The organism is Streptomyces sp. NPDC001450 (genome assembly GCF_053597295.1).
The window spans coordinates 1-115,097 of sequence record NZ_JBSFHY010000029.1 but is presented as its reverse complement, the minus strand read 5'-3'; the positions used below and the strand labels follow the sequence as shown (position 1 = coordinate 115,097).

Annotated in this window: 96 protein-coding genes, 1 tRNA gene and 2 pseudogenes (1 of these 99 running past the window's edge); 37 read left to right on the top strand and 62 right to left on the bottom strand. The window is 71.8% G+C overall.

Annotation, left to right across the window (positions count from 1 at the left end; genetic code table 11):
• The 9 genes from ACWC5O_RS28810 to ACWC5O_RS28770 form a co-directional block, all read right to left on the bottom strand.
• Positions 1 to 605, bottom strand: the 5' portion of a protein-coding gene (locus ACWC5O_RS28810) for a transglycosylase family protein (RefSeq protein ID WP_450590077.1). It extends 439 nt beyond the left edge of the window; 605 of the gene's 1,044 nt are visible here — the first part of the coding sequence; it begins with the start codon at positions 603 to 605; the stop codon falls past the left edge of the window.
• Positions 606 to 801: 196 nt separating this feature from the next.
• Positions 802 to 2,070, bottom strand: a complete 1,269-nt coding sequence (locus ACWC5O_RS28805; RefSeq protein ID WP_450590076.1) for a cytochrome P450 family protein — start codon at positions 2,068 to 2,070, stop codon at positions 802 to 804.
• Complete coding sequence (locus ACWC5O_RS28800) at positions 2,067 to 4,364, bottom strand: tetratricopeptide repeat protein (RefSeq protein WP_450590075.1); 2,298 nt, start codon at positions 4,362 to 4,364, stop codon at positions 2,067 to 2,069. Before ACWC5O_RS28800 ends, ACWC5O_RS28805 begins: the two co-directional genes overlap by 4 nt.
• 75 nt (positions 4,365 to 4,439) lie before the next feature.
• Positions 4,440 to 5,408: a nucleoside triphosphate pyrophosphohydrolase gene (locus ACWC5O_RS28795; protein ID WP_450590092.1), complete on the bottom strand. Its 969-nt coding sequence runs from the start codon at positions 5,406 to 5,408 to the stop codon at positions 4,440 to 4,442.
• A 132-nt stretch (positions 5,409 to 5,540) separates the two neighbouring features.
• Positions 5,541 to 6,185, bottom strand: a complete 645-nt coding sequence (locus ACWC5O_RS28790; protein ID WP_450590074.1) for a SurA N-terminal domain-containing protein — start codon at positions 6,183 to 6,185, stop codon at positions 5,541 to 5,543.
• A gap of 143 nt (positions 6,186 to 6,328) precedes the next feature.
• Complete coding sequence (locus ACWC5O_RS28785; RefSeq protein ID WP_450590073.1) at positions 6,329 to 7,156, bottom strand: glycoside hydrolase domain-containing protein; 828 nt, start codon at positions 7,154 to 7,156, stop codon at positions 6,329 to 6,331.
• Positions 7,157 to 7,279: 123 nt separating this feature from the next.
• Complete coding sequence (locus ACWC5O_RS28780; RefSeq protein ID WP_393472684.1) at positions 7,280 to 8,773, bottom strand: protein kinase domain-containing protein; 1,494 nt, start codon at positions 8,771 to 8,773, stop codon at positions 7,280 to 7,282.
• A gap of 38 nt (positions 8,774 to 8,811) precedes the next feature.
• A complete protein-coding gene (locus ACWC5O_RS28775) occupies positions 8,812 to 9,465 on the bottom strand; it encodes a hypothetical protein (RefSeq protein ID WP_450590072.1) in 654 nt (217 codons plus the stop codon).
• A 151-nt stretch (positions 9,466 to 9,616) separates the two neighbouring features.
• Positions 9,617 to 11,890 carry an N-6 DNA methylase gene (locus ACWC5O_RS28770; protein WP_450590071.1) on the bottom strand — a complete coding sequence of 758 codons (2,274 nt, stop codon included), beginning with the start codon at positions 11,888 to 11,890 and terminating at the stop codon, positions 9,617 to 9,619.
• 190 nt (positions 11,891 to 12,080) lie between these two features.
• Between ACWC5O_RS28770 and ACWC5O_RS28765 the strand changes: the two genes are divergently transcribed.
• The 4 genes from ACWC5O_RS28765 to ACWC5O_RS28750 all read left to right on the top strand — a co-directional run bounded on the left by ACWC5O_RS28765 (position 12,081) and on the right by ACWC5O_RS28750 (position 16,830).
• Positions 12,081 to 12,773 (top strand): hypothetical protein, encoded by a 693-nt coding sequence (locus tag ACWC5O_RS28765; RefSeq protein WP_450590070.1) that lies wholly within the window; start codon positions 12,081 to 12,083, stop codon positions 12,771 to 12,773.
• Between the two features lie 282 nt (positions 12,774 to 13,055).
• Positions 13,056 to 13,784: a hypothetical protein gene (locus tag ACWC5O_RS28760; protein ID WP_450590069.1), complete on the top strand. Its 729-nt coding sequence runs from the start codon at positions 13,056 to 13,058 to the stop codon at positions 13,782 to 13,784.
• Between the two features lie 65 nt (positions 13,785 to 13,849).
• Positions 13,850 to 15,709, top strand: coding sequence for a M48 family metalloprotease (locus ACWC5O_RS28755; protein WP_450590068.1), 1,860 nt, complete (start codon positions 13,850 to 13,852; stop codon positions 15,707 to 15,709).
• A complete protein-coding gene (locus tag ACWC5O_RS28750; protein WP_450590067.1) occupies positions 15,706 to 16,830 on the top strand; it encodes a hypothetical protein in 1,125 nt (374 codons plus the stop codon). The genes ACWC5O_RS28755 and ACWC5O_RS28750 overlap by 4 nt, the downstream gene beginning before the upstream one ends.
• A 22-nt stretch (positions 16,831 to 16,852) precedes the next feature.
• On the opposite strand, the gene ACWC5O_RS28745 is transcribed toward ACWC5O_RS28750, so the two are convergent.
• From ACWC5O_RS28745 to ACWC5O_RS28725, 5 genes are all read right to left on the bottom strand, one after another.
• Positions 16,853 to 17,596, bottom strand: a complete 744-nt coding sequence (locus ACWC5O_RS28745; protein ID WP_450590066.1) for an N-acetyltransferase — start codon at positions 17,594 to 17,596, stop codon at positions 16,853 to 16,855.
• Between the two features lie 134 nt (positions 17,597 to 17,730).
• On the bottom strand, positions 17,731 to 18,447 hold the full coding sequence (locus ACWC5O_RS28740) for an HNH endonuclease family protein (protein WP_450590065.1): 717 nt from the start codon (positions 18,445 to 18,447) through the stop codon (positions 17,731 to 17,733).
• Between the two features lie 219 nt (positions 18,448 to 18,666).
• Positions 18,667 to 22,200: a transcription-repair coupling factor gene (mfd, locus tag ACWC5O_RS28735; protein WP_450590064.1), complete on the bottom strand. Its 3,534-nt coding sequence runs from the start codon at positions 22,198 to 22,200 to the stop codon at positions 18,667 to 18,669.
• 229 nt (positions 22,201 to 22,429) lie between these two features.
• Positions 22,430 to 25,018, bottom strand: coding sequence for an ABC transporter permease (locus ACWC5O_RS28730; RefSeq protein WP_450590063.1), 2,589 nt, complete (start codon positions 25,016 to 25,018; stop codon positions 22,430 to 22,432).
• Positions 25,015 to 25,803 (bottom strand): ABC transporter ATP-binding protein, encoded by a 789-nt coding sequence (locus ACWC5O_RS28725; protein WP_393471598.1) that lies wholly within the window; start codon positions 25,801 to 25,803, stop codon positions 25,015 to 25,017. Before ACWC5O_RS28725 ends, ACWC5O_RS28730 begins: the two co-directional genes overlap by 4 nt.
• Before the next feature lie 421 nt (positions 25,804 to 26,224).
• On the opposite strand from ACWC5O_RS28725, the gene ACWC5O_RS28720 reads away from it, so the two are divergent.
• From ACWC5O_RS28720 to ACWC5O_RS28710, 3 genes are all read left to right on the top strand, one after another.
• Entirely contained in the window at positions 26,225 to 27,721 is a 1,497-nt protein-coding gene (locus tag ACWC5O_RS28720) for an MFS transporter (protein ID WP_450590062.1), read from the top strand.
• A 222-nt stretch (positions 27,722 to 27,943) separates the two neighbouring features.
• Complete coding sequence (locus ACWC5O_RS28715; protein ID WP_450590061.1) at positions 27,944 to 28,351, top strand: DUF485 domain-containing protein; 408 nt, start codon at positions 27,944 to 27,946, stop codon at positions 28,349 to 28,351.
• Positions 28,348 to 29,991, top strand: a complete 1,644-nt coding sequence (locus ACWC5O_RS28710; RefSeq protein WP_450590060.1) for a sodium/solute symporter — start codon at positions 28,348 to 28,350, stop codon at positions 29,989 to 29,991. Before ACWC5O_RS28715 ends, ACWC5O_RS28710 begins: the two co-directional genes overlap by 4 nt.
• Before the next feature lie 27 nt (positions 29,992 to 30,018).
• Here the strand turns inward: ACWC5O_RS28710 and ACWC5O_RS28705 are convergent, their stop codons facing one another.
• The 5 genes and pseudogenes from ACWC5O_RS28705 to ACWC5O_RS28685 all read right to left on the bottom strand — a co-directional run bounded on the left by ACWC5O_RS28705 (position 30,019) and on the right by ACWC5O_RS28685 (position 35,818).
• Complete coding sequence (locus ACWC5O_RS28705) at positions 30,019 to 30,906, bottom strand: cellulose-binding protein (protein WP_450590059.1); 888 nt, start codon at positions 30,904 to 30,906, stop codon at positions 30,019 to 30,021.
• A gap of 258 nt (positions 30,907 to 31,164) precedes the next feature.
• Positions 31,165 to 31,371 (bottom strand): hypothetical protein, encoded by a 207-nt coding sequence (locus ACWC5O_RS28700; RefSeq protein WP_450590094.1) that lies wholly within the window; start codon positions 31,369 to 31,371, stop codon positions 31,165 to 31,167.
• A gap of 62 nt (positions 31,372 to 31,433) precedes the next feature.
• Positions 31,434 to 31,538: pseudogene (locus ACWC5O_RS28695) on the bottom strand (sigma factor); the annotation flags it as partial.
• 114 nt (positions 31,539 to 31,652) lie between these two features.
• Positions 31,653 to 34,820 (bottom strand): SUKH-4 family immunity protein, encoded by a 3,168-nt coding sequence (locus ACWC5O_RS28690; RefSeq protein WP_450590058.1) that lies wholly within the window; start codon positions 34,818 to 34,820, stop codon positions 31,653 to 31,655.
• Between the two features lie 8 nt (positions 34,821 to 34,828).
• Positions 34,829 to 35,818 (bottom strand): SMI1/KNR4 family protein, encoded by a 990-nt coding sequence (locus ACWC5O_RS28685; protein ID WP_450590091.1) that lies wholly within the window; start codon positions 35,816 to 35,818, stop codon positions 34,829 to 34,831.
• A gap of 264 nt (positions 35,819 to 36,082) precedes the next feature.
• Here ACWC5O_RS28685 and ACWC5O_RS28680 point away from each other — a divergent pair, with 264 nt between their 5' ends.
• Positions 36,083 to 36,598, top strand: a complete 516-nt coding sequence (locus ACWC5O_RS28680) for a YwqJ-related putative deaminase (RefSeq protein WP_450590057.1) — start codon at positions 36,083 to 36,085, stop codon at positions 36,596 to 36,598.
• 71 nt (positions 36,599 to 36,669) lie between these two features.
• On the top strand, positions 36,670 to 37,164 hold the full coding sequence (locus ACWC5O_RS28675) for an SUKH-3 domain-containing protein (protein WP_450590056.1): 495 nt from the start codon (positions 36,670 to 36,672) through the stop codon (positions 37,162 to 37,164).
• A 92-nt stretch (positions 37,165 to 37,256) separates the two neighbouring features.
• Here ACWC5O_RS28675 and ACWC5O_RS28670 read toward each other — a convergent pair whose 3' ends face one another.
• Positions 37,257 to 38,561 carry a sensor histidine kinase gene (locus ACWC5O_RS28670; protein ID WP_450590055.1) on the bottom strand — a complete coding sequence of 435 codons (1,305 nt, stop codon included), beginning with the start codon at positions 38,559 to 38,561 and terminating at the stop codon, positions 37,257 to 37,259.
• A gap of 166 nt (positions 38,562 to 38,727) precedes the next feature.
• Here ACWC5O_RS28670 and ACWC5O_RS28665 point away from each other — a divergent pair.
• From ACWC5O_RS28665 to ACWC5O_RS28630, 8 genes and pseudogenes are all read left to right on the top strand, one after another.
• Positions 38,728 to 39,503 (top strand): annotated as a pseudogene (locus ACWC5O_RS28665) (hypothetical protein).
• A gap of 14 nt (positions 39,504 to 39,517) precedes the next feature.
• Positions 39,518 to 39,592, top strand: a tRNA-Gln gene (locus tag ACWC5O_RS28660).
• Between the two features lie 113 nt (positions 39,593 to 39,705).
• A complete protein-coding gene (glmU, locus tag ACWC5O_RS28655) occupies positions 39,706 to 41,154 on the top strand; it encodes a bifunctional UDP-N-acetylglucosamine diphosphorylase/glucosamine-1-phosphate N-acetyltransferase GlmU (protein WP_450590054.1) in 1,449 nt (482 codons plus the stop codon).
• A 95-nt stretch (positions 41,155 to 41,249) separates the two neighbouring features.
• Positions 41,250 to 42,230 carry a ribose-phosphate diphosphokinase gene (locus ACWC5O_RS28650; RefSeq protein ID WP_450590053.1) on the top strand — a complete coding sequence of 327 codons (981 nt, stop codon included), beginning with the start codon at positions 41,250 to 41,252 and terminating at the stop codon, positions 42,228 to 42,230.
• Between the two features lie 207 nt (positions 42,231 to 42,437).
• The gene (locus ACWC5O_RS28645; RefSeq protein ID WP_450590052.1) at positions 42,438 to 43,031 is read left to right on the top strand and encodes a 50S ribosomal protein L25/general stress protein Ctc; all 594 of its coding nucleotides are present in this window, start codon (positions 42,438 to 42,440) and stop codon (positions 43,029 to 43,031) included.
• Between the two features lie 191 nt (positions 43,032 to 43,222).
• Positions 43,223 to 43,825: an aminoacyl-tRNA hydrolase gene (gene pth, locus ACWC5O_RS28640; RefSeq protein WP_450590051.1), complete on the top strand. Its 603-nt coding sequence runs from the start codon at positions 43,223 to 43,225 to the stop codon at positions 43,823 to 43,825.
• A gap of 52 nt (positions 43,826 to 43,877) precedes the next feature.
• A complete protein-coding gene (locus tag ACWC5O_RS28635) occupies positions 43,878 to 44,384 on the top strand; it encodes a hypothetical protein (protein WP_450590050.1) in 507 nt (168 codons plus the stop codon).
• A 217-nt stretch (positions 44,385 to 44,601) separates the two neighbouring features.
• Positions 44,602 to 45,309, top strand: coding sequence for a hypothetical protein (locus tag ACWC5O_RS28630; protein ID WP_450590049.1), 708 nt, complete (start codon positions 44,602 to 44,604; stop codon positions 45,307 to 45,309).
• Positions 45,310 to 45,378: 69 nt separating this feature from the next.
• Here ACWC5O_RS28630 and ppc read toward each other — a convergent pair whose 3' ends face one another.
• On the bottom strand, positions 45,379 to 48,123 hold the full coding sequence (ppc, locus tag ACWC5O_RS28625; protein ID WP_450590048.1) for a phosphoenolpyruvate carboxylase: 2,745 nt from the start codon (positions 48,121 to 48,123) through the stop codon (positions 45,379 to 45,381).
• A gap of 310 nt (positions 48,124 to 48,433) precedes the next feature.
• On the opposite strand from ppc, the gene ACWC5O_RS28620 reads away from it, so the two are divergent.
• From ACWC5O_RS28620 to ACWC5O_RS28610, 3 genes are all read left to right on the top strand, one after another.
• Positions 48,434 to 49,441: an acyl-CoA desaturase gene (locus ACWC5O_RS28620; protein WP_450590047.1), complete on the top strand. Its 1,008-nt coding sequence runs from the start codon at positions 48,434 to 48,436 to the stop codon at positions 49,439 to 49,441.
• A complete protein-coding gene (locus tag ACWC5O_RS28615) occupies positions 49,438 to 50,112 on the top strand; it encodes a TetR/AcrR family transcriptional regulator (protein ID WP_235458709.1) in 675 nt (224 codons plus the stop codon). Before ACWC5O_RS28620 ends, ACWC5O_RS28615 begins: the two co-directional genes overlap by 4 nt.
• A 106-nt stretch (positions 50,113 to 50,218) precedes the next feature.
• Positions 50,219 to 50,821, top strand: a complete 603-nt coding sequence (locus ACWC5O_RS28610) for a Uma2 family endonuclease (protein ID WP_450590090.1) — start codon at positions 50,219 to 50,221, stop codon at positions 50,819 to 50,821.
• Here the strand turns inward: ACWC5O_RS28610 and ACWC5O_RS28605 are convergent.
• Positions 50,793 to 51,176 carry a VOC family protein gene (locus tag ACWC5O_RS28605; RefSeq protein WP_450590046.1) on the bottom strand — a complete coding sequence of 128 codons (384 nt, stop codon included), beginning with the start codon at positions 51,174 to 51,176 and terminating at the stop codon, positions 50,793 to 50,795. The two genes, ACWC5O_RS28610 and ACWC5O_RS28605, sit on opposite strands and share 29 nt — an antisense overlap.
• A 2-nt stretch (positions 51,177 to 51,178) precedes the next feature.
• Entirely contained in the window at positions 51,179 to 52,003 is an 825-nt protein-coding gene (locus tag ACWC5O_RS28600; RefSeq protein WP_450590045.1) for a trans-aconitate 2-methyltransferase, read from the bottom strand.
• 88 nt (positions 52,004 to 52,091) lie between these two features.
• Between ACWC5O_RS28600 and tamR the strand changes: the two genes are divergently transcribed.
• Positions 52,092 to 52,589 carry a MarR family transcriptional regulator TamR gene (gene tamR, locus ACWC5O_RS28595; RefSeq protein WP_023549930.1) on the top strand — a complete coding sequence of 166 codons (498 nt, stop codon included), beginning with the start codon at positions 52,092 to 52,094 and terminating at the stop codon, positions 52,587 to 52,589.
• Between the two features lie 254 nt (positions 52,590 to 52,843).
• Here the strand turns inward: tamR and ACWC5O_RS28590 are convergent, their stop codons facing one another.
• The gene (locus ACWC5O_RS28590; protein ID WP_450590044.1) at positions 52,844 to 53,617 is read right to left on the bottom strand and encodes a LuxR C-terminal-related transcriptional regulator; all 774 of its coding nucleotides are present in this window, start codon (positions 53,615 to 53,617) and stop codon (positions 52,844 to 52,846) included.
• Between the two features lie 262 nt (positions 53,618 to 53,879).
• Here ACWC5O_RS28590 and ACWC5O_RS28585 point away from each other — a divergent pair, with 262 nt between their 5' ends.
• Positions 53,880 to 54,335: a GNAT family N-acetyltransferase gene (locus tag ACWC5O_RS28585; RefSeq protein WP_450590043.1), complete on the top strand. Its 456-nt coding sequence runs from the start codon at positions 53,880 to 53,882 to the stop codon at positions 54,333 to 54,335.
• Positions 54,336 to 54,354: 19 nt separating this feature from the next.
• On the opposite strand, the gene ACWC5O_RS28580 is transcribed toward ACWC5O_RS28585, so the two are convergent.
• The 4 genes from ACWC5O_RS28580 to ACWC5O_RS28565 all read right to left on the bottom strand — a co-directional run bounded on the left by ACWC5O_RS28580 (position 54,355) and on the right by ACWC5O_RS28565 (position 58,336).
• A complete protein-coding gene (locus ACWC5O_RS28580; protein WP_450590042.1) occupies positions 54,355 to 54,849 on the bottom strand; it encodes a Uma2 family endonuclease in 495 nt (164 codons plus the stop codon).
• A 258-nt stretch (positions 54,850 to 55,107) separates the two neighbouring features.
• Positions 55,108 to 56,262, bottom strand: coding sequence for a galactokinase (gene galK, locus ACWC5O_RS28575; RefSeq protein WP_450590041.1), 1,155 nt, complete (start codon positions 56,260 to 56,262; stop codon positions 55,108 to 55,110).
• Entirely contained in the window at positions 56,262 to 57,233 is a 972-nt protein-coding gene (galE, locus tag ACWC5O_RS28570) for a UDP-glucose 4-epimerase GalE (protein ID WP_450590040.1), read from the bottom strand. Before galE ends, galK begins: the two co-directional genes overlap by 1 nt.
• Complete coding sequence (locus ACWC5O_RS28565) at positions 57,230 to 58,336, bottom strand: galactose-1-phosphate uridylyltransferase (RefSeq protein ID WP_450590039.1); 1,107 nt, start codon at positions 58,334 to 58,336, stop codon at positions 57,230 to 57,232. The genes galE and ACWC5O_RS28565 overlap by 4 nt, the downstream gene beginning before the upstream one ends.
• 211 nt (positions 58,337 to 58,547) lie before the next feature.
• On the opposite strand from ACWC5O_RS28565, the gene ACWC5O_RS28560 reads away from it, so the two are divergent.
• Together ACWC5O_RS28560 and ACWC5O_RS28555 are read left to right on the top strand one after the other, a co-directional pair.
• Positions 58,548 to 60,239 carry a sodium:solute symporter family protein gene (locus tag ACWC5O_RS28560; RefSeq protein WP_450590038.1) on the top strand — a complete coding sequence of 564 codons (1,692 nt, stop codon included), beginning with the start codon at positions 58,548 to 58,550 and terminating at the stop codon, positions 60,237 to 60,239.
• A 21-nt stretch (positions 60,240 to 60,260) separates the two neighbouring features.
• The gene (locus ACWC5O_RS28555) at positions 60,261 to 60,605 is read left to right on the top strand and encodes a hypothetical protein (protein ID WP_450590037.1); all 345 of its coding nucleotides are present in this window, start codon (positions 60,261 to 60,263) and stop codon (positions 60,603 to 60,605) included.
• A 199-nt stretch (positions 60,606 to 60,804) separates the two neighbouring features.
• Here ACWC5O_RS28555 and ACWC5O_RS28550 read toward each other — a convergent pair whose 3' ends face one another.
• The 10 genes from ACWC5O_RS28550 to rsmI form a co-directional block, all read right to left on the bottom strand.
• Positions 60,805 to 61,497: a helix-turn-helix transcriptional regulator gene (locus tag ACWC5O_RS28550; RefSeq protein ID WP_450590036.1), complete on the bottom strand. Its 693-nt coding sequence runs from the start codon at positions 61,495 to 61,497 to the stop codon at positions 60,805 to 60,807.
• Positions 61,498 to 61,730: 233 nt separating this feature from the next.
• A complete protein-coding gene (locus ACWC5O_RS28545; protein WP_450590035.1) occupies positions 61,731 to 63,488 on the bottom strand; it encodes an outer membrane protein assembly factor BamB family protein in 1,758 nt (585 codons plus the stop codon).
• 67 nt (positions 63,489 to 63,555) lie between these two features.
• A complete protein-coding gene (locus ACWC5O_RS28540) occupies positions 63,556 to 65,403 on the bottom strand; it encodes an outer membrane protein assembly factor BamB family protein (RefSeq protein ID WP_450590034.1) in 1,848 nt (615 codons plus the stop codon).
• 235 nt (positions 65,404 to 65,638) lie between these two features.
• Positions 65,639 to 67,447 carry an ABC-F family ATP-binding cassette domain-containing protein gene (locus ACWC5O_RS28535; protein ID WP_450590033.1) on the bottom strand — a complete coding sequence of 603 codons (1,809 nt, stop codon included), beginning with the start codon at positions 67,445 to 67,447 and terminating at the stop codon, positions 65,639 to 65,641.
• 82 nt (positions 67,448 to 67,529) lie between these two features.
• Positions 67,530 to 68,429: a 4-(cytidine 5'-diphospho)-2-C-methyl-D-erythritol kinase gene (locus tag ACWC5O_RS28530; protein ID WP_450590032.1), complete on the bottom strand. Its 900-nt coding sequence runs from the start codon at positions 68,427 to 68,429 to the stop codon at positions 67,530 to 67,532.
• Positions 68,426 to 69,295, bottom strand: a complete 870-nt coding sequence (rsmA, locus tag ACWC5O_RS28525; RefSeq protein ID WP_450590031.1) for a 16S rRNA (adenine(1518)-N(6)/adenine(1519)-N(6))-dimethyltransferase RsmA — start codon at positions 69,293 to 69,295, stop codon at positions 68,426 to 68,428. Before rsmA ends, ACWC5O_RS28530 begins: the two co-directional genes overlap by 4 nt.
• A gap of 113 nt (positions 69,296 to 69,408) precedes the next feature.
• The gene (locus ACWC5O_RS28520; RefSeq protein ID WP_450590030.1) at positions 69,409 to 70,779 is read right to left on the bottom strand and encodes a ubiquitin-like domain-containing protein; all 1,371 of its coding nucleotides are present in this window, start codon (positions 70,777 to 70,779) and stop codon (positions 69,409 to 69,411) included.
• Positions 70,780 to 70,893: 114 nt separating this feature from the next.
• Positions 70,894 to 71,772, bottom strand: a complete 879-nt coding sequence (locus tag ACWC5O_RS28515; protein ID WP_450590029.1) for a TatD family hydrolase — start codon at positions 71,770 to 71,772, stop codon at positions 70,894 to 70,896.
• 46 nt (positions 71,773 to 71,818) lie between these two features.
• Positions 71,819 to 72,229, bottom strand: a complete 411-nt coding sequence (locus ACWC5O_RS28510) for a hypothetical protein (protein WP_450590028.1) — start codon at positions 72,227 to 72,229, stop codon at positions 71,819 to 71,821.
• A gap of 354 nt (positions 72,230 to 72,583) precedes the next feature.
• On the bottom strand, positions 72,584 to 73,432 hold the full coding sequence (gene rsmI / locus ACWC5O_RS28505) for a 16S rRNA (cytidine(1402)-2'-O)-methyltransferase (protein ID WP_450590027.1): 849 nt from the start codon (positions 73,430 to 73,432) through the stop codon (positions 72,584 to 72,586).
• 105 nt (positions 73,433 to 73,537) lie between these two features.
• Between rsmI and ACWC5O_RS28500 the strand changes: the two genes are divergently transcribed.
• On the top strand, positions 73,538 to 75,286 hold the full coding sequence (locus ACWC5O_RS28500) for a dolichyl-phosphate-mannose--protein mannosyltransferase (protein ID WP_450590026.1): 1,749 nt from the start codon (positions 73,538 to 73,540) through the stop codon (positions 75,284 to 75,286).
• A gap of 96 nt (positions 75,287 to 75,382) precedes the next feature.
• Here ACWC5O_RS28500 and ACWC5O_RS28495 read toward each other — a convergent pair whose 3' ends face one another.
• On the bottom strand, positions 75,383 to 76,549 hold the full coding sequence (locus ACWC5O_RS28495) for a PP2C family protein-serine/threonine phosphatase (protein WP_450590025.1): 1,167 nt from the start codon (positions 76,547 to 76,549) through the stop codon (positions 75,383 to 75,385).
• Positions 76,550 to 77,239: 690 nt separating this feature from the next.
• Positions 77,240 to 78,355: an RICIN domain-containing protein gene (locus ACWC5O_RS28490; RefSeq protein WP_450781098.1), complete on the bottom strand. Its 1,116-nt coding sequence runs from the start codon at positions 78,353 to 78,355 to the stop codon at positions 77,240 to 77,242.
• Between the two features lie 201 nt (positions 78,356 to 78,556).
• Here ACWC5O_RS28490 and ACWC5O_RS28485 point away from each other — a divergent pair, with 201 nt between their 5' ends.
• Together ACWC5O_RS28485 and ACWC5O_RS28480 are read left to right on the top strand one after the other, a co-directional pair.
• Positions 78,557 to 80,194, top strand: coding sequence for a penicillin-binding transpeptidase domain-containing protein (locus tag ACWC5O_RS28485; protein WP_450590023.1), 1,638 nt, complete (start codon positions 78,557 to 78,559; stop codon positions 80,192 to 80,194).
• Positions 80,195 to 80,289: 95 nt separating this feature from the next.
• On the top strand, positions 80,290 to 81,954 hold the full coding sequence (locus ACWC5O_RS28480; protein WP_450590022.1) for a penicillin-binding transpeptidase domain-containing protein: 1,665 nt from the start codon (positions 80,290 to 80,292) through the stop codon (positions 81,952 to 81,954).
• Positions 81,955 to 81,992: 38 nt separating this feature from the next.
• Here the strand turns inward: ACWC5O_RS28480 and ACWC5O_RS28475 are convergent, their stop codons facing one another.
• Positions 81,993 to 82,328 carry an SsgA family sporulation/cell division regulator gene (locus ACWC5O_RS28475; RefSeq protein WP_450590021.1) on the bottom strand — a complete coding sequence of 112 codons (336 nt, stop codon included), beginning with the start codon at positions 82,326 to 82,328 and terminating at the stop codon, positions 81,993 to 81,995.
• Between the two features lie 149 nt (positions 82,329 to 82,477).
• Here ACWC5O_RS28475 and ACWC5O_RS28470 point away from each other — a divergent pair, with 149 nt between their 5' ends.
• The 7 genes from ACWC5O_RS28470 (at position 82,478) to ACWC5O_RS28440 (ending at position 87,698) form a co-directional block, all read left to right on the top strand.
• Positions 82,478 to 83,521, top strand: a complete 1,044-nt coding sequence (locus ACWC5O_RS28470; protein ID WP_450590020.1) for an energy-coupling factor ABC transporter permease — start codon at positions 82,478 to 82,480, stop codon at positions 83,519 to 83,521.
• 1 nt (position 83,522) lies between these two features.
• Positions 83,523 to 84,284, top strand: coding sequence for a cobalt ECF transporter T component CbiQ (gene cbiQ / locus ACWC5O_RS28465; protein WP_450590019.1), 762 nt, complete (start codon positions 83,523 to 83,525; stop codon positions 84,282 to 84,284).
• A complete protein-coding gene (locus tag ACWC5O_RS28460; RefSeq protein WP_450590018.1) occupies positions 84,272 to 85,033 on the top strand; it encodes an energy-coupling factor ABC transporter ATP-binding protein in 762 nt (253 codons plus the stop codon). The genes cbiQ and ACWC5O_RS28460 overlap by 13 nt, the downstream gene beginning before the upstream one ends.
• Positions 85,030 to 85,506, top strand: coding sequence for a MarR family winged helix-turn-helix transcriptional regulator (locus ACWC5O_RS28455; RefSeq protein ID WP_450590017.1), 477 nt, complete (start codon positions 85,030 to 85,032; stop codon positions 85,504 to 85,506). The genes ACWC5O_RS28460 and ACWC5O_RS28455 overlap by 4 nt, the downstream gene beginning before the upstream one ends.
• Before the next feature lie 178 nt (positions 85,507 to 85,684).
• Positions 85,685 to 86,089, top strand: a complete 405-nt coding sequence (locus tag ACWC5O_RS28450; RefSeq protein WP_450590089.1) for an organic hydroperoxide resistance protein — start codon at positions 85,685 to 85,687, stop codon at positions 86,087 to 86,089.
• A gap of 100 nt (positions 86,090 to 86,189) precedes the next feature.
• Complete coding sequence (locus tag ACWC5O_RS28445) at positions 86,190 to 86,450, top strand: hypothetical protein (protein ID WP_450590016.1); 261 nt, start codon at positions 86,190 to 86,192, stop codon at positions 86,448 to 86,450.
• An 87-nt stretch (positions 86,451 to 86,537) separates the two neighbouring features.
• Positions 86,538 to 87,698 (top strand): serine hydrolase domain-containing protein, encoded by a 1,161-nt coding sequence (locus ACWC5O_RS28440; protein ID WP_450590088.1) that lies wholly within the window; start codon positions 86,538 to 86,540, stop codon positions 87,696 to 87,698.
• A gap of 59 nt (positions 87,699 to 87,757) precedes the next feature.
• Here ACWC5O_RS28440 and ACWC5O_RS28435 read toward each other — a convergent pair whose 3' ends face one another.
• From ACWC5O_RS28435 to ACWC5O_RS28385, 11 genes are all read right to left on the bottom strand, one after another.
• On the bottom strand, positions 87,758 to 88,033 hold the full coding sequence (locus tag ACWC5O_RS28435) for a DUF1876 domain-containing protein (RefSeq protein ID WP_389176052.1): 276 nt from the start codon (positions 88,031 to 88,033) through the stop codon (positions 87,758 to 87,760).
• A gap of 88 nt (positions 88,034 to 88,121) precedes the next feature.
• Complete coding sequence (locus ACWC5O_RS28430; RefSeq protein ID WP_450590015.1) at positions 88,122 to 89,012, bottom strand: NAD(P)-dependent oxidoreductase; 891 nt, start codon at positions 89,010 to 89,012, stop codon at positions 88,122 to 88,124.
• Positions 89,013 to 89,159: 147 nt separating this feature from the next.
• Complete coding sequence (locus tag ACWC5O_RS28425) at positions 89,160 to 90,254, bottom strand: NADase-type glycan-binding domain-containing protein (RefSeq protein ID WP_450590014.1); 1,095 nt, start codon at positions 90,252 to 90,254, stop codon at positions 89,160 to 89,162.
• Between the two features lie 403 nt (positions 90,255 to 90,657).
• Positions 90,658 to 91,221, bottom strand: coding sequence for a phage tail protein (locus ACWC5O_RS28420; RefSeq protein WP_450590013.1), 564 nt, complete (start codon positions 91,219 to 91,221; stop codon positions 90,658 to 90,660).
• Positions 91,218 to 93,179, bottom strand: coding sequence for a putative baseplate assembly protein (locus tag ACWC5O_RS28415; RefSeq protein WP_450590012.1), 1,962 nt, complete (start codon positions 93,177 to 93,179; stop codon positions 91,218 to 91,220). Before ACWC5O_RS28415 ends, ACWC5O_RS28420 begins: the two co-directional genes overlap by 4 nt.
• On the bottom strand, positions 93,179 to 93,601 hold the full coding sequence (locus ACWC5O_RS28410) for a GPW/gp25 family protein (RefSeq protein ID WP_097254132.1): 423 nt from the start codon (positions 93,599 to 93,601) through the stop codon (positions 93,179 to 93,181). Before ACWC5O_RS28410 ends, ACWC5O_RS28415 begins: the two co-directional genes overlap by 1 nt.
• Positions 93,601 to 93,918 carry a PAAR domain-containing protein gene (locus ACWC5O_RS28405; RefSeq protein ID WP_390773645.1) on the bottom strand — a complete coding sequence of 106 codons (318 nt, stop codon included), beginning with the start codon at positions 93,916 to 93,918 and terminating at the stop codon, positions 93,601 to 93,603. Before ACWC5O_RS28405 ends, ACWC5O_RS28410 begins: the two co-directional genes overlap by 1 nt.
• 39 nt (positions 93,919 to 93,957) lie before the next feature.
• Positions 93,958 to 95,787, bottom strand: coding sequence for a VgrG-related protein (locus tag ACWC5O_RS28400; RefSeq protein WP_450590011.1), 1,830 nt, complete (start codon positions 95,785 to 95,787; stop codon positions 93,958 to 93,960).
• On the bottom strand, positions 95,784 to 96,506 hold the full coding sequence (locus ACWC5O_RS28395; protein WP_145876483.1) for a CIS tube protein: 723 nt from the start codon (positions 96,504 to 96,506) through the stop codon (positions 95,784 to 95,786). The genes ACWC5O_RS28400 and ACWC5O_RS28395 overlap by 4 nt, the downstream gene beginning before the upstream one ends.
• Positions 96,507 to 96,569: 63 nt before the next feature.
• Positions 96,570 to 96,995, bottom strand: coding sequence for a phage tail protein (locus ACWC5O_RS28390; RefSeq protein WP_097254129.1), 426 nt, complete (start codon positions 96,993 to 96,995; stop codon positions 96,570 to 96,572).
• A gap of 44 nt (positions 96,996 to 97,039) precedes the next feature.
• The gene (locus ACWC5O_RS28385; RefSeq protein WP_450590010.1) at positions 97,040 to 97,540 is read right to left on the bottom strand and encodes a hypothetical protein; all 501 of its coding nucleotides are present in this window, start codon (positions 97,538 to 97,540) and stop codon (positions 97,040 to 97,042) included.
• Between the two features lie 831 nt (positions 97,541 to 98,371).
• On the opposite strand from ACWC5O_RS28385, the gene ACWC5O_RS28380 reads away from it, so the two are divergent.
• Positions 98,372 to 98,593, top strand: a complete 222-nt coding sequence (locus tag ACWC5O_RS28380; protein WP_450590009.1) for a hypothetical protein — start codon at positions 98,372 to 98,374, stop codon at positions 98,591 to 98,593.
• Positions 98,594 to 100,415: 1,822 nt separating this feature from the next.
• On the opposite strand, the gene ACWC5O_RS28375 is transcribed toward ACWC5O_RS28380, so the two are convergent.
• From ACWC5O_RS28375 to ACWC5O_RS28360, 4 genes are read right to left on the bottom strand one after another with little or no spacing between them, the layout of a single operon-like run.
• Complete coding sequence (locus tag ACWC5O_RS28375) at positions 100,416 to 100,574, bottom strand: DUF6760 family protein (RefSeq protein WP_163014002.1); 159 nt, start codon at positions 100,572 to 100,574, stop codon at positions 100,416 to 100,418.
• A complete protein-coding gene (locus ACWC5O_RS28370) occupies positions 100,571 to 101,065 on the bottom strand; it encodes a hypothetical protein (RefSeq protein WP_450590008.1) in 495 nt (164 codons plus the stop codon). The genes ACWC5O_RS28375 and ACWC5O_RS28370 overlap by 4 nt, the downstream gene beginning before the upstream one ends.
• Positions 101,062 to 101,502, bottom strand: a complete 441-nt coding sequence (locus ACWC5O_RS28365) for a phage tail protein (protein ID WP_097254126.1) — start codon at positions 101,500 to 101,502, stop codon at positions 101,062 to 101,064. The genes ACWC5O_RS28370 and ACWC5O_RS28365 overlap by 4 nt, the downstream gene beginning before the upstream one ends.
• Before the next feature lie 35 nt (positions 101,503 to 101,537).
• Positions 101,538 to 103,097, bottom strand: a complete 1,560-nt coding sequence (locus tag ACWC5O_RS28360) for a phage tail sheath family protein (protein WP_450590007.1) — start codon at positions 103,095 to 103,097, stop codon at positions 101,538 to 101,540.
• A 250-nt stretch (positions 103,098 to 103,347) separates the two neighbouring features.
• On the opposite strand from ACWC5O_RS28360, the gene ACWC5O_RS28355 reads away from it, so the two are divergent.
• Positions 103,348 to 104,919, top strand: a complete 1,572-nt coding sequence (locus ACWC5O_RS28355) for an eCIS core domain-containing protein (RefSeq protein WP_450590006.1) — start codon at positions 103,348 to 103,350, stop codon at positions 104,917 to 104,919.
• Between the two features lie 6 nt (positions 104,920 to 104,925).
• Here the strand turns inward: ACWC5O_RS28355 and ACWC5O_RS28350 are convergent, their stop codons facing one another.
• From ACWC5O_RS28350 to ACWC5O_RS28335, 4 genes are all read right to left on the bottom strand, one after another.
• Complete coding sequence (locus ACWC5O_RS28350; RefSeq protein ID WP_450590005.1) at positions 104,926 to 107,031, bottom strand: AAA family ATPase; 2,106 nt, start codon at positions 107,029 to 107,031, stop codon at positions 104,926 to 104,928.
• 80 nt (positions 107,032 to 107,111) lie between these two features.
• Positions 107,112 to 107,819: a DUF4255 domain-containing protein gene (locus ACWC5O_RS28345; RefSeq protein ID WP_450590004.1), complete on the bottom strand. Its 708-nt coding sequence runs from the start codon at positions 107,817 to 107,819 to the stop codon at positions 107,112 to 107,114.
• A complete protein-coding gene (locus ACWC5O_RS28340) occupies positions 107,816 to 110,980 on the bottom strand; it encodes a hypothetical protein (RefSeq protein WP_450590003.1) in 3,165 nt (1,054 codons plus the stop codon). The genes ACWC5O_RS28345 and ACWC5O_RS28340 overlap by 4 nt, the downstream gene beginning before the upstream one ends.
• Before the next feature lie 195 nt (positions 110,981 to 111,175).
• Complete coding sequence (locus tag ACWC5O_RS28335) at positions 111,176 to 111,868, bottom strand: LuxR C-terminal-related transcriptional regulator (protein WP_450590002.1); 693 nt, start codon at positions 111,866 to 111,868, stop codon at positions 111,176 to 111,178.
• Positions 111,869 to 112,100: 232 nt separating this feature from the next.
• Between ACWC5O_RS28335 and ACWC5O_RS28330 the strand changes: the two genes are divergently transcribed.
• The gene (locus tag ACWC5O_RS28330) at positions 112,101 to 113,453 is read left to right on the top strand and encodes a COG1470 family protein (protein ID WP_450590001.1); all 1,353 of its coding nucleotides are present in this window, start codon (positions 112,101 to 112,103) and stop codon (positions 113,451 to 113,453) included.
• Positions 113,454 to 113,604: 151 nt separating this feature from the next.
• Here ACWC5O_RS28330 and ACWC5O_RS28325 read toward each other — a convergent pair whose 3' ends face one another.
• Both ACWC5O_RS28325 and ACWC5O_RS28320 read right to left on the bottom strand, forming a co-directional pair.
• The gene (locus ACWC5O_RS28325) at positions 113,605 to 114,450 is read right to left on the bottom strand and encodes an EamA family transporter (protein ID WP_450590000.1); all 846 of its coding nucleotides are present in this window, start codon (positions 114,448 to 114,450) and stop codon (positions 113,605 to 113,607) included.
• On the bottom strand, positions 114,447 to 114,962 hold the full coding sequence (locus tag ACWC5O_RS28320; protein ID WP_386573296.1) for a YbaK/EbsC family protein: 516 nt from the start codon (positions 114,960 to 114,962) through the stop codon (positions 114,447 to 114,449). The genes ACWC5O_RS28325 and ACWC5O_RS28320 overlap by 4 nt, the downstream gene beginning before the upstream one ends.
• Positions 114,963 to 115,097: the final 135 nt, after the last annotated feature.

Here is a 115,097-nt window from a genome sequence, read left to right as displayed (position 1 = left end):
GAGTCGGCGTCCTTGTCGGCGCTCGGGGACGGCTTGCTCTTCGCATCCGAGGAGGAGTCGGACGAGGGCGACGAGGCGGACGAATCCGGCAGGTCGGATGAGTCGGAATTCTTCCCGGAATCGGAATCGCCGTCCGAGTTGGACGAGTCCGAGGACTTGGAGGAGTCACCGGAGTACGCCGAGCCCGAGTCGGAGCCCGAGACGCCCGTGTCGACGTCCACGGAGCCGGACTTCGAGGTCATGCCGGCGAGCAGGGCGCAGGTGGCCCAGGGGGTGGTGCCCTGGTCGGCGAGGATCTTCTCGGCGACGGCGATCTGCTGCGAACGGCTTGCCTGGTCGGCGCTGGAGGCGTACGCCGCGCCGCCGTACTTGTCCCAGTCGTCCTGGGATATCTGCAGGCCGCCGTAGTAGCCGTTGCCGGTGTCGGCGCTCCAGGAGCCACCGCTCTCGCACTCGGCCACCTTGTCCCACGTGGTGCCGTCGGCCGCGTTGGCGCTCGCCGCGCCGAGGAGCGGGATGGCGATGGCGGAGCCGGTCACGCCGGCCGCGACGAGCAGGGCCGGAGCCTGACGGGGGCGACGGTGACGACCGTTCCCGGAGAGCATGCGGAAGCCTTTCGTGCGACAGCGGGGCCGGCGTGGCGGATGGAACTCGGGGGCCACGCTGATGAGTGAACGTATCGGCAGACGATCACTTGTCACAAGTTAATGCCGCGCAGATCACGTGAAGATCACAGAAGAGAGTGCCTGTCATGTTCGGCTGTACGAACGTCTGCCCGTGTCCGGCCTGTTCGAGCCGCGCTCAGGGGACGGGCGTGAACTCCACGGGGAGGGTGCGCAGGCCGCGCATGATGAGCCCGCCGCGCCAGCGCAGTTCGGCCGGGTCCGCCCCGAGCCGCAGGTCGGGCAGGCGGGTGAGGAGGGTGGCGAGCGCGGTCTGCCCCTCCAGACGGGCGAGCGGGGCGCCGAGGCAGTAGTGGATGCCGTGGCCGTAGCCGAGGTGCTGGTTGTCCCGGCGGGACAGGTCCAGGACGTCCGGGTCGGCGAACCGCTCCGGATCCCGGTCGGCGGCGGCGAGTACGACGAGCACCGGGTCCCCGGCGGCGATGTCCTGCCCGCCGATGGTGAGCGGCCGGGTGGCGAACCGCCAGGTGGCCAGCTCCACCGGGCCGTCGTAGCGCAGGAGTTCCTCGACCCCGGTCTCCAGGAGGTCCCTCTCCCCGGCGGCCAGGGACCGCTGCAGGCGGTGGCGCTGCTCGGGGTGGGTGAGCAGGGCGTAGGTGCCGTTGCCGATCAGGTTCACGGTGGTCTCGAACCCGGCGAACAGCAGGATGAAGGCCATCGCGGCGGCCTCGTTCTCGGTGAGGTGCTCGCCGTGGTCGGAGGCGCGGATGAGGCCGGAGATCAGGTCCTCGCCCGGGGTCGGCTCGGCGGGCAGCGCCTCGCGCTTGCGGTGGATGAGGTCGGCGAGATACCCGCGCATCTTCTTGACGGACCGGGCGACCCCGCCCCGCGGCCCTCCCCCGTGTCGGATCATCATCCCCGCCCAGTCCCGGAATTCGTCCTGGTCCTCGCGCGGCACGCCGAGCAGGTCGCAGATCGCGTAGATGGGGAGCGGGAACGCGAACTCGTGGATGAGGTCGGCCGAGCCCCGCTTCGCGAACCGGTCGATGAGGTGGTCGGTCAGCTCCTGCACCCGGGGCGCGAACTCGGCGACCCTGCGGGGCGTGAACGCCTTGCTGACCAGCCGACGCAGACGGGTGTGGTCCGGCGGGTCGATGTTCAGCAGGTGCGTCATCAGCTCGGCCTTGCGCTCGCCCGGGATACCGGTCTTCCCCTTGGCGTGCGCGGGCTCGTCGTGATGCGCCGGGTTCTTGCTCAGCCGCTGGTCGGCGAGGGCCTGCTTGGCATCGGCGTACCGCGTGACCAGCCAGGCCTCGACCCCGCTGGGCAGCCGGGTCCGGTGCACGGGGGCGTGCTCGCGGAGCCAGGCGTAGGCGGGGTAGGGATCGCTGGCGAACTCCCAGGTGAAGAGGTCGGGGGCGGCCGGGGGGTGGGGGTCGTTGGTCACTCCTTGACGGTATCCGGCTTCCCGGACGTCTCGCCGAGCGCCTTCAGCGCGGCGGGGTGGCCCATGGCGGCGGCTTTGCGGTACCAGGCCAGGGCTCCCGGGTTGCTGCCCTGCTTCTTCAAGAGGGTGGCGAGCAGAAAGGCGCCATAGGCGTCACCGAGTTCGTACGCCTTGCGATACCAGGTGACGGCCTCGTCGACCCGGCCCTGCTGCTCCAGCAGGAACCCGAGGTGGGCCGCTTGCATGGCTGTCCCGTTCTCGGCGTCCTCGCGACAGTAGCGTTCGGCCTCCTCGAGCGACTGGTTGAACGGGCGCACGAGCGCGTGGTCGGCCCTGTGGTCCCCGGCAGCGGCGGCACGCCGGAACCAGACCTCGGCCAAGGGCTCCTCGTCCGACGCCCGATGCAGCGCTCCATAGCTCATCGCGACCTCGGTACGGCCCACCACCATCGCCGCGTCGTACCACTCGGCGGCGCCATCGTGGTCCCCGGCCCCGAACAGCAGATCGCCCAGGAGGTGGGCGGCCTCCCCGTTTCCCCTGTTGGCCCCCCACCGCAGCCATCGCGCCGCCCACTCTCGCAGCAGCTTGCCGAGCAGTGTCGCCGCCTCCGCGTCCCCCGCCCACGCCGCCGTCTCCAGAAACGGCTCCGCCTGCTTCTCATGACCGCGCTCCACCAGCAGCCGCCCGAGGTGTCCCGCCGCCTTGGCCATCCCGGCCTCGGCCGCCCTCCGGAACCAGACCTCGGCCTCCTCCCCGGCCCCCAGACTCTCCTCCAGCAGCCCGAGCCGATACATCGCCGCCTTGTCCCCGCCCTCGGCCGCGTCCCGGAACGCGGTCCGCGCCAGCGCGGCCACCGTCTCGAAGTCGTACGCATCGTTCTCGCGCGCGACCTCCACCGCCCGATGCCACAGCGCCACGCTCACCGGCGGAAGGCCGCCGTCCTCCTCCGCCATCTCCACGAGACAGGCCGCGGCCTCCCATGCCCGCGGCCCGCCGCGCCGCAGCAACGGCAGCACCCCGAACCGCTCCTCCGCCGCCCACGCGAACGCCTCCTCCGCCGACTCCCGGTCCAGCCCGGCAGGAACCTCGTGCGTCTGGTGCACCTGCAGGATCAGGTCCTGCGGCAACGGCCCCCTGAGCCCGCACCGCGCCAGATCGACCGTCGCCCGCACCAACGCGTGCCCGCGCGGGTGCCGGTCGGGGCGCCGGGCACGCCGCCACTCGTCCCAGAGCAGCGGGGTGACGGCGAGATAGGCCGCGACACCCTCCGGGCCACTGCGCCAGACGGCCTGCGCGAGCCTCGGGTCCCCCGCCCCCTCCGCCCTCCCCCGCTCCGCCTGGCTCCAGTCGCGCGGCAGCTCCACGAACTGCGCCAGGTCCAGCACCCGGCCGCGTGACGTCTGCCGGTGCTCGTCGTAGGCGTCCTCGCGCAGCGTGGCGAGTACGACCACGCCCTGCCCGGTCAGCCGTGCCAGCAGCCGTGGCTCCAGGCCGCCGTCGCCGAGGTGGCCGTCGAGGTCGTCCAGCCACAGCACGCACCGGTCCGGCCGGCCGCGCAGCAGGTCGGGCAGGCCCCGCAGGTCCGCGTGCCGGGCCGGTGCGTACACCCGGGCCGTCGGGAGCACGGTGGCCAGGGCCGCCAGCGCCGTACGCGACTTCCCGGCGAACGGCTCCCCGAGGACGACCACCAGCCCGCCCTCCGCCACCGCCGAGCCGACGGCGCCGTCCATGTCCCGCTCGACGTAGGGCGGCAGCTGGGGCAGCCCCTTCGTACGCCGGGCCGGCCGCACCCCGTGGGCGAGCGGTTCCAGTTCACCGGCCGTCGGCCAGTCGGCCGGGCTGGAGTGGGCGTGGGTCGGCTGGGCGCCGTAGGTGTTCTGTACCTGGACGCCGATGACCTGCCCGTGGAAGGTGCCGCTCCGGAAGTCGACGTGGTCCCCGGGGAAGGGCGGACTCTGATCCGGCTTCTGGCCCGGGCCCGGGCCAGACGTTCGTCCCGCGTCCGGGGCGGGGGCGAACTCCTCTATCAGGCGTCGTAGTTGCTCAGCAGCCACATCTCTGTCCGGTGCATGGTCGAGCGTCATGCGCACGCGCGTGAACCAGACCTTCTGCTCCAGCTCCGTGAGACCGGCCGCCGGCCACGGGTCGACGCGGAGTTCGGTCTCGTAACCGGGAGCGCCGTTGCCCTTGAACCAGGCCGCGAACGCCTTCCGCACCCGGGCCCACTCCACCGGGTCCCGCCTCGCCACGAGGACCTCGGCCCCCACGCTCGCCAGCTCCGACTCCAGCCTCACGCACGCCCCCACACCTCACGACCACGTTCAGGTCAACGGTACTGAGGCACAAGGGCTCTGACGCCCTGTAAGCAATCAGCCCTCCGTCTCCTTGATCGCGTCCCGGTACACCCGAGCCGCCGCCCGCAGCGCCGCCTCCGGGTCGACGCCCTGCGCCTCGGCGCGCACCGCCAGTGCCAGCAGTTCGTAGCCGATGCCCTCCCCCTGCGGCAGTGGGACGTCCAGGCCTGCCATACGGGCGCGGGAGGCGAGTTTGGCGGTGAGGGCGAGGCCGGGCTGGCCGAGGGGGACGCCCTCGGTGACCGAGGTGCGCCGCTTCTCCTCGGCCTTGGTGCGCAGCCAGTGCTCCTTGACGTCCTCCGGGGTCTCGGCCGTCTCGTCGCCGAAGACGTGCGGGTGGCGATGGATCAGCTTGGCGACGATGCCGCCGGCCACGTCGTCGACGGAGAACGGCGCGTCCGGGTCCTCCTCGGCGATGCGGGAGTGGAAGACGACCTGGAGCAGGACGTCGCCCAGCTCCTCGCGCAGCTCGTCGCGGTCTCCGGCCTCGATCGCCTCGACCAGTTCGTACGCCTCCTCGATGCCGTACTTCGCCAGACCCTTGTGGGTCTGCCGGGACGACCAGGGGCATTCGGCGCGGATGCGGTCCATGACCTGGACGAGGTCGAGGAGGCGGGCGCCGGGCAGGTCGTAGGAGGCGGGCAGCAGCTCCAGCTCCGGCATCCGCACCCGGCCGGAGCCGGCCAGGCGGGCCAGTCCGTCGGTGAGGGCGGGCTCTCCCTCACCGGTGGCAACGACCACCACCGTCCGCCCGCCGGCGCAGGCGTCGACCAGCTCCTGGGCGGTGGGGGACGCCTGCGCCACCGATATCCCGGCCTCCCGCAGATACGGCAGCTGCGGGTGTGCGCCGTCCGCGCACAGCACGGCGTCGGCGGCGCGCAGCGCCTGCCAGGCGGGCCAGGACAGCAGGCCGGGCGCGACACGGTGGCTGGTGGTGAGCAGGACGATGCGGCCGGGGGCGGCTTCGGGGCTGGTTGCGTTCACCATGCGAACGTAACCCACGGCGAAGAGGGGCGGGATCGGTTGTCCACAGCGGCGGGGGTGTCGTGTGATCGTATGACCGGCGGTTGTCCACAGGTCGCTTCCGTACCGTTACGGCACCCCGGAGCCCGCCCGCTACGCCGTCTGCTGCTCTCCCGCCGTCACCTCCCGCACCCACGGCGTCTTGGCGTCCACCCGGCTGCTCTTCTGCACGTCCCAGGAGCCGTAGCGCGGGTTGAGGTCGACGCGGAGTTCCCCGGAGGCCTTGGACAGGGCCTTCCAGAAGGCGGGCTGGGTGGTGTCCGTGCCGAGCTTCGCGGCGAGCTTCTGTGCCTCGAGCTGGAGGCGGAGGTTGTCGTCCAGGCGCTCGGGCGCGATGCCGTACTTCTGCAGCCAGGCCGTCTCCAGCCCCTTGGCGCCGCCGGCCTGCTGCTCCAGGCCGGTGCGCATCTGCAGGACCTCCTTGCGGCTGACCGTGATCCCCTCGTCCTGCGCGGCGCGGTGCAGCACCCGGTCGAGGACCATGTTGTGCAGGGTGTCGCGGGTGAGGCTGCTGGTGGAGGCGAGGACCTGCTGGTACTGGGTCTCGTCCGGCACCGCGGCGCGCTGCGCCTTGCGCACCTCGCTGACCCGGTTCTCCAGCTGGGCGACGGTGATCCGCTGCCCTCCCACGACGGCCGCAGCGCCGGGGTGCGCATCGTTTCCGCAGGCGGCGAGGAGGGGGGCCGCGGCGGCGATCGCGGCGGAGAGGACGAGCGCGGTGCGACGGCGGCGGTGCAAGGAAACCTCCCGAGGAGATTGTGCGACGGTGCACAAAGTCTTGCGGTGATCGATGGTAGGCAGCGGCTCAGCTCTGGCCAACCCATTCGACCAACGATTCATCACGACTTCAGGCACCGCCGCGCGCACCGGCCGCGCCGTCGTCAGCCGGTGACGGCCACCGGCGCGTCCCACGCGTCACGGTCGACGGTGAGCGTGACGCCGCCGTGCGCCTCCTTGCTGTTGACCATGTACTGGTGGGCGCGGCTGTGGCCGGTGAACTGGGTGGCGCCCCACGGCCAGTCCGCGGTGGTGGTGTTCTGCTTGTCCCACAGCGCGTACCAGAGGTTGCCGGGCAGGTCGGTCTTGTCGGTGGCGGTGGCGACGGCCTTGGCGCTGGAGCTGGTGAAGCCGTAGTAGCCGGCGCGGTAGGTCTTGGCGTGCAGGCCCTTGTCGAAGGCGCGCACGTAGGTCAGCACGGCGTCGTTGCACGCCTTGTTCGTGCTGTCGTACGCCTCCATGTCGAGGTAGATCGGGCTGCCCGCCTTCATGCCGAGCGCGGACGCCTTGGCGACGGCGTCCGCCGCGTCTGAGGCGCCGAGGGAGGCCGCGGTGGTGGCGGTCAGCTTCTCCGGGTTGGAGCCGGACTGGCAGGGCGGCTGGGCGCCGACGTAGATCGGGATCAGCTTCCAGCCCATGGCGGTGACGTCCGTGACCCACTTGGACGTGAGGTTGGGCTGGTTGCAGCCGCGGTTCTTGCCGCCCACGTAGACGGCGGCGGCGCCGTAGAAGCCGGTGTGCCAGGCCTTCATCGTGGCTTCGGAGGGCGCGGTGCAGGTGTCGAAGGCGCGGCCGGTGAACGTCTTCTGCGCGGGCCAGGTGGTGGCGGCCATGGAAGTCTGCGCGGCGATGCCCGCACCGGCGACGACGGCCGTCCCGGCCACCGCCCACGTGACGTACCTGCGCTTCTTCGACTGCCGATGGCCGGCCATGAAACCCCACCCCTGCTCGTACGTGCCTGGCGAAAAACGAAGCGCAACCTATCGGTGCCGCCCCCGCCTTCGGGAAACGTAATCACCCGAAGATCACAAGAATTCCTCAGGGAACGGCAAAATCTATCCGCGCACCTGTCCCAGCCACTGCAGGGTGCGGCGGATCTCCGCGGCCAGCGGGTGACCCGGGCCCTGGAAGCGTTCGACATCCATGAGCAGCCGGGCGAGCGTGTCGTGGGCGGCCGGGCGGTCGCCGAGCGCGAGCAGCAGGTGGCCGATGCGGCGCCGCACGTCGTGGGCGAGCTGCGGGTCGCCGGAGACGTACTGGTTCTCGTAGTACGGCAGCAGCGCGCGGTACTCGGCGAGCGCGGCCGCCGGTTCGCCGAGCTGCTCCAGGCACTGGGCGGCCTCGTAGCGGAAGCGCAGGGACTGCGGGTCGGCCTGGCCGGCCTCGGCGGCGCGTTCGTCACCGAGGCGGCGCAGTTCGGGCAGGGCGCGCCGGTACTGGCCGTCGTCCATGAGGGTGGCCGCGTACTGCTTGCGCAGGGTGCGCACGACCGGGGAGTGCTCGCCGTGCTGTTCGGCCGCGGCGGGCAGGATCGCGCCGAGTATGTCGACGGCCTGGGTGATGCGGCCCTCCCCGAGGAGCCGCTTGACCTCGTCGACGGCGGCGGCGACGTCGGGCTTCTCGGCCGTGTTCGGCACGGGTGTCACGGGGGCGGGCTGGGGCGCGGGCGTCCGCGCGCGGTCCGGCCACGGGGCGTGCGGACGCAGGAAGGGGCGCGTGGGGTCCAAAGGCGCCCCGGTGGGCATCCCGCGCGCGGGCAGGAGCAGCGCCAGGTGCTCGTACACCTCCTGCGCGGAGGCCGGCCGGTGCTGCGGGTCCTTGGCGAGCAGGCGCAGGACCAGAGCTTCGAGCGCCTCGGGGACCTCGGGGCGGATACGGCGCACGGGCAGCGGGGGCTCGTACAGGTGCCGGTGCAGCACGCCGAGCGCCGTGGACCCGGCGAACGGCACGTCGCCGCTGAGCAGTTCGTGCATCAGCACCCCGAGCGCGTACAGGTCGGTGTAGGGGCCGACCGCACCGCCCATCGCCTGCTCGGGCGCCATGTAGGCGGGCGAGCCGATCGGCGAGCCGGTGTGGGTGAGGCGGGTGGTGTCGGTGTCCATGACCGAGGCCACGCCCAGGTCGAGAACCGTGACCGTGCCGTCCTGCTTCACCATCACGTTGCGCGGCTTGAGGTCGCGGTGCACGATCGGCACGGCGTGCACGGCGCTCAGCACGGCGCACAGTTGCGCGGCCACCGCGACCGCCCACTGCCACGGGTACGGGTCGTGCTCGGCGAGGTGGTCGGAGAGGTCGGCGCCGTCCACGTACTGCATGACGAGGAACAGCTCCTCGCCCTCGCTGCCCGCGTCGTGCACCGTGACCAGGCCCGGGTGGTCCACCTGTGCGGTGACCCGGCACTCGCGCACGAAGCGGCGGCGCAGTTCGTCCGCCTCCTGCCCGGCCACCTTGTCGGGGCGCAGCAGCTTCACCGCCACGCGCCGGTCGAGCCGCTGGTCGTACGCCGTCCAGACCTGGCCCATGCCGCCCTGCCCGATGAGCGTGGACAGTTCGTACCGGCCGGCGACGACACGTCCTGTCGCCACGGTCACCGTCCGCCCTCGTGTCCGGCGTCCTGCCTGCCCTCGTCACGGCCGTCCTGGTGGCCGTCGTGCTTGCGCAGGTAGTCGCTGAGCTCGTCCAGTTCGGCACGCACCTGCTCGATCCGGGCCGGTGCCGGACGCTGGGGCGGCGGGGTCGCCAACGGGGGCCGCGGGACGGGCGTGTGTGCCATCGGGGGCGTGACGGGCGGGGACGGCACGGGCGCCGGGGTCTGCGCCCCGTTCGTCGCCGTGAACGGCGACGGAGGCTGCGGATAGCCGTACCCGGACAGCGCCCGGCCCGCCTCGTACGCCTTCCGGACCTGCTGGAAGTGCCGGATGTCCGCCACCAGGTAGTACACGAGCACGAGGGGCAGGACGCCGAGGATCAGGACCATCCCCAGGTAGCCGCCCGAGGTGTGGACCTCCTCGCCGGGCTCGCTGCCCAGCAGCACGATGGCGAGGAAATCGGCCGCCAGCACCGCCACGAACAGGCCCCAGTCCAGCGACTTGCGCGTGACGGCGGCCAGCCGCAGCAGCATCGCCCAGGTCAGGAAGCCGAGGCTGAAGATCCCGATCGCCACGAACAGCACACGCATGAAGACCAGCCACCCGGTGTGGGGCGGCTGCTTCACCGGCCGTGCGTAGCCGTGGCCCTGCATGACTGCTCCTGATGCCTGACATGGGTGTGCGCGTCCGCCCGGCGTGCTCGGCCGGGCGGACAACACCGCTCGTGCGATGGTCGCTTCGAGCATATGGCCCGACGCGGACAACCGGCCCGGGTTGTACCGAACCGTTGTCCGGGCACCGCGGTCAATCAGGCGCGACGGTGCCGTCCGTGAGCCCGTCGTACATCCCGCGCACGAGCTGCTCCCCGAGCCGGCTCGCGTGGCGCAGTGCCCGCTCGAACTCGTCGAGTGCGCGGAAACGCGCGCCGTAGCGCCGTTGTTCGTCGAGCGGGAGCCGGGGCAGCTGCAGGCGGCGCACGTCCAGGCGCGTGGCCGTGGACGCGTAGCTGCTGGCCTGACGGTGGTTGGCCGTACCGCGCAGGAAGCCGGCGAGGAACCAGGGATCGAGCGACGTGGGATCGGGGCGCAGCAGCACGAGACTGCGCCCGAGGGCGGCGCCCCCCGTCGCCTCGTCGATCACGCGCGCCACCGAACCACCGCCGAGCACCGGTACGACGACGTCGCCCGGCTCGGTCAGCACGGCCTCCTCGTCGCTCTCCGGAAGCGTCCCGGAGGGTTCCGTTCCGGCGAGCACGTCATGGTCGGTGAGAACGGGCACGCGCGCGTGGCCGCCGTTTCCGCCGGTGCGCAGCACCAGCGCGCCCCCGCGCGCGAGTTCGCCGACCGTGGTGAGCGGCCAGCGCACGGGCGAGGCCGGATCGGCGGGGGGCGGGGTGAGGTCGGCGGTCAGCCGCAGGGTCGCACCGAGCCGCTCACGCACCGCCGCGAGCTGCTCCACGCCGTCGGCCACGGCCGGGGGCGGCAGATGGCGGGCGGGGGCGAGGTCCACGTCGTCGTCGAGCAGCTCGATGACCGGCACGGAGCGCGCCAGCCCCGGCCGCTCCGCCAGCCGCCCCGCGCGCTCGAAGGTGCGCCAGGCGTCCAGGACGGCGTCCCGGACCGCCTGCCAGTCCGGCCCGCCCCGCGCCTCGCCCGCGAACCGCCCGGTGTCGGCGAGCAGCACCTCGGGCGCCGCGGGCATCCGGTCCGGCCTGCGCAGCACCCACACATGGAGGGGGATGTTGTACGGCGGCGCCGCCCCGACCGGCAGCGCGACCACGGCCCGCAGGGCTCCCCGGCGCAGCAGGTCGGCGCGGATCCGGCGCCCGGAACGGCGGGAGGCGGCGGCGGGCGGCATCAGCAGAACGGCGGTGCCGCCGTCGGCCAGCCGGGCCAGCGCGTGCTGCACCCAGGCCAGCTCGGACTCGGTGCGCGCGGGGAAGCCGTACTCCCAGCGGGGGTCGTAGGCGAGTTCGTCGTGGCCCCAGTTGCGCTCGTTGAACGGCGGATGGCACAGGACTGCGTCCGCGCGCAGTTGCGGGTAGGCGTCGCCGCGCAGGGTGTCACCGACGGCGCCGCGCACGGTGGCCCGGGCGTTGAGCGCGAGCCGCAGCGCGGTCAGCGCGGCGAGGTCGGGCGCGCTGTCCTGGGCGTACAGCTCCTGATCGGGGCGGGCGTCCACGGCGCGCAGCAGGGCGCCGGTGCCGCAGGCCGGGTCGAGGGCGGTGCGGGCCGGACCGGCGAGGTCGGCCATGAGGCGGGCGAGTTCGGCGGGGGTGAGCGTGTACTGGCGCGGGTTCGCGTCCAGATGCCGGCCCAGCAGGAACTCGAACGTCTGCCGCGCCCCCATCTCGGCGGCCAACTCGGCGGCGCCGCGCAGGAGGGGCGCGGAGGGGAGGAGTTGGGGGCCGGTCGGGGTGTGGAGCGCGGGGGCGGTGTGGGTGGCCGGTGTGCTGTGGGTGGCGGGTGCGGTGTGGGCGGCCTGCGGGGTGGCCGGGGTGGACGGGGTCGACGGGGTGTGCGCGGCGGACACGGTGTTCACAGCGGGCGGGGTGTTCACAGCGCTCGGAGCTGAGAAGCCGGCCTCGCTGTGAGCCGCCGGACCGGTGTTCACGGCAAGCGGAGTGTTCACAGCCGATGAGGCACCCGCGGCCCGTTCGGTGTGAACACCACGGCCGCGTGCCGCACCGAAGCGCGGCGTGAGCACCTGCTCCAGCGCGCCGGGCAGCATCGCGGCCAGCCGCTCGTCGGAACCAGCGCTCACGTCGAGCCAGACGGTGGGGCGCTCATGGATGAGCAGCAGGGCGCAGCCCGCGTGCACCAGGGCCGTGACCGGGCCCTCGGGATGGCCGGCGAGCTGCTGCCACACCCGTTCCCGCAGCGGGACCTCGGCGAGCTTGCCCTGCTTGCGCAGCCAGGCCTCCACCTCGGTCAACGCGAAGGACGGGCTGGTCTCGGTGCCGCCGACCGGCTTGGGGAAGTCGGCGTGCCGACGGCGCCAGTTGCTGACGGCGGCCCGGCCCACCCCGGCGAGCCGGGCGATACCGGCCGCGGTCACCTCTGTCGCGTTGTCCTGCACGGCCCCGCTCCCCTCGTCCGTGTGTGCGCCGAGCATACCGGCGTACACAAGATCCCTGCATTCACGCGCGTGTACACAATCAAAGATGTGAACCGTGTTGACTCGGTTCACAGGCTCTGCTCTTATTGACCCAGCGAACGAGCGACCAGCCGGAGGGGGCGGTCGCCACGCCAGGGGAGGGGGTCCCGTCATGGGTATGAAGGGCAAGATCGCGCTGGGCGCCGTCGTGGGGGTCGTCGTCATCGGTGTCGTGTCCGCGAACGCCGGCAGCGACGGCAAGACCGCCGGTTCCGGCAGCAGCGACAAGGACTCTTCGGCGTCCGCCGCGCACCAGCCCGGCGGAAAGAAGGACTCGGGGGGCGCCAAGGCGGCCGAGAAGAAGAAGGCGGCCTTCGGCGAGAACGGCGACTACCAGGTCGGCTCCGACATCAAGCCCGGCACCTACCGCACCACCGGCAACACCGACGGCATGTGCTACTGGGAGCGCGCCAAGGACGCCTCGGGCGAGACGGACTCGGTGCTGGCCAACGACAACGTCACCGGCACCAGTTACGTGACGATCAAGGCCGGAGACAAGCTGTTCAAGTCGACCGACTGCAAGGACTGGGAGGCCGTGGACCCGAAGTCGAAGGGCACGCCCGCCTCTTCGATGGACGGCGACGGCGGCATGTTCAAGGTCGGCACGGACATCGCGCCGGGCACCTACAAGTCCTCCGGGAACAAGGACGACTCCTGCTACTGGGAGCGCACCAAGGACGCCGAGCAGGGGCTCGACTCGGTCATCGCCAACAACAACGTGACCGGCACGGCCGTCGTCACCATCAGCTCCACGGACGCCTACTTCAAGACGACCGGCTGCGGCGACTGGAAGAAGACGGCCTGACCAGGCCCACCCCGCCACCACCGGCGGTCCGGGCGCCCGGCACCGCGCCGGGCGCACCCCGGCCGGGCAACCATGCCCGCTTCGCGGTCCGCTCACCACATGACCCTGCAAGGAAACCCCATGCGATGCACCGCACGCGGCCCGCCCGTCCGGACACCCTCAGGCCCACCTGCTTGACGAATCGCAAGCACTTTGGCCGCCTTTTGAATCTTATGTGATCTCTATGTGAGCTCGTACGGCATGCCGTACACATCCGTTCCACCACCCCCGAGAAGGACTCCGATGCGTCTCCCGTCCCGTGCCGTCATGCTGATCGCCGTCGCGGCACTCCCGCTGGCCCTGTCCGCCTGCTCCTCCGGTTCCTCCTCCGACCCCGGCACCGGCACCGGCACCGGCACCGGCACGAACGCCAAGTCGGTCAAGGCCAAGGACCCCAACGCCGGTCTGCTCACCGGCACTCAGCTGAAGAAGGCACTGGCGCCCGCGTCGGCCTTCCCGTCCGGACTCGACCTCGAGGCCGACGGTTCCGCGGACAGCGGTGGTCAGTTCCTCTCCCCGTCCGGCAGGAAGACCGCGAAGCCGGATTGCACCAGGCTGGAGACCACGTCCTGGATCCAGGTGTCCGGCTACAAGGGCGGCGTGTCGTTCGCGCAGAACGACTACGCGAACAAGACCGAGGAAGTGGCCCAGGAGATCGACGCCTTCCAGGGCACCACGGCGGCCACGGTGATGAAGGCCCTGCGGACCGTGGCCGACGAGTGCGCCACGTACACGGACACCGACGCGCACGCCAAGGTGAAGCTCACCGGCAAGACCACGGCCGGACTCGGTGACGACGCCTACACGATGACGTTGACGAGTGGCTACTGGGACAACGGCACCACGCTGATCGCGGCTCGTTCCGGCAACTCCGTGATCACCGTGCTGTCCACAGCGGGCGACGACAACGGCGCCGCGTCCGCGAAGAAGGTGACGACGACGATCCTGGCGGCGCTGAAGAAGGAGGCGTAGCCGGGCCGCCAGGCCTGAGCCCGGCATCCCGCTCCACGACCGTTCCGTCCCCGTGAAGGATGCCGATGCGTCTGACGTCTCGCCTCGCCGGCAGGGCGGCCGCCGAGGTAGCCGCCGTACGAGACCGCGGCGTACCCGGAACCTCGCTGCGTGCCGCGCTCGCCCTCGGCCTGCTGATCGGGTTCTACCTGCTGGCCCTGCTCGTCCTCGTCGCGCTGGCGCTCCTGGACGTCACCCTGGCCCGGGGCCCGGGCTTCACGGTCATGGCCGTCGAGGGCTACCTCGGCTCCCTGGCGATCGCCTGGTGCGTGGTGCGGGTCGTCCTCCTCAGTCATGGCCGCGGGGACGGACGGAACGGGCCTTCTGGTCTGCGGCTGACGCCCCAAGAGCAGCCGGAGTTGTGGCGGCGCGTGCGTGACCTGGCCGAGCGGGTGGGCACTCGGCCGCCCACGGAGATACGGGTGATCCCGGGGGCCGGTGCCATGGTGCAGGAGGAGGCCCGGTGGCTCGGGTGGGTCGCGGGCGAACGGCGGCTCTTCCTCGGCGTGGCACTGCTGATCGGCCTGACGCAGGACGAGCTGGACGCCGTGCTCGCGCACGAGCTGGGGCATTACGCGCACGACGACACCCGGCTGGGCGGCCTGCTCTGGGCACTGCGCAGCAGGCTGTTGAACACCGTGATCACGTTGAAGCAACGGGCCGCATGTCAGGAGGCCGAGGAGAAGGCGGCCTTCGCCGCACGGGCCGCACGGCGCCGGGCGGCCGGCAAGCCGCCACCGGTGGAGCGAGAGCCCACGCGGGGCCCGGACCACTACCTGGCCATCGTCTTCTCCGCGTACGCCAAGCTGTGCCTCCGCCTGACCGAAGCCGTCAGCCGCCGGCAGGAATACGCGGCCGATCTGGTGGCCGCACGGATCGCGGGACCGGGCACCACGGCCGCCGCACTGCGCCGCATCCCCGCGCTCGAAGCCGCCGACGACCTCTATCTCAGCCATTACGCCCTGATGGGCCAGGAGGCCGGCCCGCTGCCGCCGGAAGGGCAGTTCTACGGCGGGCTGGCACTCCTGCTCGCGGACGGCACACGCCAGGCGGAACTGGAAACGCTGGCCCAGCAGCCGCTCCCGGAGGAGATCTCGCAGGAGCGCTCCCCCTACGACAGCCACCCAGCCACAGCCGACCGCATCGCGGCGCTGGAGGCACTCCCCGACGACGGACACACCACCACGCTCGTACGGCGCCCCGCGTCCGCACTGCTCCGGGCGCCGCACACCCTCTTCGCCGAGCTGGAGCGGGCCGTACTGAGCCCAAAGACGCTGTCCCAGCGGCGGGTGGCCTGGGACGAACTGCCCTCGCAGACCCGGCGCGAGAGCTGGGTCCGGGGGGCGGGGCCGCTGCTGGAGGCCATGGCCCGGGTGGCCGGCGCGCGGGGCCTCGCCACACCGGGAGTCACAGGCCTCGACCGCTTCCTGGACATGATCGATCACGGCCTGCTGTACGACATCGCCGACCGGCTGCCCAAGTCGGAGCAGGCCGGCCGGAGCAGTGGCCGTGCGGCGCGCGAGTTCTCCAGGACGGCCCTCCGCTCGGGCCTGCGCCAACTGGCCCTGCTCGCCGCGCTGGACGCAGGGCTGTGCCGGTGGGAGCTGTGCTGGGCGGGGCCCCCGGTGCGGCAGGTGGCTCCCGATCGGCTCGCCGAGGCGCTGGAGGAAGCCCTGGACCGCGCGGTCGCCGATCCACCCGACACGGCACCACTGCGCGCTCTGCTGTCCGCCGACGACCGTTCTCCGGTCGGCGGCACGGCACCCTCGTCCCCCGCCCTGTCCTGGCCCCACCCCACACCGTGCCCTGACAGCCTTCCGCCCTCCTGCCCGCCAGCCTCTTCGGTCACCTCTTCAGGCGGCCCCGACCTGGAAAGCCCCGTATGAACGTCCTGATCGACATAGCCGGTGCCGGCGCCCTCGTCTACGCGGCCGTCACCATCCCGCGCAACGCCCGCAAGGCGCGCGCGCTCCGGGCCGAGGCGAAGGCCAAGGCACCGGTCAACATCGACCCCGCCAAGTACGGGCTGGTGCCCGCCGCGCAGCTCGACATCCGTTTCGCGGGCCCTGATCCGGAGGCCGACGCGGTCGCGGAAGCGGCCCTCGCCGGTGACTGGCGGCGGGCCGCCGCCTACCTGGCCGGGGCGGGCCGGGACTGGGACCTGCGGTGGTACCGGCTCGGCATCCTCGTGCACGCCGCTGCCGAGGACGACGCCTGGGTCAAGGCGTGGCTGACCGAGTACCCCGACGACCCGTCCGCCGCGCTCGTGTACGCCGACGCGCTCGTCGTGCTCGCGGGCAAGGTCCGCGGCGCGAAGTCGGCGAAGCACACCACGGTGGAGCAGTTCGAGGGCTTCCACCGGCTGCTGGCGCAGGCGCTGCCCGCCTGCCAGGAGGCCGCTCGGATGGCACCCGACGATCCCTGCCCCTGGATCGCGCAGCTCTCCATCGCTCGGGGGCTCGGCTGGTCGCACGACGATTTCCGGGCGCTGTGGGCCGAGATCACCGCACGCGACCCGCACCACTTCGGTGCCCACGCCAGCGCGTTGCAGTACTGGTGCGCCAAGTGGCACGGTTCGCACGAGCTGATGTACGCGTTCGCCGAGCAGGCCGCAGCCTCCGCTCCGCCGGGCAGCCTGCTGCCCGTACTGCGCCTGGACGCGCTGTTCGAGCACGCGACCCGAGAACCCGAAGCGCCCGTGTACAACCAGCCGTTCGTGCAGGCGGCCGTGGACACCACGCTGGACGCCGTGGACCGGGCGCCGGCCGGACACCACCGGCTGCCGCAGGTCCGGCACCTGCTGGCGGACACCCTGTTCGAGACGAAGCGGTACGCGGAGGCCGTCGAGCAGTTCCGGGCGATCGGCGGGTACATCGGCAGCGCGCCATGGACGTACTCCGCCAACCCGGTCAAGGCCTTCGTCTTCGCCCGCACCAACACCTTCGTCGCCTGGGAAAAGGCGGGCTGCCCCGCCCCTCCACCCCGGAGCCACTCCGCCGGACGCTGACGAACACCGGAGGTCGAGACGGCTACAGCGGGTGCCGCATCCATACATTGGGCTCGACGTAGACGGCGTACCCCCGCTCCGGTTCACAGCGGACCGGGACCAGCGCGCCGGGCACCTCGACGTCCCCCGAGGTGTCGAAGGGCAGTCCGGTCCAGCGGCGCCACTCCTCCAGCGAGGCGCCCACGGTCATGGAGGCCGGGGCGATCGATTCGATGGTGGCGCCGGCTCGGGCGTGAACGCGCAGCCACGGGTCTTCCGGCAGGCCGTCGGGGCGGACCCGGTGGGCGTACTCGGTGATCGGGGTGTGCGGTTCGCGGTGCTTGGCGCTGGGCCGGACGGGGGCGACGACCTCGCGGAAGCCGTGGGCGCGGGCGTTGTCCCGCATCGCCGAGAGCATGACGGCGGACAGGCCGTGGCCCTGGGCGTGCGGGGCGATGACGACGGAGATCGCGCTGACCGTGTCCGGGCTGGTGCCGCGGCGCAGATCGGCGAAGGCCCACAGCAGGATCTCGTCCCAGCCCCGGGCGGGCAGGGCACCCCGGCCCTCGGCGGCGAGGGAGAAGGGCACGCTGAAGGCGTGGGCCACGACCTCGCCCCGCTCGTCCTCGGCGAACAGCGCGTACTGCGGCAGCTCGGTGGGGATGCGGCCGTAGTGGGCGTTGCCCACGGGGTCGTTGGTCACGAACTCGGGCCATGTGTCGGCCATCCCGAGCACCGCCTCCAGCCGGTCGGGCCGCTCGGCGAGGGTGCTTACCTGTACGTCCATGCCGGCCACCGTAAACGGAGCACGCCCGACCGGACAGCGAATTCAGCCGGTCACCGGCGCTGTCAGCGCCAGGCTCGGGTTCCGGCGGCGGGCAGCACCCCGCCCCGGCCCAGCCCGCCCGGAAGCGCCCCCGCTCACCGCGCCCGGAACCGCTCCGGGGCCTTCGTAGGGTTGCCGCCCGCGGGGAGGTTCTGGTTCGGGCAGGCGGTGAGGACCTTCTTCATCGCGGCCTTCTCGGCGGCGGTGACCCACAGGCCGTACTTCTTCTTGACGGCCACCTGGGCGGCCACATAGGTGCAGCGGTAGGCCTGGTTGGGCGGCACCCAGGTGGCGGTGTCGCCATCGCCCTTGCCGCGATTGGTGCTCGCGTCGACCGCGAGCAGGTTGAGGGGGTCGTTGGCCAGGGCTATGCGCTTGCTGGGGTCCCAGTACTTGGCGCCCTTCTGCCAGGCGTCCGAGAGGGCGACGACGTGGTCGATGTCGACCTGGCTGCGGCCGCGCCGGTAGGTGATGTCCCTGCCGGAGTAGGGGTCGGGCGCCAGGAGGCCGTAGGTGACCTTGCAGGTGCCGCCGGTGAACTTCACGTCGTTCAGATCGCGCTTGAGTATGTCGTCGCGGGTGTCACAGGAATTGGAGTCGGTGTCGGCCCAGGCACTGCCGAACCGGGCCCGGGAGTAACCGGTCTTCGGGGCACGGCCCTTGACGGGCAGCGAGTCGGCGGCCGCGAGGGCGGCGCCCCCGCTTCCCGTCCGCTCGGGCCCGGAGGCCCCCTTGCCGTGCTCTGCCTTGCAGCCGGCCACGGCGACCATCACGACCGCAGCGGTGACCGCCCCACCCCTCAGACGCCTCACGCGCGTCCCCCCTGACTCGCCCTGGTCCGCCCTCACATGCGGGGCGGATCGTTCCGCCTACCACCGTAACGGGCGTACGGCGCCCCTCCGATGGGGGCCGACGAGGAGATTCCGTGCAAGCGGTGGTTGTGCGGGGGCATGTGACGCCCGGAACGGAGCGCTGGGCGGCGGGGTCGCAGGCCCCCGAAAGGCCTGCGAACCCACCATCCTCCTCGCCGCCTACGACCCCAGGATCGAGGCGAGGAACTCCCCCACCCAGCCCAGCAGTTCGCGGCCGACCAGCGGCTTGCCGCCCACCTTCGCGGTCTTCGGGCGGGGCACCAGCACCTGGTGCACGGCCGGCTTGATGACCGTGCCCGGGTACAGGCGCTTGACCCGCAGCTCCTGCGACTCGCGCAACTCCACCGGAGCGAAGCGGATGTTGGTGCCCTGCAGGACGATCTCACCGACGCCGCACGCGCGCGCGAGCATCCTGAGCCCGGCCACCAGCAGCAGGTTCTCCACCGGTTCGGGCAGCTTGCCGTAGCGGTCGGTGAGTTCCTCGCGGACGGCCTTGATGTCCTCCTCGGAGTTGGCGGAGGCGATGGAGCGGTAGGCCTGCAGGCGCAGCCGCTCGCCGGGCGCGTAGTCGTGCGGGACGTGTGCGTCGACGGGCAGCTCGATCTTGACCTCGAGCGGCGGCTCCTCCTCGATCTCGCCGGTCTCCAGCTGCCGCCGGTAGTCGGCGACGGCCTCGCCGACCATGCGCACGTACAGGTCGAAGCCGACGCCCGCGATGTGTCCGGACTGCTCGCCGCCGAGGAGGTTTCCGGCTCCCCGGATCTCCAGGTCCTTCATGGCCACGTACATGCCCGCGCCCATCTCGGTGTGCTGGGCGATCGTGGCCAGGCGCTCGTGCGCGGTCTCCGTGAGCGGCTTCTCCGGGGGGTAGAGGAAGTAGGCGTAGCCGCGTTCCCTGCCTCGTCCCACGCGGCCGCGCAGCTGGTGCAGCTGGGAGAGACCGAAGGTGTCGCCGCGCTCCACGATCAGCGTGTTGGCGTTGGAGATGTCGATGCCGGACTCGACGATCGTCGTGGAGACGAGCACGTCGAACTTCTTCTCCCAGAAGTCGACGACGACCTGTTCCAGGGCCGACTCGGACATCTGGCCGTGGGCGGTGGCGATGCGCGCCTCGGGGACGATGTCGCGCAGCCGGGCCGCCGCGCGGTCGATGGACTCGACCCGGTTGTGGATGTAGAAGACCTGGCCCTCGCGCAGCAGTTCGCGGCGGATGGCCGCGCCGATCTGCTTCTCCTCGTACGGCCCGACGAAGGTGAGCACCGGGTGGCGCTCCTCGGGCGGGGTGGTGATCGTGGACATCTCGCGGATGCCGGTGACCGCCATCTCCAGGGTGCGCGGGATCGGGGTGGCCGACATGGTCAGCACGTCGACGTTGGCGCGGAGCTTCTTCAGCTGCTCCTTGTGCTCGACGCCGAAGCGCTGCTCCTCGTCCACGATGACCAGGCCGAGGTCCTTGAACCTGGTCTCGGAGGAGAACAGCCGGTGGGTGCCGATGACGACGTCCACGGCGCCGTCCTTGAGGCCCTCGAGGACGGCCTTGGCCTCGGTGTCGGTCTGGAAGCGGGACAGCGCCCGCACGTTCACCGGGAACTGCGAGTACCGCTCGGAGAACGTGCCGAAGTGCTGCTGCACCAGCAGGGTCGTGGGGACGAGGACGGCGACCTGCTTGCCGTCCTGTACGGCCTTGAAGGCGGCGCGGACCGCGATCTCGGTCTTGCCGTAACCGACGTCGCCGCAGACCAGGCGGTCCATGGGGACCGACTTCTCCATGTCCTCCTTGACCTCGGCGATGGTGGTGAGCTGGTCGGGGGTCTCCGCGTACGGGAAGGCGTCCTCCAGCTCGCGCTGCCAGGGCGAGTCGCCGGCGAAGGCGTGGCCGGGGGCGGCCATGCGGGCGCTGTAGAGCTTGATCAGGTCGGCGGCGATCTCCTTGACCGCCTTCTTGGCGCGCGCCTTGGTCTTCGTCCAGTCCGCGCCGCCGAGGCGGTGCAGGGTGGGGGCCTCGCCGCCGACGTACTTGGTGATCTGCTCCAGCTGGTCGGTGGGGATGTAGAGGCGGTCGCCGGGCTGGCCGCGCTTGGCGGGGGCGTACTCCACGACCAGGTACTCGCGGGTGGCGCCCTGGACGGTGCGCTGCACCATCTCGATGTAGCGGCCGACGCCGTGCTGTTCGTGGACGATGTAGTCGCCCGGCTCCAGGGTGAGCGGGTCGATGGTCTTGCGGCGGCGGGCCGGCATACGGGCGCCGTCCTTGCCGGCCGCCTTCTGGCCGGACAGGTCGGTCTCGGTGAGGACGGCCAGCTTGAGTGCCGGGTCGACGAAGCCGAAGTCGATCGAGCCGCAGGAGACGTGCACGAGGGAGGGGTTCAGCTCGCCGAGGTCGGCGTCGAGGCGGGCCGCGATGCCCTCGCCGCCGAGCACCTCCACGGTGCGGGCGGCCGGTCCGTGGGCCTCGGTGACGAAGACCGTGCGCCAGCCGTCGGCGAGCCAGCCCTTGGTGTCGGCGAGGGCCTTGGCGGTGTCGCCGCGGTAGGTCTCGGGGGCGTGCATGCCCAGCTTGAGGGTGTCCGCGTCAAGTTGTTCGTCGGCCGCGAACGGGGACACCGACCACCACATCATGTCCAGTTCGCGGGCGCGGTCGCGGACGTCGGCGATGGACCACAGGGAGGCGGCGCCGACGTCGATGGGGGCCTCGCCGCCGCCCGCCGTGGCCGCCCAGGAGGCCTGCAGGAACTCCCGGCTCGTCGCCACCAGGTCCGCGGCGCGCGTGCGGACCCGCTCCGGGTCGCACACGACGGCCATGGCGTCCTTGGGCAGGACGTCGAGCAGCAGCTCCATGTCGTCCACCAGGACCGGCGCCAGGGACTCCATGCCCTCCACCGCGATGCCCTCGGCGATCCTGCCGAGCAGTTCGCCCAGCTCCGGGTGCTCCTCGGCGAGGGCACGCGCGCGCGTACGGACGCTGTCCGTCAGCAGCAGTTCGCGGCAGGGCGGGGCCCACAGGCCGTGCTCGGCGACTTCGAGGGAGCGCTGGTCGGCGACCTTGAAGTAGCGGATCTCCTCGACGTCGTCGCCCCAGAACTCGATGCGCAGGGGGTGTTCCTCGGTGGGCGGGAACACGTCCAGGATGCCGCCGCGTACGGCGAACTCGCCGCGCTTCTCCACCAGCTCGACGCGCGCGTAGGCGGCGGCCGCGAGGGCTTCCACGATCTCGTTCAGGTCCGCCGTCTGCCCTGTCCTCAGGGACACCGGCTCCAGGTCGCCGAGGCCCTTGACCTGCGGCTGGAGCACGGAGCGTACGGGCGCCACGACCACGGAGACCGGGCCGGTCTCGGGGTCGTCGGGCCTGGGATGGGCGAGGCGGCGCAGGACGGCGAGGCGGCGGCCGACGGTGTCGCTGCGCGGGCTGAGGCGCTCGTGCGGGAGGGTCTCCCAGGAGGGGTACTCCACGACGCCCTCCGGGGGCAGCAGCGAGCGCAGGGCCGCCGCCAGGTCCTCGGCCTCGCGGCCCGTCGCCGTCACCGCGAGCACCGGGCGGGCGGCCTCGCGGGCGAGGGCGGCGACCGCGAAGGGGCGGGCGGCGGGCGGCCCGACGAGGTCGATGTGCATGCGGTTGCCGTCCGCGGCCGCCGTGATCGCTTCCGCGAGGGCGGGGTCCTTGACGACGGCGTCGAGCAGACCGTGCAGGCTCATGGGGGGCTTTCCGTCCGGAGGTGGGCAACGCAAGCAGCCCGGTGCGAGTGGCAGCCGGGGGTGTCCAGCCTACGACGCTGCCGCTGTGGGCGTCGGAGGCTGTGGACAACTCGGCTGGTCCGGAAGCGGGTGCGGCGAAAAGCCCGGTGCCGGGAAGTCCCGCAGGACTTCCCGGCACCGGGTCTTCCCCCGCAGCCCCCGTGTGCGGTGGCTGTCGGCCGTGCGGCCGTTAGTCGGTCGCGATGGCGTTCAGTACGTTCATCCGGCCCGCCCGGAACGCCGGGATCAGGGCGGCGAACAGGCCCACGAAGGCCGAGCCGATGAAGACGGCGGTGATCGTCGGCCAGGGGATCTCCAGGACCTTCAGGCCCTCCAGCGCGAGGAGCTTCTGGGCGGTCGCCCCCCAGCCCATGCCGAGGCCGAGGCCGAGCAGGGCGCCGAAGACGGCGATCACCACGGACTCCAGGCGGATCATGCGGCGCAGCTGGCGGCGGGAGAGGCCGATCGCCCGCATCAGGCCGATCTCCCGGGTGCGCTCGACCACGGACAGGGCCAGCGTGTTCACCACACCGAGGACCGCGACGATGATCGCGAGGGCCAGGAGGCCGTAGATCATGTTCAGCAGCTGGCCGATCTGGTCCTTCAGCGCCTTCTTGTAGTCGGTCTGGTCACGTACGGTCAGCTCCGGGTGGTCGTCGTGCAGGGCCGCCTTCAGCGCCTTGTAGGCGGCCGCCTGCTGCCCGTCCTCGGCGGTGGCGAAGACCATCACGTCGAGCGGCATGTGGCCGGCGGGCACGTACTTGGCGAGCGTGGCGAGGGAGGTGTACTTGGCGCCCTGGTCGATCACCTCGTCGCTGCTGGTGATCGCGCGGACCGTCAGGTGGGCGGTGGAGCCCTCCTTGAAGGCGACGGTGATCTTCGAGCCGAGGTGGATGCCGTGGGCCTTGGCGAACTTCTCGTGGACGGACATCGAGTCGGGCAGGTAGGCGTCCTTGAGGTTCCCGGCGACGGTCTTCTTGCGCAGGTCGGTCGCGTACGTCGGGTCGGCCGCCGTGATGTCGGTGTCCTTGAGCGTCTGGCCGTCCGGGGTGGTGAAGTCGGCCAGGGCCGGCCGGTACTCGGTGACCCGCGCGAGACCCGGGGTGTCCTTGATGGCCTTGACCGCCTGGGGTGCGATGAGACCGTTCTGCGGGTTGTCCGGCTGGATGATGAAGTCCGTACCGACCGTCTTGTCGAGCTGGTCGGTGGCGGAGGCCACCATGGAGGAGCCGACCACCGACAGGCAGGCCACCAGGGCCAGGCCGATCATCAGGGCGGCGCCGGTGGCGCCGGTGCGGCGCGGGTTGCGCAGCGCGTTGCGCTCGGCCATCCGGCCGACGGGGCCGAAGATCCGCAGCATGACGGCGCCGAGGACGCGGACCAGGCCGCCGGCGAGGAGCGGGCCGATGACGACGAACCCGATCAGGGTGAGGACGACGCCGAGGCCCAGCCAGGACGAGCCGGCCTTGGCCTTGTCTGCGGTGGCGGCCGCGTAGAGGCTCGCGACGCCGGCGCCGGTGAGGACCAGGCCGGTCAGGGCGCGTACGGCGCCTGCCTTGGCGTCGGCCGGGGCGTGCGCGTCGCGCAGGGCGGCCATCGGGGAGATCTTGCCGGCGCGCCGGGCGGGCAGGTAGGCCGCCAGGACGGTGACCACGACACCGAGGAGCAGGCCGGTCACCGGAGTCGTCCAGGCGACCGTCAGGTCATCCGTGGACAGGTGCATGCCCATGGTGCCCATGAGCTTCATCAGGCCGACCGCGATGCCGACGCCCGCGCCGACGCCGAGGACGGAGCCGATCACGCCGAGCAGCAGCGCCTCGATGAGCACGGAGCGGTTGACCTGGCGGCGGGAGGAGCCGATGGCCCGCATCAGGCCGATCTCCCGGGTGCGCTGGGCGACCAGCATCGAGAAGGTGTTGATGATCAGGAAGATGCCGACCAGGAAGGCGATCCCGGCGAAGCCGAGCATCGCGTACTTCATGACGTTCAGGACGCTCTCGACGTCCTTCTGGTTGGCGTCGGCGACCTCCTTGGCGGTCTGCACCTTGTAGCGGTGGCCGAGTGCGGCGGTCACGTCCTGCTTCAGCCGCGCGTCGGTGACGCCCTTGGCGGCGGTGACGTTGACGTTGGTGTACACGCCGGTCCGGCCGACCAGGTTCTGCTGGGCGGTCTTCGTGTCCAGGTAGAAGATCGCCGCGCCGGGGTTGGTGACGGTGAAGGTGGCGATGCCGGACACGCGCGCGTGGTGCGTGCCGAGGACGTTGATCATGCCGATGTCGTCGCCGAGCCTGAGGTGGTGCTTGTCGGCGGTGTCCGCGTCGACCATGACCTGGCCGGGGCCCTTGGGCGCCGTGCCGGAGGTGATCTTCATGGTGCGGGCGTCGTTGCCGTTCCAGCTGCCGACGATGGTGGGCGCGCCGCTGCTGGGCGACAGTTTGTCCTTGTCGGCGTCGACCACGGTCACCGTGGTGGAGAACACCGTGCCTTCGGCCGCCTTGACGCCCTGGGCCCTGCGGATCTCGCCGAGCACGGAGGCAGGCATGACCGGCGGCTTGCCGGTGCGGGAGGTGGTCTGGCCGGTGTCGGAGGAGCTCTTGGCGGTGACCGTCACGTCCGACGAGGTCGCCTGGAACAGGTTGTCGAAGGTGGTGTTCATCGTGTCGGTGAACACCAGGGTGCCGCAGACGAAGGCGACCGACAGCAGCACCGCGATCGCCGACAGCGCCATACGGCCCTTGTGCGCGAGGAAGTTGCGCATCGAGGTCTTCAGGACGGTCATGACGTACGCCCCCGGGCGTCGAAGTCCTTCATGCGGTCCAGGACCTGATCGGCCGTCGGCTGGTACATCTCGTCAACGATCCTGCCGTCCGCGAGGTAGAGCACGCGGTCCGCGTAGGAGGCGGCGACCGGGTCGTGGGTGACCATCACGATGGTCTGGCCCAGCTCGTCCACCGAGCGGCGCAGGAAGCCCAGAACCTCCGCCCCCGCGCGCGAGTCGAGGTTTCCGGTCGGCTCGTCACCGAAGATGATCTCCGGGCGGGCGGCGAGGGCACGGGCCACGGCGACGCGCTGCTGCTGGCCGCCGGAGAGCTGGGTGGGCCGGTGCTTGAGCCGTCCGGCGAGCCCGACGGTCTCCACGACCCGGTCCAGCCACCCCTGGTCCGGCTTGCGGCCCGCGATGTCCATGGGCAGCGTGATGTTCTCGAGCGCGTTGAGCGTCGGCAGCAGGTTGAAGGCCTGGAAGATGAACCCGATCCGGTCCCGGCGCAGCTGGGTGAGCTTCTTGTCCTTCAGGCCGGTTATCTCGGTCTCGTCCAGGTAGATCTGCCCGCTGCTCACGGTGTCGAGGCCGGCGAGGCAGTGCATCAGGGTGGACTTGCCGGACCCCGAGGGGCCCATGATCGCGGTGAACTGGCCGCGGGCGATGTCCACGTCGACGTGGTCCAGGGCGACGACACGGGTCTCGCCGGACCCGTACGCCTTGACGACCTGCCGCGCCCGCGCGGCAACGGCCGTACGCCCTCCAGTTCCCCCGTGCCTGGTAGTGCTCACAGCCGATGTCACGGTATGTCTCCTAAATCGGTCGGCAGGTGTGTCGTCGCGCCCCGGTGTGCCGGAGCGTCATCCTGGGTACGGCGTCGAGTCTCGCGTGCGGCGGGCGTGCCCCGCGCTGGTGCGAAGCCCCCTCTTGTGCGGGGGAAAACCCCACCCCCGCCGGTTCGGTCAACCGCCCCCCGACGGCGTAAAGCCAGATTAAGGACGGCACCCGGCCCGTCTCCTCCTCCGGCGGTACGAACCCTCCCCAGGTCGTAGTACGGAGATACCCCTAGGGGTGGTCCACCGCCGGGTGGAGTCGTTCTCAGGGTCGGCTCCACCCTCCGGCCCAGAAAGCCTCCACCCTCCCGTCGCGTCAGGGTCAAGTCGCACGGGCCGTGGGAAGCTGTCGTACCGGAGATAGGTGCAGGGGGCACGGGAGGGGAATCAGGTGGGGGGTACGACACCCGCGATACGCGACGGCGCCACGACGGAGCAGCGCACCGGCAGGAGGGGCGCGGTCGTCGCCGCGCTGATGCTGTCGATGGCGCTGGCCGCGCTGGACGCCACGATCGTCTCCACCGCCGTACCGCAGATCGTCGGCGACCTCGGCGGGTTCTCCGTCTTCTCCTGGCTGTTCTCCGGCTATCTGCTCGCCGTCACGGTCACCCTGCCCGTCTACGGCAAGCTGTCCGACACCTTCGGCCGCAAGCCGGTCCTGGTCGCGGGCGCCGCCGTGTTCCTGCTGGGCTCGCTGCTGTGCGCCGGCGCGTGGAACATGGGGGCGCTGATCGCGTTCCGGATCGTGCAGGGGCTGGGCGGCGGCGCGTTGCAGGGGACGGTGCAGACGCTGGCCGCCGACCTGTACCCGCTGACGGAGCGCCCGAAGATCCAGGCGAGGCTGTCCACGGTGTGGGCGGTGTCGGCGGTGGCCGGGCCGGGCCTGGGCGGGGTGCTGGCCGCGTACGCCGACTGGCGCTGGATCTTCCTCGTCAACCTGCCGATCGGCGCGGCCGCGTTGTGGCTGATCGTGCGTCATCTGCACGAGCCCGAGCGGGAGAAGGCCGCACGCGCGCGCGTGGACTGGGCGGGCGCGCTCACGGTGTTCGCGTGCGGCGGGGTGCTGCTGACCGCGCTGGTGCAGGGCGGGGTGGCCTGGGCGTGGCTGTCGGCGCCCTCGCTCGCGCTGTTCGGTGCGGGGCTCGCCCTGGTGGGCGTGGTGGTGTGGGTGGAGCGGCGGGCGGCGGAGCCGATCATCCCGGGGTGGGTGTGGCGGCGCCGGACGATCGCGGCCGTCAATCTGGCGTTCGGCGCGCTGGGGCTGCTGATGGTGGCGCCGTCGGTGTTCCTGCCGACGTACGCCCAGTCGGTGCTCGGGCTCGGCCCGGCGGCCGCCGGTCTCGTGCTGTGTGTGTGGACGCTGACCTGGTCGGGGTCGGCGGCGCTCAGCCAGCACGTGTACCGGCGCATCGGCTTCCGGGACACCGCGCTGCTCGGCATCGGCACGGGCGCGCTGGTCCTGCTCGCGTTCCCGTTCCTGCCGTATCCCGGGTCCTGGTGGCAGCCGATGCTGCTGATGCTGGCGCTGGGCGGGGTGCTGGGGCTGTTCCAGCTGCCGCTGATCATCGGGGTGCAGTCGACGGTGGGCTGGTCGGAGCGGGGGACGACGACCGCGTCGGTGCTGTTCTGCCGGCAGACCGGGCAGACCGTGGGCGCCGCCCTGTTCGGCGCCGTCGCCAACGGGGTGCTGGCGGCCAGGCTGGGCGGGGCGGGCGACCTGGAGTCCGTCACGCGCGCGTGGGACGGCGGTACGGCTCCGGAGGCGACGCGGCGGGCGATCGCCGCGGCGGTGCACGCGGTGTACTTCGGCGCGGCCGGCGCGGCGGCGCTGGCCTTCCTGGTGCTGCTGGTGGTGGCGCCGCGAAAGTTTCCGGTGCGGCAGGAGTAGCCGCACGGAAGGCGGCGCTCCGCTCCCCGACCTGACTGGTTAACGCGGGTAACACCCGAGGTCTGACCCGTTTTCACGCAGTAAGCGCATACCGACCGGCCAGTTCGGGGAAAACCCGGCGAGGCCCCCGACCGGCGAGTAGCGTGCGTGACTCCGCTTCCCCCACCCCCCACCTCCCTGCGGTCCGCCGCCACGGACCCGAGCCACGCAAGGAGCCCCGGGATGTCCTACGACCCGCCGCACCCTCCCTCGTACCTCACCTACCCTTGGCAGCCCCCACCCCCCGAACCGCCCCGCCCGCGCCGCACTCCGCCCCGCGAACCCCTCGGCCACCACAGCGACCTGCGCGTGCTGCGCGGCGCCTACCGCTGGCAGCGCCGCACCGCCGCCCTCACCGCGGTCGGCTACTTCACCCTGTTCCTCGTCCTGTCCGCGTTCGCGCCGGACGTCATGACGAGGACGGTCGTCGACGGCATCCCGGCCGGCCTGCTGCTCGCCCTCCTCCAGCTCCCGGTCACCTGGCTGGCGATCGCCCTGTACGAGCACACCGCGCGCCGCCATGTCGACCCGCTCGCGGACCGCATCCGCAAGGAGGCCGAACTGGACGCACGGCGAGGAGCGGCCCAATGACCACCAGCGCCGCCCCCGACCTCTCCGGCTTCACCGGTTTCAGCAGCTCCGCGCAGACCATGTCGCTCGTCGCCTTCTCCGCCGTCGCCACCCTCACCCTGCTGCTGTGCGTGATGGCCGGCCCGGACCGCGACGACCTCGACGAGTTCTACACCGGCTACGGCTCCCTGTCCCCGCTGCGCAACGGCCTGGCCATAGCCGGCGACTACATCTCCGCCGCCACCGTCCTGGGCACCGGCGGGGTGATCGCCCTGTGCGGCTACGACGGTGTCGTGCTCGCCCTCAGCACGGCGCTGTCGCTGATGCTGCTGATGTTCCTGCTGGCCGAACCGCTGCGCAACGCGGGCCGGTTCACCATGGGTGACGCGCTGGCCCGCCGGATGCCGGGCCGCTGTGTGCGGATCACGGCCTGCGCGGTGACGATCGCCTCGCTGCTGCCGCTGATGCTGGTCCAACTCGCCGGCACCGGGCAGCTGATGGCGTTCATCCTCGGCTTCTCGAACGAGTCGCTGAAGACCGGCTGCGTCGTCGGACTCGGCGCACTGATGATCAGTTACGCGGCGATCGGCGGCATGAAGGGCACCGCCCTCATCCAGATCCTGAAGATCGTGATGCTGGTCGGATCGGGCGCCGTGGTCGCCGTACTGATCCTGCGCCGCTTCGACTGGGACCCGGGCGCCCTGTTCGGCGCCGCGGCGCGGCACAGCGGGGCCGGGCCGGCCTTCCTGCGCTCCGGGCTCGAGTTCGCCGGGCACCCGGGCGCCCGCCTGGACATGATCACCTCGGAGCTGACCATCGTGCTCGGCGGCGCCTGCCTGCCGCACATCACCATGCGCATGTACACCGCCTCCAGCGCCCGCCAGGTGCGCCGCTCACTGTCCTGGGCGGTGTCGATCGTGGCGCTGTTCGTGCTGGTCATCACGGTGATCGGGTTCGGCGCCACGGCCCTGGTCGGCCGTGGCGCGATCGCGGCGGCCGACCCGCGGGGCAACACGGCCTATCTGCTGGGCTCGCGGGCGGCGTTCGGCGCCGGCGTGTCGACGACGGAGACCTTCCTGTTCACCATGGTCACCACGGCGATCTTCCTGACCCTGCTCGCCTCGGTGGCCGGGATGATCCTCGCCTGCGCCAACTCCCTCGCCCACGACGTGTTCGCCGCCCGGGTCCAGGAGATGCCGGCCCGCCGGGAGATGACCCTGGCCAGGCTGTCCGCGCTCGCCATAGGCGTCCCGACGATCCTGCTGGCCACCCTGGTGCAGCGCTACAGCCTGCAGCCCCTGGTCACCCTCTCCTTCTGCCTGGGCGCCTCCGCCCTCGCGCCCGCCCTGGTGTACGGCCTCTTCTGGCGCCGCTACACCCGAAGCGGACTGATGAGCACGCTGCTCGGGGGCTCGCTGACCGTGCTACTGCTCATGCCGGGCACCAACCTCGTCTCCGGCTCGCCCGTGTCGGCGTTCCCGCACGCCGACTTCAACTGGTTCCCGTTCACCACGACCGGCATCGTCTCCATCCCGGCAGGCTTCTTCTTCGGCTGGCTGGGCACGGTCGCCTCGGGCCGCCGGAAGGCGGAGGAACAGCGGCGCCAGTACGAGGCCGTGGAGGGATCGATCCTCGCCGGGGCGGTACGCAGAGGCGGTTGACGACGTCCGCGCGGGGGGGCGCGGCCGCTACTCCAGGGTCGCTCTGCCCGTCAGCGAGACGAGGCTGCTGCGCACGTAGTCCATGTGCGCCTGGACGTCGTCCCAGGTCTCGCTGTGCTCGCGCAGCACCCGTTCGGTGTCCAGGGCGATGCGCTCCTCGCGCGCGCGTGCCTCGGCGACGATGTCCGCGGCCCGCACGCACGCCTCCTCCTGACAGCGGCGTGCGAACTCCTCCGCCTCCCCGAGGGCGCGTTCCGCCTCGGACAGGGCGGCCTCGGCGCGGGTGATCCGCTCGGCGTCGCCCGCCTCGAGCGCGGCCGCCCGTTCGGCGTCCTCGCGCTCCGCGGCCGCCCACCGCTCGGCGTCCTCCCGGGACTGCTCGGCGAGCATGCCGATGGTGCGCTGCCGTACCTCCCGCAGCGCGGCGAGCGCCTCCCCGCGCGCTTCCTTCACTTCGAGCCGGGCGCCGACGCGCAGGTCGTCGGCCTCCGCGCGCGCCGCGAGGAGACACTGGCGGGCGCGTTCATCGGCGTCCGCGCGGAGCGCGTCCGCCGCTTGCCGCGCCTCCTCGCGCAGCCCTTGGGCGTGCGCCTCGGCCTCCGCGACCTGCTCATGCGCTTCGCGCCGCGCGCGGTCGCGGATGTCCGCCTCCTCCTGCAACGCGAGCTGGTAGAGGCGCTGCGCCTGCTCCCCGAGGGTCTCGTAGGTCTGCGGGGCGAGCTGCGCGACCACCTCACGCAGCCGCTCGGCCTCCGCGCCCATGTCCTTGGCGAGCACGGTCAGCCGCGCGGCGCGCTCCCACGCGGCGTCCCGGTCCAGTGACAGCGCCTCCATGAACGCGTCGACCTGATCGGGGCGGTAGGCGCGCCCCCGGACAGTCGGGAAACCGTGCGGCGTCGTCGATGCGCTGCTCACCCTGCGAACCCCTCTCCACCGGACACACACGACAGGATGATTGTGGCGCACATCCTGATGGATCGGGCGCAAGGGGGCATAACGCGACACTCCGCAGACATGTCACGGTCGAAATCCCGCCACATGTCGCACTACGCGATCAGTACGACTCCCCGGGGCCGTCCATGAGGCGTTCCGTGATTGTCTGCCCTGCTGCAGCGCGCTGTTCACAGCGGCCACGGACGTCTCCAGCTGACCCGCGACCTCGGCGGCGGAGAACTACAGCACCTCGCGCAGCACCAGGACAGCCCGACGCCGCGGCGGCAGCGGCTGCAACGCGGCCACCAGTGCGAGCCTGAGATCCGCGCGCGCCTCCACGTCGAACCGCGCCTCGGGCAACGGCTCCAGCCAGGGGATGTCGAGCGCCGGCGTGAGCGGCGCACGCGGATCCTCGCCCGGTGCCCCGGGCCCGACGGCAGCGGGCAACGCGTGCGGCCCCTCGATCGAGGGGCCGTCAGGCAGGCGTTGGTCGTGATCCGGTACAGCCAGGTCCGCACGGAGGCGCGCACGGAGTCGTACCGGTCCCGGGCCTTCCAGGCCCGCAGCATCGTCTCCTGCGTCACGTCCTCGGCTTCGTGGAACGAGCCCGGCATGCGGTAGCAGTACGCCACCAGCCCAGCCCGGAACGGCGCCAAGTCCACGCGCCCGTCATGCCCTTCACGCGCGCGCGTGAAGGGCATGACGCGATCGGACTCCGCAGGCGCGGACTACAGCAGCCCGTCCCACATCTGCTCCAGCAGCACCGACCACCAGCTCTCCGGCGAACCGAGCGCCGCCGGGTCCAGGGAGGCCAGCTGGGCCTGGAAGTCGACGGTCCAGCGGCCCGCCTGCTCCTGGTTCAGCCCGAACCTGAGCCGCCACATCCGGCCCAGCAGCGCCAGGCAGCGCGCGAACTCCGGCAGCCCGGAGTTCACGAACTGCGGCGGCACCGGCCCACCGCCCGGACCCGCCTCCACGGGCACCGCGACGATGTTCGCCGTCCCGTACTGCACACAGATCGCCCGGCCGAAGTCCGTGCCCATCACCAGGTACGAGCCCGCGTCCGAGGCCGGCTGCACCCCGCGCTCGGCCGCCAGCTCCGCCAGCGTCGGCACCGGACGGCCCGGCTGGGCCTGCGCCCAGAAGAACGGGGCCATGTCCACCGGCAGCCCGGCCACCACCAGCGTGTGCGCCACGATCGGCGGCACACCCTGCCGGGACACCGCCTGCTGCTCGAACCGGAAGACCCCCAGCCCGAACGCCGCCGCCAGCTCCTGCGCGATGCCCTCCGGCGGGACGGGCGGCGTGCCCTGCACCGGCGGCAGCGGCGCCCGCACCGGCGCCGGCCGCGCGGGACCGTCCGCCACCTGGTGCAGCTCGCCCTGGTGCGCCAGCAACTGCTGCATGCCCTGCTGCCGGCTCGCGTGATCCGTGCCGTACGGCGCGATGCTCGTGATCCGCGCCTGCGGCCACTGCTCCCGGATCATCCGCGCGCAGTACGCACCCGGCAGCTCGCACGACTCCAGCTCCGTGTGCAGCTCCAGCACCTGGTCCGGCGGTACGTTCATCGCCCGCAGCTCGTGGAAGATCTGCCACTCCGGGTGCGGCGTACCCGGCGCCGAACGCCGGATCAGCTGCTGCTCGGAACCGTCCTGGGCGCGGTAGCGCAGCACGGCCTGATAGCCCGGGCCCACCGTCGGCTGCCCCTGCTGCGGGTAGCCGTACGCCGGAGGCTGCCCCGGCACGGGCCCGCCCGGCGGCGGCATCGCGCCCGGCGGCACAGCACCCGGCTGCACCGGCTGCGGGGCACCCGGGGCGCCGGGCGGCATACCGGGAGCGCCGGGGGCGGGCGGCGGCGGGGGCGCGCCGGGGCCGCCCACGGGAGGCGCGGCCAGCACGGTCTCCGCATGGTGCACAGCGCCGCGCCCGCCTCCGGAAGCCCCGGGGGCGCCCGGAGGCTGGGGTGCTCCGGGGGCGCCTGCGGGCTGCGGTGCGCCGGGGGCGGGAGGCATGCCCGGGGCGCCCGGAGCCGCGGGAGCGCCGGGCGGGTGCGGCAGGCCCGGGGCGCCCGGAGGCTGCGGCGCGCCCGCTCCCATCTGATTCGGGTCGGCCAGCATCGTGGCCGCGTGGTGCACGTTGCCCGGAGGCGTGCCACCGGGAACGCCCGGCGCACCAGGCGGGTTGGGAGCGCCCGGCGCGTTCGGGACGGCGCCCGGCGCCTGCGCCGCACCCGCGCCTCCCGGCCCACCGGGAACGCCCGGAGCACCAGGAACGCCCGGCCCCGCAGGCCCCTCGGGCCCGAGCGCCGACACCAGCTGCGTCGGCACGTACCCGCCCGCCGGCGCGCCCGGAGCACCGGGCGCGGGCGGCGGAGGCGTGCTCCCGGGGCGTGCGCCCGGCGTACCCGGAGCACCGGGAGCACCCGGCGGAGGAGGCGGCGCACCCAGTCCACCGCGCGCCTTGCGCGGCGGCGGTGCGGCCTTGCTCGTCGCGGCGTCCGCGATGTCCCCGGCATGCGGCGCGAGCGGACGCCCCGGAGTCCCAGGCCCCGCCGGAGGCTGCGGCGCGTTCGGGACAGCGCCCGGCGCCTGCGGATACCCGTACCCGGGAACAGCCGGCGGACCACCGGGCGCGCCCGGCGCGCCCGGGCCCTGCGGGTAGCCGTACTGCGAAGCGCCCGAAGGCGGCGGCGTGCTGCCCTGCGGAGCACCCGGCGCGCCAGGCCCCACAGGGGGCGCGGGCGGAGTGCCGGGCGCCGGGGAGTAGGCGGGCGCGCCCGACGGGGGCGTGCCCGGTGCCGCCGGACCCTGCGGGTAGCCGTACTGCGAGGCGCCCGGAGGCGGCGGCGGAGGCGTGCTGCCCTGCGGAGCACCCGGCATACCCGGCACACCCGGAGCAGCGGGCGCCCCGGGCACACCAGGCGCCCCCGGAGCACCACCCGAGGCGGGCGCACCGCCCTGCGCTCCCGGCGGGAAGTTCTGCGCTCCCGGCGCTCCCGGCGCGTTCGACCCGTCGAGCGCCGGCGCCACCGCCGTCGGCGGCAGCTGGCTGCCCCCAGACATCAGCGCCGTCTTCGCGTCCGGCGCCACCGCCGGCGGCCGCGGAGCCTCGACGTCCGCATCGCTCAACGGCGGCGCGAACACCGTCGCGGGCAACGGCACCGAACGGTCCTCACCCGCATCCGCGTTGGTGTCCGTACCGGCCCACGGCGTAGCTCCCTCGGGCACCTCCGCCGCAATCGGCGCCCCACCAGGCGCACCCACCCCCGGCACACCGGCAGCGGCAGCAGCAGCGCCCGCCCCGGCGGCCGGCCACGACGCACCACTCCCGGACCCACCGGCCGTACCCGCACCGTCCGTTCCAGCCCGGCCGTCGGCAGCCGCAGGCACCCCGGCCTGCGTCTCGGCAAGCGCCCCGCCCCCGACGAAACCCCCACCCACAGAACCGGACCCGGCACCAGCACCGGAGCCGGCCGCAGCCGCAGCCGCAGCGTCCTGCGCCGCCCCCGCCCGACGATCCGGAATCCCCAGCTTGTCCGCCGCCTCCTGCAACCACTCCGGCGGACTCAACAGGAACGACGTCTGGTTCAGGTCCACCCGGGCAGCCGCCGGCGCCGGCACCGCGTCCTCGACCTCGGCGCGGCCGTACTCCTCCTCGTACCGGCGGATCACCTCACCCACCGGCAACGCCGGCCACAAGGTCGCCTCACCGCTGTCCCGGGCGATCACCAGCCGCTGCGCGCCCGCGTCCGAACGCGGGCCCTCCGCACGGTCCTCGCCCCACACCACGAAGCCCAGCTCGAACTCCCGCACCCGCACCTCACGATGCTGGTACGCGGGAACGTCACCGTTGATCCACTCCTCGGCGCGCTCCTGCGCCTGCGCAAACGTCACCATCGCGAAGCTCACTCCCCCGCCGAAGACACCGGAACGGCACGCGCGAAACCGCCGTCCACCATCAGGTTCGCCACCGTCTCCAACTCCGGCGGATTGCCGGCCAGCCGCGCCAGGAAGGCGTCGAAGTCGTCACCGCACGGCAGCAACAACCGCTCCACCCGCTCCGCCGGCGACCACGACGGATCCACGTCCCGCGCATCGTCGTACGCGCAGAACCACACCGAACCGGCCCGCTCGCCCTTCACCTTCACCGCGAGCAGACCACCCTGCACGAAACCGACGCCCAGGTAATCCTTCGTCAGATGGTCACGCAGACACTTGTTCACGTACACCAGGTCATTGACCGCCGCCTCGTCCCGCACCGTGAAGAACGGCTGATCCACCAACAGCCCCAGCTCGGCGTCCAGCGCCGCACCCACCGGCGCGGCACCACCCGCCGCCTTCAGGAACGAACGGTAGGCACCCGGCAGGCGGTAGCCCAGGTCCTCCTCCACGCCCTGAACCTGCGACTCCGTCACGGCCACACCCGACTTCGACAGCCCGAAGTGCGCCGGACGCGTCTCCTGCAACGGCCGCGTACCCCGCTTGCCCTGGTCCACCCGCGCCGTCGCCACCCCACCGTGATGCCGCAGCAACGCCTTCACCTCGACCGGAACCAACTCCAGCCGCCGCGAACCCACCACGTGATGCCACGTCCAGCCGTGCGGCGTCGCCACCGCAGGCACCGTGTCCCACAACTCGTGCCCCGACGCCGCGAGAGCCGCGTTCGCCGACACGTAGTCCGTCAGCCGCAACTCGTCGACGCCGAAACCCTCCGGCGGATCGGCGATCTCCGCCGCCGCACGCGCGTACGGCGAGAAATCCGGGTAACCGCGCTCGTCGATCCGTACCCCTCTCGGGTGACGTGCCGCCCGGACCGGATCCGGGAAGTGCACGACCTGCCCGGCATAGGCCGCGTTCGGCGGCGCGGCTTGCTGCCCGAGCCGACCTGTCGTCATGGCGGTTGCCCCCTGCGGCGTTCTCTCTGGCCTGAACGGCGGTGTCGATCGCGGATGGCGACAGCCTATGCGGTACACGAACCCCGGTCACCGGCCCTCCACCTCACTCCTGCACTTCCCACCTCCCCTTTCGTGACCAGCCGTCACCCCGTCGTGACAGCCCGCCCAAACCCGGGCGTGTCGCACCGCCCCAGCTTCCGCACCAGCCACGGCATTTGGCACTCTGTGTCCTTCGGGGGGATGCCCGGGGAGGGGAAGACGATCATGAATACCTTGCAGACCGGAGGTAACGACGTGCGGGCCGGCGACCCTCGCATCGGCTGGAGCGGCACCGACACACCCCCCGCCCCCACCCTCCTGCACCGCCGCGACGGCATCCTCCCCACCGTCGCCGCCGCCCTCTCCGTACGCGGCTCCACCCTCACCGGCACCGCCGCCCGCGGCGACCAGCCCCCACCCCTCCACCCCCTCGTCCAGGACTTCCTCGACACCCTCACCAGCACCCAACGCGACCGCTTCACCGGCCGCTGCGCCGAAACCATCCTCATCTCACGGCACATCGCCGCCGCCGACGCCACCCGCAGCAAACGCGCCGCCCGCAAACCCATGACCAACGGCGAAGCCCGCAGAGCCCTCAAACAGGCCAAACTCACCGCCCGCCGCATACGCGAGGACGGCGACCCCCTCCACGGCAGCTTCGCCACCCCCTGCCGCGCCTGCACCGCCCTCAGCGCCCACTTCGGCGTCCGCATCGTCGACCCGACCACCACCGACAACTGACGCCCCGGCCCGCCCCGGCACCGACCAGAACCACCCAGCCGGCCCGAGCCGGCACGACGATCGAAGGGCCGATGCACCCCGACCGCACCTCGTCCACCCGCTTCCCCGTACCCGTCGACGCCGCCCTGCGCGCCGCCGGCTGGCAACCCGGACGCTGGGACATAAAGCAGGCAGAGATCTGGGCCGACACCCTGCGCGAACACACCTCACCCGCCGGACACCGGCACACCGTCTTCCCCGCCGCCGTCGAAGCCTGGGCCGAATTCGGCGGCCTCCACATCAAACCCAACGGCCCCGGCCGCCAGGTCGCCCCCGCCACCCTCCACCTCGACCCGCTGCACGGCCTCCACCACGCCCGCACCCTCGGCGACCTCGGCCGCGCCCTCGGCACCGAAGTCAGCCCCCTCGGCGAGGAAGCCGACACCTCGGCCCTCCTCGCCATCGACACCGAAGGCCGCGTCTACACCCTCGACCACACCGGCGACTGGTACGTCGGCCCCGACATCGACCACGCCCTGTCCACCCTCATCGCCGGCACAGCACCCGTACGCCTCACCGTCGCCTGAGCCACCCCGCACGACACCCGCGCACCACACACACCACAGCGCCGGCCCACCGCATCACCACGGACACGGCACCGGCGCACCACGCACCCGGCCTACACCGCCGGAATCACCGCCGACACCCGGAAACCCCCCACATCCGTCGGCCCCGAAACAAACACACCACCCAGCGCGACGACCCGCTCCCGCATCCCCACCAGGCCGTTACCACCCGACGGCAACCGCGCCGCCGACGCCGACCCGGGCTCCGGCGGCTCGTTCTCCACCTGCATCGCGATCTCCACCCCCCGATGCGCCAGCCGCACATACGTCTTGGCGCCCGCCGCATGCTTGTGGACGTTCGTCAACGCCTCCTGCACCACCCGGTACGCCGTCTGCTCGACCTCCGGCGCATACACCCGCACCTCCCCCTCGACCGACAGATCCACCACCATCCCGGCCGCCGCCGACTGCCCGACCAACTCCTCCAGCTCCGACAGACACGGCCCGTCCCCAGCCGCCTCCTCGGCAACCGCCTCCGACACCGCCTTCGCGGCCGCCACCGCGGCCAACGGCAGCGACGCCGCACGCCGCTCCGCACCATCACCGGCCCGCAGCACCCCGAGCATCTCCCGCAACTCGGTCAACGCCTGCCGCCCCATGTCCCCCACCAGCGCCGCGTTCCGCACGGCCTTCTCGGGATCCTTCCGCGCCACCGCCTGCAACGCCGCCGCGTGCACCACCATCAGACTCACCCGATGCGCGACCACGTCATGCATCTCCCGAGCGATCCGCGTCCGCTCCTCGCCACGCGCCCACTCGGCCCGCTCCTCCGCCCGCTCCGCGAGCAACTGAAGCTCCCGCTCCAGACTGTCCGCCCGCTCCCGCAGACTCTCCATCAACCGACGCCGCGCCCCCACGTACAACCCCAGCAGCACCGGCGGAGCCGTCAGCCCCAGAGACGTCGTGATCGAAGCGAACGGTACAAACCAGTCACCCAGGGTCAGATCGCCCCGCGCCATGTCCTGCCGCACCCGCACGAACGTCACGATCATCGTGCCCAGCAACGACATCCCCGCCAGCGCCACGATGATCCGCCGCGGCAACTCGCACGCCGCCAGCGTGTACAGGCCGACGATGCCCATCAGGAAACCCATCTGGGCCGGCGTGATCGCGATCGCGACCAGCACGACGGCGATCGGCCACTTCCTGCGCACCAGCAGGACCGAACCGGCGATCAAGCCGAAAACGGCCCCCACCGACGCCGGGATCCCCGCATCCCGCGCGAACGGAATCCCCTCCGCGCCGCACTCCACGGCGGACACCAGCGCGAGACTCCCGTCGAGCACCGCACTGCGCCGCCTGGTCCACCACCATGGGCCGGTCAGGGCCCCGGCATGCTCTTCCCCCGTCGCGGTCATGCCTCCAGCCTACGGGCGCGGGCAACGGCAGTTCCGGTGACTTTCGCCTACCGGCACGGACCACACCTCGTAATCGAATGGCATCGAAACCCGCCGGTATCCCTCGAACTACTGAACGTCACCTGTTCACACCCGGAAGCCAACATTCCGCCCGGACGGTACGCGCATGACACATTCACCGGGCAAGAGCGGCAAGTACGAGGACTTCGAGGGGTTGCGGGAGCGAGCGGTCGCGTTGCGACGGGAAGGGCTCAGCCGACGGCAGATCCGGGACCGGCTGCGCGTCGACAACGACGATATCCTCAACCGGCTGCTGGAGGGGGAGCCGCCTCCGGAGTGGACGAAGCGGCCGAACGCGAAGGACGACCTGCGGGAGAAGGCGCGGGAGCTGCGGCTCCAGGGGTGGACTTACGACCAGATCCAGGTCGCGCTGGGCTGCTCGAACATGAGCTGGCGATGCGGGACGAGGAGCGCCAGCGAACCAAGACGGTCGCAGCGCAGCAGATCGGCGAGATGTCCGACCGCGACCTGTTCATGGCAGGCGTCGCGCTCTACTGGGCCGAAGGCTCCAAGGACAAGCCTTACGACCGACGCGAGAACGTCATCTTCGTCAACAGTGACCCAGGAGTCATCGAGCTCTACCTGGCGTGGCTGGACCTGCTGGGCGTAGCACGGGACCGTCTTCGATACAACGTCATGATCCACGAAACCGCCGACGCGACCAGCGCCGAGCGCTACTGGGCCAACCTCGTCGGCGCCGACCACTCTGCCTTTAACAAGACGACCCTCAAGAAGCACAACCCAAAGACCGTCCGCAAGAACGTGGGTGAGAATTACCGGGGTTGTCTCACGGTCCGCGTGTCGCAGGGTGCCGACTTGTACCGGCGCATCGAGGGGTGGTGGTCCGGGATGGTGGTAGCAGCGAAACAGCGAACCACGTAGGCTGGCCCCCGCACTCCCCCGTGGTGTAATCGGCAACACACTCCGCTTTGGACGGTGTATTTCAGGTTCGAGTCCTGGCGGGGGAGCCATGCTCGGTTCGGGCCCTGACTGCACAGTCAGGGCCCGCTCTCATATCCCCCCAACCCCACCCCGGTATCCTTCGGCTGTCACCCACACCCATCCAGAGCCGAAGGGCAACCCCGTGAGCGCCATTCGCCCGGCAGCCGTCGTCGTTCTCGCAGCGGGTGAGGGCACCCGTATGAAGTCGGCCACACCGAAGGTCCTGCACCAGATCTGCGGCCGTTCCCTGGTGGGCCATGTGCTGGCCGCCGCCCGCGAGTTGGACCCCGCGAACCTGGTCGTCGTCGTGGGCCACGCCCGTGAGCAGGTCACCGCGCACCTGACCGAGATCGACCCCGGTGTGCGCACGGCGGTGCAGGCGCAGCAGAACGGCACGGGGCACGCCGTACGCATGGCGCTGGAAGAGCTGGGCGGGGCTGTCGAGGGGACCGTCGTGGTCGTGTGCGGGGACACGCCTCTTCTCGCCGCCGACACGCTCCAGCGGCTCGCCGCGACCCACACTGCCGACGGCAACGCCGTGACCGTGCTGACCGCCGAGGTCCCGGACGCGACCGGTTACGGCCGTATCGTGCGCGACGAGGCGAGCGGTGCCGTGACCGCGATCGTGGAGCACAAGGACGCCACCGAGGTCCAGCGGGCGATCCGGGAGATCAACAGCGGGGTGTTCGCCTTCGACGGGCAGTTGCTCTCGGACGCGCTGAAGAAGGTGCGGACGGACAACAGTCAGGGTGAGGAGTACCTGACGGACGTGCTCGGGATTCTGCGGGAGGCCGGGCATCGGGTGGGGGCGTCGGTCGCCGCCGATCACCGGGAGATCGCCGGTATCAACAACCGTGTCCAGCTCGCCGAGGCCCGTCGCATTCTCAACGACCGGCTGCTGACTCGCGCGATGCTCGACGGCGTGACCGTCGTGGACCCGGCCACCACCTGGGTCGACGTGACCGTGACCTTCGAGCAGGACGCTCTCGTCCATCCGAACACGCAGCTGACCGGTTCGACGCACCTCGGTGAGGGTGCGGAGGTCGGGCCGAACAGCCGGCTGAAGGACACCCGGGTGGGTGCGGGGGCTCGTGTGGACAACACGGTGTCGGACGGTGCGCGGATCGGTGAGCAGGCGTCCGTGGGGCCGTTCGCGTACCTGCGGCCGGGTACGCGTCTGGGTCTCAAGGCCAAGATCGGTACGTATGTGGAGACGAAGAACGCGTCGATCGGTGAGGGGACGAAGGTTCCGCATCTGTCGTACGTGGGTGATGCGACGATCGGTGACTTCACGAACATCGGTGCCGCGAGTGTGTTCGTGAACTACGACGGTGAGAACAAGCACCACACGACGGTCGGGTCGCACTGCAAGACAGGTTCGGACAACATGTTTGTGGCTCCTGTCACGGTCGGGGACGGTGCTTACACTGCCGCCGGGTCCGTGATCACGAAGGATGTGCCGCCCGGTTCGCTGGCCGTGGCCCGTGGTCAGCAGCGGAATATCGAGGGCTGGGTGGCCCGGAAGCGTCCTGGGAGTGCGTCCGCGAAGGCGGCTGAGGCGGCGTCCCGGAGGGGCGAGGGCGAGGGCTGACCGGAAACGGGTGCGCCAAACACGGCGTACCGTGATAAGTGCACATCCGCACAAGTGCATACCCGCTGCTGAGACACCTCTGAGGAGACAGTGCTGTGACCGGGATCAAGACGACCGGCGAGAAGAAGTTGATGTTCTTCTCCGGCCGCGCCCACCCCGAGCTTGCCGAGGAGGTCGCCCAGCAGCTGGGTGTCGGGGTTGTCCCGACGAAGGCCTTCGACTTCGCCAATGGCGAGATCTACGTCCGTTACCAGGAGTCGGCTCGTGGTGCGGACTGCTTCCTGATCCAGAGCCACACGGCTCCGATCAACAAGTGGATCATGGAGCAGCTGATCATGATCGACGCGCTGAAGCGTGCTTCGGCGCGGTCCATCACGGTCATCGTGCCGTTCTACGGTTACGCGCGGCAGGACAAGAAGCACCGGGGTCGTGAACCGATCTCGGCGCGTCTGATCGCGGATCTGATGAAGACGGCGGGTGCCGACCGGATCCTGACGGTGGATCTGCACACGGACCAGATCCAGGGCTTCTTCGACGGGCCGGTGGACCACCTGTTCGCGCTTCCGCTGCTGGCGGACTACGTGGGCGGCAAGGTGGACCGGGACAAGCTGACGGTGGTGTCTCCGGACGCGGGTCGGGTGCGGGTGGCGGACCGTTGGTGCGACCGGTTGGGTGCGCCGCTCGCGATCGTGCACAAGCGGCGTGACAAGGACGTGGCGAACCAGGTGACCGTCCACGAGGTCGTGGGTGAGGTCAAGGGCCGGGTGTGTGTGCTGGTGGACGACATGATCGACACCGGTGGCACGATCTGTGCGGCTGCGGACGCGCTGTTCGCGCATGGTGCGGAGGACGTCATCGTGACGGCGACGCACGGTGTGCTGTCGGGTCCGGCTGCGGACCGGCTGAAGAACTCGCGGGTGAGTGAGTTCGTGTTCACGAACACGCTGCCGACGCCGGGTGAGCTGAGTGCGGATCTGGACAAGATCACGGTGCTGTCGATCGCTCCGACGATCGCGAGTGCGGTGCGTGAGGTGTTCGAGGACGGGTCTGTGACCAGCCTCTTCGACGAGCAGTGAGGTTTCTGCAGGCCCTCCTGGCGGGCTAGCTGAAGATCCTTTTGGGTGCGGCCTCCCTTGCCGAGTAGACTGCTGCAGTTGCTCGGCGAGGGAGGCCGTACCTGTTCACACGGGTATCGGCGGTCCGTTATCGACGCGCTCTTCGTAGCAGGCCGTTCGTGGCCGGGTGACCCTGTCCGTTCGCGATTCCTACGAGGAGTGATCAACATGTCCGAGGTGAAGCTCGCCGCCGAGACGCGCACCGAGTTCGGCAAGGGTGCCGCCCGCCGTATCCGCCGTGACAACAAGGTCCCCGGTGTCCTGTACGGCCACGGCTCGGACCCGCTGCACCTGACCCTGCCGGGCCACGACCTGCTGCTGGCGCTGCGTACGCCGAACGTCCTGATCTCCCTGGACATCGACGGCAAGACCAACGAGCTGGCGATCCCGAAGGCCGTGCAGCGTGACCCGCTGAAGGGCTTCCTGGAGCACGTCGACCTGCTGCTGGTCAAGCGTGGCGAGAAGGTCACGGTCGAGGTTCCGGTCCACGCCGAGGGTGAGCTGGCCGCCGGTGGCAACCTGCTCGAGCACGTTCTGAACGCCCTGCCGGTCGAGGCCGAGGCCACCCACATCCCCGAGGCGCTCACCGTCTCCGTCGAGGGCCTGGAGGCCGGTGCCTCCGTCCTCGCCAAGGACATCAAGCTGCCTTCCGGTGTGACCCTGGCCGTCGAGGAGGACGCGGTCGTCCTGCAGGTCCTGCAGGCGCAGATCGAGGAGGCCGTCGAGGAGGCCGCCGAGGGCGAAGAGGCTGCCGAGGCCTGATCGGCGGCTCGGCCGTAGCAGGGCTGAGGCGCGTTTCGTGGGCGCCCGGTGCTGCAGGCTGTGCCCACCCTCCCCCGCTCTCGGCTTCGCTCGAGCGGGGGGACCCCCATCGCCCTGCGGAACGACTGCCCGCAGCAGTATCAGCCGCTGCTCCCCTTGGGGGAGCAGCGGCTGGCGCGTATCAAGGAGACATGGACGTGACCACCCCCGCCAACGCCCCCTGGCTCATCGTGGGCCTCGGTAATCCTGGGCCCGAGTACGCCATGAACCGGCACAACGTCGGGTTCATGGTGGCGGATCTGCTGGCGCAGCGGATCGGGGGGAAGTTCAAGCGTGCGGGCAAGGCGCAGGCGCAGGTGCTGGAGGGGCGGGTCGGTCCGGTGGGGCCGGCGAACCGGCGGGTGATCCTGGCCAAGCCGATGTCGTTCATGAACCTGTCCGGAGGTCCGGTGAACGCGCTGCGGGACTTCTACAAGGTGCCGGTGGCGAACATCGTCGCGATCCATGACGAGTTGGACATCGACTACGGCACGCTGCGGCTGAAGCTGGGCGGTGGCGACAACGGGCACAACGGCCTGAAGTCGATGACGAAGGCGATGGGGGCGGACTATCACCGGGTGCGGTTCGGGATCGGCCGGCCGCCGGGGCGGATGCAGGTGGCGGACTTCGTGCTGAAGGACTTCTCTTCTGCGGAGCGCAAGGAGCTGGACTACTTCGTGGACCGTGCGGCGGACTCGGTGGAGTGTCTGGTGACCGAGGGCCTGGAGCGGGCGCAGAGCGCGTACAACTCCTGACTTGTCCGGCCATGCCGGCCGCCGGAGTTGACCGGCCGTGGGGGGATGGCCAATGATCCCGGCCATGCCTGCCACAGCCGCCACCGCTCGCCAGGCCTCCGTGACCGCGCTGCGGTTCGGGCGGGTCGCCACGATGGGGGTGCTCGCCGCGCTGATCCTGTTCACCGGGGTGTGGGGTTCCTGGGGGACCGCGCAGCACGTGATGCTGACGAAGGGGCGCGAGCGCGGCACGATCAGGGTGACGAGCTGTGCCGGGGACATGTGCCGGGGCCCGTTCACGCCGGTGTCCGAGGGGGCGCGGGCGCGGTCGGGCGTGGAGATCGCGAAGTCGGTCGCGGTGCGCAAGGGGCTGACGTACGCCGTGGTGGTGAAGCCGGGGACCGACGAGGTGGTGCGGTCGGGGCCGGCGGGGATCCTGTACGCCTGGATTCCGCTGGGTGGTGCGTTGCTGATGGCGTCGGTGGTCGTGGCGGGCGGTATGCGGCTGACGCGGCCCGCGTGGGTGCTGGCGGGGTCGGGGATCGCGCTGCTGACGGGTGCTTTTGTCGTGACCCTCTGATGTCGCGCCCGTCTGATGTCGCGCCCGTCTGATTTCGTGGCCTGCTGATTTCGTGACCCGCTGATTTCGTGACCCGCTGAGGGGTTGGGGAGTTCTTCACGTCTGTGGGGGGTCTGTTTGTTGCCTGTTCGTGCTTGACCGGCTGTCCGTCGTGGCCGGAAGCTGAGCCGCCCCCTCCACATCTTCCCCGTTCGCCACTCGAAGATGGACCCTGCCCATGCGTACCCTCATCCGCGCCGGCGCGCTGACCGCCGGTGTCGCGGCGGCGCTCGTGTGCGCCCCCGCCGCCCACGCGAGTGCCCCCGGTGACAACGGCACCGTAAAGATCCATGACGCCAAGACCGGCGAGGAACTGCGCCGCAACGAGCCGCACGTGTGCACCTTCTACCTGGACGCCTTCGGTTTCGACGGGGTGCAGCAGGTGGGCTGGCACATCGAGGTCTGGGCGCCGACGGCCGCGCCGAAGGGCGCGACGGTGAAGTCGGGCGCCCTCACGCTGGACGCGGACGGTCACGGCCGTAGCGAGGACCTGTCGCTGCCGGACGGTCACTACAAGCTGTTCTGGAACTTCGAGGGCGAGAAGGGCGCGGCCAAGCACAAGGTGTTCTGGACGGACTGCGCCGGCTCGCAGGGCGGTGGGGGCGGTGCGCCGACCCCGTCGGGTTCGGCGTCACCGTCCCCGTCCAGTGCGGCGCCGGGCGCGTCCGCGTCCCCGTCCGGAAGCCCGTCGCCGGGCTCGTCGCAGGGCGCGGCGCCGGGCTCGTCGTCGGCCCCGTCCTCCGCGCCGTCCGCCCGGGGCGCCGGCGGTGACCTCGCCGAGACCGGTAATGGTGCCCCGGTGGGCCTGCTGTCGGCCGTCGCTGCCGCGCTGGTCGGTGCGGGGGGCTGTCTGGTGGCGCTGCGGCGCAGGGCCCGGCGGGGCTGAGGCGGCCGGACGCACGGGTGCCCCCGAGGTCGTACGGACCTCGGGGGCACCTTCGTTGTGCGGTGGCCGTCAGCCGGTGTTGCGCAGGCCCGCTGCCACGCCGTTGACGGTGAGGAGCAGGGCGCGGGAGAGCAGCGGGTCGGGTTCGGCGCCGGCGGCCGCGGCGTCCCGCTGGCGCTTGAGCAGGGTGACCTGGAGGTAGGAGATCGGGTCCAGGTAGGCGTCGCGGATGGTGAAGGTCTGCCGGAGGGCGGGCTGGGCGTCGAGGAGTTCCTTCTCGCCGGTGACGCGCAGCACCTCGCGGACGGTCAGCTCGTGTTCGGCCTTGATGGTGTCGAAGACGTGCTTGAGCTCGTCGGGGACGAGGGTGTCGACGTAGTGCTGGGCGATCCGCAGGTCCGTCTTGGCGAGGGTCATCTCGACGTTGGACATGAAGTTGCGGAAGAAGTGCCACTGCTCGTGCATCTCGTCGAGCACGGTGTCCCCTTCCTGCCGCAGGCCTGCCTCGCGCAGGGCCTTGAGGCCGGAGCCGACGCCGAACCAGCCGGGGACGATCTGCCGGGACTGGGTCCAGCCGAACACCCACGGGATGGCGCGCAGGCCGTCGAGTCCGGCGCCGGAGTCGGGGCGGCGCGAGGGCCGGGAGCCGAGGTGGAGGTCGGCGAGCTGGTCCACGGGGGTGGAGGCGAAGAAGTACGCGGGCAGGTCGGGGTCCTCGACGAGCCTGCGGTAGGCGGCGTGGGCGGCGTCGGAGACGACGTCCATGGCCGCGTCCCAGCGGGCGAGGGCCTCGTCGGACTGGCGGGGGGCGGTGTGCAGGGCGGAGGCCTGCAAAGTGGCCGCGACCGTCAGTTCGAGGTTCTCCCGGGCCAGGGACGGGATGAGGTACTTGTCGGAGATGACCTCGCCCTGCTCGGTGACCTTGATCTCACCCTCCAGGGTGCCCCAGGGCTGGGCGAGGATGGCGTCGTGGGAGGGGCCGCCGCCGCGGCCGACGGTGCCGCCGCGGCCGTGGAAGAGCCGCAGCCGCACCCCGTAGCGATGCGCGACGTCACGCAGGCGCCGCTGCGCCCGGTGGATCTCCCACTGGCTGGTGGTGATGCCGCCGAACTTGGAGGAGTCGGAGTAGCCGAGCATGACCTCCTGGACGTCGCCGCGCAGCGCGACCAGGCGCCGGTAGGACGGGTCGGAGAGCATGTCCTCGAGGATGGTGTCGGCGGCGCGCAGCTCGTCGGTGGTCTCCAGGAGGGGCACGATGCCGATCTTCGCCCAGCCGGCGTGCAGGTCGAGGAGGCCGGCCTCGCGGGCGAGGACGGCGGCGGCGAAGACGTCGTCGGCGCCCTGGCACATGGAGATGATGTAGGACTCGATGACCTCGGGGCCGAAGACCTCGAGGGCGCGCTTGACGGTCTCGAAGACGCCGAGGGTCTTGGCGCCGGCGGCGTCGACGGGGGCCGGGCTCGGGGCCAGCGGCCTGCGGGAGCGCAGCTCCTTGGCGAGGAGCTTGGCCCGGTAGTCGCGGGGCATGTCGGCGTAGCGCCAGGACTCCTCGCCGAGGCGGTCGAAGAGCTGGCCGAGGGCGTGGTGGTGGGCGTCCGCGTGTTCGCGTACGTCCATGGTGGCGAGCTGGAGGCCGAAGGCGGCCAGGGTGCGGATGGTGCGGCTCATGCGGCCGTCGGCGAAGAGGGCGCCGCGGTGCTCGCGCAGGGAGGTCTGGATGATCCGGAGGTCGGTGAGCAGTTCGCCGGTGCCGAGGTAGTCGCGGCCCGCCTCGTGCGGGGTGCCCTTGGCGAGGCGCTGCTTGGTGTTCTCCAGCTTCTGCCGGATGCAGGTGGCCTTGAGCCGGTAGGGCTCCTCGGCGTTGAGGCGCTTGTAGCGGGGGCTGATCTCGGGCAGCCGCTCCAGGTCGGCCTGGAGGGACTCCAGGAGTTCCTCGGTGGCGCCGGCGTAGCGGATGGAGTTGGAGAGCAGGCCGCGCAGTTCGTCGATCATCTCCAGGGCGTCGTTGATGCCGTGCTCGTGCTGGAGGATGAGGACGTCCCAGGTGACCTGGGGGGTGACGTTGGGGTTGCCGTCGCGGTCGCCGCCGATCCAGGTGCCGAAGGTGATGGGGCGGGTGGCGTCGGGGAGCCTGACGCCGACACGCTCGAGTTCGGCGGTGAGGTCCTCGAGGACGTCGCCGACGGCGTCGGCGTGCAGTTCGTCGAGGTAGTAGATGGCGTTGCGGGCCTCGTCGGCGGGCTCGGGGCGCACCACGCGCAGTTCGTCGGTCTGCCAGACGAGGTCGATGTTCTCGGCGAGGCGGACGTCGTGGCGGCGGCGGTCGGAGTCGAGGACGGGGGTGTCCAGGAGCGCGGCGATGCGCCGGAGCTTGTTGAGGACCGAACGGCGCGCGGCCTCGGTGGGGTGCGCCGTGAACACCGGGCGGACGTTGAGGTGCTCGACGGTCTGCCTGAGGTGCTCGGGGTCGGCGTCCTTGAGGCGGTCGGCGGTGCGGGCGAGGAGGCCGCCCTCGGCGGCGCGGCGGGCGCGCAGCTCACGGCCGCGGTGCACCTGTTCGGTGACGTTGGCCAGGTGGAAGTAGGTGGAGAAGGCGCGGACCAGCTTGGCGGCGGTCTGCAGTTCGGTGCCGCGCAGCAGCTCGGCGGCGGCCTCGCCGTCCTCTCGGGTGAGGCGGCGGACCTTTTCGACCAGGTCGAGGAGTTCGGGCCCCTCCTGCCTTACGAGGGTCTCGCCCAGGAGGTCACCCAGTCGCCTGATGTCGGCGCGCAGCTCGCTGCTGGTCGTGGTGGTCTGGTCGTCGGCACTGCTCACAGGTGCGGCTCCTTGCAGTGTTGAAGCTCGTCTGGGAGGGAACCCGGAGCACGATCCACCACGCGGCAGGGGTACCGCATACGGGCCGGAGCGTCCGGGAAGGAATCAGAGCGGACCGCGCTGTCCGACCGACTTCCAGGATAGGTGTCGATGCGGACGCGCAGGCTCTCGGGCTCTTGCCGCGGCTCGACACGCTGCCATACTTACGTCGCCGTAGGTTACGGAACCGTAGGGAAGTATCGCTGGAGTCCCGTTCGGTCCGGCCGGCCCGGCGACCTGTCCCGACCCTCGAACCCCACAGGGGACACGCATGACCTCACGTTCCGATGTGATCGATGAATCCCGTACGGCCGACGACACTCCGGTCTCCTCCGCCACGCTGGGTGGCGAGCAGAAGCGTTCGATCGAGCAGATCACGCTGCTCCTGTTCATCACCGTGCCGTTCCTGGCACTGGTGGCGGCCGTGCCGCTGGCCTGGGGCTGGGGGGTGAGCTGGCTCGATCTGGGCCTGCTGGTGTTCATGTACTTCCTGGGGTGCCACGGCATCACGATCGGTTTCCACCGGTACTTCACCCATGGTTCGTTCAAGGCCAAGCGGCCCCTGCGGATCGCGCTGGCGATCATGGGGTCGCTGGCGGTGGAGGGCCCGCTGGTGCGCTGGGTGGCCGACCACCGCAGGCATCACAAGTTCTCCGACGCCGAGGGTGACCCGCACTCGCCGTGGCGGTTCGGGGAGACCGTCCCCGCGCTGATGAAGGGCCTGTGGTGGGCGCACATCGGCTGGATGTTCGACGAGGAGCAGACGCCGCAGGACAAGTACGCGCCGGATCTGATCAAGGACCCGGCGATCCGGGCGGTCTCCCGCCAGTTCGTCCTGTGGACGGCCGTGTCCCTGCTGGTGCCCCCGCTGGTCGGCGGTCTGGTGACGATGTCCTGGTGGGGCGCGTTCACCGCGTTCTTCTGGGGTTCACTCGTGCGAGTGGCGCTGCTGCACCATGTGACGTGGTCGATCAACTCGATCTGCCACGCGGTGGGCAAGCGGCCGTTCAAGTCGCGGGACCGCTCGGGCAACGTGTGGTGGCTGGCGGTGCTGTCCTGCGGGGAGTCCTGGCACAACCTGCACCACGCGGACCCGACCTCGGCGCGGCACGGCGTGATGCGCGGCCAGATCGACTCCTCGGCACGCATCATCCGCTGGTTCGAGATGCTCGGCTGGGCGTACGACGTGCGCTGGCCGTCACGCTCGCGTATCGATTCTCGCCGTAACACCGACGAAGGCGGCTCCCGGCGCCGGAAGGAGCCCGCGAAGGCGGCATGATTGACGCCGTGGCGACCGACTCCAGCACCCCCAGCACTGACAAACCGCGGCGAGCGCGCCGGACCCGTATGACCGGTGCGGAGCGCCGCCAGCAGTTGCTGGAGATCGGTCGCACCCTCTTCGCCGCGAAGGGTTTCGAGGGCACCTCGGTGGAGGAGATCGCGGCGAAGGCCGGGGTGTCCAAGCCGGTGGTGTACGAGCACTTCGGCGGCAAGGAGGGGCTGTACGCGGTGGTGGTGGACCGCGAGATGCGGCGCCTGCTGGACATGGTCACCGGCTCGCTGACGGCCGGCCACCCCCGCGAGCTGTGCGAGCAGGCCGCCTTCGCCCTGCTCGACTACATCGAGGAGTACACGGACGGCTTCCGCATCCTGGTCCGCGACTCCCCCATTCCGCAGTCGACGGGCTCCTTCGCCTCGCTGATCTCCGACATCGCCACCCAGGTGGAGGACATCCTGGGCCGCGAGTTCAAGTCCCGCGGCTTCGACCCGAAGCTCGCCCCGCTGTACGCCCAGGCCCTGGTCGGCATGGTCGCCCTGACCGGCCAGTGGTGGCTGGACGTACGCCGCCCGAAGAAGGCGGAGGTGGCGGCGCATCTGGTGAATCTGGCTTGGCACGGGCTTGACGGGCTGGAGCCGAAGCCTCGGCTGATAGGGCACCGGAAGAGCTGAGCCCGCCGGGACGGCGGGGCTTGATCACCCGATGTGATGACCTTTGTCGGTCCCGGCGGCTAACGTGGGTACTCAGGCCGAGATCCCGTTCACGGGAGGAATCACCATGACTGCCGAGCCCATCGACGAGCCCGGCACCCGTTGGCCCGTGCCGCCACCCGACGGCTACACGGTGGACGACCTGTTCACGCTGCCCGACCTCCCGCCGCACACCGAGCTGATCGACGGGAGCCTCGTCTTCGTGAGTCCGCAGCGGCGATTTCACAGCCTCATGATCGACCTGCTGGTGGCGGGCCTGCGCAGTACAGTTCCGAAGCACCTGAAGGTCCGCCGCAAGATGACAGTCGTCCTGAACCGACGCAACGGACCCGAGCCGGACGTCAGCGTGCTCCGCGCGGAAGCCGAGGGGGGCTTGGATCAGACGCGGTACGAGGCACGCCACGTCGTACTGGCCGTCGAGGTGGTGTCCCCCGACTCCGAGGAACGGGATCACGACACCAAGCCGCGTAAATATGCCGCCGCGGGCATCCCGCATTTCTGGCTGGTGGAGATGACCGACACGAACCCGCGTCCGGTGATCAGGGTCTACGAGCTCGACCCCATCAACAGGGTGTACGGCCTGACAGGCACTTATCACGACCGGCTCAAAGTCGGCGTGCCCTACGACATCGACATCGACATCACGCTGGACGCCCTCGACGTGCTGTGACCGGCTCCAGGAACTCCAACCGGTTCCCCACCGGGTCCTCCGAGTAGAAGCGTCGGTGGCCCGGCAGATCGTCGTCCCAGGTCACCGGCGCGCCCCTCTCCGCGAGCCGGGCTGCGTACGCCTCGATGTCCGTCACCCTCAGTCCGGGGTGTGCCTTGCGGGCCGGCCGGAAGTCCTCCTCGATGCCGAGGTGGAGCTGTACGGCCCCCGCCTGGAACCAGCAGCCCCCGCGCGCCGCCAGCACCGGCGGCTTGGGGGTCTCCGTCATGCCGAGGACGTCGACGTAGTACGCCCGCAACAGGTCCTCCGAACCGGGTGGAGCCGCCAGCTGAACGTGATCCACAGCGGCGAGCATGCTCATGCCCCCTTCACGGCCACCGCGAACAGCCGCCGGAACGGCAGCACCGTGCCGTACGGCGCGCTCGGGTAGGCCTCGCGGAGCAGGTCCCGGTACTCGGTGACGAAGGCGTCGCGGGCCTCGGGGTCGTCGGCGAGGGCGGTGAGGGCGGGGCGCAGGCCGGTGCCCTTGACCCAGTCCAGGACCGGGTCCCCGCCCTCCAGGACGTGGAAGTACGTCGTCTGCCACACGTCGGTCGCGCAGCCGAGGCGGGCGAGGCGGTCCAGGTAGGTGCCGGGGGTGTGGACGGAGTCCTCGTGGCGCAGGACGTCGGCGAGGCGGGGCTTCCAGCGGGGCGTGGCGGCCAGTTCGCGCATCAGGGCGTGCAGCGGGGCGTCGATGTTGTCCGGGACCTGGAAGGCGAAGGTGCCGCCGGGCTTGAGGGCGGCGATCCAGTCGGCGAAGCGGTCGGCGTGACCGGGCACCCAGTGGAGGGTGGCGTTGGAGAGGATCAGGTCGTGCGGCTCCTCGGGCGTCCAGACGCGGGCGTCGGCGGGGGCGAAGTCCAGGCGGCCGCCGCCAGCCGTGGCGCCCTCGTGGTCGACGTGCGCCTTGTCGAGCATCTCGGGCGAGTTGTCGTAGCCGGTGATGTGCGCGGTGGGCCAGCGTTCGGCGAGTAGGGCGGTGACGTTGCCGGGGCCGCAGCCGAGGTCGGCGATGCGCGGTCGCCCTGCGGGCGGTTCTGCCGGGAGGGCGGGGACGCGGGCGAGCAGGTCGCCGAAGGGGCGGGCGCGGTGGCCGGCGTGGCGGAGGTACTGGGCGGGGTCCCAGGTGGGCGTCGTCATGACTCCACTCTCCCGCCGCACTTATCTTGATGTCAAGAGACTTGAGGTCAAGAGACTTCATGTCGACACAACCACTACACTGATCTCCATGGAGGACGAGGTCGATCGGCTGGTCGCAGCGTGGCGCCGGGAGCGTCCGGACCTCGACGTGGAGCCGTTGGAAGTGCTCAGCCGGGTGAGCAGACTGGCCCGGCACCTGGACCGCGCACGCCGGCTCGCCTTTTCCGAGCACCAGCTCGAACCCTGGGAGTTCGACGTGCTGACCGCGCTCCGGCGCGCGGGAACGCCGTACCAGCTCTCCCCCGGGCAGCTGCTGACGCAGACCCTGGTCACCTCGGGCACGATGACCAACCGGATCGACCGGCTCGCGAAGAAGGGCCTGGTGGAGCGGCTGCCCGACCCGAGCGACCGGCGGGGCGTACTGGTCCGGCTGACCGACACGGGCCGGGACCGCGCGGACCAGGCACTGGCGGGCCTGCTGGAACAGGAGCGGGCGATCCTCGCCGAGCTGTCCCGCGCGCAGCGCGCCGAACTCGCCAGCCTGCTACGCCAGCTGACCGCCCCGTTCGACAACATCCCCGGCTAGGCCCTGTCGTCAAATTCCCGTCGTCCGCCCGGAGGGCGGGCCCCGCGGCGTCTGGTGCGTGCGATCGCAAGGCGCCGGAGCGTCTTCGTGGCGGAGCCACGTGGGCGGTCTGGCAACGCGGCGAGCGTGCGTGCCAGACGCCGCGGGGCAGGCGGGAATTTGACGACAGGGCCTAGGGGCCTGCCGGGCGGCTCCTGCCGGAGACGCGGGGTCCGCCTCGCAGCTGCAGCACCAGACCCCGCTCACGTACTTGATCAGGCGCTGTTGGTTTCCTCCGTCATGACCCGCCCGGCAGGCCCAAGGTCCACGGGACCGACTCCGGCCCGCCGGGCGAGCGCCACGGCGGCCAGGGTGGAATGGACGCCCAGTTTGCCGAGGACGTTCTGCATGTGGGTGCGCACGGTGTGCGGAGAGAGGAACAGCCGTTCGGCGACGGCCTTGCGGCCGAGGCCCGCGACCATGCAGCGCAGCACCTCCCGCTCGCGCGGGGTCAGCGACTCCACCAGCCGCTCGCTCTCGGTGCGGTGCTTGCGCGCGGCCGTCAGCTCCTTGAGGACGCCGGTGAGCAGGGCGGGCGGCAGATGGGTCTCGTCGCGCAGCACTCCCCGGATCACCGTCAGCAGCCGGGAGAGCGAGCAGTCCTTGGCGACCCAGCCGGAAGCACCCGCCTGCAGCGCGAGGGCCGCGCGCCGGGGGTCGTCCTTCTCGGCGAGGACCACCGTCCGCACCGCGGGCTGCGCCGAGCGGACGCCCGCGACCAGCGAGATCCCGTCGACCAGTCCGTCCTCGTTGCCATCCTGCACCGGCACCGCCGGGCGCACACCGGGCAGATTGCCGCCCAGGTCGGCGTCGACGAGCAGGACGTCGTAACGGCGGCCCTCGGCGGCCGCGCGCTCCAGGCAGCGCAGCGCGGCCGGGCCGCTGCCGGCGGCGGAGACGTCGACGTCGGGCTCGGCGGCCAGCGCCGCGGCCAGCGACTCGGCGAAGATACGGTGGTCGTCGACGACCAGGACTCGGATACGAACCACGAAACCCCCTTCCCCAGGCTCCACGCGGAGCAGGGGATGACCAAGGTTCGGAGCACGACGACCCGCGCGGGCACGACACCTGCGGAAGGAACGCCGACCGCACGGCCGCCGCCGTTGCGGAAACTGCTACCCCCACCACAGGCGCCGTACCCGCCTGTCTCGCCCCCTGATACGCACCGGCCCCCACCGGTGCTGTCCATCAGAGTACGGATGGGAGCAGAGAGCGGAAGCCGATTTGCAGAACTGGCCGTCCGGCGCGTTTATGGTGTGCCGCATGTTTCGTATTGAGGCGGAAGTCGACAAAGCCCGACGTGATCTGCTCCGCTCCCGGCTGCGGGACACCAACACGGCGGCCTCCCCCGTCCTGGCGGCGCTTCGGGGCACGCCGGGGGAGCGCGAAGTCCCCCTGCACGTCTGGGCGCTGGACCCGGCGGGCGACCTGGCCGGGGGTCTGGTCGGCCACACCTGGACGACCTGGATGCACGTCACCTACCTGTGGGTCGACTCCGTCCACCGCGGTACGGGCCTCGGCTCCCGCCTCCTCGCCGAGGCCGAGCGCGTCGCCCGCACGGACCGCGGCTGCACGAGCGCCCGGCTGGAGACGTGGGACTTCCAGGCGCCGGAGTTCTACAAGAAGCAGGGCTACGACGTGGTGGGCGTGATCCCCGACTATCCGCCGGGGATCACGGAGTTCACGCTGACGAAGCGGCTGGGGTGAAGCGCCGGCGCCCCTTCACTCACTCCGGAGCGAGCCCCAGCTCTTTCGCGCTGTAGCGGGGCAGGCCGGTGGTATCGATCGTCCAGGTGCCCAGGTCGGTGGTGACGGTGACAGGTTTGCCGTACGGCAGGTGCAACCGGTTCTCGTAGCAGGGGCGGCCCTCGGCCCGGCCGATCCCCCACTGGTAGGTCCACGTCCCGTCACGGGGGTCGAGGATCAAGTAGTGGGCGATGCCCATGGCCGGATAGTCACGGGTCTTGTGCTCGTAGTCGTTCTCGGGGTTCGACGGCGAGACGATCTCGATCGCGAGGACGATCTCGTGCGGGTCGAGCGGGGAGTCGGTCTGCATGGCCTCGCCGGAACACACGAGAATGTCCGGGACACGCAGTTTGCCGAGGGACTCGTCGTCCGTGTCAGTCGCCTCGAACGCGAAGTAGCCCTCCGGAACCTGCGCGTCGAGCGCCCCGGCGAAGGGACCAGCCCCTCCCCCTCCGGGGCCGCCGTCGGCCTCCAAGACGCCGGCAAACGCGCGGGCACGACGCCGGGGACGCAGCCTTGGCCGGCCCGCACCGGCGTGAAGAGGGCCCGGGAGGCCGATGCCTGCTGCGGCCGCGCGAGGAGTCCGGGGCAGGAAGGCGGTTCCAGGGCGCAGCGCATCGCGCCCCGGTACCGTGAATCCGGCACCGTGAAAGAAGCCTCGGCCGCCATGACCGCACACCCGGCAGACTCCGGCCCGCCCCCAGGGCTGAACCGGCACCGCCTCCTCCCTGCCTCAGTCCACCCGCCGCGCCCCCGCCGAAGGCACCGCCTCGAACACCCGCGGGGACATGAAACCGGCCACGGCGAAGGCCTCCTCGACCGCCTTGGTGAGGGTGTCCACGTCGGTGGCCTCCGCGAGGACGATCGCCGAGCCGCCGAAGCCGCCGCCGGTCATACGGGCGCCGAGCGCGCCGTTCGCGAGGGCGGTGTCGACGACCAGGTCCAGCTCCGGGCAGGAGATGCGGAAGTCGTCACGCAGGGAGGCGTGGCCCTCGGTGAGGACCGGGCCGATGGCCCGGGTCTCGCCGGCGCGGAGGAGAGACACGACCCGCTCCACCCGCTGGTCCTCGGTGACGACGTGCCGGACCAGGCGGACGACCTCCTCCTCGTCGCCGATGCGGGCGAGGGCCGCGTCCAGGTCGGCGTAGGCGATGTCGCGCAGGGCGTCCACGCCGAGCAGGGCCGCGCCCTTCTCGCAGCCGGCCCGGCGCTTGCCGTACTCGCCGCCGCTGTGGGCGTGCTTGACCTGCGTGTCGACCACCAGCAGGCGCAGGCCCTCGGCCGCGAGGTCGAAGGGGATCTGCTGCTGGGACAGGTCACGGGTGTCGAGGAAGAGCGCGTGGCCCTCCTCGCAGCAGGCCGACGCCGTCTGGTCCATGATCCCGGTCGGCGCACCGACGTAGACGTTCTCGGCACGCTGGCACAGGCGGGCCAGCTGCCAGCGCTGCAGGCCGAGGCCGAACAGGTCGCTCAGCGCGAGCGCGATCACGACCTCCAGGGACGCGGAGGAGGACAGGCCCGCGCCCGTGGGGACCGTGGAGGAGAGGTGGACGTCGGCACCGGTGACCGGGTGCCCGGCCTCGCGCAGCGCCCAGACCACGCCCGCCGGGTAGGCCGTCCAGTTCTCGTCGCTCTGCGGGGCGAGAGAGTCGAGGCGCAGTTCCACGACCCCGCCCTCGACGTCCGCCGAGTGCAGGCGCAGGACGCCGTCGGTGCGGCGGGAGACCGCCGCGGTGGCCTGGTGCGGCAGTGCGAAGGGCATCACGAAGCCGTCGTTGTAGTCGGTGTGCTCGCCGATCAGGTTGACCCGGCCGGGCGCCGCCCACACTCCCTCCGGCTCGGCCCCGTACAGCTCGGCGAAGCGCTCCCGGACCTGCTGTGCCCCCACTACTGCTCCCTTGCGGTGCTTGCGATGTGTCGCGCGAACTCCCACGCGTCCGCGACGATCCCCGCGAGGTCCGCGCGGGACGGGTTCCAGCCCAGCTTCTCGCGGGCCGTGTCCGCGGAGGCGACCAGGACCGCCGGGTCCCCGCCGCGGCGCGGGGCCATGACTTCGGGGATCGGGTGGCCGGTGACCGAGCGGGCGGTCTCGACGACCTCGCGGACGGAGAAGCCGCTGCCGTTGCCGAGGTTGCAGATCAGGTGCTCGCCCGGCCGCGCGGCCGTCAGGGCCAGCAGATGGGCCTCGGCCAGGTCCGCGACGTGGATGTAGTCGCGGATGCAGGTGCCGTCCGGGGTCGGGTAGTCGTCGCCGAAGACGGAGATCGCGTCACGGCGGCCCTGGGCGACCTGGAGGACGAGCGGGATCAGGTGCGACTCGGGGTCGTGGCGCTCGCCGTACGGCCCGTAGGCACCGGCCACGTTGAAGTAGCGCAGGGACACCGCGGCCAGGCCGTGGGCGTTCGCCTCGCTGGTGATCATGTGGTCGACGGCGAGCTTGGTGGCGCCGTAGGGGTTGGTCGGCTTCGTCGGGGCGCTCTCCACGATCGGGACCTGCTCGGGCTCGCCGTAGGTGGCCGCGGTGGAGGAGAAGACCAGCCTGCGGACGCCCGCCTCGCGCATGGCGCCGAGCAGGGCCATGCTGCCGGCCACGTTGTTGTCCCAGTACTTCTCCGGCTTCACCACCGACTCGCCCACCTGCGAGAAAGCGGCGAAGTGCAGCACGCCGTCGTAGGAGTCGTCGAGCCACTTGGCGGCGTCGCGGACGTCGCCCTCGACGAACGCGGCACCGGCGGGCACGCCCTCGCGGAAGCCCGTGGAGAGGTTGTCGAGGACCGTGACCTCGTGGCCGGCCTCCAGCAGGTGCTGGGCGACCACGCTGCCGACGTAACCCGCCCCACCCGTCACCAGGTACTTCATGAACTCGCTACCTCTCGCAGTCGCTCGGCCGCGCGCTCCGGCGGCACGTCGTTGATGAACACGCTCATGCCGGACTCGGAACCCGCGAGAAACTTCAGCTTGCCGGAAGTACGGCGGATGGTGAAAAGCTCGAGGTGGAGCGCGAAGTCGTCCCGCGTCACACCGTCGAACTCCTCCAGCGCGCCGAACGGGGCCTGGTGCCAGGCCGCGATGTAGGGCGTGGGGGGCTCACCTGCCCCTTCTTTCCCTCCGTCCCGCGCCCCTTCTTTCCCTCCGTCCCACCCGAAGATCCGGTCGAAGCGCCTCAAGAGTTCCAGATACATCTGGGGGAATTCTGTGCGAGCCGCCTCGTCGAGCGCGAGCAGATCGGGGACGCGGCGCTTCGGGTACAGGTGGACCTCGTACGGCCAGTGCGCCGCGTGGGGCACGAAGGCCACCCAGTGTTCACCCTCAAGGACGACCCGCTCCCCGGCGAGTTCCTGCTCCAGGACGGCGTCGAACAGGTTCTCCCCGCCCGCCGCCTCCTTGTGGGCAGCGAGCGAGCGGAGCATCAGCGCGGTGCGGGGCGTGGTGAAGGGGTAGGCGTAGATCTGACCGTGCGGGTGTCCGAGGGTCACGCCGATCTCTTCACCCCGGTTCTCGAAACAGAACACCTGCTCGACGGAGGGCAGATGCGACAGCTCCGAGGTGCGGTCCGTCCAGGCGTCGAGCACCAGGCGCGCCTGCTCCTCGGTGAGGTCGGCGAAGGAGGCGTCATGGTCGGAGGTGAAGCAGACGACCTCGCAGCGGCCGGAGTCGCCGGCCAGCGACGGGAAGCGGTTCTCGAAGACGACGACGTCGTACGAGGAGTCCGGGATCTCGCTCAGCCGCTCGCCCCGCGTCGGGCAGAGCGGGCACTCGTCGGCCGGCGGATGGTACGTGCGGCCCTGCCGGTGGGAGGCGATCGCCACCGAGTCGCCGAGCAGCACGTCACGGCGGACCTCGGACGTGGTGATCGTACGGTCCAGCGGGCGGCGGTCGACGGCGTCCCGCACGGTGTCGTCCCGAAGGTCGTAGTAGATCAGCTCACGACCGTCGGCCAGCAGGGTCGAGGTCTTCTTCACGCCGGACTCCTTGATCAAGCGCCCCGGGGGGAACAGCCCGCGGGGCGTGTCCGCACCCAATCACTCAACACAATCAAACATAACAAACCACAACCCGACAACACCCTGGACCATCACAATCAAACAAAGGACCTCAACAGAAGTGTTCAATTGCTGAACGCGGAGGCATAGGTTCCGCTCCGGATCAGTTCGCGCAACGAAGCGAGTTCTCATGCAAACCCCCACATATGCCCCCACAGAACTGGCGGCGGGGCTACGGCTCCCCACGAACGGGCTGGACTACACGATCCTGGTGATCTACTTCGTCGTCGTCCTCGGCATCGGCTTCGCGGCCCGCCGCTCGGTGAAGACCAGCCTCGACTTCTTCCTCTCCGGACGCTCGCTGCCCGCCTGGATCACCGGCCTCGCCTTCATCTCGGCGAACCTGGCGGCCACGGAGATCCTGGGCATGGCCGCGAACAGCGCCCAGTACGGCGCCTACACCGTGCACTGGTACTGGATCGGCGCCATCCCGGCCATGGTCTTCCTGGGCCTCGTGATGATGCCCTTCTACTACGGCAGCAAGGTCCGCTCGGTCCCCGAGTTCCTGCTGCTGCGCTTCGACCGGGGCGCCCACCTGCTCAGTTCGATCTTGTTCGCCTTCGCCGCCATCCTGATCGCCGGCGTCAACCTCTACGCCCTCGCGATCGTCGTCGAGGCCCTGCTCGGCTGGCCGCAGTGGGTGGCCATCGTGGTCGCCGGTGCCTTCGTGCTCGCGTACATCACGCTGGGCGGCCTGTCCTCCGCGATCTACAACGAGGTGCTGCAGTTCTTCGTGATCCTCGCCGCCCTCATCCCGATCACCGTCCTCGGCCTGAAGAAGGTCGGCGGCTGGAGCGGCCTGACCGACAGGCTCACCGTCGCCCACGGCCGCGACTTCACCACCGCGTGGGGCGGCACCGGCATCGGCAGCACCAACCCGCTCGGCGCCAACTGGCTGACCATCGTCCTCGGCCTCGGCTTCGTGCTCTCCTTCGGCTACTGGACCACGAACTTCGCCGAGGTGCAGCGCGCCCTGTCCGCGAAGAACCTCTCCGCCGGCCAGCGCACCCCGCTGATCGCCGCCTACCCGAAGATCTTCATCGTCTTCCTGGTGATGATCCCAGGGCTGGTCGCCGCCGCGATCGTCCCGCGGTTCGGCTCCCCCGCCTCCGGCTACCAGTACAACGACGCCATCCCCTTCCTGATGCAGGAGCTGCTGCCCAACGGCGTGCTCGGCATCGCGGTCACCGGCCTGCTCGCCGCGTTCATGGCCGGCATGGCCGCCAACGTGTCCTCGTTCAACACGGTGTTCACCAACGACATCTGGGAGAAGTACGTGGTACCCGGCCGCCAGGACGCGTACTACGTCCGCTTCGGCCGCCTGATCACCGTGGTCGGCGTCTGTGCCTCCGTCGGCACGGCGTTCCTGGCGTCCTCGTTCTCGAACATCATGGCCTACCTGCAGACGCTGTTCTCCTTCTTCAACGTGCCGATGTTCGTCGTCTTCATCGTCGGCATGTTCTGGAAGCGCGCGTCCGCCAAGTCGGGTTTCTGGGGCCTGCTCGCCGGCACCGTGACCGCGATGGTCAACTACTTCGTCTTCTACAAGCGTGGCATCGTCTCGATCCCCACCGACCAGGGCGCCAACTTCGTCTCCGCGATCGCGGGCTTCGTCGCCGGCGCGGTCGTCATGTTCGCCGTGTCCCTGTTCACGCGGCCGAAGGCGGCCGAGGAGCTGCAGGGTCTCGTCTACGGCACCCGCTCTCCCGGCGTGGCCGAACCGCCCGCCCCCGGCGACGACGCCTGGTACCGCAAGCCCGCCCTGCTGGGCTGGGGCGCGATCGTCCTGGCCGCCGCCTGCTACATCCCGTTCTCGTTCTGACACGGGAGGACCGAGGAAACCATGACCGAGCAGCCCGGAAGCCCCGACCACCCCGGTCGGCACCACCACTACACCGAATCGGACATCGCGGAGGAGGTCACCGACCTGGAGGCCAAGTCGGCGACCGCCGCCCGCATCTTCGACCTGCGCCGCATCATCGGCGGCCTGTTCGTCGTGTACGGCGTCATCGTCACGATCGTCGGCATCACCGACTCCCAGGCCGCCATCGACAAGGCCCAGGGCATCAACATCAACCTGTGGACCGGCATCGGCATGCTGCTCCTCGGCATCTTCTTCCTGGCCTGGCTGAAGCTTCGGCCTGCGGCGCCTCAGCCACTGCCTCCGGAGAGTTCGCCAAAGGAGTAACCGTCGGTCAGGGGACGGTTCCGCCGTAGGGCTGCGGGCCGTTCCCGGCTGCCCGTGCGTCGTGGCTGGTCGCTCCCCCAAGTTCTCGGCTTCGCTCGAACAGGGGGCACCCCCACCGCGGCGGAGCCGCATATCAATACAGCCCCGCGCCCCTGGGGAGTTGCGGCCCCGTCGGCCGCGTACGACCGGCCCCGCCCGGCTACAGCTCCGGCCCCCCTGGATCCGTCAGAGCGCCGGCCCTGTCCAGCAAACCCGTGCGGGCTGCCAAGGCCGCCGCCTCCAGCCGCGAACCCACGCCCAGCTTCATCAGTACCCGCTGGACGTGTGTGCGGGCGGTGCTCGGGGCGATGCCCATGCCCGCCGCGATCAGCCGGGTGTCCTCGCCGTCGGCCACCCGCACCAGCACCTCCACCTCCCGCGGCGTCAGCATCTGCAGCAGCCGCTGCCCCTCGTCATCGGGCTGGGCCGCCGGATTGAGCAGCTCGCCGAAGGCGCCCTGCAGCAGCTGCGGCGCCACCGCCGCCTCCCCCGCCCGGGCCTTCATGATGGCCCGCTCGACCCCCTCGATCCGCTCGTCGTGCCGTACGTACCCCGACGCGCCCGCCGCGAAGGCCGCCGCGATGCCCCGCGGCGACGGCACCGGGCCCAGCACCAGCACCGCCACCTGCGGACGGTCCCGCTTGATCTTCACCACCGGGTCGAAGGCCCCCGGCTCGGCCGGCGCCGCCGTCCCCAGCAGGCACACCTCGGGCGCCCGCGCGATCACCAGATCCGCCGCACCCGCGGCCGGCGCCGCCGCCGCCAGCACCCGGTGCCCGCGCAGCTTCAACGCCGACGCCAACGCCTCCGCGAGCAGGCGATGGTCGTCGACGACCATGAGCCGCACTCCCATTAGAGCAACCCCCCAGTCCCCCCCATGGATGCCCCACTATGGACGCCCACCGGTACACCACGACAGAGGGCCCCCCGGTGCCCCCGCCTTCATGCCCCCCGGAAGCTACACGCTTGTTCGACGTCGCGCTGCCCCTATGAAGGAGAAGTGCCCCGGATCGACGAAATCCGGGGCACTCCCTGGTAATACCTGGCATTCACCCCGGGCGCTCTGAAGCGCCCGGGGGCGTGCGATCAGCTGCCCGCGCCGAACGCGAGCAGCAGATACTCCTTGCCGTACGACACCTTGTGCGCGTACACGGCCGACATGAACAGCCGGCCCTGCCCGTAAAGGATCTCTGCGGAGTCCGGGAGCATCGTGGACTCCGCCTGCCGCGCGTCCTGCGTGGCCGGGTTCTCCAGCAGCTTGGTCGCCTTGAAGGAGCCTCCGTCGAGGCTGACGACCTGGCCGCCCTTGTCGTACGGCGGCTGCTTGTAGGCGAGCAGGTTGCCGCCGTCCATGCGCAGCGGGGAGATCGTGTAGCCGTCGCCGGCCTCGGCGCGCTGGCCGGTCTGCTTGCCGGTGGCCAGGTCGAAGGCGACGATCTCGTTGGTCTTGCTGTTCTGGCCGGTGCCGTCGTGCTCCTCGGTCGGCACGTACAGCTTCCCGGCGCCCGCGACGACCTCCCGGCAGTCCTCGACGCGGTTGATGTCGTCGCAGCGGCCGGCGTAGGTGTCACCGGGCGCGGAGATGCGGGTGAGCAGCCTGCCGGTCTTGTTGTCGATGGAGAAGTAGTCCGAGATGCCGCTGCCGTCGCCCGCGCTGTTGCCGACGTCGGCGGCCACCACCAGCGGGTCGGTCGAGACGACGCTGGCGTACTCGATGCCCGTGGCCATCTTGTAGTCGGAGACCACCTTCCCGGAGGTCGGGTCGATGGTCTGGATGTGCAGCTGACGGCTTCCGTAGCTGCCGCACTTGCGCACCGCGACCAGCTTGGCGCCGCCGCCGTACCCGGCGTCGTAGCAGGAGTCCGTCGGCTTCGGCTGCCACAGCGCCTTGCCGGAGTCGATGTCGAACGCGGCGCCGCCGTTGGTGCTGCCGACCGCGACGGTGTGCTGGGAGACCGTCACGTTCTCCAGGTTGACCAGGGAGTCGCCGGCCTTGACCGTCTTCGTCCACAGCTTGGTGCCCTTGGCGAGGTCGATGGCCGCCACCTGGGTGCATCCCGCGAAGGAGTTCTTCGCGGGCATCTTCGGCTGGAAGACGATCGCGGTCTTGTCGTCCGCGGTGACGTGCTTGCTGGCGGTGCACACCGGGCCGGGCAGCTTGAGCGTCCACAGCTTGGTGCCCTGGGCGAGGTCGTAGCCGGCGATCTCCGCGATCCCGCTCTTGGCGTACACGGTGTCGGTCAGCCAGGAGCCCGCGGTGACGACGGAGTCGTTCGTCCTGGGCATCGGGACCTTGAAGAGGACCTTGGCGGCGGTGTTCGCCGGCACCTTCTCCTTGCCGCCCGAGGACGTGCCCCCGGAGCCGTCCTTGCCGCCCGAGCCCCCGCTGGAGCTCGCGGTGTCGTCCTTCTTGCCGGCGCCCCCGGAGGACTTGGCGTACCAGACTCCGCCGCCGACGATCAGGCCGATCACGACGAGCGCCGCGACGATGATGACGAGGGCGGTGTTGTTCTTCCCGCCGCCGGACTGCGCGGGCTGCGGCGCCATCGGCACGGTGGGAGCACCCGGGTAGCCGTAACCCTGCGGCTGGGTGTACGGGTTCTGCGGTGCGCCGGGGTAGCCGTAGCCGGACTGGGGCGGCTGCGGGGCCTGGGGTGCCTGCGGAGCCTGCGGGTAGCCGTAGCCGGGCTGCGGGGCCTGGGGCGGCTGAGGCGCCTGGGGATAGCCGTAGCCCGGCTGGGGCTGGGGCGGCTGAGGTGCCGGGGGCTGGGGCGGGCCGAAACCGCCCTGCTGCGGGGGCTGGTTCGGCGGCTGGTTCGGGGGCGGAGGAGGCGGCTGGGTCATGACGGAGGTACCTCGGTGAAGCTGTCGGGGCCGGGCGGCGGAAGGAGGACGGGAGACGGGCCGGGACTCACTTGCCGAAGGCCATCATCAGCTTCTCCTTCGAGTCGTCGTTGCCGGACAACCGGGTGGAGGAGATGAAGAAGCGCCCGGCGGCCCACTCGACGTCACCGTCGAAGAAGGTGTCCTCGATCTCCGCGGTGCCCGCCGGGTTCTGCAGCAGCTTGGCCGGGGTGTGCGAGCCGCCGGAGACCGGGATCGACACGATCTGTCCACCCGCCTCGTACGACGGATGCACGTACGCGATCAGCTTGCCGCCCTCGGTCCGCACCGGGTACATCGACTCGTCCACCGGGGACTTGACGCGCCACTTCTGCTTGCCGTTGGCCAGGCTGACGGCGACGATCTCGTTGGCGCCGCTCGTGGCGTCGGTGGGCAGGTAGAGCGTGTCGGCGTCGACGGCGACGCCCTGGCAGCCCTGCAGGTCGCGTTCGAGGACCGCCCAGCCGCAGTGCGGGGCGAACTTCTCGTTCACCTTGACCTCCGAGCGGAACTTGCCGTCCTTGGTGAAGGTGGAGATGTTCCAGGCCTTCTTGCTCTCGTTGGTCAGGTAGACCACCAGCGGGTCGAGGGAGTACGTCCGCGCGACCTTCCAGCCCTTCTTGACCGGCTGCGTCCACCTCACCTTGCCGCTGGCCGGGTCGAGTTCCTGGATCTCGTCGTGCTCGTTGCTGCCGCCGGCACCGCAGGAGGCCACCTGGACCAGCCGGCCCGTGCCGCCCGCGAACGCGGTCGGGAAGCAGTCCGTGCCGTACTTCTTCTTGTCGTACAGCTTGTGGCCGGTCTCGAGGTCGTACGCCGTGCCCGACTGCGAACGGCCCACCATCAGCGTCTTTCCGCTGATGGTGAGTTCGACGCTGATCGCGCTGTCGAACAGCGCGCCGTCGGCGACCTCGCCGCTCCAGCCCTTCTTGCCGGTGTCCAGGTCGATCTGCTGGATCTGGTTGCACTTGGCGCGGTCGGTGACGCCGCTCATGTACGCCACGACGATCTTGCCGTCGGCGGACTTCTCCGGGGTGACCGCGCAGATCTTCTGCGGGAAGGCGATCGGGTCCCAGGTCGGGTTGCCGTTGCCGACGTTGTAGGCGAAGAGCTGCTTGTACGCCGCCTTCACCGCCGTCTTGCCGGTGATCCACATGCCGGGCGCGTCGGCGCCGGAACCGGGGGCGTCGGGTGCGGTCTTGTACCAGAGCACCTTCGCCTCGCCGGGCTTGCGGCCCGCGTTGAGGTTCTCCGGGTCCGCACCGCCGTCGCCGCTGCCGTCACCGGGGTTGACCGGGGCGCCGGAGGACTGCTTGCCGTCGTCGCTCTTCTGGGCGACCGGCTTCTTGCCGCTGCCGCCATCGCTCGTGACCGCGTAGACGGTGCCGCCGATGACGGCCAGCGCGGCCACCACGGCACCGGTGATCAGCGCCGTCCGCCCCTTGGACGCCGGCTTCCCGCCGTAGGGGGCGCCGGGCACGGTGCCGGGCGCGCCCGGGAACTGGGGCGGCTGCTGCGGATAGCCGTAGCCGGGCTGGGCGGCGTACGGGCCGGGCTGCGGGGGCTGGGCGGCGTACGGGCCGGGCTGCGGGGGCTGGGCGGCGTACGGACCGGGCTGCTGGGGCTGGGCGTACGGGCCCGGTGCGCCGGCTCCGGGTGCGCCGGGGGCTCCGTACGGGCCCGGCTGGGCGTAGGGGCCGGGCTGCTGGGGGTAGCCGTAGCCGGGCTGGGGCTGAGGAGGCTGGGCCGGTGCCTGGGGCGGCTGGGCCGCCGGCGGAGGCGGCGTCTGCGGGGCTCCGAATCCGCCACCGTGCGGCGGCTGGTCCTGCGGCGCTCCGAAGCCGCCCTGCGGCGGCTGGTTGGGCGGCTGAGTCATCAGCGCTCTTCCCCCTCGTTCACTGATTTTTAGCCACGCCCTGAGGTTCGTTCTCGGACCCAAGGTCGTACTCAGACAGTTCTCAGACGGCTCTTTCTATCACCAGGGACAGACAGCACACGGGGCCGTGCCCTCCCCTGTTCCCAAGGGAGGACCGGCCCGTGACGCCGTCGTTATGCGCCTTCACGCCCCCTTCACGCAGCGCACGCGCCCCCTGCGCGAGTTGCGGGAGAGGTCAGGCGTCCTCCGCCAGTTCCAGCCAGCGCAGCTCCAGTTCCTCGCGCTCGGTGGCCAGATCGCGCAACTGCGCGTCCAGTTCGGCGACCTTCGCGAAGTCGGTTGCGTTCTCGGCGATCTGGGCGTGCAGCTTGGACTCCTTCTCGGAGATCTTGTCCAACTGCCGCTCGATCCGCTGGAGTTCCTTCTTGGCGGCGCGCTGGTCGGCGGCGCTCTTCTCCGCTGTGTCCGGCTTGGGCGCCGCGGCGGCAGCCTGCGCGGCGACCGCCTCCTCCATCCGCTGACGCCGCTCCAGGTACTCGTCGATGCCGCGCGGCAGCATCCGCAGGGCGCCGTCACCGAGGAGCGCGAACACCCGGTCCGTGGTGCGCTCCACGAAGAACCGGTCGTGGGAGATGACGATCATCGAGCCGGGCCAGCCGTCGAGGACGTCCTCCAACTGGGTCAGGGTCTCGATGTCGAGGTCGTTGGTGGGCTCGTCGAGGAAGAGGACGTTCGGCTCGTCCATGAGCAGGCGCAGCAGCTGCAGGCGCCGGCGCTCACCACCGGACAGGTCGCCGACCGGCGTCCACTGCTTCTCCTTGTTGAAACCGAACGTCTCGCACAGCTGACCGGCGGTCATCTCGCGCCCCTTGCCGAGGTCGACGCGCTCCCGGACCCGCTGCACCGCCTCCAGGACCCGCAGGGCGGGGTCGAGTTCGGCGACCTCCTGGGAGAGGTAGGCGAGCTTGACGGTCTTCCCGACGGCGACCCGGCCACCCGCCGGCTGCGTCTCCCCCTCGGTCCGCGCCGCCTCCGCCATGGCCCGCAGCAGGGACGTCTTGCCGGCGCCGTTGACACCGACGAGGCCGATGCGGTCGCCGGGGCCGAGCTGCCAGGTGACGTGCTTGAGCAGCACCTTGGGTCCGGCCTGCACGGTGACGTTCTCCAGGTCGAAGACCGTCCTGCCGAGACGGGAGGAGGCGAACTTCATCAGCTCGCTGCTGTCCCGGGGCGGCGGCACGTCCGCGATCAGCTCGTTGGCGGCCTCGACCCGGAAGCGCGGCTTGGAGGTACGCGCGGGCGCCCCGCGGCGCAGCCAGGCCAGCTCCTTGCGGATGAGGTTCTGCCGCTTGGCCTCCTCGGTGGCGGCGATCCGCTCGCGCTCGGCGCGCGCGAAGACGTAGTCGGAGTAGCCGCCCTCGTACTCGTAGACGTCGCCGCGCTGCACGTCCCACATGCGGGTGCAGACCTGGTCGAGGAACCACCGGTCGTGCGTCACGCACACCAGCGCCGAGCGGCGGCTCTGCAGGTGCCGGGCGAGCCAGGCGATGCCCTCGACGTCGAGGTGGTTGGTGGGCTCGTCGAGGACGATCAGGTCCTGTTCCTCGATGAGCAGCTTGGCGAGCGCGATACGGCGCCGCTCGCCACCGGACAGCGGCCCGATGACGGTGTCGAGGCCCTTCGGGAAGCCCGGCAGGTCGAGCCCGCCGAACAGCCCGGTGAGCACGTCCCTGACCTTGGCGTTGCCGGCCCACTCGTGGTCGGCCATGTCGCCGATGACCTCGTGGCGGACGGTGGCGGCGGGGTCGAGGGAGTCGTGCTGGGTGAGCACGCCGATGCGCAGCCCGCCGGAGTGGGTGACGCGTCCGGTGTCGGCCTCCTCCAGCTTGGCGAGCATCCGGATGAGGGTGGTCTTGCCGTCGCCGTTGCGGCCCACCACACCGATCCGGTCGCCCTCGGACACACCGAGCGAGACGCCGTCCAGCAGGGCACGGGTGCCGTACACCTTGCTGACGTTCTCGACATTGACCAGGTTGACGGCCATTTCACTCCTGCCAAGGGGGACGGATCGACCTTCCAGCGTAGTCGGCGGCGGCCGCGCCCCTTCCCGCTGCAGGTCAGCGCCCTCAGGCAGGGAGTACGGTCGCGCCGGGCGCGGGTGCCGTCGCCGTGCGCACCGTGCGGCAGGTGCCGGAGGCCCGCAGCGCCTCGGCGACCTTCGAGGCGGACTCCGCGTCGCCGACGAGGAAGGCCGTCGTGGGGCCCGAGCCGGAGACGAGCGCGGTGAGCGCGCCCGCGCCGCGACCCGCCGCGAGGGTGTCGGCCAGCTCCGGGAAGAGGCAGAGCGCGGCGGGCTGCAGATCGTTGGAGACGGCGGCCGCGAGCGCTTCGGGGTCGCCCTTGGCGAGCGCGTCGAGCAGGTCGGGGGAGGCGGTCGGCTCGGGGATCGTACGGCCCTCGGCGAGACGGTCGAACTCGCGGAAGACGGCCGGGGTGGACAGCCCGCGCTCGGCCATCGCGAACACCCAGTGGAAGGTGCCGCCGACCTCCAGGGCGGTCAGCTGCTCACCGCGCCCGACGCCGAGAGCCGCGCCCCCGACCAGGCTGAACGGCACGTCGCTGCCCAGGTCGGCGCAGATGGCGAGAAGTTCGGCGCGCGAGGCGCCGGCACCCCAGAGCGTGTTGCACGCGACGAGCGCACCCGCACCGTCCGCGCTGCCGCCCGCCATACCGCCCGCGACCGGGATGTCCTTGGCGATGTGGATGTGCACGGCCGGCTCGATGCCCCGGCGCTCGGCGAGCGCGACGGCCGCGCGCGCGGCGAGGTTGGTGCCGTCCAGGGGGACCTGGCTCGCGTCGGGCCCCTCGCAGGTGACGCGGAGCTCGTCCGCGGGCGTGACGGTGACCTCGTCGTACAGACCGACCGCGAGGAACACGTTGGCAAGGTCGTGGAACCCGTCGGGGCGGGCGGCGCCCACCGCGAGCTGGACGTTGACCTTCGCCGGTACCCGTACCGTCACGCTCACTTGCCCGCCTCTTTCTGCTCGGCGATCCGAGCGAACTCCTCCACCGTCAGGGCCTCCCCGCGCGCCTGCGGCGAGATCCCGGCCGCGACCAGGGCGGCCTCGGCGGCCGGGGCGGACCCGGCCCACCCGGCGAGCGCCGCCCGCAGCGTCTTCCTGCGCTGCGCGAACGCCGCGTCGACGACCGCGAAGACCTCCCGCTTCGAGGCCGTCGTCCTGAGCGGCTCGGCCCGCCGGACGAGCGAGACCAGCCCGCTGTCGACGTTCGGCGCGGGCCAGAAGACGTTGCGCCCGATGGCCCCGGCCCGCTTCACGTCGGCGTACCAGTTGGCCTTCACGGACGGGACGCCGTACACCTTGGAGCCGGGCGCGGCGGCCAGCCGGTCGGCGACCTCGGACTGCACCATCACGAGCGTCCGCTCGATGCTCGGGAAGGTTTCGAGCATGTGCAGCAGCACCGGTACGGCCACGTTGTACGGCAGGTTCGCCACCAGGGCCGTCGGCGGCGGGCCGGGCAGTTCGGCGACGTGCATGGCGTCGGAGTGGACCAGCGCGAACCGCTCGGCGCGCTCCGGCATGCGCGCGGCGATGGTCGCGGGCAGCGCGCCGGCCAGCACGTCGTCGATCTCGACGGCGGTGACCCGGTCGGCGACCTCCAGCAGCGCGAGCGTGAGGGAGCCGAGTCCCGGGCCGACCTCGACGACCACGTCGTCGGGACGGACCTCGGCGGTACGGACGATACGGCGGACCGTGTTGGCGTCGATCACGAAGTTCTGGCCGCGCTGCTTGGTGGGACGGACACCGAGCGCTGCCGCGAGCTCACGGATGTCGGCGGGGCCGAGGAGGGCGTCGGGGGTGGGGCTGCTCACGGGACAAGGGTACGGGGGTGTGGACAGCGGGGTTGCCAGGGCACCCGGGCCAGTCCCGCCCCTGGGGGGAGCGACCAGCCCCCACCTGCCCGCGGACGGACAACGGCCGGCAGCTACCTGTGCAGCCGAGCCCCACAATGCGGCCAAGGACTGGCGCCGGCGCGCACGTACAGCTTCTTCGCGCGAAACGTCTGCTCCTCCGCCGTCGCGTCCTGCGGACGCCCGCTGCCGCCGAGGCTGTGCCAGGTGTGTGTGTCGAACTGGTAGAGCCCGCCGTAGTTCCCCGACGGGTCCACCGCGTGCGGACGGCCGCCGGACTCGCACGCGGCCAGCGCGCGCCAGTTCAGGTGGTCGGCGCCCTGCACGGACTTCGGCCGGGGCTTGGTGCCCACCTTCACCACTTGTCTGCGCGGCCCCCGCACCACCTCGGAATTCTCCTTGCGCGGCTTCTCCCGGACACCGTTGACGGTGCGCACGAGGTAGGTGTCCCGCCGCAGCCCCGGCTGTCCGGGCCGCTCGACGACCTCGGTGCCCTTGAAGAGGGAGGCGTCTTCGGTCCGCTCCACCTCGAAGGGGATCTGCTCCTCGCGCACCTCCCTCACGCCGGTCACCCGCAGCACGGTCACCGTCTGCCCGTCGCGCGGGAAGCTGTCGGCCGGGACGGAGGTGGTGTCCTGGCCGTGCAGGGTGATGCCGGCCTCCTCGACGGCGTCGCGGACGGTGGCCGCGTTGGTGCGGATGGTGCGGGTGCGGCCGTCCGCCATGATCGTGACCGCGCGCTCGGTGCGCACGTCGAGCGCGAGCCCGGCCTGTCCGATGCTCCGGGAACGCGAGGCCGACAGGTACGCGCCCTCCGCACGCACCCCCAGCTCCCTGAGCGCCCCGTCCACCGTATGCGCCGTCGTCCACACCTCGCGCCGCTCGCCGTCCAGCGTGAGCCGTACGGGGCGCCCGTAGCGCACCGCGACCTCGTCGCCGCTGGCGAGCGCCGCACCGGTGGCGGGCGCGACCACGTCGTGCGCTCCCACGCGCACGCCCTCCTCGGCCAGCAGCTCGGACACGTCGTCGGCGAAGGTGTGCAGGGTGCGCTGTTCGCCGTCGACACTCAGCTCGATCGCCTTGTCCTGGGCGACGAAGGCGGTGGTGCCGCCGGCGAGGAAGGCGACGACCAGCGCCTGCGGCAGCAGACGGCGCACCGCGGACTCCGGGCGCTCGGCGCAGCGCGCCCTGCGCCGGCGCACCGCCCGCCCGACCGCCTCTTCGGGCGCGCCGGACTCCGGGATCACCGGTCCGGGAACGTCGGGCACGCTCGCCGCCTGCCGCGGCAGCGGCAGCGGCAGCACCGGCTCGGTGACGAAGTACGCCTCGGCCTCGTAGGCGGGCCGGTAGGTGTCCTCGTACATCCCGTAGGGCAGCGTCTCCGCGGTGTACACGGAGGCGTCATGGCCGTACGGGTCGTACGTCTCGTACTGCGACTTGCTCACGCCGACACGCTCCAGAAGGCCAGAGGGGTCCGGATCGGGCCCCCAGAACTTAGCGGAGCGGATGTCACTGTCCAAAGCGACGCGACTACGTACTGTTGCGCGCCGAATCTGCGGTCAGTAACCGAAGGCGCGTGCGGTGTTCGCGCCCAGCGCCGTCGCCAGGGTGTCCTCGTCGATGCCGCGCACGGCGGCCATCGCGCGCACCGTGACCGGAACCAGATACGGGGCGTTGGGCCGTCCGCGGTAGGGCGCCGGGGTCAGGAAGGGCGCGTCGGTCTCCACGAGGACCAGCTCCAGCGGGGCGACGAGGAGGGCGTCCCGGAGGTTCTGGGCGTTCTTGAAGGTGACGTTGCCGGCGAAGGACATGAAGTAGCCCTCGCGGGCGCAGATCTCGGCCATCTCGGCGTCGCCGGAGTAGCAGTGGAAGACGGTGCGCTCGGGGGCGCCCTCCTCCTTCAGGACGCGCAGGACGTCGGCGTGGGCGTCGCGGTCGTGGATGACGAGGGCCTTGCCGTGCCGCTTGGCGATCTCGATGTGGGCGCGGAAGGACCTCTCCTGGGCGGCCTTGCCCTCGGGCCCGGTGCGGAAGTGGTCCAGCCCCGTCTCGCCGACGCCCTTCACCTGGGGCAGACCGGCCAGCCGGTCGATCTCGGCGAGGGCGTCGTCCAGCGCCGCGTCACCGCCCGGCTGCCGGGCGCCCTGCCGGGACCAGCCGTCGGGGTCGCCGTGGACGATGCGCGGGGCCTCGTTGGGGTGCAGGGCGACGGTCGCGTGGACGCTCTCGTACGCGGCGGCCGTCTCGGCGGCCCACTGCGAGCCCTTGATGTCGCAGCCGACCTGGACGACCGTCGTCACGCCCACCGACGCGGCCTTCGCGAGGCCCTCCTCGACGGTGCCGGACTGCATGTCGAGGTGGGTGTGGGAGTCGGCCACGGGCACCCGGAGGGGCTCCGGGAGCGGCGGTGCCGCGTTCTTGTCGGCGTTCGAAGGCATGCCCCGATCCTACGAAAGGGGCATGCCTCGTCGGCCGGCGAGCCGCTCAGCCCGCCTTGCGCTGGAACGGGTGAAGGAGATCGGACAGATGCCAGTGGTGGTGTTCCTTGGCCGGCGCGGCCGTCTCCGCCGCCCCGGCCGCCCGCGGCTCCTCGGCCGGCGGCGCCTGGTGGTGCCGCTGCGCGGCGCTGCGCACCGACGACACCTGCCCCGGCCGCATGATCCGTACGACGTGGCCGTCGCAGTTCTGGCACGTCGGCCGGCTCAGCGGGGACGGCACGACCTGCCCCTCGGCCACGTACATCACGAACTCGTGGCCGTCGGCGTCCGTGTGGTGCTCTATCTCGTACGACTGCTCCCAGCCGTGCCCGCATCGCATGCAGGCGAACGAGTACGACTCGTGAACGACGGCTGTGGCCGTACCGCGGAGGCCGGTCTGCCCTGCGATCTCACTCATGCCAGCTCCTCTTGTCCGCTGGACAAAGGACGGGTGCGTCCCTTCGACCAGTGGACGCCTTCACCGGAGCGAATGCATCAGGCCTGTCGAGTGTTGGAGGCGATTTGGACGTCGCTTGCCAAACCGGCCCCGGGCGGGGGTCTGGTCTTTGCCTTCGACGCCGCCCCTTTGCCCCCGCATGGGGCGCGCGCTCAGTCGAGAACACCCCTGCTCAGAGGGCTATTGAGCAGGCCGCAGGGGACGCGCCCTGCAGGGGCGTGAGGCTGTGTCGATACGCGGCTCCGCCGTGTGGGCGCGACCAGCCCGAGGGGCCGTCATCCCGCCACGAACCGAACCCCCGACGGCGCCCTCGGCTCAGTCGCCCGCCTTCTTCGCAGCAACGACCGCGTCGAAAACGACCCGCTTCTGCAGCCCGGCCTCCACAGCCACCGCGGCAATCGCCTCCTTGCGCCGCTCCCCCGCCTCCTCCCGAACCCGCACCCGGCGAACCAGCTCCGCCGCGTCGAGTTCTTCGGGGCCGGTTTCAGGCGCGCCTTCCACCACGACGGTGATCTCCCCGCGGACCCCCTCGGCGGCCCACCGCGCCAGCTCCGCGAGCGGCCCCCGCCGCACCTCCTCGTACGTCTTGGTCAGCTCACGGCAGACGGCGGCCCGCCGCTCCGCGCCGAAGACCTCGGCCATGGCGGCGAGGGTGTCGTCGAGCCGGTGCGGGGCCTCGAAGTAGACGAGCGTCCGCCGCTCACCGGCGACCTCCCGCAGCCGGGACAGCCGCTCGCCCGCCTTGCGCGGCAGGAAGCCCTCGAAGCAGAACCGGTCGACGGGCAGCCCGGACAGGGCGAGGGCGGTGAGCACGGCGGACGGCCCGGGGACGGCGGTGACCCGGATGTCCTTCTCGACGGCGGCCGCGACCAGCCGGTACCCCGGGTCGGAGACCGACGGCATCCCCGCGTCCGTGACGAGCAGCACGCGCGCGCCGCCGAGCAGCTCCTCGACCAGCTCGGGCGTGCGGGCGGACTCGTTGCCCTCGAAGTACGACACCACGCGGCCCTTGGGGGTCACGCCCAGCGCCTGGGTGAGCCGGCGCAGCCGCCGCGTGTCCTCGGCGGCGACCACGTCGGCTCCCGCCAGCTCCTCGGCGAGCCGGGGCGGCGCGTCCGCGATGTCGCCGATGGGGGTACCTGCCAGGACAAGGGTTCCAGTCACGCCCCCATCCTCCCAGGGCCGGCGAGGAGCGGGGAAAGCGGCCGCGTCCCGACCGGTACCTCACATGCGCGGGACTCACACAGAACGGTTCCCTACGATGGCGCGGTGACCAGTACCGCGTCCTCCACGGACCTCCGGCAGGGCCAGGCACCGCACGACCAGCGGCCGTCGTGGCAGCAGCGGCTGCGCCGATTCGGCTACACGCCCGCCAAGGACGCTCCCTCGGGCGACGTACGCGACCGGCTGGTGCCGCCGTACGCCGAGCCGAGTCCGCGCCTGTGGCAGGTGCTGGGCGTCCCGCCGGTCCTGGCGGATCGGATCACCCGCTGGTCGGGCTGGATCGGTCCGCTGCTGGTGACGCTGATGGCGGGCCTGATGCGGTTCTGGAACCTGGGCAGCCCGCGCGCGGTGATATTCGACGAGACGTACTACGCCAAGGACGCCTGGGCGCTCGTCCACCGCGGGTACGAGGTCAACTGGGACAAGAACGCCAACGACCTGGTGCTGCAGACCCACGGCCATCTCACGATCCCGACGGACGCGGCGTACGTCGTGCACCCGCCGGTGGGCAAGTACGTCATCGGCCTGGGCGAGCTGATGTTCGGGTTCGACCCGTTCGGCTGGCGGTTCATGACGGCGCTGCTGGGGACGCTCTCCGTCCTGCTCCTGTGCCGGATCGGCCGCCGGATGTTCCGTTCGACGTTCCTCGGCTGTCTGGCGGGCTCGCTGATGGCGGTGGACGGCCTGCACTTCGTGATGAGCCGGACCTCGCTGCTCGACGGCGTGCTGATGTTCTTCGTCGTGGCCGCGTTCGGCTGCCTGGTCGTCGACCGGGACAGGTCGCGGGAGAGGCTGGCCGCCGCGCTGCCGGCCGGACCCGACGGCCGGGTACGCCCCGACGACCACGTCGGCGACACCTTCCGCTTCGGCTGGCGGCCCTGGCGCTGGGGCGCCGGGCTGATGCTGGGCCTGGCCATCGGCACGAAGTGGAACGGCCTGTACATCCTGGCCGCGTTCTTCGTGATGGCGGTGCTGTGGGACGCGGGCGCCCGCAGGACGGCCGGCGCCCGGCACCCGTACCTCGCGGCGCTCAAGTACGACACCGGCATCACGTTCCTCGCGACGTTCCCGGTGGCGCTCGCCGTCTACCTGGTCTCCTGGACCGGCTGGATCCTCTCCCCGTCCGACGGCACCGGCGGCTACTTCCGCAACTGGGCGGCGACCGACGGCAGGGGCGGCCACTGGACCTTCCTGCCGGACTGGCTGCGCAGCCTGTGGCACTACGAGCACGAGGTGTACAAGTTCCACATCGGGCTGTCGTCCCCGCACACCTACCAGTCCAACCCGTGGAGCTGGATCGTGCTGGGCCGGCCGGTGTCGTACTTCTACGAGTCCCCCTCCCCCGGCGCCGACGGCTGCCCGGCCGACGCCGGCCAGAAGTGCGCCCGGGAGGTGCTGGCCATCGGCACGCCGCTGCTGTGGTGGGCGGCCTGCTTCGCGATCCTGTACGTGCTGTGGCGGTGGCTGCTGCGCCGCGACTGGCGGGCCGGAGCCATCGCCTGCGGGATCGCGGCCGGTTACCTGCCCTGGTTCCACTACCAGGAGCGGACGATCTTCCTGTTCTACGCGGTCGTCTTCCTGCCGTTCCTGTGCCTGGCGGTGGCGATGCTGATCGGCGCGATCATCGGCCCACCGGGCTCCACGGAGACCCGCCGGGTGATCGGCGCGTCGGCGGCGGGCGTCCTGGTCCTGCTGATCGCCTGGAACTTCATCTACTTCTGGCCGCTGTACACGGGCACGGCGATCCCGATCGACAGCTGGCGGTCGCGGATGTGGCTGGACACCTGGGTCTAGCTGTGTAGACCTTGCACGGGGGCACGGCCGGCGGGCGTGCCCCCGTGGTCGATGGGGACGACCCGTGAGCTGCGGTTTCGCAGCCGACAACGACGGTCACCCCACGTCTGCCCCACCGGAAGGTGACTCTGGTAGGTCGTTGAGCCGGTCAGCCAGAATCATCGCCACATCGTCTGCCAAGTCGCCGTCGGTGTGGCGGATCAACGCCTGGTGCAGTTGCTCCAGGAAGTCCGGCGGGGTGGGGCCGACGCCCAGCTCCTCCATGGCCTCCGGCAGAGCGAAGAATTCGCTGTCGCGGTTGCGGGCCTCGATCACACCGTCGGTGTACAGCAGCAAACGGTCACCAGGGATGAACGCATAGCTTTCAGGCTTCTCGGGGAGGCCGGCGATGAGGTCCTCGAGGCCAAGCGGTGGCGACGGCAAGCTCGGCATCAGCGGCGTAGCCCTGCCCTGGTGCAGCAGCAGCGGTGGCGGATGTCCACGGCTTACCAGCTGCACCACGGGTTCGTCCGGCACCTGCGCGATGAGCGCCGTGGTGAACCCTTCCAGCAGAACCTCCTGGCCATACGCACCCGGCACGGCGACCTCCCGCCGCAGCGCAGCCGCGCAGCGGTTCATGACCTCCGCCAGGTCCTCCTCGTAGTGCACGGCTTCCCGGAACGCGCCCAGCGCCACCGCGACGGCTCGCACCGCGGACAGCCCCTTGCCCCGGACATCCCCGACGATCATCCGGACGCCGTACCGCGTCTGCACGGCCTCATACAGATCACCGCCCACCCGTGCCCCGGTCCCGGCCGCAAGGCAAAGGCTGCCGACCCGCAGCGGACCCAGGCGCGCGGGCACGGGCCGCAGCACGACCTCCTGGGCCGCCACGGCGATGCGGCGGACCCGGTCAAGCTCTTCCTGCCTGCGCTCCTGCATAGCGCGGCTCGTAATGAAACCAGCCACGGAGACCAAGATCAGAGCCAGGAAGTTGCTGTAGACCTGCAGGGTGCCCCATGCCCCGTTATAGGTCGCAGTGGTCACACTGATCGCCAGCGCCAGGATCGCCGCCGCGGTGGTGCCCTTGGGCCCCAACGTCACTGCCGCCAGCGCCGGCACTGCGGTGAGAAAGGGGCCGGTATAGATGAAGTGCGCAGGCGTGAGCTCGATGACCAGCACGGCCAGCGCGATCAGATAGGGCACACACTGCATCAGCGCGAAGAGGACCCGGTTATGACCGCCTGCTCCTGGCAGCGAGGGTGAGCGCAAGACCGACCCCATGCACCAAGGGTGCCTCGCTGAAACCCACGGCTCCACCCAGTCAGCCGCCCTGGGCAGTACGAGGACTGGCCCGGCCCATTTACAGCGGGCTAAGTCCGCTGTCCGTGACCTGCAGGTTTTCCTCTGCGTGCTGCTGCTGGGGGATGGCTGGGGGAATCAGCGTCTGTTCCAGGTCTGCTACGGAACACGGCGGCCTACGGCTGCGTGGCCACATCAGGTGGGGGTGATCCCGCCGCGGGCGGGCTGCCTCCAGACCCGCGCCGAAGTGGTGCGGCTGCGCGAAGCACTCACGGGTGGACAGGCCGCAGTCCTCGTGGGACAGGACACGGTGCGCGGGCAGGTGCTGGCCGGGATGGGCGGGGTGGGCGGGGTGGGCAAGACCCAGCTGGCCGCCGCTACGCCCGTACCGCCTGGCAGACCGGTGAACTGGACGTGTTGGTGTGGATCACCGCGAGCAACGCCACCGCGGCCGCCTCCGGGCATGAGAGACGGCCCAGCGACGGCCCAGCGACAGCCCAGCGACCCGACACCTCCCGCCTCAGGACCGAATCAGCAGGTCAGAACGCCAAGCGACGCGCTTCAGGTGTCTTCATCCACTTCTGGCCGCTGTACACGGGCACGGCGATCCCGATCGACTCGTGGCGGTCGCGATGTGGCTGGGTACCTGGGTCCAGGCGTGGTCACGGCCTCTCACCCGCGGGCGAAGTTCTCCGTCCAGTAGACACGATTGTTGTGGCCGTTCGCCGTGCCCACACCGAGGACCTTGTAGTCGCAGGCGAGGATCGCCTGGCGGTGGCCCCAATTGGATGCCTCGTCGTGGTTCAGCCAGTTGTCCATCGCCTGGGCGAAGGTCTGGTTGGTGCCGTAGCTCCAGTTCTCGGGGCGCTGCGCGGGGCTGAAGCCGGCCGCTCCGATCCGGTCCGCGGGCATCGTGTTGTCCGAGCCTATGTGCCCGCGCCTGGGGTCGCCCCGGGGGTACGCGTCGATGAGGCTCGCGTAGTTGGCGGCCAGGTCTGCGCTGTGTCTGCGCGCCACCTCGCTGAGTCGTGGGTCGAGACGCACGCTCGGATCCGCGCACGCACCGCGTCGTGCCTGGACGACCTGGTCGATTATTTGTTTCGCGTCGGCGGGCATCGGCGGAAGGGGGGCGGGTTCGTCGCCGAGTCGCCATGCCTGGTTGACCCACCACGGGTCACCCGTGCTCCCCGCGCACGCCCATTGCTGCAGGCCGGCGCCCAGCCTGGGCGGGCTGGGAAAATCACCGTTTCCCGCATCGAGGCACTTGCCGCTGTTCTTCGAGACGATCAGGTACCCCAAGGCGTTTTCCGCGCAACCGCCGGAGCCAGGGGGACATGACTTCGGGTCCCCTATGTCCACGAACTCCCAGCGCTGGTTGGCTCCGCCATGGCAGTCCCATTGGATGACCTTCGCTCCGTCGGCCTTGGACCAGCCGGAGACGTCCAGGCACTTTCCCGAGTGGCGCGCGACGATCTTGTACCCCTGCCCGTCGCCCGGATCCACGAACTCGAACTGCTGGTTCTGCGCGGAGCTGTTCTGCGACCACAGGACGATCGCCTGGCCGTTGGCGGTTCCCGCGGCCACGACGTCCGCCACCAACCCGGAACTCTGGTTGTAGATGTTCGTTCCGCTTCCTTCGGCTTCGGCCGAGGAAGGCTTCGGCAGGCCGAGCCCCGCGAGGAGCACGGTCAGCAGGGCAAGTCGGAAGGCGTTCCGCGCCGATAAGGTGTGAGATTTCCGGATTGCTGCATTCATTAGTGCACGCAACAGCGCCCAGGGAACGCTCACATCAGCGTAGGACGACGAGGTCGGAGGGGCCACTCGGGAGCCCGGAGGGGCCACTCGGGAGCAGGGTCGCCCGCCCTCGGCAACGTCTCTGTTCGGACAACAATCGGCAACTCCGGCCACAGGCGCCCCGCAGCCGCTTACAGTTCCTCTGTGACGTGTTTTTGAACGCGTTCAACGGGGAAAACGGGGAGGATTCGCGCGATGCGCAGGGGAGTCAAGAGTGCCGTCATAGGCGGCGTGTGTGCGGTCGTGCTGGGCGGGGCCGGGTACGGCGCCTACAACATCGTGTCCGCGCTGAACGGCGACGCGGGGACGGGCGGCGGGCCGGCCGCTGTGGAGAGCGGTCCGCCGAGCAGCGCGGAGGTCAGGGAGACGACCGCGAAGTTCTTCGCCGCCTGGGAGAAGGGCGACGCCTCGACCGCGGCGGCGTACACCGACTTTCCCGGGGCGGCGCGGGAGCTGCTGACGGCGTACGGGGGCGACGCGCACATCACCAAGGTGCACATCACGCCCGGTACGGCCACCGGCACGACCGTGCCTTTCACGGTCGAGGCAACGGTGTCGTACGGGGGTAGGACCCAACCGTTGAGCTATGAGAGCCGCTTGAACGTCGTGCGCGGGAGGACCTCGTACCGGCCGCTGGTCGACTGGCAGCCCTCCGTCGTGCATCCGCGGCTGCGCAAGGGGGACACGCTGATGACGGGCGAGTCCGCGACCCCGCCGATCGAGGCCGTCGGCCGGGACGGGAAGGTGCTCACGCCGGAGAAGTACCCGTCCCTCGGCCCGATCCTGGACGAGCTGCGCAAACGGTACGGCGACAAGTCGGGCGGCCGGGCCGGCGTGGAGCTGGTGATACGGCATCAGGACGCGGCGACCGGGGAAGCCGCGGCCGACACCACCCTCCTGACCCTCGCCAAGGGGCGGCCCGGCAAGCTGCACACGACGCTCAGCGCGAGCGCCGAGGCGGCGGCCGAGACGGCCGTGCAGAAGTACGCCGATGCGTCCCTCGTGGCCGTCAAGCCCAGCACGGGCGAGATCCTGGCCGTCGCCAACCACCGCGACGACGGCTTCGACGCGGCCCTCCTGGGTGAGCGGCCGCCCGGCTCCACCATGAAGATCATCAGCGCGGCGGCCCTCATCGACAACGGCCTGACCACCGCGAACGGCCCGGCACCCTGTCCGCCGTCCGCCGTCTCCGAGAGCCAGACCTTCCAGAACCTCAAGGACCTCACCCCGGACGAGCACGCCACCCTCTCCGACAGCTTCGCGCGCTCCTGCAACACGGCGTTCGTGAAGTTCGCGGACGAGGTCGAGGTGGACACCCTCACCAAGGAGGCACAGGAGCGGTTCGGACTCGGGCAGAACAACTGGCGGATCGGCGTCCCGTCCTTCGACGGCCGGGTCCCCGCCGCCGGCGGCCCCGACACCGCGGCCGCCCTGATCGGCCAGGGCCAGGTCCAGATGAGCCCGCTCAACATGGCCTCCGTCACGGCGACCGCGATGACCGGCACCTTCCGGCAGCCGGTGATCGTCCCGCTGAGCCTGGACCACCGCGAACCGGCACGCGCGCGCGGGCTGTCCCGGAGCACCGTCCAGCAGCTGCGCGCCATGATGAATCGCACAGCGACCAGCGGCACCGCGGCCGGGGTCATGTCCGGGCTCGGCGGGAACATCGGCGCGAAGACCGGCTCGGCGGAGGCCGACGGGCAGGCGAAGTCGGACAGTTGGTTCACCGGGTACCGGGGCGACGTCGCCGCCGCGGCCATGGTCCAGGACGGCGGACACGGCATCGACGCGGCCGGGCCGATTGTCGCAAGCGTGCTACGGAATGCGGGCTGATATCACCCGCAAAGGCGGGGACCTTAATGTGGTTGCCGTCGTTGGGTGTGTGAGGGCTGCGGGGACCCTGGGGAAGGCGCGGAGGAACTGAGGAAGTGGGCAAGAGAAGACGCGTCGCCGAGCGACGGAAGACCAACCCCGCCGTGCTCGGCGGAATGATCGCCGTGGTTGTCGGCGGTGCCGGGTTCGGCGTCTACGCTCTGTACGGCGGCGGCGCGGCGGCCGACGAGCGAACGTCCACGGCCGACCACAAGACCGTGAAGACCGGCCCGCTCACCGCCGCCGAGGTCCGCACGGCCTCCACCCGCTTCCTCACCGCCTGGCAGCACGGCCGGACCACCGAGGCGGCGGCCGCCACCGACGACCCGTCCGCCGCCACCGCACTGCTCACCGGCTACACCAAGGACGCCCACCTGAAGGACGTCACGCTCACCGCCGGCACCGCCACCGGCGCCAAGGTGCCGTTCTCCGTCAAGGCGACGGTGTCGTACCAGAGCCTGAGCAAGCCGCTCGCGTACGGCAGTTCGCTCACCGTGGTCCGGCGGGCGAGCGACGGAAAGCCGCTGGTCGACTGGCACGCCTCGGTGGTCCACCCGGACCTGAAGGACGGCGACACGCTCGTCACCGGCGAGTCCGGCACCCCGCCGGTCAAGGCGCTGGACCGCGACGGCGGGGAACTGACGACCGCCGCGTACCCGTCGCTGGGCACGGTCCTGGACGGACTGCGGGAGAAGTACGGCAAGAAGGCGGGCGGCAAGGCGGGCGTGGAGCTGCGCGTGGTGCGCGGCAAGGCGTCGGTGGCGGCCAAGCTGTCCGACAAGACGCTCGTGGAGCTGAGCAAGGGCACGCCGGGCACGGTGAAGACGACGCTGAGCCCGACGCTCCAGGCGGCCGCCGAGAAGCAGGTCGAGACGCGGCCGCGGGCCTCGGTGGTGGTCGTGCGGCCGTCGACCGGTGAGATCCTCGCGGTCGCCAACAGCGGGCACGGCTTCAACACCGGCTTCCAGGGCTCCCTGGCGCCCGGCTCCACGATGAAGATCGTGACGTCGACGATGCTGTTCGAGAAGGGGCTCGTCACCCCCGACGCGTCGCACCCCTGCCCCAAGAAGTACAAGCTCGCCGGCTGGACGTTCCACAACGACGCGGACTCCGAGATCAAGAAGGGCACGTTCAAGCTGAGCTTCGGGGCCTCCTGCAACAACGCCTTCATCAATTTCGCGCCGAAGCTGTCCAACAGCGACCTGACGAAGGAGGCCCAGGAGGTCTACGGCCTCGGCCTGGACAACTGGGCCATCGGCGTCCCGTCGTTCGACGGCTCCGTCCCGGTGCAGAGCGGCGCGCAGATGGGCGCCTCGCTGATCGGGCAAGGCGGGGTGCGCATGAACCCGCTGAACATGGCGTCGGTGGCGGCGACGGTGGAGTCGGGCGTCTTCCGCCAGCCGTACCTGGTGGCCCCCTCGGTGGACCACCGCACGCTGGCGAAGGCCTCGCGCACCATGTCGTCGAAGACGCAGGCCCAGCTGAAGGACGTCATGCAGTACACGGCGGCGTACGGCACGGCGGCCAAGGCGATGGCGGGCCTCGGCCCGGACTACGGCGCCAAGACGGGCTCCGCCGAGGTCGACGGCCAGAAGAAGCCGAACGGCTGGCTCACCGCGTACCGGGGCGACCTCGCCGCGGCGGGCGTGGTCCAGGCGGGCGGCCACGGCGGCGACACGGCCGGGCCGATCGTCGCGGCGCTGCTGAAGCTGGGCGGCTGACGCTGCCTGAGCCGGGCGGCTGAGCGGTCCGGGAGGCGTCAGCCGACGGGCTCGGCGGTGTACGTCCGGCGCAGGAACCGGAGCAGCGCCTTCGACTCGAACTGCACCACCTCCACGCCGTGCGCGGAGTGGAACTCCACGACGGCCTGGACGCGTCCGCACGGCCACACCCGTACGTCGCCGCTCTCGGCCGGCGACCGCAGTCCCCGTTCGAGCAGCGCGCGCGAGAAGGTCCACTCGTGCGGTCCGGGCAGGCCGACCCGGACCGAGCGTGGATCGGTGTCGGGGTCGTACCGCAGTACTACGGGTACGGCCCCCGGGTCCTCCTCGTCCGTGACGATGTGGGCGCGCGCGTACTGCTCGACTACAGACATCGGACCGCCCTCTCACGTTCTGTGACCTACACGGAGGATGTGAATCCGCTTTCTCTCCAATGTGCCACATTTTCCGGTTCGCGCCCGGCGAGGAAGCGAGACAATGTCTCTCTTGCAAAAGGTTCGCAACAACCCTCTAAAATCGTACGGTGCACGTACCTGACGGATTCATCGACGCCCCCGCCTCCGCGGTCACCGGAGCGGTCGCCGCCGGCGCCCTGGCGGTGAGCCTGCGTGGCGCCCGCCGCGAACTCGACGAGCGGACGGCCCCGCTGGCCGGTCTGGTGGCGGCGTTCATCTTCGCCGTGCAGATGCTGAACTTCCCGGTGGCGGCCGGCACCAGCGGCCATCTGCTGGGCGGTGCGCTCGCCGCGATCCTGGTCGGCCCGTACACGGGCGTGCTGTGTGTGTCGGTCGTGCTGCTCATGCAGGGCGTGCTGTTCGCGGACGGCGGGCTGACCGCGCTCGGCGTGAACATCACCGACATGGCGATCGTCACGACCGTGGTGTCGTACGCCGTCTTCCGCGCGCTGCTCGCCGTACTGCCCCGCAAGCGGCGCTCGGTCACGGTCGCCTCCTTCGTCGCCGCGCTGGTCTCCGTGCCGGCCGCCGCCGTCGCCTTCACGCTCATGTACGCGATCGGCGGCACCACGGACGTCGCCCTCGGCAAGGTGGCGACCGCGATGATCGGCGTCCATGTGCTGATCGGCATCGGCGAGGCCGTGATCACCGCGCTCACGGTGAGCGCCGTCATCGCCGTACGCCCGGACCTGGTGCACGGCGCGCGCGGCCTGCAGCAGCGGCTCAAGCTGCGCGTGAACGGCACGCTGGTGGACGCCCCGGCGCCCACGGCGCCGGTGGCGGCACGCACCTCCAGGCGCACCCTGTGGATCACCGGACTGGTCGCGTCGCTGGTGCTCGCCGGCTTCGTGAGCTTCTACGCCTCCGCCGACCCCGACGGCCTGGAGAAGGTCGCGCACGACCAGGGCATCGACAAGAAGACCGGGCAGCACGCGGCGGACGACTCCCCGCTCGCCGGCTACGGCGTCAAGGACGTCTCGAACGCCCGGCTGTCCGGCGGCCTCGCGGGCGTGATCGGCGTCGGTGTCACGGTCGTCGCGGGCAGCGCGGTGTTCTGGGCCGTGCGCAGGCGCCGCGGCGCGGACGTCTCGCCCGTGAACACGGGCGTGTGACGTGGGAGCGGGACACGCGCACCGGCTCTACCGGCACGGGCACTCCCCCGTGCACGCCCTGCCTCCGCACACCAAACTGGCGGCCGCGTTCGCCTTCGTCGTGGTCGTGGTGTCCACCCCGCGCGAGGCGATGTGGGCGTTCGCGGCGTACGCCGTCCTGCTCGGGTACGTCGCGTACCGCGCGCGCGTGCCCGCCGGTTTCCTGCTCGGACGGCTGCTGATCGAGGTGCCGTTCGTGGCGTTCGCGGTCCTCATGCCGTTCGTGGCGGAGGGCGAGCGGATGCACGTGCTGGGCCTCTCGCTCAGCGTGAACGGGCTGTGGGGCGCCTGGAACGTGCTCGCCAAGGGCACGCTCGGCGTCGCCGCCTCCGTGCTGCTGGCCGCCACCACCGAGCTGCGCGAACTGCTGCTCGGGCTGCAGCGGTTGAAGCTGCCGCCGCTGCTCGTGCAGATCGCCTCGTTCATGATCCGCTATGGCGACGTCATCACCGACGAGATGCGCCGGATGCGGATCGCCCGCGAGTCGCGCGGCTTCGAGGCGCGCGGCGTACGGCACTGGGGGGTGCTCGCCAAGTCCGCCGGCGCGCTGTTCATCCGGTCCTACGAGCGCGGGGAGCGCGTGCACCTGGCCATGGTGAGCCGGGGGTACGCCGGCTCGATGCCGGTCATCGACGAGGTGACCGCGTCCCGGGCGCAGTGGTCGTACGCTCTCGCGCTCCCCTGCGCCGCTCTCGTCGTCTGTCTGCTGGGATGGGTTCTGTGAGTACTGCTTCCCTGGAGGTCTCCGGCCTCGCCTTCGCCTACCCCGACGGCCATCAGGCCCTGTTCGGCGTGGACTTCTCGATCGGGCGCGGCGAACGGGTCGCGCTGCTCGGTCCGAACGGCGCCGGCAAGACCACCCTCGTCCTGCACCTGAACGGCATCCTGAGCGGCGGCACCGGCACGGTGACCGTGGCCGGGCTGCCCGTCGGCAGGCAGCACATGGCGGCGATCCGGCAGAAGGTCGGCATTGTCTTCCAGGACCCCGACGACCAGCTGTTCATGCCGACCGTGCGGGAGGACGTGGCGTTCGGTCCGGCCGCCGCCGGCATCAAGGGGGCCGCACTGGAGGAGCGGGTGCGCACGGCCCTGGAGCGGGTCGGCATGCAGGACTTCGCCGACCGGCCGCCGCACCACCTGTCCTTCGGCCAGCGCCGCCGGGTCGCCGTCGCGACCGTGCTCGCGATGGAGCCGGAGATCCTGGTCCTGGACGAGCCGTCCTCCAACCTCGACCCGGCCTCCCGGCGCGAACTCGCCGACATCCTGCGCTCCCTGGACGTGACCGTGCTCATGGTCACGCACGACCTGCCGTACGCCCTGGAGCTGTGCCCGCGCTCGCTGATCCTGAGCGACGGCGTGATCGCGGCGGACGGCCCGACCGGCGAGCTGCTCTCCGACGACGCGCTGATGCGGGCGCACCGTCTGGAGCTGCCGTTCGGCTTCGACCCGAAGTCCGTGACAATGGGCGCGTGACGCGTCAAGACGACCGAGACGACAAAGGGGCCGCCGGGTCGCTGCTGCTGGACGACCAGCTGTGCTTCGCGCTGTACGCGGCCCAGCGCGCCGTGACCGCCGCGTACCGCCCGCTCCTCGACGACCTGGGGCTCACCTACCCGCAGTACCTCGTGCTGCTGGTCCTCTGGGAGCGCGGTGAGACCAGCGTGAAGGAGCTGGCGGGCGCCCTGCGCCTGGACTACGGCACCGTCTCGCCGCTGCTGAAGCGGCTGGAGGGGGCGGGTCTGGTGCACAGGGAGCGCGCGGCGGACGACGAGCGCTCGGTGCTCGTCGCGTGCACCGGGCGCGGGGAGCAGCTCAGGGAGCGCGCGGCTCGCGTGCCCGGCGCACTGCTCACGACCACGGGGCTCGAAACACAGGAGATCGCGCGGTTGCGCGAGGAGCTGTGGAAGCTCACCGAGCGGGCCGACGCGGCTGCCGACCGGCGCTGACCGGCACTGACCGGCGCCGATCTCGCGTTACCCACGGTTGCCACCCCCTGCTGCCATGCGCTGACATACCAGCCAGTACCTTGTGCACGATGTACTTGTGCGCCACTTTTCCTGGGGGAGGCCAACCTTGACCGATGTCACCGCTGACGCCGCTGTCGACACCCGTCCGACGAAGATCATGTACGTCGCCGAGGCCACCGCCCACGGTGGCCGGGACGGCTTTGTCACCAGTCAGGACGGCCAGATCCAGCTGAAGGTCGCGATGCCGCCGGAGCTGGGCGGAGACGGCAACGGCACCAACCCGGAGCAGCTGTTCGCGGCCGGCTACAGCTCCTGCTTCCACAACGCGCTGATCCTGGTCGGCAACCGCGCGGGCTACGACCTGACCGGTTCCACGGTGGCCGCGAAGGTCGGCATCGGCCCGAACAAGCACAGCGGCTACGGCCTCGCGGTCGCCCTCAGCGTCTCCCTGCCGGTCCTGGACCGGGAGATCGCGGAGAAGCTGGTGGACGCGGCGCACGAGGTGTGCCCGTACTCGAACGCGACGCGCGGGAACATCGACGTGACGATTCTGCTGGGCTGAGCCCCCGCGCCCGGGTGGCAGCACGGCGTCCCGGGTACAACGCCGGTGTCGCCCGTGCGGGCGGGGCAGGGGGGTGTACCGGTTCCGCAGGGGCGTCGTGGTGCGGAAGTTCTGGTCGTGCCGCGCGTACACCTGGGCCGAGCTGACCGGCGAGACGCACGGCCACTGGTCGCGTGAGGGCGGGTGGGGCGAGCACACGGTCTGGCAGGAGGAGCTGGAACTGCGCGCCCTCGACGGGGTCTCCGTCTACCGGTACGACCACGACCCGTTGGAGGTCAGGCGCCGCCTCCGGTCGGCGCACGAGCCACAGGACGTGGTCCCGGCCGGGTACGAGGACGGGCCGGAGAGCGCCGGACCGTAGCCGATATCACCACCCGCCGAGGAATCCAAGGCCACACACCCGTGTTTCACTCATGGTCGCAAGCGAGTGGAGGGACCGGGCGTGGATGTGGACGTGAACGGCACGGTGACCGAGGGCTTCGAGCCGGTCAGGGAGGCGTTCGCAGCGAACTTCGCGCTGCTCGGGGAGCGGGGCGCCGCCGTCGCCGTGTACCGGGACGGCCGGAAGGTCGTCGACCTCTGGGGCGGCACCAGGGACGTGGACGGTACGGCCCCCTGGGAGCACGGCACCGCGCAGATCGTGCGCTCCGCGACCAAGGGGGTCGCCGCGGCCGCGCTCCTGCTGCTGCACCAGCGCGGCGAACTGGACCTGGACGCCCCGGTCGGCACGTACTGGCCCGAGTACAAAGCGGCCGGCAAGGAGCGCACGCTCGTCCGGCACCTGCTCGCGCACCGCGCCGGCGTGCCCGTGCTGGACCGCCCGCTGACCCCCGTGGAGGCGACCGACCCCGACCTCGGGGCGGCGGCCGTCGCCGCGCAGGCGCCGGTGTGGGAGCCGGGCACGGACCACGGCTACCACGCGCAGACCTACAGCTGGCTCACCGGCGAGCTGGTCCGGCGGATCACCGGGCGACCGGTGGGCGCGTGGGTGGCGGACGAGATGGCCGCGCCGGTCGGCGCCGACCTGTGGCTCGGCCTGCCCGCGGCGGAGCAGGCGCGCGTGGGCCGTGTCGGACCCGTGGAGGCACCCCAGACATCGGGCGAGCTGAAGACCCGCCCGAAGCGGTCCGTGTCCGCGGCCTACGCCGACCCCGACTCCCTCACCCGCCGCGCCTTCGCCGCGATCACCCCGCTCCCGGACGAGAACGCCCCCTCCTACCGTGCGGCCGCCCTGCCCGCCTCCAACGGCATCGCCACCGCCGACGGCCTGGCGCGCTTCTACGCCTCGCTCGTCGGGGAAGTGGACGGCGGCACACGTCTGTTCACCCCCCGGACCATGGAGCTGGCCCGCGCCGAGCAGTCCGCCGGACCGGACCGGATCCTCGTCGTGGGCACCCGGTTCGGCCTCGGCTACATGCTGCACGGCAGCACGTCACCGCTGCTCTCCCCCGGTTCCTTCGGCCACCCGGGCCGGGGCGGAGCCCTCGCGTTCGCCGACCCCGAGACGGGCATCGCCTTCGGCTATGTCACCAACGGCTTCAGGAAGAGCGTGACGGCGGACCCGAGGGCGCAGGCGCTGGTGCGGGCGGTGCGTACGGCGCTCGCGTAGTGCGCTCGCGCAGGGCAATTGCCCAGGGCGCGTGCGGCGCCGCACGCGCCCCTCGGGCGTCACACGTTGATCGGATGCGAGGTCCGGCCGGACGCCGCGTCGATCTCCCCGTGAGCCTTGGTCAGCAACTGCATGGCCAGTTCGTTGAGCGCGCGGGCGCCCGCTATCTCCTCGCCGACCCGTGGCTGGTTCGAGTCGACGCGGTGACGGCTGGCGCTCCCGTGGGCCCGGACCTCGCTGCCGTCGGGCAAGCGCACCAGGGCGACGGCGCGTGTGTGCGTGTCGTCTTCCTGGAATTCCAGCTCCACGTGCCAACCCACAGCGGTGTGCATCATGTCGACCACCTCCGGAGAACCGCTGATACCAGGGTGCTCCCGCGCGCGCGGAACGTCATGTGGAGGCCGGTCGCTGTTTCGGGCCGTCTCAGTCGCCCGACTTCTCGTCGAAGCTGGCGAAGTAGGCAGCGGCCATGTCCTCGGCGGCGTGCCCCTGCGCGGCGGCCCGGGCGAGCCGTTCGGCCGTCGCGGCGGCGACGTCGAGCCGGACCCCGCCCCGCTCGGCCGCCTGGACGATGAGCCGGGCGTCCTTCGCGGCGGTGGCCACGGCGAACGACGCCGGGGTCAGCTTCCCGTCGAGCACCAGAGTGGCCTTGGCCCGCAGGTATCCCATGTCGAGCGGGCCGCCCTGGATCAGGTCGAAGAAGTCCTGCGGGTCGACGCCGAGGGCCTCGGAGAGGGCCAGTACCTCACCGGCCGCCGCGGTGGCCGTGAGGACCCAGCTGTTGGCGACCAGCTTCAGCCGGCTGGCGCTGCCCGCCGCCCCGTCCGCACCGGTCCACACGGTCCTGGCGCCGACCGCGTCGAACACCGGCGTGACCGTATCCCGGCCCTCCTCGGGCCCGGCGGCCAGCACGGTCAGCTGACCGGCCTCGGCGGGCTGGCGGGTGCCGAGGACGGGGGCGTCGTAGAACACCAGCCCGTGCTCGTCCGCGAAGGCGGCCAGTTCCGCGACCAGTTCGACCCCGGCGGTGGTGCACTGTGCCCACACCGTGCCCGGACGCAGCGCCGGGGCGGCCTCGCGCATGACCTCCAGGACGGCGTTGCCGTCGTACAGCATGGTCAGCACGACGTCGGCGCCCTCGACGGCCTCGGCGGGCGTGCCCATGACCCGGATCCCGTTCGCGGCCAGCGGCTCGGCCTTCTCGCGGGTACGGTTCCACGCCCGGACCCCGAGTCCGGCGCGGGCGAGGTTGCGGGCCATGGCGGCGCCCATGATGCCGGTGCCCAGGACGCTGACGCTCGGCTTGTCGGTCATTGACGGCTCCCTGTCGTACGGTTCCTGCCTCGTCGTCCGCGATCATCTTCGTACGGACGCCCCTCAGGACCGCTCCTTTCCGGCGGCGGCGCGGACCAGTCCGTCGAGCATGGGGTTCGGGATCTGCCGGGCCAGCTCGGCGGGTCGTCAGCTCCGCTGGAAGAACTCCACCTCCGCCAGGGCCAGGTGGCGGCCCCGGGTCAGACCGACGGGCGAGCGGAGCACCAGGCGTACCGTCTTCGCGTCGCTGATCCCGGTGGGGATCGTCTGGGGCCCCGGTTTGTCGCTGAGGGTGACCTCCTTGTGGTGCTTCTCGCCGTCCTGCGTCGTCACCTCCATGTCCAGCTGGAGTGCGCGTGCCTGGCGGGCGTAATCCTCCGGAGACGAGGACGCGCCGTTGGTGATGATCACGTCGACCAGCCGGAACGGCTTGCGGAAGGTGTAGGTCACCGAGGCGCCCGGCCCGGGCGCGCCCCAGTAGCGGTTGCTCAGCCCGTCCGTGGTGTCCGTCGCCGGATGCCCGTGCACCTCTGCGCTCGCCTTGACCTCGGCCGGGGTCACGGACCTGGCCTTGCCCAGTTTGTCCCGGGTGTCCTCGAACAGGGCGCGTCCGGCCGGCAGCAGCAGGAAGCCGCCTGCGCACAGCGCCAGTACGACGGCCAGGATCACGAAGAACCGGAACGCGCGGCCGGAGCCCGCGCGGGTCCGGCGGCGGAACGGCCATACCGTTCGCCACCACGGCAGCGGGGCGGGCTTTGCGGCGGGCGTCAGCTCGGCGGCGCAGCGTCGGCAGAAACGGCGTTCCGGCTGGTTGAGGGTGCCGCAGGCGGGGCAGGGGCGTCCCGTTCCTTCGTCCGGCGCAGCGACTGGTCGTACGACGGGGCGGGGGGCCACGGGTTTCGCGGGGCGTACGGGGCCGATGGGGTCCGGGACGGGTGCGGGTGCCTGCGGCGTGCGGGGCGGGATGGTCGGAGCGGGTGGGGTGGGGGGTACGGCGGCCTCGGCTTCGCCTTCGGCCGGGTTGTTCCCACCCGCACCACCCGTGCGGATTTCATCGTCGGGTGCGGGTGGCCCCTGTGGGGCGTCCTCGCCGTCGGCGGCCAGCGGTTCGTTCGTCGTGGCAGCGGCGGGGCCGCGGGCTGCGGGCGGTTCGCTCGCAGCGGACTGGGGCGGTGGGGTGGTCTCGGTGCGGCCGGGGGCGGCGCCGGAGCCCTCGGTATCCGGGGTGCTCGTCCCCCTCACCTCACCGCGGCCGCGGCCGGTCAGCCGGTGTCGCAACGATGAGGTGCAGGTGGGCGTGGAGGCGGGCGCGGACGCGGAGGCGGACTCGGACAGAGGCTCCGAGGACGGGGTCGACGGCTCCGGCGGCGCAGGTGTACCCGGGGTCGACGGCTGCGGTGCCGCACGCGTACCCGAAGCCGACGGCTCCGGCGCCTCACCTGTACCCGGGACCGACCGCTCCGGCGCCGCACGCGTACCCGAGGCCGACGGCGCCGGCGCCGGAGATGTGTTCGGCGCGGACGGCTCCGGGGCCGCCGGAGAGGGTGTGCTGGAGTCGGACCAGCCCAGGTACGCGCCGCAGTTGCCGCAGAAGTCGTCCGTGGGGTCGTTGGACGCCCCGCACGCGGGACACGCGCGCATGACGTCACCTCCCTTCGTCGGCGGGCGGGGCGGGCAGGGCCTCCACCCGGAAGGCCATGTGCACCGGGCACATGGCCCGGACGATCTCGCGGACCCTGACCACGTCGACCCGCGCCTCGCGGGCCGGCCACACCCGGACCAGGACCTCGGCGCCCGGGTCCGGCGGTAGCTCGGCACCCGCGGTGCTCGACCACGTCGCGCCGCCGTCGCCGGTCACCTCGGCGTGCACGCCGAGCGCGAGGTGCAGGGCCTCGACCAGGCCACGCCTGGTGCCGCGCCACCGGTGCAGCTCCACCGCGCGGACGACCGCCTCGCGGCGCAGTTCCACGGGCCACTGCGGGTCGTCCGCTACGCCCACCCACGACGCCAGCCAGGCCAGGAAGTCGGTCGGGGTCACCCGGGGGTCGAGGTAGGCGGGCAGGTTGTCGAGGGTCGCGAACACCGGGGCGAGGACGGTGTCGAGACCGGCGGTGAAGCGTTGCGCGAAGTCGTCGTCGGCGTACAGGGCGGGCAGTTGCTCGCCGATCGGGTACCTGCTCGGCAGGCCGGGCACGGCGGCGCGGCTCATCCCCGCGCCTCCGGATCGACGGCCGTGACGACCACCTGGTGCTGGTAGGAGAAGACCAGCGCGCCCGGGGCCACGTCGATGCGGTCCGACGGGGCGCCGCGCCGGCCGGTGATCGGGTCGGCGGGGAACAGCCGGATCTCTTCCACCAGCGCGTTGCCGGTGGCACGCTGCAGGACGCCGAAGACGTCGCCGTACTGCACCGGCCGTCCGAACGGCCAGCCGGTGCCGTCCGGACCGCCGTTCAGCGGGTTGAGGTGCCGGAACAGCGCGTCGAGCGCCGCGTCGCGCACCCGGTCGGTGTCGCCCGGCGCCGCCGCGAGCCGGGCCACCACGGTGACGCCCTGGTACACCGGCGGCTCCACCACGAGGCGGGTGCCGATCAGGCGCCGCTCGTCGAGGCTCGTGGTGATCGCTTCGAGCACCTGGTCCGAGGGGATCAGCTGCTCGAAGCGGAGCCGGTCGTCGCCCTCGTCGGCCACCGCGTCCGGCACCACCAGGACCCGTACCGCGCCCGGACCGTCCGCGGCGGGCAGACAGCGGACCCTGCGTACCGAGGGTGCGGCCTGGCGGCTGATGATCTCGTAGTCCTCGGCGGTCACCGCGCGCTCCTGCATCCGCAGCACCTCCGGCGCCCGCAGCTTGGCGTTGGCGACGGTCTCCCCGGCGACGCCGCCCCGGGCCGCCTCCCGGTTGGTGACCCGGGCGACGTACGGAACGGAGCTGCGCAGCACGGAGATCGCGCCGCGGGCGACGTTGCCCGCCGGGCCGCCGCCGGTGCGGTATCGGGCCACCCGTATCTGGGCGCCCTTGGGCGGTACGGCGCCGCACTGCCGCAGCGTGCCGTCCGGTTCGCGCAGCGCCGGAGGGAAGGTGAACTCCCCGGTGGTGGCGTCCACGCGGACGTGCGGGTCGGTGGGGCCGGAGCGGCCGAAGTGCTCCACCACCTCCAAGCGCTGCCACCCCTCGGCCGAGGACACCTCGACCACGGGGGGCTCGCCGTCGAGGAGGACCGGCGGGCGGCCGAGCCGGAACGTCTGCCCCGAGACCCCTTCCGAGGTGCCGAGCGGCACATCGGTCACGGTCTCCGCGTGCTCGACGGACATGGTGCCGCCCACGGTGAACACGGCCGCCTCGCGCACCGTCGGGGACTCCGAGTAGAACGGCTGGCCCGGCTCCGCCTCGGTCACCCGGCAGCGCAGCCAGCCGGCCCGGATCCCGCCGATCACCGACGCCGTGTGCCCGGCCGGTACGTACACGATGACCTCGCCGGGCCGGTTCAGCCCGCCGGTGGTGTCGGTGCCGGTCTCGCACCACTGCCAGCCGCCGCCGTCCCAGGCCTCCCACACGAGCGGGGGCTGGCGCGGGTCCACGCCGACGCCCTCCACGCGGCTGTCCAGGCGCACCGCGACGACGCAGCGCGGCACCGCCGCCGGCAGGCCGAACAGCAGCGCGTCGCCCGGCTCCGGTGCCGCCTGGAAGCAGGGAATGTCGTGGCCCTCGGCGAGCACGGCCGTCCGGTCGGTCTGCTGACCGGACCGGGGTGCGGTCAGCAGGCGTATCAACTCGCTGGGGACGATGCGCAGTTCGTCCGTGGTCGTGAACACCACGGCCTCGTCAGTCTCGCCGCCCGCGGTGGTCACCTCGGTGCCCGCAGGCAGCGCGACCGTGTCGGGCTGCGGCGCCGAGAGCCAGAAGTCGACGTCGGCGTGGGCCGCGGTGGGCGGGAACAGACGGATGTCCAACAGGTCGAGGAACGCGGTGTAGTTCTTGTCCGGAACCCGGTTCAGCCGGTACAGCAACTGGTCCACGAGGTAGGCGAACGTCTCGATCAGGGTGACGCCCGGGTCGGAGACGTTGTGGTCGGTCCACTCCGGGGCGCGCTGCTGCACGTACCGCTTGGCCTCGTCGACGAGTTGCTGGAACCGCCGGTCGTCCAGGTTCGGGGAGGGCAGGGCCATCAGTGAGCGCCCGCTTCCTCGGCCCCCTCCTCGGAGGGGATCGTGTAGAAGGGAAAGACCAGGTTGCGCCGGTCGTTGGTGGAACGCACCGTGTAGTGCACGTCGATGTAGAGGGTGCCGTCCTCGACGGCGTCGAAGGCGACCACCACGTCGTCCACCGCGATGCGCGGCTCCCACCGCTCCAGGGCCTCGCGCACCTGCTGCGCGATGCGTCCGGCGGTGGCTCCGTCACCGGGGGCGAAAACGTAGTCGTGGATGCCGCAGCCGAACTCGGGTCGCATGGGGCGCTCGCCGGGCGCGGTGCCGAGCACCAGGCGGATCGCCTCCTCGATCTCCCGCTCCCGTTCGACCATGGCGATCCCGCCGGTCGGCCCGACCCGCAGCGGGAACGCCCAGCCACGGCCGATGAACCGCTCGCTCATCACACACCGCCGATCAGGACGTTCGGGGCGCCGGTCACGATCATGGCGCCGCACGTCGTCTGGTCGCGCGCCCGCGCGGCCGGCAGCCCGCCGATGAGGACGGTGCCCCGGGTGGCAGCGGCCGGGTTGGGCGTGATCACGTTGCCCGGTCCCAGGGCCGCGTGCGGCGGCACCACGCAGGTGTGCAGGCTGCCCACGACGGCGGCGGGGCGGCCGCCGATCAGCACGGTCGCCACCGCCCTGGCGGCGGCGGGCGGCGGGGTGGCGATCACCCCGCCGTGGTTGGTGGGGTCGCCGGTACGGGCTGCGGCGGGCATGCGGCGCTCCTTTCGAGTCGAGATCTCGGGGGCAGGGGGTCAGTTGATGCGGATGAGCTTGGCCTTGAGGACGCCGAGCAGACCGCCGTCGACGGTGACGTTCGAGCTGCCGCTGACGTTCACCGTGCGGCCGCCGATCTTCACGCCGACCCTGCCGTTGATGTCCACGTTCCGGCCCGACACGCTCACGTTGCCCCGCCCCGCGTCCAGGGTGATGCCCTTCCTGTCGAGCTGGACGGAGGTGAGGGGTTGCCGGCTGCCCTTCCCCGCGTACACCTTCAGCTCGATCCGGTCCCGCCGGTCGTCGAGGAACACTTCGAGGCGCTCGTCGCCGGTCATCAGCCGCACCCCGGAGCGTCCTGGTGCCCTCGCGTCCAGCAGCTCCATCCGGTGCCCCGAACGCGACACGATGGAGCGGCGGTTGACCTTCCCGCTGGTCCTGTCGATCAGCGGAACGTCGTGCGGAGACGGCTTGTCCACGCCGTTGTAGAGCCCTCCGATGACGTACGGGCTGTCCAGCAGTCCCTGTTCGAAGCCCACCAGGACCTCGTCGTTGACCTCCGGGCTCACCACGCCACCGCCGCCCTTGCCGCCCCACTGCACGGTGCGCACCCAGTCGGTGACGTATGTGTCGTCCAGCCAGGGGAACTTCAGTTTCACCGAGCCGCGCTCGGAGCCGCCCGGTTCGCGTACGTCGGTCACTACGCCGATCGCAAGTCCCGGCATGCGCGGGCCGCGGGACGGCGCGTTGGCTCCGGTCACCAGGCCGGTGAGCGAGCGGTCCGGGCTGGCACTGACCCACACCGTCGTCCGGTACCCGCCCTGCGGTTCGAGGACGTGCTGTACCGCCGTCGCCGTGTACTTGCCGGAGAACGCCTTCCCGACGTTGCCGAGCGCCACGGGCTTGCCCGCCCGCAGCTTGGGGTTGCCCTCGGCCACCACCTCCAGCTCGCCGAAGCCCGCGCTGACCTGTGCGGCCACCGCGTCGGCGACCGCGGTCGTCTCGGCCTGGGTGCGGTACGGGGTGTCGGTGACGGTCAGTTTCGACGACTTGCCGAACCGGGCGGCGAACGCCGGGCTCAGGCCCGGCACCACCGTGTCACTGTTCACCGACGGCTGCCGGGACACCAGCGGCCGCTTCGTGGTGACGTCCCAGCCGCGCACCTCCACCTGCTGCGCGCCGTCCGCGGCCGACAGCGAGGCCCGCAGCGCCAGCAGGTTCCGCCCGTACTCCAGCACCATCGGGTTCCGGGTGGCCGACGTCGACGGCGCGGGCGCGCCGGACGCCTTCTGCGGCTTGGTGAACTGCAGCAGCCCCTTGTCGTCGACGCGCACCAGCGCGCCGCTCTCGGCCGCCAGGAACTGCAGGAAGTCCCAGTCGGACACGTTCGCCTGCGAGAGCTGCTTGTACGTGACGGGCGCTGCCTGCACGGTGCCGCAGGCCAGCCCGGCCCCGGCGGCCACCTTGCGGACGATCGCCGCCGCGGTCATGTTCCGGTACGCCACCACCTTGCGGCCGCGCTGGAGGCGGTGCGCCTTGGAGTAGGCACGCACCACCGTGAATGAGCCGGTGCGGTCCCGGTCCAGCTCCAGGGCCGTCACCTCGCCGTTGAACAGCCGCTCGCGGGCCTGTCCGCTCACGGTCACCACGGACACCCTGAGCGGGGTGCCGATGGTGATGCCGGTCGCCGTCAGGAACTCGTGGTCGGGGTCGCGGAAGGTGAGCACCGCCGCGTCCGGCAGGCCCACGTTCTCGTCCACCACGCAGCTCACCAGCTGGGCGGCCCAGATCGGCGGAAGTTCGCCGGGTGCCTCCACGACCGGGTCCGCCGCGAACGACCGGCCGCCCTGTTCCCCGGATATGCTCACCGCTCCTCCTCTGCGCCCGCGTCCCGCAGCGCCGGCACCACCAGTTCGGTGCCGGGTACGAGCGCCATCGGGTCGTCGATCTCGTTCGCCTCGGCGATGGCCCGCCAGGCCGTGGCGTCGCCGTACTCCCGCCAGGCCAGCAGGGCCAGGCTGTCGCCCGCCACGACGGTGTGCGTACTGCGGGCGGTGCGCGCGCCGGACGTCGGGTTCTGGCCCGGCGGGTCGACGCTCGCCTCCTCGATCGACAGCGCGCAGGTGGCCCGCAGCGGCTTGCCGTCCACGTCGAAGAGCGTGTACGTCACCGACAGGCTGGAGAGCACCCCGTCGAACGAGGTCGTCCGCGCGGTGCCCCACTCGAACCGCACCCACGGACTGGCCGGCTTCTTGCGGCCGAGGCTCGCCGGAGTCGGCACGCACGCCTTCATCAGCTTCTCCACCGCCAGTTCCACGGAGTTGTCGTGGGTGGCGGTGGCGTCCAGGAACACCTCCAGGCTCAGCTCACGCGGGCCGCTACCGACGAACTCGGGCAGCGCCGACTGCCCCGCCATCCGGGACGGGGAGCGCCGCCACTCGGTGGTCTTGCGCAGCTCCAGGGTGGAGGGGTTGAACTGGAGGTTCAGCCGCGCGATCGTCCCGCCGGGCTTCGCGCCGACGGAGGCCGGGGGCTCCTTCAGCGTCAGCTGGGCCCTGGCCCGACTGGAGCGGGACGCTGGGGACATGCCGGGACTTCCTTTCCGGGACGAGGGCGAATCACTGGCTGCGGGAGGGTCGATGATGGTGCGTCAGGAAGGGCGAAGCCCCTCGTGGGCGATCTCCAGGGTCTCCACCGCGGCCTGCGAGCTGTTGGGGTCGAAGGACGGGCCCTGCCAGCGCACCGGGACGATCCCGAACACCTGCCAGCTGATGATCCGGGTCAGGTCGGGCTTCAACGCCACGATCTCGCCGTCCTTGGGCTCCACCCGCCTCAGCGTCTCGTCCAGCCAGCGGGCGATCTTCGCCGTGTCGGCGGTGACCGGCCGGGTGAGCGTGATGTTCGACCAGGTCACGCGGCCGGGGAGCTGCCAGGTGAAGTCGTTGTTGCCGCCCTCCGCGTAGCTCTCCATCTCGACCTCGGCGCCCATGCCGGAGCAGGTATGGAAGGCGCCCAGGTCGTTGCCACCGATCGCGAGCCGGAAGAACACGCTCGTCGCGAAGATGTTGTCCGTCATTCGTCCGTCATCCGTCCGTCATCCGTCCGATCCGTTCCGTGCCCTCAGCGGCGTCCGTCGTAGGGGCGGCCCGTGCGTTCCCGGCCGCGCCGCAGCTCGGTGCGCAGCAGCCGGGCCATCGGGTCCAGCAGGCGGCGGGCCAGGTCGTCCAGGTCGATGCCGGGGTCCTGTGGTGCCTCGGCGCGATGGGGCGTGCGCTTGCCGGAGGCGGAGAACTTGGAGGACGTGGACGACGTCGAGGACGTGGTGGGTGTGCCGGACGGGTGCTGCTTGCCGCGCGCCGGGGCCGCCTTGGCCGGTACGCCCTTGGAGACGGTCTTCCCGGCGCCGGAGACCTCGCGCTGGACCGGGAATGCCGCCGGGCTGTTCCCGCCGCCGCCCGCCGCCGCTCGGGGGCCTGGCGCAACGTTCCGCGCCCGGACTACGGGAACGGTCCCGTCCGGTGCCGGTGCCGACGTGGCCGGCGGGCGGTCCGGGAGCGGCGGCGCCTGCGGGGCGGTCACCGGCAGGGGGCGCCCCGGTACGGCGGCCGACCGGGAGAGCACCCCGGAGGTCTCCGACCCCAGCGGTGCAGGGCGTACGACTGGGACGCGCTGGACGTTTCCCGGGGAACCGGTGTTTCGTACACCCGAGTTCTCCGGTCCGTGCGCGGTCGCGGCTCGTTGTACGTGAGGTGTTGCCGGGGAACTGGTGCTTCGTGCAGCCGAGTTCTCCGGCCCGTACGCGGTCACGGCGCGCTGTACGCGAGGTGTCACCGGAGTGCCTGCGGTCGGGCTCGGGCTCCGGGACGACCGCGCGGACGCCTCGGTGGACGGCGCGGGCTCACCCTGCAGGGCAGCCGGCGCGCCGGGCCAGCGCACGGCCACCACGGGACGGCCGCCGGTGCGGGAGGCGGCGGGCTGCGCCACCCCTTCCGGAGCGCGGGTGTTCACGGCGAGCGGGCGCGCGTGGAGCAACTGGAGGGTGCGGGGCGCCACAGGGACGGCATGCGCTCCGGAGACGGTCGCGGTGAGACCCCGCGGGTCGGCCGCGGTGCGAGGTCGGTCTGCCGCGGCGCCGAGGGAGTGGGGTGCCGTCGGTGCGGACGGCGGGCCAGCGGCAGGGGTCCGGCCGCCTTCGGTGCGCTCGGTGCCTGCTTCGGCCAGGGCCCGGGCCACGACGACCGGGCCCTGGGTACCGGGTTCCTGGGGCCGTTGCCCGTCCAGGCCCGGCCCGCCTGAGGTCACACCGGAGCGTGGCGCATTCCCTGCCGGGCCTGCCGAGCCTGCCGTACCCGCTGCGCCTTCCGGCGCTGCGGCCGGAGACGGCGTCACCAGCGGTGTGGCCGGCCCGTCTCCATGGCTTGTGGGGCGGGGTGCCGCAGTGCTCCCTGTGGTGTGCTGGTCCGCGAGGCTGCGCTGGACGTCGACGGCCCCCAGCAGCGGCGCCTCCGCTCCGCCCTCTCCCCGTCGCAGGGGTGCGGTCTCACCGGACGCCCGGTCTCGATCCGCCGCGGACGGTGCCGGAGCGGCTCCGGCGCCCCTGTCCTGGTGGGCCGGGGCGCGCTGGACGTCCGGGCCGGGCGCCGTACGAGCGGCGCGGGCACCGGACGCGGCTGAACCGGGCAGGTCGGCGCTCGGCGGCATCGCGGGCAGCGGCGCGCCCAGGCCACCTCGCACACGTGCGCCGCTCCGGGCCGGGCCGGCAGTCCGGCGCGACTCGTCGGTGCCGCCCGGGGTGCCGTGGGCCGTCCCCTTCCCTCCGCTGTCGGCCGGGCGCGGGGCGCCGTGGTTCGTCCCCCTTGCACCGCCGTCGGCAGAGCGCGAGGCACCATGCCTCGCCCCACTCGCACCACCGTCGACCGGCCGCGGGGCACCATGCCTCGTCCCGCCCGCACCACCGTCAGCCGACCGCGAGGCGCCGACTGCGCCTTCCGCTGTGCCCTCGGCGTGCCGCTGGACGACGGGAAGCGCCCTACCGGACACGGATCCGGCGCCGGGCGGGGGCTGTGGGGCGGGGGCGGCCTGCGTCGGCGGAACGGCCGTGGCGGGCAGCTCGCTCAGTGGGGCGCCGAGAGGTGCGCGGCTCACCGTGCGGGTGGCGGCACGCTGTACGGGAGCGGTCGAGGGCACCCCCGTACCGGCCGGTTCGGTCGTGGCGGAGTGGGGACCGGGTGCCTCGGGAACGCCGCCCGCGGTCGCCGGGGTGCCGGCGGGCCGCAGGGCGGGGATGCGGCGTGCGGGTCCGGCCGGGCGCAGGGCGACGGTCAGCCGAGTCCCCACCGGCCGGAGTCGGACGGCAGGGTGGGACGCCTCCGGCTGTCCGGCTCCCCGAGCGGATGGTGAACCTGTCGTCCGGGCGGCGGGGCCGGAGGGCGTACGGCCTCCTGAACCTGCCGTGGGCCGGGATGCACCCCCAGAGTCCCGCTCGGACGCGGAACGGGCCATACCCCCGCCGGCTGCTGTGCCCGGGAGCACCGCCACACGTCGTACCAGCGGAATCTCCCGAACGGCCGGCGGGCGGCCGGTGTCGGTGGGAGTCACGACCGGTGCCGTGCCCGGCGCCGCGGCGCGTTGGACAGGGCGAGGCGACGAGGAGAGCACGGCCGGGGAATCCCCAGACGTGAGGCCACGGTTCTGCGGAGCCCCGCTGGAACGCCCCTCCCCCGCCACGTTGTTGCCGCTGTTGCCGCCGGGATGCGCCACCACGGGCTCCGGTCCCGCACCCGCTTCCGCCACTCCGGTATCGCCGGAGCCGCCAGCGGCGGGCCGCACGGCGGAGGCGGAGCCGGAGCCGGAGGGCAGCGGGCCGGGCCGGACCGGACCGGACGGCGCTGAACCTGACGGCACTGAACCAGACGGCGCTGAACCTGACGGCTCCGAGACGGACGGCGCGGGACCCGACGTCCGCGCCCCCGCACGCGCCCGGCGCTGCACCTGCGGTGCCCGACCGTCCGGCGTCCGAGCCGTGCCGTCCGGAATCCCGGCATCCGGAATCCCGTGGCCCTGCGGCCCCTCCGCCCCCTCCGCCCCGTCCGGGCGGAGTGCCCGAAGCAGCAGTGGCCCCCCACCGGTGTGGGTGGGCCGTGCGGCGGCCGGGCGCGTGACTCCTCGTACGAGGCCGGTCGGGGCCGTGGGCTGCAGGGCGTGTCCGAGGCCGTTGTCGAACGACGGGTTGTGCCAGGCGGCGAGGCCCGCGCGGAAGGTGAGGCCGTCGCTGACGCCGAGCGGAGCGCGGGAGAGGGTCAGTCCGGGCGCGGCGATGCGGCGCCAGCCGCCGTCCCAGTCGTGCGGCACGGAGGGAACCGGCGCGGCGGAACCCGAGCCGCCGGGCGTGCCCGGGTCAGGGCCCTCGCCGGTGCGCCCCGCACGCCGCGGGCGCTCCGCGGCGTCCGGTCCTCCGGTGGCCCGGCGGCGCAGCCAGTCCCGCCATGCCATGTGCTCAACCGCCTTCGTTCATGCGGGTGTTGATGCGGGCGATCTCGGCCACCCACTGCTGGCGCTCGCCGTGGGTCAGGTCGAGGATCTCCTCGCGCTGCCAGTGGAAGTGGTAGGCGATGTACGCGATCTCCTCCCGGAGCCGGGGAAGGGCGTACGTCACGATTCCCCCAGGCGCCCACCCGAGAGGTCGACCTCGAAGCCGCCGTCGCAGTGCGGGCAGGTCACCGCCGCACGGGTGTGGCCCTCGCTGTTGACGCGGCGGTAGAAGTCCTGGAGGAAGGCGACGTCGGTGGCGTACATCCGTTCCACGATCCCGGCGTGCACGTCGGTGATGTTCCCGAGCCGGGTGATCACCTGGCTCAGCAGTACGACGCTCAGGTACGCCGGGTTCTCCTTGACCCGCAGATCGATCTGGGGCCGCAGTTCGTCCCGGGCCGTTGCCAGGCGCATCGCGCCATGGCGGTGCACTGTGCCCGCCTCGTCGACGTACCCGCGCGGCAGCTCGAACTCGAACTCGGTGCGCAGGCCGTGGTCCTCCCGGGGCACCGGGGCGGCGGCCGGAGCGGCCGCCACCTGTTCCGGCGCCGCAGCGGGTGCCGTGACCTGGAGCAGCTCCTCCAGGTTGCCCGCCGTGACCGTACGACGCCTCATTCGACGACGATCTCCTCGAACACGATCGTGACGGACTCGGTGGCCGCGGACGACTCGCCCGCCTTCAGGGACGGGCCCTCCCACTTGGAGGCCCAGCCCTGCATCAGCTGGATGCGGCGGACCGTGTTGCCCTCGGTGTCCTTGATCTCGATGGTGAGGTTCTGCCGTGCGGAGTTCACGGCCCCGTTGTTCAGGGTCTCCTTGATCCACTTGGTGAACTCGCTGCTCTGGTCGAGTCCCCGGGTGATCGTGATCTCGCCGGCCTGCCGGGCGCCCGGCTGCTTGCGGATGATCTGCTTGCCTTCCGAGGTGACCTGCTTGACCTCGACTACATCCTCTTCGACGGTGAACCCGCTGATCTCCTGGATCGACTCGACCATGTAGCCGCCGAGCTGCACGCCGAAGACGTGGGTGGAAAGAGCATCGCCCGTTGCCATGACTGTCTGTCAACCTTTCTCTGCAGACCCGCGGGTCACTCGTCGATGAGGCTGGTGGTGTCGGAGAACTGGGCCAGCCGGAAGACCACGAACTCGGCGGGCTTGACCGGTGCGACGCCGATCTCGCAGACGACCCGGCCCTGGTCGATGGACTCCTGCGGGTTGTTGTCGCGGTCGCACTTCACGTAGAAGGCCTCTTCGGCGGTGCGGCCGAACAGGGCGCCACGGCGCCATTCCTCGCTGAGGAACGCCGTGACGTTGCGCCGGATGCTCGACCACAGCCGGTCGTCGTTCGGCTCGAAGACGACCCACTGGGTGCCCAGGAGGATCGACTCCTCCAGGTAGTTGAAGAGACGGCGCACGTTCAGGTAGCGCCAGGCCGGGTCGGAGGAGAGGGTGCGGGCGCCCCAGATCCGGATGCCCCGGCCGGGGAAGGCCCGAATGCAGTTCACGCCGATCGGGTTCAGCAGGTCCTGCTCGCCCTTGCTGAGCCGGGTCTCCAGGTCGACCGCGCCGCGGATCACCTCGTTGGCGGGCGCCTTGTGCACACCGCGCTCGGCGTCGCTGCGCGCCCACACGCCGGCGATGTGCCCGCTCGGCGGGACGACGGTGTTGCGTCCGGCGGCCGGGTCGAAGACCCGCACCCACGGGTAGTAGAGGGTGGCGTACCGGGAGTCGTAGCCCGCCTCGTCGTTGCGCCAGGTGCGCACCTGCTGGGCGGAGAGCCCGGGCGGGGCGTCCAGGACGGCGACCCGGTCGCCCATCTGCTCGCAGTGCGAGATCACGGCGAGCTGCACGGTGCGCACGCCTTCGGCGTCGATGTCGCCGCGCTGGTAGGCGCTCATCAGGTCCGGCACCGCGACCATGGTGATCTCGTCGATGGTCTCCAGACCGCCGAACCCGGTGCGGGCCCCGGCGTCACCGACGTACTCTGCCGGGTCGAGGCGGGACACCGCGCCGGAGCCGGGCACGGCCGGGGCGGCCGGGGCGTCGGCCAGTGCCACGGTCTGGCTGGCGGGCCTGCTCTGGGTGGCACCGCGCTGCTCGGTGACCTCGATCAGCTTGGAGGCGCGGGCCTGGTTGACCAGGTAGCCCTTGACGTTCTTGCGGGCGGAGACCTCGTACGTCTCCGCCACCTGGTCGCCCTGGCGGACCAGGACCTTGAAGCGGTCCTCCGGCGGGTTCTCGCCGTCCGCGTCGGCGACCTCCACCGACACCCCAAAGGCGCCGGGCTTGGCCGCGACCAGGAAACCGCCGAGTTCCGCCGGCTCCACGGCCTTGGTCTGCTGCCGCTTGGCGCCCTGGGCCGCCGGCGCGGAGGTGTCCTCGGCGGAGCCGCCGATCCGCACGATGTACGCGGCGCCGCCGCCGTTGGCGAAGTAGCCGTAGACCGCGTGGGGCAGGTAGGCGCCCTCGGTGAAGCCACCGAACAGCTGGGTGTACTGGTCCCAGCCGGTGACCAGCGTCGGCGCGTGGAACGGGCCGTTCTCGGCGAAGCCCACGAACGCGGCGACAGCGGTGCCGACCCCTTCGATCGGCCGGGCACCGGACTGCACCTCCTCCACGTACACGCCCGGGGTGAGGTACGTCGGCATGCTCGCTCCTTCGCGTCCTACGGGTCTGTCAGCTGTGTCCAGGCCGAGTCTGTGCGGGAGGTCCGCCGGGGCGACAGGGACGCGGGGACCTGGCCAAGGGCAAGATCGCTGCCTTCGGCTGCCCGCTCGGGCGGTCCGGCCGCCGCCCGGACTTGCCCTCGTTCTGCCCGTACGGGCCTGGACGTGCCGGTTGCCCGGGCGGTCCACTGGGGGGCCGGAGCAGGGATGCGGCCGACTAGGAGGCAGCGAAGTGCGGACGTCCGGGGCGCACACGGAGCAGACCGAGATCCGGCAGGCCACGCGCGGCCCGGCCGCCGCCGCCCGCCGGGAGACGTCCTCGGGCGGCGCCGCCACGCCGCCGCCACTCACCGCCGATGTGCTCCGGGCGGCGCAGCGCGGCGCGGGCAACGCCGCGGTCACCGCCATGATCGCCCGGCGCGCCCGGCGCGCGCCCGCCCAGGAACAGCTGGACGCCGGGGTGCACGAGGACCCTCACTCGAAGCATCAGCACGGCGCGGGACGCGACCGGGAAGCCGCGGCGCAGCCGAGCGCCGCCGACGCGGTGAACTCCGTGGTGCGGTCCGCCGGCAGCCGACTGCCCGCCTCGCTGCAGCGGGAGATGGAAGCCCGCTTCTCGGGCGAGGACTTCTCCGACGTCGCGGTCCACACCGGCGCCGCTGCCCGGCGTTCCGCCGAGGCGGTCGGGGCCGAGGCGTACACCACCGGCACCCGTCACATCGTGTTCCGCGGCACGATCGACAAGAAGACCCTCGCGCACGAACTGGAACACGTCCGCCAGCAGCGTGCAGGGAATGTGGCCGGTACCGACGACGGCAGCGGCCTGAGCATCAGCGACCCCTCCGACCGCTTCGAAAGGTCGGCCGAACGCAAGGCCGAGCAGGTGATGCGCGGCGGAGCGGACGTCCAGCGCTCGGTCGCGGACCACACCGCCGACGCCGCGCACCGGACGACCGGGGCGTCGGCCGAGGTGCAGCGCATGCCCCCCAAGAAGAAGCAGTCGAAAAAGCAGGCGGGGGGCAACCCACCCGCGGAAGCGGCCACTTCCTCGAAGACCGTGTTCGAGGAAATAATGGAGTACTTCGAGGGACGCAGCGAAGAATTCAAGGCAAAGAAGCAGAACGAGAAGGAGCTCCTCCTCGAAGAGATCGGAATCGTACCCGGAAGCGATCTTTTCACGCTCGACGAAGTGAAGAACGACGAGTCAATGATGGACGCTCTCCTCACGGAGATCGAAACCGCGAAACACGCGTCCGGGTTCGCGGGTATGGGCGGCGGCAGCAGTGACTGGGCGGCGAGCGCGGTCACTTCGGCACATGCGGAGATGCGGGCGGACCATCCGATCTGGGGCGACAAGACAACCCTCCATCACAAGATCTCCCGTAGCGAGTTGGACGCTGTACTCGCCTCGGCCGAGAGGGACAAGGCGAACGCGAAACCGCTGTTCGAGTTCCTGGACGAGGTACGGACGGTACTCGGCTCGACCGCGGCGAACAAAAAGGCCCTGCACAACATGCCGGCCAACCTGGAAATGGGACCGGCGAGTGACACGAGGACAGGCGACCCGGGATCCGGAACCGACTTCAACTACACGCCTGAGGGCGCGATGACGCCACGGTCGAGCGAGCTGAAGGACGCACTGAGCTTGGCGAACGCGCCCACCGTCGACTGGGGGGCGGTTGCGGACAAGCTGAGGGAGGCGCAGCGCCTTCACGAAAAGGAGTACGGAGGCGCGATCCTCTCCCCGCCCGCCCTGGAACGGTGGGAGAAAGTGGGCGCCAAGTGGAAGAAGGCGTCCGACTGAGGTCTCTCAGGCGTCGAGGGCGTCCGTCAGGTAAGGTCCGAACTCGCCCTCCAGGACCAGCCGTCCCAGCTTGCGGTACTCCTGCGCGACCGCCCTCACCAGTTGCCGCATGGTGAGCGGACTGCCGGACTCGGCCGCGAGGTAGGCCGCGGTCACCGCGCAGGCACGGATGGAGCCGCCGGCGAGTTCGAAGCGGTCGGCGCAGAAGGCGAGGTCCAGGTCCTCGGCGCGGGGCAGCCGGTCGCCCAGGCAGCGCTCCCACAGGGCGAGGCGCTGGCCGGAGTCGGGCACCGGGAAGTCGGCGACCACGTCCAGCCGTCGGGTGAACGCCTCGTCGAGGTTGGCCCGCAGGTTGGTGGTCAGCACCGCGATCCCGTCGAAGGACTCCATGCGCTGCAACAGGTACGCCGACTCGATGTTGGCGTGCCGGTCGTGCGCGTCCTTCACCTCCGAGCGCTTGCCGAAGATCGCGTCGGCCTCGTCGAAGAGCAGCACGGCGTTGACCGCCGACGCCTCGGTGAAGATCCGCTCCAGGTTCTTCTCGGTCTCCCCCACGTACTTGTCCACAACGGTGGACAGGTCCACCACGTACAGGTCCATGCCCAGGTCGGCGGCGACGACCTCGGCGGACATGGTCTTTCCAGTGCCCGACTCCCCTGCGAAGAGCGCGATCACGCCGCGTCCCCGGCCGCCGCCTGGCCGCATCCCCCACTGCCCGAGCACCTGCTCGCGGTGGCGGGCGCGCACCGCGAGTTCGCGCAGCCGCCGGTGGGTGGCCGGCGGCAGCACCAGGTCGTCCCAGCCGACACCCGGCTCCACCCGGCGGGCGAGCCGCTCCAGCCCCGCGCCGTTCTGGGCCCGTACGGCCGTGCGCAGGTCGTCGGGGCGGACCGGGCGCCCCGCGAGGGCGGCCGTGCGCACCGCCACGTCGGCAGCGCGGCGCAACTGCCCGGAGTCCAGGCGGTGCGCGGCGACCGCCTCGGCGAGCGCCTTCACGTCACCGGTCGCGAGGCCGTCACCCGAGATGTCGTCGGCCGCCCCTTCGAGGGCGTGCCGCCAGCGCGCGGCCTGCCGTTCGGGCGAAGGCGCCGGCACGGTCAGGGCGACGGGGGTGTCGGCCGCCCACTCCGGGGCCCAGCCGACCGTGCCGTGGGTGATCAGGGGGATCCCCCGCAGCGCCGCGCACAACGCCCCCAGCATGCCGCCCCGTTCGGCGGGTTCCCCGGGAAGCGCCTCCAGGGGGCCGAGGACGACTCCGGCGCCGGTGAGGCGGGCTTCGAGGGCGGCTGTCCGGGCGAGTTCCGGTACGTCGGCCGAGCGCCGGGCGAGGGCCACCGCGTCCAGGACGAGCGGTGGCAGCCCGGCCGCGCGCAGGGCGGCGACGGCGAGACCCGCCGCGTCGCCGCCCCGGCTGCGCAGATGGACGAGGCCGACGCCGGTGCCGGCTGCGGCCGCCGTGCGGTGGACGTCGGCCGCCTCGGCGGTCGGGTCCTCGCGGGCCTCGCCGAGTATCCCGGCGAGCCGGGCGTCGGGCCGGGCACTGCCCAGCAGATGCCCGGTGACCCGGTCGGAAACCGCCAACACCCGCGACAGTGGCGGCCGTTCGGGCTCGGTGACCTCCACCAGACCGCCCGCGACCAGCGGGGCGCCCGGAGCGAGCCGGAACCGGGCGGACGCCGCCCCGGCGAGCCCGCACAGTTCCAGGGCGAGCCCGACCGTGGGGCGCCGTCGTGTCAGGTCGTCGTTGAGGTAGCCGTAGAGCCGCTCGAACCGTGCGTCGAGGTCGGGTGCCAGCGCGACCAGGAGCAGGTCCAGGTCGAGCGGGGACAGCCCGAACCTCCGCGCGAGGCCGTCGAGGACGGAACCGGCGGGCGGCTGCCCCGGCTCGTGCGCTGGTACGTCGAGGCCGCCCGGCTCGTCCAGGATGCGGGCCGCCGCCTCGGGGGTGAGGTACTGGCCCCGGTACGGGTCGTCGGGGTCGGGGTCGCCGGCCCGGCGGGCCGCCACCGCGTGCCGCACGCGCTCCTCGACCACGCGAAGCCGCGTCCACAGGTGGTCCACGTCGGCGAAAACGGCATCGGCATCGGGGCGGACGTCGGTTCGGGCAACCACGTCGGCTTCGGTACCGGAGGGGCCGGTCACTACGTTTTCGCTTTCGGCTTGGGTGTCCGTGACATCTTCGGCGGTGTGTGTCACGGCTGGCGGTCCCCCCGGCGGCGGCGTCGGGCGGGGACGGGTGGCCGTTCACGCGGGCCGGTGAAGCCCTCCGGGCCCGGATCGCCGACCTCCGTGTAGCGCAGCCGGCGCCCGGACGTCGCTTCTTCGCCCTCGCGCCCGGCCGCGGAACGGACGACCAGGCCCTCGGTGACCGGTGGTGCGGCGGCCGTGGTCACGCCGGCGAGCGGTGCCCGCACCTGCACCGCGAGGGAGGCCTTCATCTCCCCGCCGAGCGCCGACCACACGTCGGAGGCGGCCGGTGCGTCGAGCGCGCCCCCCGCAGTGTCCAGCCCCACGGTCAGGCCGAGTTCGGCGAGCGTGCCGGTGAGCAGCCGCGCGGGAAGCGTGTCGTTGGCCACCAGACAGGTGAGCACCTGCGAGAGCAGCCGGTGTTCGTCCTGCGGGCGGTTCGCCCACGCCGTGACCAGGTACGTCAGCTCGAACCAGCGCGGCGGGCTGCGCCGCGCCACGAGGTACCCGTCCTCGTCGTACACCTCCCCGGCGCCGCTGCCGCGCCGGGTGGCGTCCTCGCGGATGTGGTACAGGAAAACGCACACCGTCGGGGCGCTGCGGCGCGCGGCCCAGTCCCGGGTGGGGGCGTCGAAGACCACGTCGACGCCCGATGCCTCCAGGCCCGACTCGCCCAGCAGGCGGCGCAGCCCCTCGTCGACCTCATGGATCACCGGCGGGTCACCTCGTCGGGCGGCTGCACGCTGCCGCTGACCACCAGGAAGTCGGTGGTCACGGGTGAGAATCCGGGGCCCTTGGCGGTGATGACGCGCGGTCCCGTCTGGTCCTTGGCGAGGATGAGCAGCTGGCCGATGAACGTACCGTCCGGCTTCGGAACGGTCGGCGCCGCGGCCGCGGTGATCCCCGGCTTCCAGGTGAACCGCACCGGCGCACCCGGCGGGAAGTCCTTGCCACGCACCGAGGTGACGAACCCGGGCTTGCCGATGTCCGGCACCGCGATGATGCGCGGCTGCAGGATGCGCAGCCGCTGCCGTGCGGTGTTGTCGCTCTTGTCGGCGTCCGTCCCGGTGGTGGTGAGGACGCCGGTGACCCGGCCGGTCAGTGCCTTGTCGGGGCTGAGCACGACGCGTACGACGGTGCTCGCGCCCGGCGTCAGGTCCGGCAGCGCGCACACCCAGGAGCGGTCGCAGCCCTCCGGCGGCCCGCTGTTCGGGATGCCCTTGGGCAGGCCGATGCGCAGCCGCAGGCCGGTCGCCAGCGCGTTGCGGCCGTTGCGCACCGTGTACGTCACGACGACGCGCCCGCCGACGTAGCCGGGGTTCGGCTGGGCCGTGACGCGCACCCCGGGCCCGGCCTTGGGCTCCTCCGGCTTCGGCGGCACAGTGGGCGGCGGTGTCGGAGTGGGCGGCGTCGGGGTCGGCGTGGGGGTCGGGGGCGGCGTGGCCTCGCGCACCGGGACTACGGTCCGGCCCGCGTTGTCGCTGGGCCGCGGATCCAGGACCGTGCCGGTGACCGACCAGTCGACGGGCGCGTCGCCTGGGGTGACCCCGGTGAGGGTGACGTCCACCGGAACCGTCGTGCCGGGCGGCACCACGCCGACGTCGCACTGGAGGGAGGCGGCGTCGCAGGTGCCCCCGGACCAGGTGATCCGGGTGACGCGCACGCCGAGCGGCGGGGCGACGGTCAGCCGGGTGCCGGGGGAGGCGGCGGGGCCGTTGTTCACGACGTCGACGCGGACCGTGGTGGAGTCGCCGACGGTCACCTCCGGGACGGTGCCGGGCGCCTTGACGGCGAGGTCGACGGACTGCTGGACGCTGGGTTCCTTCTGCCGGCCCGGAAGCTCGGTCGTGAGCTTGGTGAGTTTGCCGGACGCGATGTCCAGGAGTTTGAGTTTCTCGGGGGTGTTGACCGGACGGCTGGGGCGGGCGCTGATCACCAGCCCCTTGCCGTCGGCCGTCCAGGCGGCGTCCCGGGGCTGGAACGGGCCGGTGTTCTCCGGCAGTTGCCGGCCGCAGGCGCCGGGCAGGCCGCGGGCGGCGGTGGGCAGCAGCACCTGGCAGTCGTCGCCCGACAGCGACGTCAGGAGGATGCCGTTCTGCTCGTCGATCCGGCCGGCGCCGTTCTTGCGGTTGAAGGCGATGTTGAGACCGTCCGGGGAGAACGCCGGGCTGTCGTCGATGACCTCGCAGTCGCCCGGGCAGATCGTGGCGCTCAGGTCGCGCTGCCGGGACAGGTCGTTCACGGGCACGGTCCAGATGTGCTTGTTGCCGCCGCCCCCGTTGATCTGCATGTTGCGGGTGAAGGCCAGAGTGGTGCCGTCGGAGGACCAGGTGGGCTGGGCGTCCTGGCCCTGGCGCTGCCCGGCCGGCGGGGTGATCCGGCCGGTGATCGCGCCGGTGGCGACCTCCGCGATGAGGATGCGGCTGGGTCCGGCGGCCTGGCCGACACCGCCCGGCGAAGTCCGGGTGAATGCCAGGTACTTGCCGTCCGGGGAGAACGTCGGGTCGGTGTCCCAGTCCTTCGCCCCGCGTCCCGCCAGCGGCAGGGGAGCGGCGTTGGAGCCGTCGGCGTCCGTCATCCAGATCCGCTCGATCCGCTGGCCGTCGGCGTTGTTCTCGAAGCGGGTGACGACGATCCGGCGGCCATCGGGCGTGTAGTTCTGCCGCTCGGTCCACGGGTCGTACCCGGCCGCGGGCTGGAACAGCGGGTCCTTGGCGGGATCGGTGTTGGTGTCGGCCGCAGGGTCCTCGTCGAGGATCGTCAGTCCCAGGTCGCGGGGGTCCGACCCGTCCATCCGGATGTCCTGCAGCGTCACCACGTGCGGGGTGGCCGCCGAGGTGCGCTCCACGACCACGCCGCCGCCGTTCAGCGGGCCGAGCCAGGTGGGCGAGAGGACCTCGCGGTTCTCGTTGAGCACCAGTGAGGGGACCTGGTCGGAGTGGGCGGTCGCCCGGAACACGTGGTCCCAGTCGCCCTCGCACTCACAGGTGATCTCCGGGCTCAGGAACAGCACCCCGTCCCCGTCGGGCAGCCACGCTGCCCCGTGGGCACGCCACTGTGCCCGCGCGCCCCCGAGCAGCGGCTCGTCACCGGTGCCCTCCGCGTTCGTCACCCGCAGCCGGGGCACGGACTGCCCGTCGATGGTGGTCGTGGCGGTGTACGCGATCCAGTTCCGGTTCTCGTCGTCGTTCACCGGGTTCCACGCCGGTTCGGTGGCCGTGCCGTTCGCCGGGTCGGTGACCCGGGTGGCGGTGCCGCCGTTCAGGGGCCGGACGTAGATCTGCCGGCCGGCCGCCGGGTCGCTGTCGCTGGAGTACGCCAGGCGCTGCCCGTCCGGGGACACCGTCGGGCACTCCTCGTCGGCGGGCGTGTCGGTCAGCCGGGTCAGGCCGGTGCCGTCGGTGCGCACCAGCCACAGGTCGCGCTGCGTCCCGCCGTCCGGGCCGCCGGGTGCGGCCGCGTCGAACACCACGGCCCGGCCGTCCGGCGTCAGCCGGGGGTGCGCCGCGTCCAGGCCCCTGGTGAGCCGGCGCACCGAACCGTCGGCGGACCGCAGGTAGATCTGCGGCTTCTTCTCGTCGCGGCGGCTTGCGAAGACCATCTGGTCGCCGAGGGCGGACGGCTGGACGTCGTTGTGGGCCGGGCCCGCGCCGAACAGCGGTGTGCTGGAGGTGGTGGTGGCGACCCGGCCGAGACTGCGGTGCCGGGTACCGGCGTACGTGACCCGGGTGGCCGCGGCGGCGGCCGGCCTCGCCTGGGGTTCGGCGCTGCCCGGCCCGGCGGCCGCGGCCACCCCGAGCAGCGGGACGAGCAGCAGCAACGCCGAGCCGAGTCTCCCCAGGCGGTACCGCCCGCCGGAGCCAGCGGTTTCCATCACGGTCCCCTTCGCAGTGTGGTGCGGCATCCGGATGTGCCCCCGCCACCCTGCACCGGCCGCGCGCGGCGCGGCAGGGCTGCGGGGCCGTACCCGGGGGAAGCGCGCGGTGCGCTTTCGGGCAGTGCCGGGTTCCCGGCCGTCGCCGGGCCGACCGCCCGGCCGGCCCCCGTCCCGGCCCGACGGCGCCGTCCGTCAGATCAGCCCGTTGCGCAACGCATAACCGACTGCGTGGGCCCGGTTGCGCAGCTGCAGCCGGGTGATGATCTCGTGCAGGACGTTCTTGACGGTGCGTTCGGAGTACGCGGTCTTGCGGGCTATCTCCGCGGTGTCCAGGCCCTCCGACACCAGGCGCAGCATGTCCGCCTCGCGCGTCGTCAGGGTGGACAGGGACAGGCTCCCGTGGTCGAGCGCCGAGCGCTGCAGGCTGCCGACGTGGGAGAGCAGCTTGCCGAGCAGGTCGCCGGGCAGCACTCCCTCGCCGTTGGCCAGCGCCAGGACCAGGCGCAGGAGCTGGTCCTGATCGGCCTCGGCGCGGCGCAGCACCGCCGCCACGCCGCACTCGATGACGCGTTGCAGCCCGCCGGCCGCGAGGGTGCCGACCACGAGGCCCGTGTGCGTGGCGTTGTTGTGCCGCAGCCGGTTGAGCAGGGCGGCGACGTCGTCGTCGACGCTGTCCACGACCACCAGTGACACCTGGGCCCGGTCCGCGTCGGCCTCGTCCACCAGGTCGACCTCGGGGCGCTGGCGCAGCTGCTGGACGACGCCTATGCGCAGGACGGGATCGGCGGCGTAGAGGGCCACGGTCACCCGGTTCGGGAGGGCTGGGCGGGAGGTCGGGTGGGTCGAGTCGATCTGAGCGGCGGCATGTGACGTGGCGTCGAACATAACAGGGCCGTTCTCCTCAAAAGGGGACATGGTGTACCTGTTTCATGAGTTTCGTGGGGGTAGAAGTGCAGCTCGAGGCGACCACGGAAGGGCGGTGCGCGGGAGGCGGCGCGCCACATCAACGACCCGCTGCCACAAAGACGTTCGATTTGACTTCACGGGCACCGTGACTGCCCGGGTGTTGCCCTCGCGCTCCTCGCCGCGCTCCGGAGCGCTCTCCTACCGTGCTGGCGTGACGCCTTCCGCAGCCTCTTCCGGACCCGGTGCGCCCGGCCTCGACATCCCGGCCGCGACGGTGACGCCCGGTGACATCGCCACCACCACCCTGACCGTGCGCAACGACAGCGACATCGTCGAGGCGTACAGCCTGGAGGCCGTCGGGGACTGCGCGCCCTGGACCACGGTGGAACCCGCGCGTGTCTCGCTGTACCCCGGCACCTCCGAGACGGTGACGCTCCGTCTGGCGCCGCCGCGCTCCCCGGAGATCCGGGCCGGCGACAAGCCACTCGGCGTGCGGGTGCTGCCGACCGAGCACCCCGAGTCGGTGCGGGTCCTCGAAACCACCGTGCATGTCGAGGAGTTCCACGAGCTGCAGACCGAGCTGGCCCCGCGCCGCCGGCGCGGCTGGCTGCGCGGCCGCTACCGGCTGGCCGTGCGCAACCAGGGCAACACCCCGGTGCAGGTGGGTTTCACTCCCGGCCAGGCCGGCGAGGAGCTGGGGTTCGCCTTCACCCCGGCGGAGCCGAAGCTGGAGCCCGGTGAGTCGACGGAGGTCGTGCTGCGGGTCCGCACCGCCAAGCCGGTGTGGTTCGGCAAACCCGTGGTGTGGCCGTTCACCGTGGACACCACCGAGACCGGGGACCTGGAGGAGGCGGCGGAGACCAGGCGGGACGATCCCGCCGTACGGGCGCCGCTGGACGCGGAGTTCGTCCAGATCCCCATCTTCCCGAAGTGGCTGCTCGCGCTGCTCGCCGCGCTGATCGCGCTGTTGCTCGCCTGGTTCGCCCTGGTCCGTCCGGCGGTGCGCAGCGCCGCCAAGGAAGCGGCCCACGAGGCGGTCCAGCCCCGTCCCACGCCCGGCGGGGACCAGGGTTCCGGGGACTCTCCGGGCACCGGCGGGAACAACAAGCCCGGCGGCAAGGCGTCGGGGGCACCGTCCGGAACCGGCGGTGACGGCGGCTCGGGTGCCGGCGGTTCGGGCGGCGACGGCACCTCCGGCGGCGACGGCCGGCAGAGTTCGGCGACCATCGATCTGAAGACGTCCGGCGGGCAGACCAAGACCGGTACCTACAAGGTGCCCGAGGACAGTGTCTTCGGGGTCACGGACATCGTCGTCGCCAACTTCCAGGGCGACGAAGGGGTGCTGACGATCACGTTCGGCGAGCGCAAGATCACCACGATCGCGCTGGAGACCTTCCGGAACCAGGACTACCACTGGGTGACCCCCATCAAGATCCCCGCGAACGACACCGTGACCATCAACGTGACGTGCGCGAAGCCCGGCACACCGGCCACCGGACGTCAGGCACAGGGGTGCCACGAGGTCCTGAACGTCAGCGGAGTGCTCAGCCGCACCAGGGAATGAACCGGTCCTTCCGGTTCCGGGCCATTGTCGATCGTTACCGACGGCTTATGTAAAGGGTTGACTTTTGTTCCGGCTGGAAATCGGCAACCCAGGACCAAAAACCACACCATTACCGACAGAAACAGGTCACTGCCGTGTGCCGGGGCGCCCGCTACCCCGCGTGCAGCATCAGCCCGATCCCCACGACCAGCAGACCCGCCGCCGCGATCCGCGGCACACCGAAGCGCTCCTTGAAGAACAACGCCCCGATGGCCGCGCCCACGATGATCGAGGACTCGCGCAGGGCGGCGATGGGGGCGAGGGCGGCACGGGTCTGGGCCCACAGGACGAGGGCGTACGCGGCGACGGACAAGGCGGCACCGAGCAGGCCGAGCGAGGCGTACGGCCGTAGCTGCCGGACCGTGTCACCGCGCACGCGCGCGTACATGTACGCGGGGACGAAGACACCCTGAACGGCCATCAGCCAGGCGATGTAGCCGAGCGGGGCGTGCGAGGCGCGTACACCCAGGCCGTCGATCACCGTGTACGCGGCGATGGTCAGACCCGTCGCCAGAGCGGCACCGATCGCGGCCCAGTCGGGCCGACTGCCGCGCAGCCCCCACAGGCTGACACCGGTGAGCCCGACGCACGACACGGCGATCCCGGCCGCCGCCCACGCGCCGGGCACCTCGTGCGCGAACACCGCCGCCAGCACGGTCACCACCAGCGGTGCGCTGCCGCGCGCGATCGGGTACGTCTGCCCGAAGGCGCCCAGCCGGAACGAGGTCATCAGCAGCGCGTAGTAGGCGATGTGCACGCCCGCGGAGGCGAACAGGTACGGCCAGGCCGGTCCCGCCGGAAACGCCACGAACGGCGTCGCCGCGAGCCCGATGAGCATGCCGCCACCGGAGATCAGCGTGAACCCGACCAGTTTGTCGGTGATGCGGTGCGCAATGGCGTTCCAGCTGGCGTGGGTGACCGCAGCGAGCAGCACCGCCACGGTGACCAGCGGCGTCACGCGTTCTGCTCGCGAACGTCCACCAGGTCGGCACCGGCGTGGGCGACGAGCGCCTTCGGCTCGACAGGAAAAACCGTGTGCGGCGTCCCGGCCGCCGCCCACACCACGTCGTGCGCGAGCAGCGAGCGGTCGGCGAGGACCCGGGTACGGGTGCGGTGCCCGAAGGGCGGTACGCCGCCGATGGCGTACCCCGTGGTCTCGCGTACGACGCCGGCGTCGGCCCGGGTGACCTTCCCGGCCCCCAGCACCTCCCGCACCCGCTCCACGTCCACCCGCGAGGCCCCGTCCATCAGCACCAGCACCGGCACCCCGTCGGCGGCGAAGATCAGCGACTTGCAGATCTGGCTCAGCTCACACCCGATCGCGGCAGCGGCCTCGGCGGCGGTACGGGTGGCCTCCGGAAACCGGCGGGTCCGGGCGAGGAGATCCTCCAGCCCGAGCGCGCGGAGGGCTTCGGCGAACCGGGGATGGGCTCCGGACTCTTCGGCGTCAGTGGCGGCTGTCGTCGTCATGCCGGGCACGCTAGCGGTCGCTGTGCAGCACACGCGACTGAGACCGTGTCCTACGTGGTGAGGCGGATGTATCGCTTGTAGCAGCAGAGTGCGGCTGCGAGCCCCAGAAGGCCCAGGTAGTTGCGAGGGTTTCGT

What these genes read in the sequence shown, in the direction of transcription:
- ACWC5O_RS28430 (WP_450590015.1), bottom strand. Translation starts at nt 89,012, where the DNA reads ATGACCGACAAGCCGAGCGTCAGCGTCCTGGGCACCGGCATCATGGGC.
- ACWC5O_RS28680 (WP_450590057.1), top strand. Translation starts at nt 36,083, where the DNA reads ATGAATACCTTGCAGACCGGAGGTAACGACGTGCGGGCCGGCGACCCT.
- ACWC5O_RS28495 (WP_450590025.1), bottom strand. Translation starts at nt 76,549, where the DNA reads ATGGGGTCGGTCTTGCGCTCACCCTCGCTGCCAGGAGCAGGCGGTCAT.
- ACWC5O_RS28360 (WP_450590007.1), bottom strand. Translation starts at nt 103,097, where the DNA reads ATGCCGACGTACCTCACCCCGGGCGTGTACGTGGAGGAGGTGCAGTCC.
- ACWC5O_RS28710 (WP_450590060.1), top strand. Translation starts at nt 28,348, where the DNA reads ATGACCACCAGCGCCGCCCCCGACCTCTCCGGCTTCACCGGTTTCAGC.
- ACWC5O_RS28365 (WP_097254126.1), bottom strand. Translation starts at nt 101,502, where the DNA reads ATGGCAACGGGCGATGCTCTTTCCACCCACGTCTTCGGCGTGCAGCTC.
- ACWC5O_RS28415 (WP_450590012.1), bottom strand. Translation starts at nt 93,179, where the DNA reads ATGGCCCTGCCCTCCCCGAACCTGGACGACCGGCGGTTCCAGCAACTC.
- ACWC5O_RS28730 (WP_450590063.1), bottom strand. Translation starts at nt 25,018, where the DNA reads ATGACCGTCCTGAAGACCTCGATGCGCAACTTCCTCGCGCACAAGGGC.
- ACWC5O_RS28620 (WP_450590047.1), top strand. Translation starts at nt 48,434, where the DNA reads ATGACCTCACGTTCCGATGTGATCGATGAATCCCGTACGGCCGACGAC.
- ACWC5O_RS28335 (WP_450590002.1), bottom strand. Translation starts at nt 111,868, where the DNA reads ATGTTCGACGCCACGTCACATGCCGCCGCTCAGATCGACTCGACCCAC.
- ACWC5O_RS28510 (WP_450590028.1), bottom strand. Translation starts at nt 72,229, where the DNA reads ATGAGTGAGATCGCAGGGCAGACCGGCCTCCGCGGTACGGCCACAGCC.
- ACWC5O_RS28785 (WP_450590073.1), bottom strand. Translation starts at nt 7,156, where the DNA reads ATGGCCGGCCATCGGCAGTCGAAGAAGCGCAGGTACGTCACGTGGGCG.
- ACWC5O_RS28545 (WP_450590035.1), bottom strand. Translation starts at nt 63,488, where the DNA reads ATGACCCAGCCGCCTCCTCCGCCCCCGAACCAGCCGCCGAACCAGCCC.
- ACWC5O_RS28610 (WP_450590090.1), top strand. Translation starts at nt 50,219, where the DNA reads ATGACTGCCGAGCCCATCGACGAGCCCGGCACCCGTTGGCCCGTGCCG.
- ACWC5O_RS28390 (WP_097254129.1), bottom strand. Translation starts at nt 96,995, where the DNA reads ATGACGGACAACATCTTCGCGACGAGCGTGTTCTTCCGGCTCGCGATC.
- ACWC5O_RS28420 (WP_450590013.1), bottom strand. Translation starts at nt 91,221, where the DNA reads ATGAGCCGCGCCGCCGTGCCCGGCCTGCCGAGCAGGTACCCGATCGGC.
- ACWC5O_RS28760 (WP_450590069.1), top strand. Translation starts at nt 13,056, where the DNA reads ATGCGTCTCCCGTCCCGTGCCGTCATGCTGATCGCCGTCGCGGCACTC.
- ACWC5O_RS28340 (WP_450590003.1), bottom strand. Translation starts at nt 110,980, where the DNA reads ATGGAAACCGCTGGCTCCGGCGGGCGGTACCGCCTGGGGAGACTCGGC.
- ACWC5O_RS28765 (WP_450590070.1), top strand. Translation starts at nt 12,081, where the DNA reads ATGGGTATGAAGGGCAAGATCGCGCTGGGCGCCGTCGTGGGGGTCGTC.
- ACWC5O_RS28550 (WP_450590036.1), bottom strand. Translation starts at nt 61,497, where the DNA reads ATGGGAGTGCGGCTCATGGTCGTCGACGACCATCGCCTGCTCGCGGAG.
- ACWC5O_RS28460 (WP_450590018.1), top strand. Translation starts at nt 84,272, where the DNA reads ATGGGTTCTGTGAGTACTGCTTCCCTGGAGGTCTCCGGCCTCGCCTTC.
- ACWC5O_RS28645 (WP_450590052.1), top strand. Translation starts at nt 42,438, where the DNA reads ATGTCCGAGGTGAAGCTCGCCGCCGAGACGCGCACCGAGTTCGGCAAG.
- mfd (WP_450590064.1), bottom strand. Translation starts at nt 22,200, where the DNA reads ATGAGCCTGCACGGTCTGCTCGACGCCGTCGTCAAGGACCCCGCCCTC.
- pth (WP_450590051.1), top strand. Translation starts at nt 43,223, where the DNA reads ATGGACGTGACCACCCCCGCCAACGCCCCCTGGCTCATCGTGGGCCTC.
- ACWC5O_RS28635 (WP_450590050.1), top strand. Translation starts at nt 43,878, where the DNA reads ATGATCCCGGCCATGCCTGCCACAGCCGCCACCGCTCGCCAGGCCTCC.
- ACWC5O_RS28750 (WP_450590067.1), top strand. Translation starts at nt 15,706, where the DNA reads ATGAACGTCCTGATCGACATAGCCGGTGCCGGCGCCCTCGTCTACGCG.
- ACWC5O_RS28475 (WP_450590021.1), bottom strand. Translation starts at nt 82,328, where the DNA reads ATGTCTGTAGTCGAGCAGTACGCGCGCGCCCACATCGTCACGGACGAG.
- ACWC5O_RS28670 (WP_450590055.1), bottom strand. Translation starts at nt 38,561, where the DNA reads ATGACCGCGACGGGGGAAGAGCATGCCGGGGCCCTGACCGGCCCATGG.
- ACWC5O_RS28410 (WP_097254132.1), bottom strand. Translation starts at nt 93,601, where the DNA reads ATGAGCGAGCGGTTCATCGGCCGTGGCTGGGCGTTCCCGCTGCGGGTC.
- ACWC5O_RS28515 (WP_450590029.1), bottom strand. Translation starts at nt 71,772, where the DNA reads ATGCCTTCGAACGCCGACAAGAACGCGGCACCGCCGCTCCCGGAGCCC.
- ACWC5O_RS28540 (WP_450590034.1), bottom strand. Translation starts at nt 65,403, where the DNA reads ATGACTCAGCCGCCCAACCAGCCGCCGCAGGGCGGCTTCGGAGCGCCG.
- ACWC5O_RS28435 (WP_389176052.1), bottom strand. Translation starts at nt 88,033, where the DNA reads ATGATGCACACCGCTGTGGGTTGGCACGTGGAGCTGGAATTCCAGGAA.
- ACWC5O_RS28450 (WP_450590089.1), top strand. Translation starts at nt 85,685, where the DNA reads ATGTACGTCGCCGAGGCCACCGCCCACGGTGGCCGGGACGGCTTTGTC.
- ACWC5O_RS28745 (WP_450590066.1), bottom strand. Translation starts at nt 17,596, where the DNA reads ATGGACGTACAGGTAAGCACCCTCGCCGAGCGGCCCGACCGGCTGGAG.
- ACWC5O_RS28600 (WP_450590045.1), bottom strand. Translation starts at nt 52,003, where the DNA reads ATGACGACGCCCACCTGGGACCCCGCCCAGTACCTCCGCCACGCCGGC.
- ACWC5O_RS28560 (WP_450590038.1), top strand. Translation starts at nt 58,548, where the DNA reads ATGCAAACCCCCACATATGCCCCCACAGAACTGGCGGCGGGGCTACGG.
- ACWC5O_RS28370 (WP_450590008.1), bottom strand. Translation starts at nt 101,065, where the DNA reads ATGAGGCGTCGTACGGTCACGGCGGGCAACCTGGAGGAGCTGCTCCAG.
- ACWC5O_RS28555 (WP_450590037.1), top strand. Translation starts at nt 60,261, where the DNA reads ATGACCGAGCAGCCCGGAAGCCCCGACCACCCCGGTCGGCACCACCAC.
- ACWC5O_RS28395 (WP_145876483.1), bottom strand. Translation starts at nt 96,506, where the DNA reads ATGTCCCCAGCGTCCCGCTCCAGTCGGGCCAGGGCCCAGCTGACGCTG.
- ACWC5O_RS28605 (WP_450590046.1), bottom strand. Translation starts at nt 51,176, where the DNA reads ATGCTCGCCGCTGTGGATCACGTTCAGCTGGCGGCTCCACCCGGTTCG.
- tamR (WP_023549930.1), top strand. Translation starts at nt 52,092, where the DNA reads ATGGAGGACGAGGTCGATCGGCTGGTCGCAGCGTGGCGCCGGGAGCGT.
- ACWC5O_RS28630 (WP_450590049.1), top strand. Translation starts at nt 44,602, where the DNA reads ATGCGTACCCTCATCCGCGCCGGCGCGCTGACCGCCGGTGTCGCGGCG.
- ACWC5O_RS28485 (WP_450590023.1), top strand. Translation starts at nt 78,557, where the DNA reads ATGCGCAGGGGAGTCAAGAGTGCCGTCATAGGCGGCGTGTGTGCGGTC.
- ACWC5O_RS28775 (WP_450590072.1), bottom strand. Translation starts at nt 9,465, where the DNA reads ATGCAGGGCCACGGCTACGCACGGCCGGTGAAGCAGCCGCCCCACACC.
- galE (WP_450590040.1), bottom strand. Translation starts at nt 57,233, where the DNA reads ATGAAGTACCTGGTGACGGGTGGGGCGGGTTACGTCGGCAGCGTGGTC.
- ACWC5O_RS28405 (WP_390773645.1), bottom strand. Translation starts at nt 93,918, where the DNA reads ATGCCCGCCGCAGCCCGTACCGGCGACCCCACCAACCACGGCGGGGTG.
- ACWC5O_RS28715 (WP_450590061.1), top strand. Translation starts at nt 27,944, where the DNA reads ATGTCCTACGACCCGCCGCACCCTCCCTCGTACCTCACCTACCCTTGG.
- ACWC5O_RS28320 (WP_386573296.1), bottom strand. Translation starts at nt 114,962, where the DNA reads ATGACGACGACAGCCGCCACTGACGCCGAAGAGTCCGGAGCCCATCCC.
- ACWC5O_RS28685 (WP_450590091.1), bottom strand. Translation starts at nt 35,818, where the DNA reads ATGACGACAGGTCGGCTCGGGCAGCAAGCCGCGCCGCCGAACGCGGCC.
- ACWC5O_RS28755 (WP_450590068.1), top strand. Translation starts at nt 13,850, where the DNA reads ATGCGTCTGACGTCTCGCCTCGCCGGCAGGGCGGCCGCCGAGGTAGCC.
- ACWC5O_RS28535 (WP_450590033.1), bottom strand. Translation starts at nt 67,447, where the DNA reads ATGGCCGTCAACCTGGTCAATGTCGAGAACGTCAGCAAGGTGTACGGC.
- ACWC5O_RS28615 (WP_235458709.1), top strand. Translation starts at nt 49,438, where the DNA reads ATGATTGACGCCGTGGCGACCGACTCCAGCACCCCCAGCACTGACAAA.
- ACWC5O_RS28585 (WP_450590043.1), top strand. Translation starts at nt 53,880, where the DNA reads ATGGTGTGCCGCATGTTTCGTATTGAGGCGGAAGTCGACAAAGCCCGA.
- ACWC5O_RS28675 (WP_450590056.1), top strand. Translation starts at nt 36,670, where the DNA reads ATGCACCCCGACCGCACCTCGTCCACCCGCTTCCCCGTACCCGTCGAC.
- ACWC5O_RS28690 (WP_450590058.1), bottom strand. Translation starts at nt 34,820, where the DNA reads ATGGTGACGTTTGCGCAGGCGCAGGAGCGCGCCGAGGAGTGGATCAAC.